At 64.1% G+C, this 113479-nt stretch carries 106 protein-coding genes and 1 pseudogene (2 of these 107 cut by a window edge); 57 read left to right on the forward strand and 50 right to left on the reverse strand.

Annotation, left to right across the window (positions count from 1 at the left end):
* A protein-coding gene (locus AB6804_RS17565; RefSeq protein ID WP_370887517.1) for a HoxN/HupN/NixA family nickel/cobalt transporter crosses the window boundary here: on the forward strand, positions 1–605 show its 3' portion. The gene continues 397 nt to the left of window position 1, outside the view; 605 of the gene's 1002 nt are visible here — the last part of the coding sequence; the start codon falls outside the window, past its left edge; its stop codon occupies positions 603–605.
* A gap of 93 nt (positions 606–698) precedes the next feature.
* Positions 699–1565, forward strand: a complete 867-nt coding sequence (locus AB6804_RS17570) for a formate/nitrite transporter family protein (RefSeq protein WP_370887518.1) — start codon at positions 699–701, stop codon at positions 1563–1565.
* Between the two features lie 37 nt (positions 1566–1602).
* Here AB6804_RS17570 and AB6804_RS17575 read toward each other — a convergent pair whose 3' ends face one another.
* The 6 genes from AB6804_RS17575 to AB6804_RS17600 all read right to left on the reverse strand — a co-directional run bounded on the left by AB6804_RS17575 (position 1603) and on the right by AB6804_RS17600 (position 6060).
* Positions 1603–1905 (reverse strand): hypothetical protein, encoded by a 303-nt coding sequence (locus AB6804_RS17575; RefSeq protein ID WP_035969337.1) that lies wholly within the window; start codon positions 1903–1905, stop codon positions 1603–1605.
* Positions 1906–2056: 151 nt separating this feature from the next.
* The gene (locus tag AB6804_RS17580) at positions 2057–2362 is read right to left on the reverse strand and encodes a hypothetical protein (RefSeq protein WP_370887519.1); all 306 of its coding nucleotides are present in this window, start codon (positions 2360–2362) and stop codon (positions 2057–2059) included.
* Positions 2363–2645: 283 nt separating this feature from the next.
* Positions 2646–2936, reverse strand: coding sequence for a hypothetical protein (locus tag AB6804_RS17585; RefSeq protein WP_370887520.1), 291 nt, complete (start codon positions 2934–2936; stop codon positions 2646–2648).
* A gap of 19 nt (positions 2937–2955) precedes the next feature.
* On the reverse strand, positions 2956–3288 hold the full coding sequence (locus AB6804_RS17590) for a hypothetical protein (protein WP_035969346.1): 333 nt from the start codon (positions 3286–3288) through the stop codon (positions 2956–2958).
* 151 nt (positions 3289–3439) lie between these two features.
* Positions 3440–5143, reverse strand: coding sequence for a peptidoglycan D,D-transpeptidase FtsI family protein (locus AB6804_RS17595; protein ID WP_370887521.1), 1704 nt, complete (start codon positions 5141–5143; stop codon positions 3440–3442).
* Positions 5144–5166: 23 nt separating this feature from the next.
* Positions 5167–6060, reverse strand: coding sequence for an arylamine N-acetyltransferase (locus AB6804_RS17600; protein WP_370887522.1), 894 nt, complete (start codon positions 6058–6060; stop codon positions 5167–5169).
* A gap of 183 nt (positions 6061–6243) precedes the next feature.
* Here AB6804_RS17600 and zwf point away from each other — a divergent pair, with 183 nt between their 5' ends.
* Genes zwf through AB6804_RS17615 form a run of 3 tightly spaced genes read left to right on the forward strand, consistent with a single transcriptional unit; the run spans position 6244 to position 9499 of the window.
* Positions 6244–7773, forward strand: coding sequence for a glucose-6-phosphate dehydrogenase (gene zwf, locus AB6804_RS17605; protein WP_370887523.1), 1530 nt, complete (start codon positions 6244–6246; stop codon positions 7771–7773).
* Between the two features lie 26 nt (positions 7774–7799).
* Positions 7800–8624, forward strand: coding sequence for an ROK family protein (locus AB6804_RS17610; protein WP_370887524.1), 825 nt, complete (start codon positions 7800–7802; stop codon positions 8622–8624).
* Positions 8621–9499 (forward strand): HAD family hydrolase, encoded by an 879-nt coding sequence (locus tag AB6804_RS17615; RefSeq protein ID WP_370887525.1) that lies wholly within the window; start codon positions 8621–8623, stop codon positions 9497–9499. The genes AB6804_RS17610 and AB6804_RS17615 overlap by 4 nt, the downstream gene beginning before the upstream one ends.
* Before the next feature lie 85 nt (positions 9500–9584).
* Here AB6804_RS17615 and infA read toward each other — a convergent pair whose 3' ends face one another.
* From infA to AB6804_RS17640, 5 genes are all read right to left on the reverse strand, one after another.
* Positions 9585–9851 carry a translation initiation factor IF-1 gene (infA, locus tag AB6804_RS17620; RefSeq protein ID WP_049652720.1) on the reverse strand — a complete coding sequence of 89 codons (267 nt, stop codon included), beginning with the start codon at positions 9849–9851 and terminating at the stop codon, positions 9585–9587.
* 554 nt (positions 9852–10405) lie between these two features.
* Positions 10406–11383, reverse strand: coding sequence for a magnesium/cobalt transporter CorA (gene corA / locus AB6804_RS17625; RefSeq protein ID WP_035969366.1), 978 nt, complete (start codon positions 11381–11383; stop codon positions 10406–10408).
* Positions 11384–11534: 151 nt separating this feature from the next.
* The gene (locus AB6804_RS17630) at positions 11535–11972 is read right to left on the reverse strand and encodes a polymer-forming cytoskeletal protein (protein ID WP_370887526.1); all 438 of its coding nucleotides are present in this window, start codon (positions 11970–11972) and stop codon (positions 11535–11537) included.
* Between the two features lie 75 nt (positions 11973–12047).
* The gene (locus AB6804_RS17635) at positions 12048–12404 is read right to left on the reverse strand and encodes a hypothetical protein (RefSeq protein ID WP_370887527.1); all 357 of its coding nucleotides are present in this window, start codon (positions 12402–12404) and stop codon (positions 12048–12050) included.
* The gene (locus AB6804_RS17640; RefSeq protein ID WP_370887528.1) at positions 12391–13341 is read right to left on the reverse strand and encodes a M23 family metallopeptidase; all 951 of its coding nucleotides are present in this window, start codon (positions 13339–13341) and stop codon (positions 12391–12393) included. The genes AB6804_RS17635 and AB6804_RS17640 overlap by 14 nt, the downstream gene beginning before the upstream one ends.
* A gap of 387 nt (positions 13342–13728) precedes the next feature.
* On the opposite strand from AB6804_RS17640, the gene AB6804_RS17645 reads away from it, so the two are divergent.
* The 3 genes from AB6804_RS17645 (at position 13729) to AB6804_RS17655 (ending at position 16775) form a co-directional block, all read left to right on the forward strand.
* On the forward strand, positions 13729–15261 hold the full coding sequence (locus AB6804_RS17645; RefSeq protein ID WP_370887529.1) for a CoA-acylating methylmalonate-semialdehyde dehydrogenase: 1533 nt from the start codon (positions 13729–13731) through the stop codon (positions 15259–15261).
* A 16-nt stretch (positions 15262–15277) separates the two neighbouring features.
* Entirely contained in the window at positions 15278–16162 is an 885-nt protein-coding gene (mmsB, locus tag AB6804_RS17650; RefSeq protein WP_370887530.1) for a 3-hydroxyisobutyrate dehydrogenase, read from the forward strand.
* 256 nt (positions 16163–16418) lie between these two features.
* The gene (locus AB6804_RS17655; protein WP_035969373.1) at positions 16419–16775 is read left to right on the forward strand and encodes a hypothetical protein; all 357 of its coding nucleotides are present in this window, start codon (positions 16419–16421) and stop codon (positions 16773–16775) included.
* A gap of 68 nt (positions 16776–16843) precedes the next feature.
* Here AB6804_RS17655 and AB6804_RS17660 read toward each other — a convergent pair whose 3' ends face one another.
* The 4 genes from AB6804_RS17660 to glgC form a co-directional block, all read right to left on the reverse strand.
* Complete coding sequence (locus AB6804_RS17660) at positions 16844–18280, reverse strand: dihydrolipoyl dehydrogenase (protein WP_370887531.1); 1437 nt, start codon at positions 18278–18280, stop codon at positions 16844–16846.
* A gap of 28 nt (positions 18281–18308) precedes the next feature.
* Positions 18309–19109 (reverse strand): SDR family oxidoreductase, encoded by an 801-nt coding sequence (locus tag AB6804_RS17665; RefSeq protein ID WP_370887532.1) that lies wholly within the window; start codon positions 19107–19109, stop codon positions 18309–18311.
* Positions 19110–19161: 52 nt separating this feature from the next.
* Positions 19162–20625, reverse strand: a complete 1464-nt coding sequence (glgA, locus tag AB6804_RS17670; RefSeq protein ID WP_370887533.1) for a glycogen synthase GlgA — start codon at positions 20623–20625, stop codon at positions 19162–19164.
* A 374-nt stretch (positions 20626–20999) separates the two neighbouring features.
* Entirely contained in the window at positions 21000–22274 is a 1275-nt protein-coding gene (glgC, locus tag AB6804_RS17675) for a glucose-1-phosphate adenylyltransferase (protein WP_035963894.1), read from the reverse strand.
* Positions 22275–22685: 411 nt separating this feature from the next.
* Here glgC and pdxY point away from each other — a divergent pair, with 411 nt between their 5' ends.
* On the forward strand, positions 22686–23567 hold the full coding sequence (pdxY, locus tag AB6804_RS17680) for a pyridoxal kinase PdxY (protein WP_370887534.1): 882 nt from the start codon (positions 22686–22688) through the stop codon (positions 23565–23567).
* Between the two features lie 14 nt (positions 23568–23581).
* On the opposite strand, the gene AB6804_RS17685 is transcribed toward pdxY, so the two are convergent.
* Positions 23582–24061, reverse strand: a complete 480-nt coding sequence (locus AB6804_RS17685; protein WP_370887535.1) for a hypothetical protein — start codon at positions 24059–24061, stop codon at positions 23582–23584.
* A gap of 588 nt (positions 24062–24649) precedes the next feature.
* Between AB6804_RS17685 and AB6804_RS17690 the strand changes: the two genes are divergently transcribed.
* Entirely contained in the window at positions 24650–25822 is a 1173-nt protein-coding gene (locus tag AB6804_RS17690) for a hypothetical protein (protein ID WP_370887536.1), read from the forward strand.
* A gap of 490 nt (positions 25823–26312) precedes the next feature.
* On the opposite strand, the gene AB6804_RS17695 is transcribed toward AB6804_RS17690, so the two are convergent.
* Complete coding sequence (locus AB6804_RS17695; RefSeq protein ID WP_370887537.1) at positions 26313–27140, reverse strand: shikimate dehydrogenase; 828 nt, start codon at positions 27138–27140, stop codon at positions 26313–26315.
* Positions 27141–27329: 189 nt separating this feature from the next.
* On the opposite strand from AB6804_RS17695, the gene AB6804_RS17700 reads away from it, so the two are divergent.
* The 6 genes from AB6804_RS17700 (at position 27330) to AB6804_RS17725 (ending at position 34312) form a co-directional block, all read left to right on the forward strand.
* On the forward strand, positions 27330–28367 hold the full coding sequence (locus AB6804_RS17700; protein ID WP_370887538.1) for a Gfo/Idh/MocA family protein: 1038 nt from the start codon (positions 27330–27332) through the stop codon (positions 28365–28367).
* An 87-nt stretch (positions 28368–28454) separates the two neighbouring features.
* A complete protein-coding gene (locus tag AB6804_RS17705) occupies positions 28455–30224 on the forward strand; it encodes an FAD-dependent oxidoreductase (RefSeq protein ID WP_370887539.1) in 1770 nt (589 codons plus the stop codon).
* A complete protein-coding gene (locus AB6804_RS17710) occupies positions 30221–31963 on the forward strand; it encodes an FAD-dependent oxidoreductase (protein WP_370887540.1) in 1743 nt (580 codons plus the stop codon). The genes AB6804_RS17705 and AB6804_RS17710 overlap by 4 nt, the downstream gene beginning before the upstream one ends.
* Positions 31960–32571: an NIPSNAP family protein gene (locus tag AB6804_RS17715; protein ID WP_370887541.1), complete on the forward strand. Its 612-nt coding sequence runs from the start codon at positions 31960–31962 to the stop codon at positions 32569–32571. The genes AB6804_RS17710 and AB6804_RS17715 overlap by 4 nt, the downstream gene beginning before the upstream one ends.
* 10 nt (positions 32572–32581) lie before the next feature.
* The gene (locus tag AB6804_RS17720) at positions 32582–33406 is read left to right on the forward strand and encodes a sugar phosphate isomerase/epimerase family protein (RefSeq protein WP_370887542.1); all 825 of its coding nucleotides are present in this window, start codon (positions 32582–32584) and stop codon (positions 33404–33406) included.
* Between the two features lie 57 nt (positions 33407–33463).
* A complete protein-coding gene (locus AB6804_RS17725; protein WP_370887543.1) occupies positions 33464–34312 on the forward strand; it encodes an IclR family transcriptional regulator in 849 nt (282 codons plus the stop codon).
* A gap of 110 nt (positions 34313–34422) precedes the next feature.
* Here the strand turns inward: AB6804_RS17725 and AB6804_RS17730 are convergent, their stop codons facing one another.
* Positions 34423–34767, reverse strand: a complete 345-nt coding sequence (locus tag AB6804_RS17730) for a hypothetical protein (RefSeq protein WP_370887544.1) — start codon at positions 34765–34767, stop codon at positions 34423–34425.
* On the opposite strand from AB6804_RS17730, the gene AB6804_RS17735 reads away from it, so the two are divergent.
* Positions 34766–35308, forward strand: a complete 543-nt coding sequence (locus AB6804_RS17735) for a phytanoyl-CoA dioxygenase family protein (RefSeq protein ID WP_370887545.1) — start codon at positions 34766–34768, stop codon at positions 35306–35308. The genes AB6804_RS17730 and AB6804_RS17735 overlap by 2 nt on opposite strands.
* Here the strand turns inward: AB6804_RS17735 and AB6804_RS17740 are convergent.
* Positions 35302–35916, reverse strand: coding sequence for a helix-turn-helix domain-containing protein (locus AB6804_RS17740; RefSeq protein WP_035963869.1), 615 nt, complete (start codon positions 35914–35916; stop codon positions 35302–35304). The genes AB6804_RS17735 and AB6804_RS17740 overlap by 7 nt on opposite strands.
* A 187-nt stretch (positions 35917–36103) precedes the next feature.
* Between AB6804_RS17740 and AB6804_RS17745 the strand changes: the two genes are divergently transcribed.
* The 4 genes from AB6804_RS17745 to AB6804_RS17760 all read left to right on the forward strand — a co-directional run bounded on the left by AB6804_RS17745 (position 36104) and on the right by AB6804_RS17760 (position 39883).
* Positions 36104–37603: an aldehyde dehydrogenase family protein gene (locus AB6804_RS17745; RefSeq protein WP_370887546.1), complete on the forward strand. Its 1500-nt coding sequence runs from the start codon at positions 36104–36106 to the stop codon at positions 37601–37603.
* A 25-nt stretch (positions 37604–37628) separates the two neighbouring features.
* Positions 37629–38801, forward strand: coding sequence for an NAD(P)/FAD-dependent oxidoreductase (locus tag AB6804_RS17750; protein WP_370887547.1), 1173 nt, complete (start codon positions 37629–37631; stop codon positions 38799–38801).
* A 228-nt stretch (positions 38802–39029) separates the two neighbouring features.
* Positions 39030–39236, forward strand: a complete 207-nt coding sequence (locus AB6804_RS17755; RefSeq protein ID WP_075583136.1) for a hypothetical protein — start codon at positions 39030–39032, stop codon at positions 39234–39236.
* 260 nt (positions 39237–39496) lie between these two features.
* Positions 39497–39883, forward strand: a complete 387-nt coding sequence (locus tag AB6804_RS17760) for a PaaI family thioesterase (protein ID WP_370887548.1) — start codon at positions 39497–39499, stop codon at positions 39881–39883.
* Between the two features lie 66 nt (positions 39884–39949).
* Here the strand turns inward: AB6804_RS17760 and AB6804_RS17765 are convergent, their stop codons facing one another.
* From AB6804_RS17765 to AB6804_RS17775, 3 genes are all read right to left on the reverse strand, one after another.
* Positions 39950–41056 carry an acetate/propionate family kinase gene (locus AB6804_RS17765; protein ID WP_370887549.1) on the reverse strand — a complete coding sequence of 369 codons (1107 nt, stop codon included), beginning with the start codon at positions 41054–41056 and terminating at the stop codon, positions 39950–39952.
* Between the two features lie 4 nt (positions 41057–41060).
* Positions 41061–43460 (reverse strand): phosphoketolase, encoded by a 2400-nt coding sequence (locus AB6804_RS17770; RefSeq protein ID WP_370887550.1) that lies wholly within the window; start codon positions 43458–43460, stop codon positions 41061–41063.
* Between the two features lie 132 nt (positions 43461–43592).
* Entirely contained in the window at positions 43593–44930 is a 1338-nt protein-coding gene (locus tag AB6804_RS17775; protein ID WP_370887551.1) for a hypothetical protein, read from the reverse strand.
* A gap of 102 nt (positions 44931–45032) precedes the next feature.
* Here AB6804_RS17775 and AB6804_RS17780 point away from each other — a divergent pair, with 102 nt between their 5' ends.
* On the forward strand, positions 45033–49442 hold the full coding sequence (locus tag AB6804_RS17780) for a DEAD/DEAH box helicase (RefSeq protein WP_370887552.1): 4410 nt from the start codon (positions 45033–45035) through the stop codon (positions 49440–49442).
* A gap of 4 nt (positions 49443–49446) precedes the next feature.
* On the opposite strand, the gene AB6804_RS17785 is transcribed toward AB6804_RS17780, so the two are convergent.
* The 3 genes from AB6804_RS17785 to AB6804_RS17795 all read right to left on the reverse strand — a co-directional run bounded on the left by AB6804_RS17785 (position 49447) and on the right by AB6804_RS17795 (position 50436).
* Complete coding sequence (locus tag AB6804_RS17785; RefSeq protein WP_370887553.1) at positions 49447–49662, reverse strand: hypothetical protein; 216 nt, start codon at positions 49660–49662, stop codon at positions 49447–49449.
* Positions 49663–49854: 192 nt separating this feature from the next.
* Positions 49855–50115 (reverse strand): hypothetical protein, encoded by a 261-nt coding sequence (locus AB6804_RS17790; RefSeq protein ID WP_035963858.1) that lies wholly within the window; start codon positions 50113–50115, stop codon positions 49855–49857.
* 36 nt (positions 50116–50151) lie between these two features.
* Complete coding sequence (locus AB6804_RS17795; RefSeq protein ID WP_370887554.1) at positions 50152–50436, reverse strand: hypothetical protein; 285 nt, start codon at positions 50434–50436, stop codon at positions 50152–50154.
* A 369-nt stretch (positions 50437–50805) separates the two neighbouring features.
* Here AB6804_RS17795 and AB6804_RS17800 point away from each other — a divergent pair, with 369 nt between their 5' ends.
* Entirely contained in the window at positions 50806–52941 is a 2136-nt protein-coding gene (locus AB6804_RS17800) for a protein kinase (RefSeq protein WP_370887555.1), read from the forward strand.
* Position 52942: 1 nt separating this feature from the next.
* Here the strand turns inward: AB6804_RS17800 and AB6804_RS17805 are convergent, their stop codons facing one another.
* The gene (locus tag AB6804_RS17805; RefSeq protein ID WP_035963851.1) at positions 52943–53368 is read right to left on the reverse strand and encodes a phasin family protein; all 426 of its coding nucleotides are present in this window, start codon (positions 53366–53368) and stop codon (positions 52943–52945) included.
* Positions 53369–53618: 250 nt separating this feature from the next.
* Between AB6804_RS17805 and AB6804_RS17810 the strand changes: the two genes are divergently transcribed.
* Complete coding sequence (locus tag AB6804_RS17810; RefSeq protein ID WP_370887556.1) at positions 53619–53810, forward strand: DUF2964 family protein; 192 nt, start codon at positions 53619–53621, stop codon at positions 53808–53810.
* 27 nt (positions 53811–53837) lie between these two features.
* Here AB6804_RS17810 and AB6804_RS17815 read toward each other — a convergent pair whose 3' ends face one another.
* The 5 genes from AB6804_RS17815 to AB6804_RS17835 form a co-directional block, all read right to left on the reverse strand.
* Positions 53838–54221 carry a DUF3564 family protein gene (locus AB6804_RS17815; protein WP_370887557.1) on the reverse strand — a complete coding sequence of 128 codons (384 nt, stop codon included), beginning with the start codon at positions 54219–54221 and terminating at the stop codon, positions 53838–53840.
* Between the two features lie 480 nt (positions 54222–54701).
* Entirely contained in the window at positions 54702–55403 is a 702-nt protein-coding gene (locus AB6804_RS17820; RefSeq protein ID WP_370887558.1) for a helix-turn-helix domain-containing protein, read from the reverse strand.
* 70 nt (positions 55404–55473) lie between these two features.
* Complete coding sequence (locus AB6804_RS17825; protein ID WP_370887559.1) at positions 55474–56829, reverse strand: ATP-binding protein; 1356 nt, start codon at positions 56827–56829, stop codon at positions 55474–55476.
* The gene (locus tag AB6804_RS17830; protein ID WP_370887560.1) at positions 56826–57539 is read right to left on the reverse strand and encodes a response regulator; all 714 of its coding nucleotides are present in this window, start codon (positions 57537–57539) and stop codon (positions 56826–56828) included. The genes AB6804_RS17825 and AB6804_RS17830 overlap by 4 nt, the downstream gene beginning before the upstream one ends.
* A 20-nt stretch (positions 57540–57559) precedes the next feature.
* Positions 57560–57868, reverse strand: coding sequence for an EF-hand domain-containing protein (locus AB6804_RS17835; protein ID WP_035963844.1), 309 nt, complete (start codon positions 57866–57868; stop codon positions 57560–57562).
* A gap of 224 nt (positions 57869–58092) precedes the next feature.
* On the opposite strand from AB6804_RS17835, the gene AB6804_RS17840 reads away from it, so the two are divergent.
* The 10 genes from AB6804_RS17840 to AB6804_RS17885 all read left to right on the forward strand — a co-directional run bounded on the left by AB6804_RS17840 (position 58093) and on the right by AB6804_RS17885 (position 66937).
* Positions 58093–58431 carry a hypothetical protein gene (locus AB6804_RS17840; protein WP_229753869.1) on the forward strand — a complete coding sequence of 113 codons (339 nt, stop codon included), beginning with the start codon at positions 58093–58095 and terminating at the stop codon, positions 58429–58431.
* 147 nt (positions 58432–58578) lie between these two features.
* Positions 58579–58857: a DUF3303 domain-containing protein gene (locus AB6804_RS17845; RefSeq protein ID WP_035963843.1), complete on the forward strand. Its 279-nt coding sequence runs from the start codon at positions 58579–58581 to the stop codon at positions 58855–58857.
* A 42-nt stretch (positions 58858–58899) separates the two neighbouring features.
* On the forward strand, positions 58900–59736 hold the full coding sequence (locus tag AB6804_RS17850; RefSeq protein WP_035963842.1) for a 3-keto-5-aminohexanoate cleavage protein: 837 nt from the start codon (positions 58900–58902) through the stop codon (positions 59734–59736).
* 123 nt (positions 59737–59859) lie between these two features.
* Positions 59860–60552, forward strand: coding sequence for a FadR/GntR family transcriptional regulator (locus AB6804_RS17855; protein WP_370887561.1), 693 nt, complete (start codon positions 59860–59862; stop codon positions 60550–60552).
* 115 nt (positions 60553–60667) lie between these two features.
* Positions 60668–61591: a dihydrodipicolinate synthase family protein gene (locus tag AB6804_RS17860; RefSeq protein ID WP_370887562.1), complete on the forward strand. Its 924-nt coding sequence runs from the start codon at positions 60668–60670 to the stop codon at positions 61589–61591.
* Positions 61592–61896: 305 nt separating this feature from the next.
* On the forward strand, positions 61897–63069 hold the full coding sequence (locus AB6804_RS17865; RefSeq protein ID WP_370887563.1) for an ABC transporter substrate-binding protein: 1173 nt from the start codon (positions 61897–61899) through the stop codon (positions 63067–63069).
* A 91-nt stretch (positions 63070–63160) separates the two neighbouring features.
* Positions 63161–64237, forward strand: a complete 1077-nt coding sequence (locus tag AB6804_RS17870; protein WP_370887564.1) for an ABC transporter ATP-binding protein — start codon at positions 63161–63163, stop codon at positions 64235–64237.
* Positions 64234–65100: an ABC transporter permease gene (locus AB6804_RS17875; RefSeq protein ID WP_370887565.1), complete on the forward strand. Its 867-nt coding sequence runs from the start codon at positions 64234–64236 to the stop codon at positions 65098–65100. The genes AB6804_RS17870 and AB6804_RS17875 overlap by 4 nt, the downstream gene beginning before the upstream one ends.
* Positions 65100–66005, forward strand: a complete 906-nt coding sequence (locus AB6804_RS17880) for an ABC transporter permease (RefSeq protein WP_035963830.1) — start codon at positions 65100–65102, stop codon at positions 66003–66005. The genes AB6804_RS17875 and AB6804_RS17880 overlap by 1 nt, the downstream gene beginning before the upstream one ends.
* A 2-nt stretch (positions 66006–66007) precedes the next feature.
* On the forward strand, positions 66008–66937 hold the full coding sequence (locus AB6804_RS17885; protein WP_370887566.1) for an aldose epimerase: 930 nt from the start codon (positions 66008–66010) through the stop codon (positions 66935–66937).
* A 45-nt stretch (positions 66938–66982) separates the two neighbouring features.
* Here AB6804_RS17885 and AB6804_RS17890 read toward each other — a convergent pair whose 3' ends face one another.
* The gene (locus AB6804_RS17890; RefSeq protein WP_370887567.1) at positions 66983–67435 is read right to left on the reverse strand and encodes a histidine kinase; all 453 of its coding nucleotides are present in this window, start codon (positions 67433–67435) and stop codon (positions 66983–66985) included.
* Positions 67436–67610: 175 nt separating this feature from the next.
* On the opposite strand from AB6804_RS17890, the gene AB6804_RS17895 reads away from it, so the two are divergent.
* Complete coding sequence (locus AB6804_RS17895) at positions 67611–68306, forward strand: response regulator transcription factor (protein ID WP_309775444.1); 696 nt, start codon at positions 67611–67613, stop codon at positions 68304–68306.
* Between the two features lie 125 nt (positions 68307–68431).
* Positions 68432–68977, forward strand: coding sequence for a hypothetical protein (locus tag AB6804_RS17900; protein ID WP_370887568.1), 546 nt, complete (start codon positions 68432–68434; stop codon positions 68975–68977).
* Between the two features lie 10 nt (positions 68978–68987).
* On the opposite strand, the gene AB6804_RS17905 is transcribed toward AB6804_RS17900, so the two are convergent.
* Positions 68988–69335 (reverse strand): hypothetical protein, encoded by a 348-nt coding sequence (locus AB6804_RS17905; protein ID WP_370887569.1) that lies wholly within the window; start codon positions 69333–69335, stop codon positions 68988–68990.
* A 301-nt stretch (positions 69336–69636) separates the two neighbouring features.
* Between AB6804_RS17905 and mprF the strand changes: the two genes are divergently transcribed.
* Both mprF and AB6804_RS17915 read left to right on the forward strand, forming a co-directional pair.
* Positions 69637–72234: a bifunctional lysylphosphatidylglycerol flippase/synthetase MprF gene (mprF, locus tag AB6804_RS17910; protein WP_370887570.1), complete on the forward strand. Its 2598-nt coding sequence runs from the start codon at positions 69637–69639 to the stop codon at positions 72232–72234.
* Complete coding sequence (locus AB6804_RS17915; protein WP_370887571.1) at positions 72231–73511, forward strand: virulence factor family protein; 1281 nt, start codon at positions 72231–72233, stop codon at positions 73509–73511. The genes mprF and AB6804_RS17915 overlap by 4 nt, the downstream gene beginning before the upstream one ends.
* Before the next feature lie 87 nt (positions 73512–73598).
* Here the strand turns inward: AB6804_RS17915 and AB6804_RS17920 are convergent, their stop codons facing one another.
* Both AB6804_RS17920 and AB6804_RS17925 read right to left on the reverse strand, forming a co-directional pair.
* The gene (locus AB6804_RS17920; RefSeq protein WP_370887572.1) at positions 73599–74108 is read right to left on the reverse strand and encodes a DUF1993 family protein; all 510 of its coding nucleotides are present in this window, start codon (positions 74106–74108) and stop codon (positions 73599–73601) included.
* Between the two features lie 99 nt (positions 74109–74207).
* A complete protein-coding gene (locus AB6804_RS17925) occupies positions 74208–74393 on the reverse strand; it encodes an oxidoreductase-like domain-containing protein (protein ID WP_370887573.1) in 186 nt (61 codons plus the stop codon).
* A 201-nt stretch (positions 74394–74594) separates the two neighbouring features.
* On the opposite strand from AB6804_RS17925, the gene AB6804_RS17930 reads away from it, so the two are divergent.
* From AB6804_RS17930 to AB6804_RS17940, 3 genes are all read left to right on the forward strand, one after another.
* Positions 74595–77096, forward strand: a complete 2502-nt coding sequence (locus AB6804_RS17930; protein WP_370887574.1) for a penicillin acylase family protein — start codon at positions 74595–74597, stop codon at positions 77094–77096.
* Positions 77097–77185: 89 nt separating this feature from the next.
* Positions 77186–78655, forward strand: coding sequence for a M20 family metallopeptidase (locus AB6804_RS17935; RefSeq protein ID WP_370887575.1), 1470 nt, complete (start codon positions 77186–77188; stop codon positions 78653–78655).
* Positions 78656–78832: 177 nt separating this feature from the next.
* Entirely contained in the window at positions 78833–79927 is a 1095-nt protein-coding gene (locus tag AB6804_RS17940; protein WP_035963808.1) for a malate/lactate/ureidoglycolate dehydrogenase, read from the forward strand.
* Between the two features lie 67 nt (positions 79928–79994).
* Here the strand turns inward: AB6804_RS17940 and AB6804_RS17945 are convergent.
* Positions 79995–80890, reverse strand: a pseudogene (locus tag AB6804_RS17945) (NAD-dependent epimerase/dehydratase family protein).
* Positions 80891–81007: 117 nt separating this feature from the next.
* Here AB6804_RS17945 and AB6804_RS17950 point away from each other — a divergent pair.
* Positions 81008–81895: a LysR substrate-binding domain-containing protein gene (locus AB6804_RS17950; RefSeq protein ID WP_370887576.1), complete on the forward strand. Its 888-nt coding sequence runs from the start codon at positions 81008–81010 to the stop codon at positions 81893–81895.
* Between the two features lie 28 nt (positions 81896–81923).
* Positions 81924–82316, forward strand: a complete 393-nt coding sequence (locus AB6804_RS17955; protein WP_370887577.1) for a RidA family protein — start codon at positions 81924–81926, stop codon at positions 82314–82316.
* Here AB6804_RS17955 and AB6804_RS17960 read toward each other — a convergent pair.
* The 4 genes from AB6804_RS17960 to AB6804_RS17975 all read right to left on the reverse strand — a co-directional run bounded on the left by AB6804_RS17960 (position 82313) and on the right by AB6804_RS17975 (position 86610).
* The gene (locus AB6804_RS17960; protein ID WP_370887578.1) at positions 82313–83995 is read right to left on the reverse strand and encodes an acid phosphatase; all 1683 of its coding nucleotides are present in this window, start codon (positions 83993–83995) and stop codon (positions 82313–82315) included. The two genes, AB6804_RS17955 and AB6804_RS17960, sit on opposite strands and share 4 nt — an antisense overlap.
* Positions 83996–84272: 277 nt before the next feature.
* Positions 84273–85067, reverse strand: a complete 795-nt coding sequence (locus tag AB6804_RS17965; RefSeq protein WP_370887579.1) for a sulfite exporter TauE/SafE family protein — start codon at positions 85065–85067, stop codon at positions 84273–84275.
* Positions 85068–85244: 177 nt separating this feature from the next.
* Positions 85245–86426 (reverse strand): 4-hydroxybenzoate 3-monooxygenase, encoded by a 1182-nt coding sequence (locus AB6804_RS17970; RefSeq protein ID WP_370887580.1) that lies wholly within the window; start codon positions 86424–86426, stop codon positions 85245–85247.
* A 52-nt stretch (positions 86427–86478) separates the two neighbouring features.
* Positions 86479–86610: a hypothetical protein gene (locus AB6804_RS17975; protein WP_370887581.1), complete on the reverse strand. Its 132-nt coding sequence runs from the start codon at positions 86608–86610 to the stop codon at positions 86479–86481.
* Between AB6804_RS17975 and AB6804_RS17980 the strand changes: the two genes are divergently transcribed.
* On the forward strand, positions 86609–87475 hold the full coding sequence (locus AB6804_RS17980; RefSeq protein ID WP_370887582.1) for an SDR family oxidoreductase: 867 nt from the start codon (positions 86609–86611) through the stop codon (positions 87473–87475). The genes AB6804_RS17975 and AB6804_RS17980 overlap by 2 nt on opposite strands.
* A gap of 24 nt (positions 87476–87499) precedes the next feature.
* Here the strand turns inward: AB6804_RS17980 and AB6804_RS17985 are convergent, their stop codons facing one another.
* On the reverse strand, positions 87500–88552 hold the full coding sequence (locus AB6804_RS17985; RefSeq protein WP_370887583.1) for an aldo/keto reductase: 1053 nt from the start codon (positions 88550–88552) through the stop codon (positions 87500–87502).
* Between the two features lie 221 nt (positions 88553–88773).
* Between AB6804_RS17985 and AB6804_RS17990 the strand changes: the two genes are divergently transcribed.
* From AB6804_RS17990 to AB6804_RS18005, 4 genes are all read left to right on the forward strand, one after another.
* Positions 88774–89763: an AraC family transcriptional regulator N-terminal domain-containing protein gene (locus AB6804_RS17990; protein WP_370887584.1), complete on the forward strand. Its 990-nt coding sequence runs from the start codon at positions 88774–88776 to the stop codon at positions 89761–89763.
* 115 nt (positions 89764–89878) lie between these two features.
* On the forward strand, positions 89879–90250 hold the full coding sequence (locus tag AB6804_RS17995) for a hypothetical protein (RefSeq protein ID WP_244794925.1): 372 nt from the start codon (positions 89879–89881) through the stop codon (positions 90248–90250).
* A 31-nt stretch (positions 90251–90281) separates the two neighbouring features.
* On the forward strand, positions 90282–90809 hold the full coding sequence (locus tag AB6804_RS18000; RefSeq protein ID WP_370887585.1) for a sigma-70 family RNA polymerase sigma factor: 528 nt from the start codon (positions 90282–90284) through the stop codon (positions 90807–90809).
* Positions 90806–91573, forward strand: a complete 768-nt coding sequence (locus AB6804_RS18005) for an anti-sigma factor (protein WP_370887586.1) — start codon at positions 90806–90808, stop codon at positions 91571–91573. Before AB6804_RS18000 ends, AB6804_RS18005 begins: the two co-directional genes overlap by 4 nt.
* Positions 91574–91625: 52 nt before the next feature.
* Here the strand turns inward: AB6804_RS18005 and AB6804_RS18010 are convergent, their stop codons facing one another.
* Entirely contained in the window at positions 91626–91844 is a 219-nt protein-coding gene (locus tag AB6804_RS18010; RefSeq protein ID WP_370887587.1) for a hypothetical protein, read from the reverse strand.
* Positions 91845–92214: 370 nt separating this feature from the next.
* Positions 92215–92637, reverse strand: a complete 423-nt coding sequence (locus AB6804_RS18015) for a BspC domain-containing protein (RefSeq protein WP_370887588.1) — start codon at positions 92635–92637, stop codon at positions 92215–92217.
* Positions 92638–92882: 245 nt separating this feature from the next.
* On the opposite strand from AB6804_RS18015, the gene AB6804_RS18020 reads away from it, so the two are divergent.
* The 9 genes from AB6804_RS18020 (at position 92883) to AB6804_RS18060 (ending at position 106089) form a co-directional block, all read left to right on the forward strand.
* On the forward strand, positions 92883–93443 hold the full coding sequence (locus AB6804_RS18020) for a putative glycolipid-binding domain-containing protein (protein WP_370887589.1): 561 nt from the start codon (positions 92883–92885) through the stop codon (positions 93441–93443).
* 66 nt (positions 93444–93509) lie between these two features.
* Complete coding sequence (gene selD / locus AB6804_RS18025; RefSeq protein WP_370887632.1) at positions 93510–94580, forward strand: selenide, water dikinase SelD; 1071 nt, start codon at positions 93510–93512, stop codon at positions 94578–94580.
* A gap of 28 nt (positions 94581–94608) precedes the next feature.
* Positions 94609–95535: a cation diffusion facilitator family transporter gene (locus tag AB6804_RS18030; protein WP_035963778.1), complete on the forward strand. Its 927-nt coding sequence runs from the start codon at positions 94609–94611 to the stop codon at positions 95533–95535.
* A gap of 286 nt (positions 95536–95821) precedes the next feature.
* On the forward strand, positions 95822–98359 hold the full coding sequence (locus tag AB6804_RS18035; RefSeq protein WP_370887590.1) for a mechanosensitive ion channel family protein: 2538 nt from the start codon (positions 95822–95824) through the stop codon (positions 98357–98359).
* An 804-nt stretch (positions 98360–99163) separates the two neighbouring features.
* Positions 99164–99481 (forward strand): flagellar transcriptional regulator FlhD, encoded by a 318-nt coding sequence (flhD, locus tag AB6804_RS18040; protein ID WP_035963774.1) that lies wholly within the window; start codon positions 99164–99166, stop codon positions 99479–99481.
* An 18-nt stretch (positions 99482–99499) separates the two neighbouring features.
* Positions 99500–100171: a flagellar transcriptional regulator FlhC gene (flhC, locus tag AB6804_RS18045; RefSeq protein WP_035963772.1), complete on the forward strand. Its 672-nt coding sequence runs from the start codon at positions 99500–99502 to the stop codon at positions 100169–100171.
* Positions 100172–100340: 169 nt separating this feature from the next.
* Positions 100341–102716 (forward strand): DNA polymerase II, encoded by a 2376-nt coding sequence (locus AB6804_RS18050; protein WP_370887591.1) that lies wholly within the window; start codon positions 100341–100343, stop codon positions 102714–102716.
* A gap of 97 nt (positions 102717–102813) precedes the next feature.
* Positions 102814–105471, forward strand: coding sequence for an ATP-binding cassette domain-containing protein (locus tag AB6804_RS18055; protein ID WP_370887633.1), 2658 nt, complete (start codon positions 102814–102816; stop codon positions 105469–105471).
* Positions 105472–105492: 21 nt separating this feature from the next.
* The gene (locus tag AB6804_RS18060; RefSeq protein WP_370887592.1) at positions 105493–106089 is read left to right on the forward strand and encodes a ParB-like protein; all 597 of its coding nucleotides are present in this window, start codon (positions 105493–105495) and stop codon (positions 106087–106089) included.
* Here AB6804_RS18060 and AB6804_RS18065 read toward each other — a convergent pair.
* The 7 genes in view from AB6804_RS18065 to AB6804_RS18095 are tightly spaced (at most 35 nt apart) and all read right to left on the reverse strand, a layout consistent with a single transcriptional unit that may run on beyond the window.
* Positions 106079–107062 carry a UDP-glucuronic acid decarboxylase family protein gene (locus AB6804_RS18065; protein WP_370887593.1) on the reverse strand — a complete coding sequence of 328 codons (984 nt, stop codon included), beginning with the start codon at positions 107060–107062 and terminating at the stop codon, positions 106079–106081. The two genes, AB6804_RS18060 and AB6804_RS18065, sit on opposite strands and share 11 nt — an antisense overlap.
* A gap of 35 nt (positions 107063–107097) precedes the next feature.
* Positions 107098–108057 (reverse strand): glycosyltransferase family 4 protein, encoded by a 960-nt coding sequence (locus AB6804_RS18070; RefSeq protein ID WP_370887594.1) that lies wholly within the window; start codon positions 108055–108057, stop codon positions 107098–107100.
* Entirely contained in the window at positions 108044–109108 is a 1065-nt protein-coding gene (locus AB6804_RS18075) for a glycosyltransferase family 9 protein (protein ID WP_370887595.1), read from the reverse strand. The genes AB6804_RS18070 and AB6804_RS18075 overlap by 14 nt, the downstream gene beginning before the upstream one ends.
* Positions 109105–110169: a glycosyltransferase family 2 protein gene (locus AB6804_RS18080; protein ID WP_370887596.1), complete on the reverse strand. Its 1065-nt coding sequence runs from the start codon at positions 110167–110169 to the stop codon at positions 109105–109107. The genes AB6804_RS18075 and AB6804_RS18080 overlap by 4 nt, the downstream gene beginning before the upstream one ends.
* Complete coding sequence (locus AB6804_RS18085) at positions 110166–111911, reverse strand: carbamoyltransferase (protein ID WP_370887597.1); 1746 nt, start codon at positions 111909–111911, stop codon at positions 110166–110168. Before AB6804_RS18085 ends, AB6804_RS18080 begins: the two co-directional genes overlap by 4 nt.
* A 12-nt stretch (positions 111912–111923) precedes the next feature.
* Positions 111924–113090: a lipopolysaccharide heptosyltransferase II gene (gene waaF, locus AB6804_RS18090; RefSeq protein ID WP_370887598.1), complete on the reverse strand. Its 1167-nt coding sequence runs from the start codon at positions 113088–113090 to the stop codon at positions 111924–111926.
* On the reverse strand, positions 113087–113479 hold the 3' portion of the coding sequence (locus AB6804_RS18095; RefSeq protein ID WP_370887599.1) for a D-glycero-alpha-D-manno-heptose-1,7-bisphosphate 7-phosphatase. 186 nt of this gene lie beyond the right edge of the window; 393 of the gene's 579 nt are visible here — the last part of the coding sequence; the start codon falls outside the window, past its right edge; its stop codon occupies positions 113087–113089. Before AB6804_RS18095 ends, waaF begins: the two co-directional genes overlap by 4 nt.

Consider the following 113479-nt stretch of genomic DNA (forward strand, 5'->3'; position numbering starts at 1 on the left):
GGCGCGCGTTCCAGCGCGTGCGCCGCGGCGACGCCATCGCCGAAGCGGACGCCGACATGCTGGTCATCGCCGGCGGTCCGCTCGCGCGCATCGTGCGTCCGCTGTTCGGACTAGTTGGCAAGAGCTGGCACATGTATCCGCTCGGCTTTCTGTTCGGACTCGGGTTCGATACGGCCACGGAGATCGGGCTGATGGGCATCGCCGCAAGCGAGGCGGCACGCGGCATGCCGGTCTGGTCGATCCTCGTGTTTCCGGTGCTCTTCACGGCGGGAATGTCGCTGATCGATACCGCCGACAGCATGCTGATGCTGGGCGCGTACGGCTGGGCCTTCATGAAGCCAGTCCGCAAGCTCTACTACAACCTGACGGTGACGCTCGTGTCGGTGGTGATCGCCGTGTTCGTGGGTGGCGTCGAGGCGCTCGGCCTGATGGCGGACCGGTTGCAACTGAAGGGCGGGCTATGGGACTTCGCCGCGATGCTCTCGGAGCACTTCGGCGCGCTCGGCTATGCGATCGTCGGCCTCTTCGCCGCATGCTGGCTCGTGTCGGCGCTGATCTACAAGTGGCGCGGCTACGATGCGCAGGACGCCGTCAACGCGCGCTGACTGACGTTTTCTTTACACGGGCATCCTTCCTGCTGTCACCGTGCGCCTGCCGCCCATCGATCTCGCATCGGGCGGCCTACACGGAGAACGATCATGGCAAAGCCGGACAAGGACCCGTCCGCGGGACAAGACTCACCTCACCTCGACGACGCCGAACGCGAACAGGCGGCTGAGCACTCGACGCCACACGCGCTCGTGATTCACGAGATCGTGCGCGAAGAGGGCGAGGCCGCGATGGAGCGCACCTTCGCGGCCCTCATGTGGTCCGCGCTCGCCGCCGGCCTCTCGATGGGATTCTCGTTTCTCGTCCAGTCGATCCTCGAAAGCGAACTGCCCGATACGAGCTGGCGCAGCCTGATCGCGAGCTTCGGCTATACGATCGGCTTCGTCTTCGTCATCCTCGGACGCCAGCAGCTATTTACCGAAAGCACGTTGACGGCGGTTCTGCCGGTGCTGACGCGGCGCGACCTGAAGACGCTCGGAAAGACGTTCCGGCTATGGGGCATCGTGCTGTTCTTCAACCTGGTCGGCACGGTGATTTTCGCGGGCCTGCTGCAGATTCCCGGCGTGTTTTCGCCGGACGTGATCGAATCGCTCGCGAAGGTGTCGAGGGCGCCGCTGTCGGGTGAATTCGGCGTGACCGTCGTGCGCGCGATGTTCGCCGGCTGGCTGATCGCGCTGATGGTGTGGCTGCTGCCGAGCGCCCGTTCCGCGCGTCTTCTCACGATCCTGCTCGTGACCTATACGGTCGCAGTGAGCAAGCTGTCGCACGTGATCGCGGGCTCGGTCGAATCGGCGTATGCGGTGATGACCGGCGCGGCCAGCGTATCGGAGTACTTTCTCGTGTTCCTGGTGCCGACGTTCATCGGCAATGTGATCGGCGGGGTGTCACTGGTGGCGATCGTCAATCACGGGGCTATCGCGCCGGAGATCAACGGGACGGCGCGGCACGCGGACTGAATGCAAGGACGGCCCGCGCGCTGCGAAGCGACGCGGGTTACTTGTTGTTGCCCGCGCCCGTGCCGTACAGGCCGTTGTTGAATCCGCCCGCGCCGTCGGTCTTGTGTTCCTTGCCGACGGTCGCGCCGCGCGCCTTGCCGGCGGCATCCTTCGATTGCGGACGCTGCGATTCATGCACCACCGTTCCCGATGGATTAGCCCGGGTGGTCGAATCCGAGGTGCGGTTTTCCTGCTGATCGGAACCGGCAGGCTGCGTGATCTGGGCGTGGCTGGTCGTGCCGAATGCGGCGGCAGCGCACGCGAAAAGAGTGGCGGCGATTCGATGTGACGATACTGACATGGCGCCTCCAGGCGTGGCTCAAAGGAGTTTCATATCGAGCACGAACGATGCCTGAGGCCAATTCGCCTGCCGGGTATTGCAAGCACGCGCGGTATGCCCCGCGCAGGACGACCGGGGATCGCGCCCGCGGCGCGAGTGGCGAAAGCGGTTGTCAGGCCGCTTTCGCCCAAAGCCTGTTGGTCGTCCTTTTGCGGCTTCCGCCGTCGCGTGGTGTGCTTTGCATGGCGTCGAGCGCGATGCGCAACGCCTCGATGCGCTGCGTTTGCGCCGGCACGAGCGCATAGCCGTTGACGACGGCCGTGAGCCGTTCACGCCAGTATTCGACGTTGAGCGTGCCGGGCGACTGATTGTTCATCGTGCGAAGCTGCGCGACCGCGCGTTCGATATGCTTAAGTTCGACATCCGCCAAAGCCGAGGGCAACAGGCTGCCCGTGGCCTGGCTTTTTTTCTTCTTCATCGCTGGTCTTCCTCTCAGCCGCGCGGCGCACGCTCTTCGTCGTTACGCCAGCCGGCACCCCGTTTCGCCCGCGCGATTTCTGCTGAATCGTCGCGAGCGGCCCTTGCTCGTTATCTTCACGATCGTGACCGTTGTGCTTCTTTGAATCTTTGTCGATCAAAGGTACGACCGTTGAACGAAATGTACGCAATGAGCCCCGTATGGCTCCGTCTGTCAACGCACACTCGACGCGGGCGACGCCCGGCTTTCGATGCTGCGACGCGCCACACGCGATGCAAGGGACCTACGCGTCTTCGTCCGATGACGGCCCGCCCGCGCGTTTGCCGCTGCGTCCGATTTGCGCTTCCATCGCCTGGTCGAGCTTGCTGACCTTGCGCGGCCTGGCCGGTTCGCGCGCGTTGACGAATGTGATGAAGTCGTCCATCGGCAGCGGCTCGCAGAGCTTGTTGGAGCCTTCCGCCGAGCGTTCGATGAGATAGAAGTAGCCGCCCGGCATGCTGACGGCCGCGTAGTGCGGATTGCCGCTGCGGGTCTTGAGCCGTTCGACGGCGTTGATGGCTTTGGTCGAGCGCATGAGCTTCAGGCTCCGCGCGTCACGGCGCGCATTTCTTGCCCGCGCCTTCGAGCCACAGGTTCGATGCGTGGCGCTCGCCCGGATAGAAGCGATAGACCGTCTGGCCGTTGTCGTAACGGACCTTGATGACGTTCGAATCGCCGAATTCGAGCATCGCGCCTTGCGGAATCGCGGTCTGCTTGAACGTGGCGTCGTGCTTCTTCGCTTCGCCGGCGATGCATTGAACGATGCTGTTGACCTTGTTTTCCGTCGATGCGGTATCGACTTCCGGCTGGCCTGCATCGGCGTTATAAAAGCGGCCGCAAGCGGCGAGGAGCATGGGCAGCGCGAGGGCCGCGGCGAGTTTTTTCATGGTCTTCCCGTTATCGTGGGTTCAGGCGATCACGTGATTAGAGCACAGCGCCTTTACAGTTCGGACAAGTAGCGCAGCAACCTGCGCGCCCGCGCTTCCTTGGTGCTGCATCGGCGCTCTATCGGCGCTCTATCGGCGCTCTATCGGCGCTTCATGCGTCCGGCGGGATGCCGAGCAGCGGCAGTGTCGCGCCGACGATACCCGAGAAGACCGGCCCCGCGACCGTTCCGCCGTAATAGGTGCCGCCGGACGGCTCGTCGATCATCACCGCGACGATCACGCGCGGATCGCTCATCGGCGCGATGCCGACGAACGACGCGCGGTACTTGTTCGCCGCATACGACCGCCCGACCTGCTTGCGCGCGGTGCCGGTCTTGCCGCCCACGCGATAGCCTTCGACTGCGGCGGCGCGTCCGGTGCCGTTCGGCCCCATCGCCATTTCGAGCATGTTGCGTACGGCGGCCGCGGTCGTCGACTTCATGACCGGCACGCTCTCGCGCCGTTTCTCGCCATGAATGAGCGTGGCCGCGTGGAAGCGCCCGTCGCCGGCGTAGGGCGTGTAGAGCTGCGCGATTTGAAGCAGCGAGAGCGAAAGGCCGTAGCCATACGCCATCGTCGCCTGTTCGATCGGCTTCCATCGCTCGGGCGAGCGCAGCCGCCCCGTCGCCGCGCCGGGAAACGTGAGTTCCGGCGCGCGCCCGATGCCGTATTCGCGATACTTGTCCCAGATGGTCTGGGCGGGCAGTTGCAGCGCGAGCTTCGTCAGCGCGACATTGCTCGACATCTGCACGGCTTCCGACACGGTGATGACGCCGTGATTCGACGTATCGTGAATCACGTTCGGGCCGATCTTCATGGTGCCGGGGCTCGTGTCGATGCGCGTATCCGGCCGCACTTTGCCGAGGTCGATGGACAGCGCCGCGACCAGCGGCTTGATGGTCGAGCCGGGCTCGAACGTGTCCGTCAGCGCGCGATTGCGCAACTGCTCGCCGGTCAAACGGTTGCGGTCGTTCGGATCGAAACTCGGGTAATTGGCGAGCGCGAGCACTTCGCCGTTCTTCGCATCGAGCACGACGACGCTGCCCGCACGCGCCCGATGTTTCGCGATCGCCATCTTCAGTTGCGAATGCGCAAGCTGCTGAATGCGCCGGTCGATGGTCAGTTGAATCGTCTCGCCGTTCTGCGGCAGGTCCGTTTCGCCGATCTGCGACACGACGCGCCCCAGCCGGTCGCGAATGACTTCGCGCTGGCCCGCCTCGCCGGCGAGACGCGCATCGGCGGCCAGTTCGACGCCTTCCTGACCTTTGTCCTCGTTATCCGTGAAGCCGACGACATGCGCCGCCGATTCGCCCTCGGGATAGAAGCGTTTCGTGTCCGGCACGAGCGTGACACCCGCGCGCCCGATCTCCGCGATGTGCTCGGCGGCTTGCGCTTCCACCTGCCGCTTGAGCAGCACGAAGCTGCGATCGGTGCCGAGACGCCGCGCCAGCTCGCGCGGCGGCATGTCGAGGAGGCGGGCGATGTCGTCGTTGCGCGCGCCGTCGAATCGCTTCGGATTCGCCCAGACCTCGTACGTGGACAGGCTCACGGCGAGCATCGCGCCATGCCGGTCGACGATGCGCCCGCGCGTCGCCGCGAGCGCCAGCGTGCGTTGATAGCGCTTCTGTCCTTCGCCGATGTAGAACTCGCGATCGACCACTTGCACCCACATCGCACGTCCGGCGAGCGCGAGAAACGCGGCCGTCACGCCGGCGAAGACGAGCCGCGAGCGCCAGGCGGGCAAGCGGCTTCCGAGCATCGTGCTGCGGTGATGCGTATGAAACTCGCGGCCGCCGGTCGTTTTTTTTCTGAACATCGGGTGTGTGCGGTCTCGTGTGATCAGGCCGGATCGATTGAAGGAGGCGTGAAGAGCCGTGCGAGCGCGGCGTCCAGGTGCGCGGAAGAAACGGGGTTCGCGCAATCGGGCGCATCCGGCAGATGAATGCCGATCTCTTCGCTCAACGTGCGGCGCAGGTCCGCCACGCTGGACGACTCGCGATGCGTGGTGCCTTCGTGATCGTCGTGCGAGGAGAAGCGCTGGTTGAACAGGCCGTAGCGGCGGCCCGGCGCGAGGCGCGCGGCGAGCAGGTTGTGCACGAAGATCGACTGCGGAAAGGTCGAGACGAAGTGATTCGACATCTCGTAGTCGATGTCGTATTGCGGATCGAAGTCGAAGCGATAAACCGGCGTCCACTTGCCTTCGATCAGCGCATCCAGCCGGTAGTGCGGCAGCCGCGCGTCGGGCTCGATGCTCTCCAGGCGAAACGCGCCGTGAGGGGTAATCTGCTCGAGCCCGCTTGCGAGCGCGAGCGGCGCGGACAGCGTCATGCCGCCGAAGCCGACATCGGTGAGGAACGCGCCTTCGTCCAGTTCCACGACCAGCAGCATGTGCGAACGCGGCGGCATCGCGGCATCGGTGCGGCCCCACAGCACGCGCGCCGCGTAGCTTCTGACGCGAAAACCCAGCGCTTCAAGTACGCTGCGGAAAAGCAGATTGTGTTCGTAGCAGTAGCCGCCGCGCCGGTCGGTCACGAGCTTGCGCTGCAACGACGCCAGATTGAGCCGCACCGGACGCCCGAGCAGCACGTCGAGATTCTCGAAAGGGATCGCCTGAGGATGAAGCAGATGCAACGCACGCAGTGTGTCGAGCGTCGGCGCGGGACGTTGTGCGTCGCGATAGCCGATGCGCGCGAAGTAAGCGGACAAATCGATGGATGTGTCGGTTGCATTCATGTGAGTAAGCGGTGAAGGCGCGACGCGTCGTCGTCAGCGCGGACATTTTACGACACGAAAGGCGCGAAATTACAAAGAGCATACAAAGAAGCGCATGCGCCGAAAGACGCAGCGTCGAATTGAACTGTGCCGCATCGGCGAGGGTCTTTCCAGCTTCAGCCCAACGGAAAAGGATCTCAAGTCATGTCAAATGACGCAAAGCAGTCGAGCGATTCCAGCACATTGGCGAAGCGCGCGCCCGCCTGCACGCTGGTCATCTTCGGCGCCGCAGGCGATCTCACGAAGCGGCTGCTGATGCCCGCGCTCTACAACCTGTCCGCCCAGGGCTTGCTCGACGACGACATGCAGATCATCGGCGTCAATCATGGCGAGCGGGAAACCGCGCAATGGCGCGATGAACTGACGCAGGCGCTGCGCAAGTTCGCCGCCGACAAGGCGAGCACCTTTCATACGTCGGAGCTGAACGAAGACGCGTGGAACCGCATCGCGCAAAAGCTCGAATACTTCTCGGGCGAGTTCGCCGAAGACGAAACCTTCACGCGCCTCAAGGAACGGCTCGGGCAGCAAAAGAGCGGCAATGTCGTGTTTTATCTCGCCGTGAGCGCGCGCTTCTTCGCGCCCATTGCCGAGCGGCTCGGGCGCACCGGTCTGCTAGAGCAGAAGGACGGTGCATTCAGGCGGATCGTGATCGAGAAGCCGTTCGGCACGGACCTCGCCTCCGCGAAGGAACTGAACCGCTGCATCCTCGCGCATGCGGACGAATCGCAGGTGTATCGCATCGATCATTTTCTCGGTAAGGACACCGTGCAGAGCATTCTCGCCGTGCGCTTCGCCAATGCGATGTTCGAGCCTGTCTGGCGGCGCGAGTACATCGACCACGTGCAGATCACGGCGGCGGAAACCATCGGCGTGGAAGGGCGCGGCAGCTTCTACGAGCAGACGGGCGCATTTCGCGACATGCTGCCAAATCATCTGTTCCAGTTGCTCGGCATGGTCGCGATGGAGCCGCCGAATTCGTTTGATGCCGAGAGCGTGCGCGACAAGAAAGCCGACGTCTTCGACGCGATCAAGCCACTGACCGCGAACGATGTGGTGCTCGGCCAGTACGAAGCCGGACCCGCCGGCTGCGCGTACCGGGACGAGCCGGGCGTCGCGAAGGACAGCCGCACCGAGACCTACGCGGCGGCGCGCGTTTATGTCGAAAACTGGCGATGGGCGGGCGTGCCGTTCTATCTGCGCACCGGCAAGCGGCTGACGGAGCGGCGCACGGAGATTTCGGTGCAATTGAAAGCTGTGCCGTTCCGTCTTTTCCGCGATACTCCCGTCGATGCGCTGACGCCGAACGTCTACACGCTTCGCATCGATCCGGCGCACGGCACGAGCTTCGATTTCAACGTGAAGATCCCCGGCCCGCTGATGCAGGTCGGCGCGGTGCGATCGGCGTTCGACTACAGCGATTTCTTCGCCGCGAGCGCGAATGTCGGCTACGAGACGCTGCTGTACGACTGCATGCTCGGCGACCCGACGCTGTTTCAGCGCGCCGACAGCATCGAGACGGCGTGGGCGGCGGTGGATCGCGTGCTGCATCCGGATGCCGAATTGCCCGTGCATGGCTATGCGTCGGGCAGCGCCGGCCCGGAAGCAGCGGATCAGCTGCTCGCCGCCGATGGCCGCGCGTGGCGTCCGCTGACCGATGCCATCGACAAGAAGTAATTCTCTTTCGAACGAGGACAAGCAGCGTGAGCACGGAATCCAAAACGAAGCACAGGACGCGCGTTTCCACCGCCAAGGGCGCGCCGAAGGCTGATCGTATCCTCGCCATCGACATCGGCGGCACGGGTTTGAAGGCGGCGGTTCTCGCCGAAGACGGCGAGATGAAAAGCGAGCGCGTGCGGGTGCCGACGCCCAGGCCCGCCACGCCCGATGCCGTCGTCGATACGCTGATGACGCTCATCGAGCCGATCATCGCGGACCCGCCGACGCATCTATCGATCGGCTTTCCCGGCGTCGTGCGCGACAACGTCGTGCTCACCGCGCCGAATCTCGGCAACGAATACTGGTATCGGGTGCCGCTCGCGGACATGATCGCCGCGCGTCTCGGCGGCGTGCCCGCGCGGATGATCAACGATGCGGAGATGCAGGGCCTCGCTGCGATAGAAGGCAGCGGCATCGAAATGGTGCTGACGCTCGGCACGGGCGCGGGAACCGCGCTTTTTCGCGACGGCGAACTGATGCCGCATCTGGAGCTTGCGCATCATCCGGTCTCGAAGGGCCGCACTTACGACGAATATATCGGCAATGCGGCGCGCGAGAAGGCGGGCAACAAGCGCTGGAACCGGCGCGTCGAGAAGATCATCGGCATACTGGCGACGCTCGCGAACTACGACAAGCTGTGGATCGGCGGAGGAAATGCCGCGCATCTGAAGTTCGACTTGCCGCCGAATGTCGCGGTCGTGTCCAACACGGCCGGCATCGAAGGCGGCGCGAAGCTGTGGCATCCGCGTTCGGTTCGCGAGACCCGTCAACTGCCTCACTTCAATCAGCGCGAAGGAGCGCTCTCATGAACGCCAAAGGCCAATACGGTTTGCATAGCGTCGACGGCGACGGCGCGGCCGCCTTAGAGGCGCTCGCGCACGTGGAACTCGTCGTATCGGATTGCGACGGCACGCTGCTTCATACCGACAAGTCGATCAGCGACGCCGCGAAGGACGCCGTGCGCCGCCTGCACGAAGCGGGCGTCGCGTTCACCGTTGCGAGCAGCCGGCCGGGTGCGGGCATGCGGCATATCGTCGAGACGCTTGCCGTCGACATGCCTTACGCGTCGTACAACGGCGGCAATCTCGTCGATCCGCGCACGCGCGAAGTGCTCGCCGCCCACAAGCTGCCGCGAGACGCGGTGCAAACCTCGCTCGAAGCGCTCGCGGCGGCGGGCGTCGATGCGTGGGTGTTCGTCGGCGACGTGTGGTATCTGACGAATGCGGAGGGCGCATACGTGCCGCGCGAGCGTCGCACGGTCGGTTACGACGGCGTGCTCGTGCAGCGTTTCGATGACGTGGATCTGGATGCGGTCGACAAGATCGTCGGCTCGACCGCCGATGCGCCGCTGCTGGAACGCGTCGAGCAGCAATTGCAAACGCGGCTCGAAGGGCGCGCGAACGCGGCGCGCTCGCAGAGCTATTACCTCGACATCACGCACGTGCTCGCCAACAAGGGCGAAGCGGTGCGCGAACTGGCGCGTCGCAAGAACGTGCCGCTCGAACGCGTGGCCGTGCTCGGCGACATGACCAACGACATCGCGATGTTCGAGATTGCGGGAGTATCGATTGCGATGGGACAGGCGTCGGAAGGCGTGCAGCGCCGCGCGAGCCTGGTGTCGGCGACGAATGACGCCGATGGATTTGCGGTGGGAATCAACGCGCTGCTGTCGGCGCGAGGGTAAAACAGAGGCGCCGCCCGCCGCGGATCAAGGGCTTTGACGCAGCCTTCGGATCAGCGGTGGACGCTATTGACACACGCCGGTTGCTTTAACGCCGGCGCATCGGTGCGCGTGCCGCGCCGCCGCCTGCACGTTCGTCTTTGTGACGGAAGTTGATGCGGCCTTTCGTGAGGTCGTACACGGACAATTCCAGCGTGACGCGATCGCCCGCCAGAATACGAATGTGGTTCTTTCGCATGCGGCCCGATGCGTATGCGCCGACGACAACGCCGTTGTCGAGCGTCACGCGATAGCGGCTGTCGGGGAGGACTTCGTCAACGATGCCATCGAGTTCGATGAGTTCTTCTTTCGCCATGTGAGCTCCAGTTATGAGTTTGTAAGGTGATGCGCTTGCCTGATTCACACATCCGTTACCCGCGTCGGCGCAATCGCGCGCTCTTTCTCAGGCACACAACGCCGATTCGCGGATGGAGGCATGAACGGCCGCGCCAGAAGGCATCGTCGCTGCATGCGTCAGAAGCGATGTAAAGCGTAGTCCGGCACGCTCGAACGGCGAGCGCGCCACGTCTCGATTCAGGCTCGTCTTGAGCTTGACGGCATAGGCCGGAACGACTGCGCTCGCCGGAAGACCGGGAACGCTGGCCGGCATGACCGGGACGGCGACATTGGCGCGGGTATCGCTCGACGTGAGGGTCAGGCGACGGCACGGCTGCCAACGTGCGGTGTGATGCATGACTGCAGGAGTGAATGTGTCCGCTGTTGCTACTAGCTGCGGCCTGCGAGCCGAATTGCAAGGCTCCGGGCTTTCAGCAAACATGTCCGATTAGACAGACGACACCGCGCAAAAGTTCCCGCGCGACGCCCTATGAATGATCGTTGTTCGATGCAGACTTCGCATCGCAGGCGCCATTATAACCAACCTGCCCTCTTGAAGCGCAGATAAAGCAGGACATCGACAATCAGCATCACCGCAATGCACGTCGGATAGCCGTACGTCCAGTCCAGTTCCGGTATGCGATGAAAGTTCATGCCGTAGATGCCGGCGATCATCGTCGGGACGGCGAACAGCGCAGCGAACGAGCCGAGGCGCTTGGTCACCTCGCTTTCCGCGAGCGCGATCAGACCGAGATTCACCTGAATTGCCGTGACGATCATTTCCCGGCGGCCTTCGATGGTCTTCACGATGCGCAGCAGGTGGTCGTACACGTCGCGGAAATAGTCCTGCATGCCCGCGCATACGCCGGGCGGCCGGCCGCCGTACAGCTTGCTGACGGCTTCCAGCAAAGGCGCGGTGTGATGCTGCATGAGCGTCATGCGGCGCTTGAGCGAATAAAGATCCTCGATGATCTCCCGCGACGCCGCCGAACCGTTGTGCTCGAAGATGCGCTCTTCCACTTCGTCGAGATCCGCGCCGAGCGTTTCCAGAATCGGGAAATAGCGGTCGACGACGGCATCCAGGAGCGCGTACATCACGAAGGCCGGGCCGTGCTTGAGCAATTGCGGCTCGCGCTCGCAGCGCTTGCGCACTTCCTGGAAGCCTTGCGTCGTGCGATTGCGCACCGAGATCACGTAGTTCCGTCCGACGAACACATTGATTTCGCCGACGAGCAGTTCGCCTTCTTCATCGAATTCGACGGTGTGAAACACGGCAAAGAGCGAATCGCCGTATTCCTCGATCTTCGGCCGTTGATGCCCGTGTTGCGCATCCTCGACCGCCAGTTCATGCAGGCCGAACTGATGCGCCATATGCGCGAGTTCGCCCGGCCCGGGTTCCTTCAATGCGACCCAGATGAAAGAGTCGGGCAGGTCACGATACGCGTTGATGTCGTCGATATCGACGTCTGCCAGTTTTCGGCCGTTCTGATAAGCCGCGCAATTGACCAGCATGGGGCGCCCTTGTTATCTCGATGTAATGAGCCGTGCGCCTCATGCCCGGCGGGCGCAAGCGTGCGGCTTCGTCATCGTTCGAATCTTAGCGGATTGGCTTCTATAACGGGCCTTGGCGTCCCGCGCGGATACCGATTGCGTGGCACGCCGATCAGCTTGGCGAGTAGTCGAGCGCGGGCACGACTTCGGAAGCGGGCAGCGCGGCGGGGCCCGATTGCATCGAGTCGATCTTGGTCAGCTTGCCTTCGACCGTCGCGCCGACATCCATGCGCAGCTTTTGATAGTAGATATTGCCGTGCACGTGCGCGTTCGGTTGCAGCTCGACGAAATGCGCGACCATCACGTCGCCGACGACGCGGCCGTTGATGATGACGTCGTAAGCGCTCACGTTGCCGTGAATCGCGCCCTGATCGCTGATGACGAGAAGCGACTCGTCGCCGGGGCGGCCCGTGACGTTGCCGGTCACCTGACCGTCCATGCGCAGCCCTTCGCTGAATTCGAGGTCGCCCGAGATATGCACGTTATGTGCGATGAGCGTGGAGAGCTTGGCCGGCTTGACGCCGTGGGGGTCTTTCTTGGATGAAAACATGGCGAGTCCTTGCGATGCGATATTGGTTGCTTCAAACAGCCACGCCGCGCGGCGTGGCAGTGTCGTCCGGATGAATCAGCGTTGCTTCCTGAGGAAGGCGAGGTCCGTCTGCAGTCGTTCGATTTGCTCGGTGCCTTGCGCCACCCGCTGCTCGAGCGCGGTGCGGGTGGCGGCTTCCTGTTCGAGCGCGAATTGCGCGTGCGTCAGTTGTTCGCGCAGTTCCCGTTCGGCGACGGGCGGCGCGCACAGCACGTCGAGCTTGCGCGACTGGTCCTGTGAATTCTTGAGCGCAAAGCCCGCCGCCACGAGCGCCCCGGCCGCGCAGATCGCGGCGATGATGCCGGGCACGTAGGCGGCGTTGCGCTTCGGCGTGAGCGAATAGCTATGCTGCGTGAGCTTCAGCGACGCGCGTTTGGAATCAGCTTTGCGCATGGGGCTTGTGCCTGAAGAGCGAGAGATAGGGCTTCGGATCGAGTTGCGCGCCGCCGACGATGACCTCGAAGTGCAGGTGCGGCCCGGTCGAGCGGCCCGTCGATCCGACTTCGGCGATCTCATCGCCGGGCATCACGAACTGGCCTTCCTTCACCAGTAAGCGCGATGCATGGCCGTAGCGTGTGACGACGCCGTTCGCATGACGGATATCGATCGCGTTACCGTAGCCGTTGCGCTCGCCCGCCAGAACCACACGGCCGCCAGCGCTCGCATAGATGGCCGTGCCGGTCGGCGCGACCATGTCGAGACCCGGATGAAAGCTCACGTGGCCCGTGAACGGATCGACGCGGTTGCCATAAGGCGAGCCGTAGCGAGAGCCGGGTGCGGGATCGCGGCCCGGAAACGCCATGTACGCCGTGTAGTGCGCGAGCGTCTGGCTTTGCAGTTGCGACAGGGTGTCGTCGAGACATCCGACCATCTTTTCGGCGCGCTTGAGCCTCTGCGCCGGCGTGCCGACGCTCGCGCGATCCGCATTGCACAGGCGCGGCGGCAGTTCGGGGCCGCCGGAGCCGTCGAGCGCCGTCGCAGATTCCTCGCTGTCGGGCAGCGGCGGAACGTCGTGCACGCCTGATGCCGCGCCGCTGCCGGGGGAGCCTTTCAGCCGGCTGTCGAAGTCGCGCAGTTCGCCCACTTGCGCCGACAGCGCCGCGACGCGTGGAGCAAGCGAGCTGAGATCGGCGTCGATGCGGCCAAGCTGCTCGATCTCGAACGAACGCCGCGCCGCGAGCGCCTGCTTTTCGCCGAGGTGCGTGCGGGCGAACATCGTGCCGATGACGATGCCGAGCGCAAGGGCCGCGACCAGAAGCGCAATCAGCGCGATGACGGCGATGGTGCGCGCGGTGCGCGCTTCGACGAAGCGAACGCGCTGGCTGGACATCGACCGCCTGGACCAGATGACGAACGACATCAGCGGGCGGCAGTCGGTTGACGAGGTTGATCGAAGCAGGATTCGAAACGAATCGCGCGATGCATCGGCGTTTGTTCGGGATAGCGAATTAAAATAATACGGAGCTGGTTGTTGACGTCTTGTGACGATGTGCGATGCATCGTCGGAAAGCGGCATTAAAACACTTGACCGCGATAACAACGTCAAAAAGGGTGAACGGGCGATGGAGCTTGGCCCCGGCGTGCGGCAAGTGGAGCGCAACGGCCGAAAGGCGGGCGTCGCCGCATCGATCGGGTGTTGCTCTAGTGCCGTGAAGGACGGTTGCCTCACTATACTCAGAGGGTCGAGCATTCCGATAATCCGACCAAGGAGACATCCGTGAACATCGTTGCTGAACAACCGGCGCAGCGCGCGTCCGTGCGCACCGCCAAGCTGCTGATCGACGGCGAGTTCGTCGATTCGAAGACGAGCAAGTGGCGCGATATCGTCAATCCGGCGACGCAGGAAGTCGTCGGCCGCGTGCCGTTCGCGACCGCCGACGAAGTGAACGCGGCCGTCGCCGCCGCGCAAAAGGCGTTTCAGACGTGGCGCACGACGCCGCTCGGCACGCGGATGCGGATCATGCTGCGCCTTCAGGACCTGATCCGGCAGAACATGAAGCGGATCGCACAGACGCTGACCGCCGAGCAGGGCAAGACGCTCGCGGACGCCGAGGGCGACATCTTCCGTGGGCTCGAAGTGGTCGAGCACGCATGCTCGATCAGCACGCTGCAACAGGGCGAGTTCGCGGAGAACGTAGCGGGCGGCGTCGATACGTACACGCTGCGTCAGCCGATCGGCGTCTGCGCGGGCATCACGCCGTTCAACTTCCCCGCGATGATCCCGCTCTGGATGTTCCCGATGGCGATCGTGTGCGGCAACACGTTCGTCCTGAAGCCGTCCGAGCAAGACCCGCTTTCGACCATGGAACTCGTGGAACTCGCGATGGAAGCGGGCATTCCGCCGGGCGTGCTCAATGTCGTGCACGGCGGAAAGGATGTCGTCGATGCGCTGTGCACGCATCCCGACATCAAGGCGATATCGTTCGTCGGCTCGACGGCCGTCGGCACGCACGTCTATAACCTCGCCAGCCAGCACGGCAAGCGCGTCCAGTCGATGATGGGCGCGAAGAATCACGCCGTCGTGCTCCCCGACGCCAACAAGGAGCAGACGCTCAACGCACTGGCGGGCGCGGGCTTCGGCGCGGCGGGCCAGCGCTGCATGGCGACGTCGGCTGTCGTGCTGGTGGGCGCGTCGAACCAATGGCTGCCGGAACTCGTCGAGCGGGCGCGCGGCCTCAAGGTGAACGCGGGCGCGGAACCGGGTGCGGACCTGGGACCGGTCGTGTCGCGGGCGGCGCAGGAGCGCATCCTCGGGCTCATCGAGAAGGGCGTGGAAGAGGGCGCCACACTCGCGCTCGACGGACGCGGCATCACGGTGCCGGGCTATGAGAACGGCAACTTCATCGGCCCGACGATCTTTTCCGGGGTCACGACCGAGATGAGCATCTACAAGACGGAGATCTTCGGGCCGGTGCTGTGCGTGCTCGAAGCGGCCACGCTCGACGACGCCATCGCGCTCGTCAATCGCAATCCGATGGGCAACGGCGTCGGCCTCTTCACGCAAAGCGGCGCGGCGGCGCGCAAGTTCCAGAGCGAGATCGACATCGGTCAGGTCGGCATCAATATTCCGATTCCGGTGCCGGTGCCGTCGTTCAGCTTTACCGGCTCACGCGGCTCGAAGCTCGGCGATCTCGGCCCGTACGGCAAGCAGGTCGTGCAGTTCTACACGCAGACCAAGACGGTGACGGCGCGCTGGTTCGACGACGCCACGGTGAACGATGGCGTCAACACGACAATCGCGCTGCGATAAAAACAGGAGGATGGCAATGCAAATCGGTTTTGTTGGCCTCGGTCACATGGGCGGCCCGATGGCTGCGAATCTGCTGAAAGCGGGTCATGCGGTGACCGCCTTCGATCTGTCGGCGCCCGCGCTCGATGCCGCGAAAGCGGCGGGCGCAACGCTCGCCGCGTCGCCGCGTGCGGCGGCGGAAGGCGCCGAAGCCGTCATCACGATGCTGCCCGCCGCGCAGCACGTGAAGGCGGTCTATCTGAACGACGACGGCGTGCTGGCGGGCGTGAGCGCGGGCGTGCCGCTCGTCGACAGCAGCACGATCGATCCCGCGACGGCGAAGCTCATCGGCGAAGCGGCGGCCGCGCACGGCAATCCGTTCGCGGATGCGCCGGTGTCGGGCGGTGTCGTCGGCGCGCAGGCGGGCACGCTGACCTTCATGGTCGGCGCGGACGAGGCGCTGTTCGAAACGCTGCGTCCGGTGCTCTCCGGCATGGGCAAAAACATGGTGCGCTGCGGCGAAATCGGGACCGGGCAGATCGCGAAGATATGCAACAACCTGCTGCTCGCGGTCTCCATGATCGGCGTTGCCGAAGCGATGAAGCTCGGCGAAACGCTCGGCATCGATCCGGCGAAGTTGGCGAACATCATTAACACCTCGACGGGGCGATGCTGGAGCGCCGACACGTGCAATCCGTATCCGGGCATCGTCGAAACCGCGCCGGCATCGCGCGGGTATAGCGGCGGCTTCGGCGCCGACCTGATGCTGAAGGACCTGGGTCTTGCCGTCGATGCGGCACGCGGCGCAAAACAGCCGGTTTTCATGGGGGCGCTGGCGCAGCAGTTATATCAGTCAATGAGCCAGCAAGGACTCGGCGGACTCGATTTTTCAGGCATTATCAAGCTGTACGGGAAGCAATAGTTCGCACGCACGTGCGTGCAGAATAAACCGTTCATAAATAGCTGTTTTATTAAGCTGCACTGCACAATGCATCGCGCTCGGCCTTAGTGGTCGAACTGATCGGGAATACGATGATTCGCTTTCCCAAAAAATGTCCTATTCTGAAAGCACGACGCGCGTGTGCCGTTGAATTAAGCGTCTCGCTAAACGGCTTCACGCGTGTCACCGATGCAGGCGAAAAGCCCGGCCTTTCGGGCGATCAGATGAGGAGTACGCGATGCAAGTCACACGTCACTTGAACATGGAATTGCGGCACGCCACCGTGCCGACTTATGTCGCCAGCTATTTCTTTCCGTTGCTCTTATTGGCATACGAAGCGTGGCGAGTGGGATCGTGGGTCGCGGTGAATGGCTTCAACTTCACCAACTTCAGCGCGATGGGCTATGAGTTCGCGTTGATGATCGCCGTGTTCGCCATGCAGGTGATTGTCGAAATCGCGTTTTTGGCGGGCGCCGTGCTGACGCGGCACAAGGACGTCGGCCACCGGCTGGCGAATCTGTCGCTGGGTCTGTTCTGCTCGCTGGTCGTGCTCGGCTTCGACCTTGCACTGCAATATGGATTGGGCGGAAGCTGATCGACTGCGGTTGCATCGCAAGGACAAAGGCCGGCTTCGCAGCCGGCCTTTTTCTTCGAATGCAGGGTTTAGCAACCCGCCGCGCTCGGCAATCCTGGCGGCGTTTCCGCGCGTTCCTCGTAGCACTTCTTGTCGGCGTCCTTCAGCGCCGTGCGCAAGCCTTCCTCCACCACCGGGTGATAGAACGGCAGCTTCAACGCGTCATCGAGCGTCAGTTCCAGTTGAATCGCCCACGCCAGGAGATGGCCCAGATGCTCCATCGCCGGACCGCAGCCTTGCGCGCCGCGCAGCGTGCCGGTCTTCGCATCCGCATAGACGTGCAGCAGGCCGCGATTCTGCCGCATCACGCGGCTTCGGCCCTGCGTTTCGAACGATGCCGCGCCGGTCACGGTCATCTGCTTGTCGAGACTGTCGTACGATGCGCCGACCATCACCGCCTGCGGCTCGCAAAAGACGATCGAGAACGGCACCTTGCGCTTGACCGCCTGCTCGTCGGGAAAACGCGCGGCGTTGTCACCGGCGAGCTTGCCTTCGTCGGCGGCGTCGTGGAGCCACGGACGCGTGCCGTCGCAATCGCCCGCGATGAAGATGGCGCTCTCGCCGCATTGCATCGTAGATTCGTCGAACAGCGGCACGCCCTTGTCGTTAAGTTCGATGCCCGCTTTGTCCAGCGCGAGCGGCTTCAGATTCGGCGCACGGCCCGTCGCGGCCAGCACGAGGTCGAAGCGTTCGGTGCGCTTCGCGCCATCGGGCGAGGTGAAGCGCAACGTCGGCTGACCGTCTTCGAGCGACATCTCGTCGATTTTCGCGTCGGGGTCGAAGTAGAACTCGCTCTCGAGCGCGGCGGTGAGCGCATCGCGCACCGGCGTGTCCGACAGCGCCGCGACGCTGCCGCCCTTGCCGAACATGAAGACCTCGACCGCCAGCCGCGACAGGGCTTGCCCTAGTTCGAGCGCGAGCGGCCCCGCGCCGAACACCGCGATGCGCTTCGGCAGCGCGCGCAATTCGAAGAGATCGTCACTCGTGATGAGCTTGTCGCCGAACACTTTCAACTCGTCGGGGATGCTGGGCGATGCGCCCGTCGCAATGACGATACGCTTCGCTTCGACGCGCGTGTCCGCGCCGACGATCAGGCATCCCGGCGATTCGAACCGCGCCTGACCGCGCAAAAGCGTTCCTTCCGGAAAGTCCCGCGTTTCCTCGATGACGCCGCTCACGAAGTGATCCCGCTCGCGCCGCACGTAATCCAGCACGCGAGCGGAATCGGCACGAAGCGCGTCGCCGCCGTCGATGCCGCGCGGCTCGAGCGCGCGTGCGTCGTGCAGGCCGTTGGCGGCGGCGAGCAGAAGTTTCGACGGCATGCAGCCCACCCGCGCGCACGTCGTCCCGAGTTCACCGCCTTCGATCAACACGGCTTTCGCGCCCGCATCGCGCGCTGCGCGAAACGCGGCCATGCCGGCCGTGCCCGCGCCGATCACGGCGACATCGACTTCGATTGTTTGCATGAGACCGCCGTTCCCGATCGGCCGCATGTCAGCCGTTGTCCGCAAAGCCGGGATAAAGCGTCATCCCGCCATCGACAAAAAGCGTGGTGCCGACGACGTAATCGCTCTCGTCGGAAGCCAGCCACACCGCCGCGCGCCCGATATCGTCCACTTCGCCGATGCGTCCGTATGGCACGAGCGTCAGCAGCCGGTCCATCGCTTCCTTCGATGCCCACGCGTCCTGGTTGATCGGCGTGCGGATAGCGCCGGGCGCAATCGAGTTCACGCGAATGCGCTGCGGCGCGACTTCCTGCGCGAGCGATTTCATCAGCATCTGAATGCCGCCTTTCGACGCCGCGTAGTTCACATGGCCCGCCCACGGAATCACTTCATGCACGGAACTCATGCAGATGATCTTGCCGAGCGCCTTCGAGACCGGGCGCGGTCCGCGTCGCTGAAACTCGCGCACTGCGCGCTGCGCCGTCAGAAATTGACCGGTGAGATTCGTATCGATGACCTTGCGCCAGTCGGCGAGCGTCATGTCGGCAAAGGCCGCGTCCTGCTGCAAGCCCGAGTTCGCGATCACGATATCGACGGTGCCGAATCGCTCGACGACGGCCTTGAACATCGCGTCGACGTCGTCTTCGTCGGAAACATCGGCGGCGACCGGCAGCGCTTCGCCGCCAAGCGACGCGATCTCATCGGCGAGTTTTTCGGCAGGCTCCGCGTGCGAGTGATAGTTGATGGCGACGTGCGCGCCCGCTTCGGCGAGCGCCTTGGCGACGCCCGCGCCGATACCCGAACTTGCGCCCGTCACGAGCGCGATCTGGCCTGCGAGAGCTTTTTGCATGAATGTCCCTGTCGTGTGAATGTTTCGCTGGCGAGCAAGGGACGCGCCCGCATCACGGCGCGAGCAGTCCCTGATACACCTCGGCGTAGCGCAGCGCTGCCGATTCCCAGCCGAAGTTCTGCATCATCGCGCGCTTGACCACCGCTTTCCACTCGGTGCGGCGTCCCTTGAGCGCGAAAGCCCGGCGGATCGCGGCGACGATGCCCGCACGGTCGAAATGCTCGAATACGAAGCCGGTCGCGAGCCCGTCCGCGAGATTTTCCAGCGAGCAATCCGCGACCGTGTCCGCGAGCCCGCCCACGCGATGCACCAGCGGCAGCGATCCGTAGGCGAGCGCATAGAGCTGCGTGAGTCCGCAAGGCTCGAAGCGCGAGGGCACCATGACGACGTCGCTGGCCGCGATGATCGAATGCGAGAGCGTTTCGTCGAAACCCAGCACGACCGCGACCGCGCCGGGATGCGCCGCCGCTGCGTTCTTCATGCCGGTTTCGAGCGCCGGATCGCCGGTGCCGAGTACGACGAGCTGTCCGCCGCGCTGCACGATGTCCGGCACCGCCGACAGCAGCAGGTCGAGCCCCTTCTGTTCGGTCAGCCGGCTGACGACGCCGAAGAGCAGGGCGTCGTCGTCGCGCGCGAGGCCGACGCGTTCCTGCAGCGCCGTCTTGCACTTGCTTTTGGCAGCGGGCTTAGCGGCGGTATAGCGGGCGGCGATGGCCTCGTCGATCGACGGACTCCAGATCGTATAGTCGACGCCGTTCAGGATGCCGCTGATATCGTGGGTGCGCGTCTGCAGGAGACCGTGCAGTCCCGCGCCGTGCGCCTGTGTCTGGATTTCGCGGGCGTAGGTCGGGCTGACCGTGGTGATGCGGTCAGCGTAGAACAGCCCCGCCTTCAGGAACGAAACGTGGCCGTAGAACTCGAGGCCGTCGACCGCGTAGAAGTCGCCGGGCAACTGGAGCACGCCGAATTCCGACGCGGGGAACACGCCCTGATAGGCGAGGTTATGCACGGTCATCACGCTCGCGACATGCGGTGCGCCGTCGCGCTCGAACGCGCGCAGATAGGCCGGCGCGAGGCCCGCGTGCCAGTCGTGCGCGTGGACGATATGCGGCTTCCATTCGGGATCGGCGCCGGTGGCGATGCGCGCGGCGGTCCATCCGAGCAGCGCGAAGCGGCGATCGTTGTCCGCGTACGGGCGATGCGCGGCATCGAGATAGGGATTGCCGGGGCGGTCATAAAAGGCGTCCGCGCGCACGACGTAGACGACGACCCCATGCGGCTTCAGCACGCCGCGTTCGAGGCGTACGCCGGCTGCGCCGAACGCGCCGCCGAGATCGGCGACGGGCGTGAGATCGGCGAGGCCCGCGAGTACGGCGGGAAAGCCTGGCAGCACGACGCGCACGTCCATGCCTAACTGTGATTGCGCGGGTGGCAGCGCGCCGGCGACATCGGCGAGGCCGCCGGTTTTCAACAGCGGAAACATTTCTGCTGCGACGTGCAGCACGCATACGGTCATTGATCCTCCTGTTGGCTGCGGTTGGCGCTTCACGGCCTTATTGCGGCGCCATGCGAGAAATAGCGGTCGGTCGCGCTTGGGTGTTGTAGCGGCTTATTGTGGCTTCATGCGGTGAAGTAGCGATCGGCGCTTCAGCAGTCTCACTGCGGCTCCGTGCGACGAAGTAGCGGCCTGCCGCAGTTGATACTTGAAGGCGCTACCACAGCCCTCATGCGGCGAACTAGCCGCTTCGTGCCCGAAAGCGGCAATACGACTTCGACTCGCCGAACGCGCCGGAGCGGGCGCTTCAGCGCATACTCCGGCGTCCGGGCAACATGGGTTCTGTCGGTAGTGATCTGGCTTCGCTCCCGAGCGCCGGCGAAGCCCAAGCCCGGCTACCGCTGCGCAAGCCGATCGAGCGCCTCCCGTGTGACGAGCGTGATCCCCGTCTCGGTGCGGAAGAATCGCGCGGCGTCGTCGTCCGGATCCTCGCCAATGACGAGCCCTTCCGGTACCGTGCATCCCCGGTCGACCACCACGCGCTGCAACCGGCAACTCGGCCCCACGGTCACCTGCGGCAACAACACGGCCTCGTTGATGTTGCAGAACGAATGCACGCGCACCGCCGACGAAAACACCGATTTCGACACCTGCGATCCCGATATCACGCAGCCGCCGCACACGAGCAGATTGGTGATCGCGCCTTGCTGGCCGTTGAGATCGCGGACGAACTTGCCCGGCGGCAGTTGTTCCTGATTGGTCCAGATCGGCCAATTGCGGTCGTAGAGATCGAGTTGCGGAATCGTTGAAGCGAGATCGAGATTGGCCGCCCAGTAGGCATCGACGGTGCCGACATCGCGCCAGTACGCCGGCGCGTTCGGATCGGCGTCCGAGGTGACGCAGGACATGCTGAACGGATGCGCGATCGCCCGGCCGCTCGTCACCACGCGCGGCAGGATGTCCTTGCCGAAATCGTGATCCGTGCTCGACGCAGCGATGTTCTCTTCGAGCAGGTGATACAGATACTTCGCGCTAAACACATAGATGCCCATGCTCGCGAGCGCGATATCCGGCTTGCCGGGCATGGCGGGCGGATCGGCGGGCTTCTCGAGGAAGTCGGTGACGCGGCGGTTCTCATCGACATGCATCACGCCGAAAGCGGTCGCCTCCATGCGCGGCACTTCGATGCAGCCGACCGTGCAGTCCGCGCCGCTCTCGACGTGGTCCAGCACCATGCGCGTGTAGTCCATCTTGTAGACGTGATCGCCCGCGAGCACGATGATGAATTGCGGCGCGATCGACCGGATGATGTCGAGATTCTGGAAGACGGCGTCGGCGGTGCCGCGATACCAGCTCGAATCGACGCGCTGCTGCGCCGGCCAGATATCGATGAACTCGTTGAACTCGCCGCGCAGAAAACCCCAGCCGCGCTGCAGATGGCGCAACAGCGAATGCGCCTTGTACTGCGTGACGACCGCGATGCGGCGGATGCCCGAGTTGAGGCAGTTGGAAAGCGCGAAATCGATGATGCGGTATTTGCCGCCAAAGTGGACGGCGGGCTTTACGCGCTTGTCCGTAAGCGGCCCGAGACGCGTGCCGCGCCCGCCGGCGAGGACGATTGCGAGGGTCGACTTTTGCAAATCGGTGCGATTCTTAGACGGCGTCTCCATGTCAGCTCCTGATTTGACTCGGGTTCGTTAATGTCGTGTATGCGGGTGGTGCGGGGGTCCTCGTGTGATGGCCGTGCGTGGGACGCGGGCGGCGCGCCTTTGCAATCGTTGCATTATCCGGCGCGCATTCGAATTCGTGTGCCGAAGTCGTTCGATTTTTTATTGCGGTGCTGATCGAGATATCCGCAGCGGACCAGTGCATGGCATCGGCGACGGTTCGAGCAAGCATCATGCCGTCGCAGTCGTGCATGCTGTTGCAGGCGCGCGACTACCCGGCATGCCTTGCCGCAATTTATAACCGCCACACCATGCCGCGGCGCGTCGAGGCACGGCACAATACGGAGCACGTTCAGGCGTCGCCTGCCTGGACGCCCGCCGATCCTCGCTCATGCCTCGCCCCGGAATCGCAATATGAATAACGTCCTGAGTATCCAGTCGCACGTCGTCTTCGGGCATGCGGGCAACAGCGCGGCGGTGTTTCCCATGCGCAGGCTCGGCGTCAACGTGTGGCCGCTCAACACGGTCCAGTTCTCGAATCACACGCAATATGGCCGCTGGACCGGCGGTGTCGTCGATGCCGATGAACTGCAAAGCGTGATCGAAGGCATCGGCGCGATTGGCGTGCTCGGCCGCTGCAATGCGGTGCTGTCGGGCTATCTCGGGGCGACCGAACAAGGACGCGCGGTCGTCGAGATCGTGAAGATGGTGAAGGCGGTGAATCCGCGCGCACTGTACTTTTGCGATCCGGTGATGGGCACGACGGGCGGCTGCACGGTCGCGCCGGGCATCGAAGATTTCCTCGTCACGACGATGCCCACCGTCGCCGACGCGATGATGCCCAACCACACCGAACTCGAGAAACTCGCCGGGCGGACCATCGAAACGGTCGAAGAGGCGGTCGATGCATGCCGCGACGTGATTGCGCGGGGGCCGCGCATCGTACTGGTCAAGCATCTGCTCGATCGCAACAGCCGCGCCGATACCTTCAACATGCTCGCCGTCACGGCAAGCGAGGCGTGGTTCGCACAGCGCCCGTTGTATCCGTTTGCGCGGCAGCCGGTCGGCGTCGGTGATCTGACGAGCGCGGTGTTCGTCGCGCGCACGCTGCTCGGCGATTCGCTGCGCAATGCGCTCGAACATACGCTGGCGGCAGTGAACGCCGTCGTCAAGACAACCTACGATGCCGGCCGCTACGAACTCGAGATCGTGGCTTCGCAGGATGAAATCGCGAAGCCGACGGACCGCTTCCCGGCCATCCGCGTGACGGGCGGCGACGTCGTGCGACGCGGCTAGGCTCCGCACCGGACTCAGGCAGTCGCCGCGGCTGCCATCGCCCGGAAATTCTCTGGCGTAGCGAACGCCAGGTACTGGGCCTGCATCTCGGGCGTGAGGAATTCGAGCATGGTCGAGTTCTCGATCCAAAGCTCGATCACATCGAAAAAATCGTTGCCGCGCGTGCATTGCACGGCGCGCCATCCTTCGCGCTCGCCAAGCGCCAATACCTGCCCGGCGCTGAGCTTCGTGGCGATTGCCATGTGGAATGCGCTGTATTGAGGGCGGTCTATCGACCCCGCGCCGTAACTCACGCTCGTCTCGTGTCCGCCGCCCGGCGTGATGACGCGATCGCCCGGATAGACCTCGATGATGCTGCCGCGATCGTCGCCGGCCACGGCCATCCAGGCATCGGGAAACGGCGAGAAAGGCGCGGCGAAGCCGTCCCACAGTTCGGCGAGCACATGAGCGACGTGTTTCGGGTCACGGGCAGGAATGGATGCGTGGAAGATCATGGGGAGTGCTCCGGTCGGTATGAGGAGACTGCGCCGGCGATGCTTTCATGCGGCTATCAGCGCTGTCAATTGGCGTTTTCGGACGGGTTGCGGATTAATACTTTATTTTGTCTTCCGCCATCGACCAGTATGAACATATGAACGATTAATCCGCGCTAAAATCCGCCCGCATTGGAATATGGGGACATTTCTACTTGCGACGGCGCAGCTAGAACGTTACGCTTCGTCTCACCGGCGAATTCGCTCGCCGAAATGCGTTTCTATTAATCACCGTATTCGTGATTGATTAACCCGCGCCCGTCAGGGCGTTATTCCGTGGCCTTCGGCACAGGTTCGGCTAAATCGACCGAATGTCCAGGCCTTACACGGCAAAACTTGCGTGCATGAGACCCGCGCCCGGAGCGAAACGAATCGTTTCGTCTGTCTTATGCCGTTTCAATGGTTTTGCGAGTGTGCTCGATTCACGCGGACAAGGCATGCATGCGCATGCCGTCGAATGCGTTGTGCGTTTAAAGCGTACCTCGCCACAAGAGTTTGATTAACGAAAAGCGGAGTTGAGACATGAAAGAAGGAAAGCATGCTTATTGGATGAGCGCAATTGCTTCGGCGGCAGCGCTCGTCGTACTGGCCGGTTGCGGCGGCGGAGGTGATTCGTCGAGCGCGTCTTCGCCCTCCGGCGCGAGTGCGCCCTCCGGCGCCAGCACGCCGACGACGACCACGCCGACGCTCGCCGCAGCGACAGCCGTGGTCGACGGCAGCACGATCGGCGCCGCGCAATGGCCCGATGGCTCGACGGCGACCGGCGGCGCGGGCCAGGCTGTCGGCGGGCTGAGCTGCGCACCGGCAGGCGCGTCGTACACCTATTCGCATCTTTCCATCTATCAGAACGGCAAGCAGCTCGCGCTGCCCGCGAACATCGGCACGTTGGGCTCGAGCCTCACTCTGCAGCGCGGCTGCGTCTATCCGGTCCACACCGACGACGCCAGCGGCAAGATCCGCATCGATGCGACGACCAACACGCAATACACGCTCGGCCAGTTCTTCGCGGTCTGGGGTGAGACGCTGTCGGCGACCAACGTCGCAGGCGTGACCGGACCGGTCACCGCATGGGTGAACACGGGCGGCGCGCTCACGAAGTACACGGGCGATCTTGCGAGCCTCGTGCTGCCGCGCAACGGCGAAGTGACGCTGGAAGTCGGCACGCCGCTCACGCAGATTCCGACCTATACGTGGACCGATCCGCCGCCGCTCGCCACGACGCCGATCACGCTGACCTACGGCGGCACGGTGGGCACCCTGTACTGGCCGAACGGCGCGACGTCGACCGGCGGAACGGGCTCGCCGGTGGATGGCGTGGTCTGCGCATCGGGGATGGCCGAAACGTACCACGTGCATTCGCATCTCTCGATCGTCTATAACGGGCAAACGCGTGCGCTGCCGGCGAACATCGGGCTTCCCGGCTCGTGCAACTACGAGTTGCACACGCACGACAACACCGGCATCATTCACGTCGAGACGCCCAACAACAAGCGCTTCACGCTGGGTCAGTTCTTCGACATCTGGGGTGAGCCGCTCACGACGACGAACGTCGCGGGCCTGACCGGAGACGTGGTCGTCTACATCCGCGACAACGGCGATATCCGGCGCTACATGGGCGATCCGCGCAACATCCAGCTCGGTTCGCTGCGTGAGATCACGCTGCAGGTCGGCACGCCGCCCATCGGTTCCATCGCTCAGTACAACTGGTACGAAGCGCAATAAGCGCGTGATGTGACCTTGCAGGACGAAGCCGCCGTTTCATACGGCGGCTTTTTCTTTGCGCCAAAAAAAAGCCGCCTGAGGTGGTAGGCGGCGAGAGCGCGTCCGTTGCGAGACTGTCCCTGTCGGGGAACGGACGCGTGAGGAGACAACTGGACCTCGGTCAGTATGGCAAACGCTGATGACCCGCTCAATCGTCTGTTTGAAGCAGTGCGTTTCGGTTCGGCCCGATTATGCCGATGCCCCGATACGCCGCCGCGCCATCGCGATGAAGCAAGCGATCCGTACTGAAACGGCGGCATGGCCGTTGCCGTTCAGCGGTTCAAAATCAGCATTCGTGCGACGGCGCCAGTCGCGGATAACCCGGCTGCGCGGAACCGATCGTCGTCACGCATGCGCCGTCGGGAAGGACGATGGCGCGACGCTATGGTGCAGGAACGCGCCGGCCGTTTAAACCAGACTGGGTCCTATTCCCAACGCGCGTTGCGAGGGATCACACCTTTATCAGATAGTCGACGATCGCATCGCAGACGCGGCCGAACATCTGCGTGCCGGTGACGGTCGGACAGCCGCGCGCGCGGGCCGCTTCGATGAACGGCGTGAGCGGCGGCTTGGTCACGACATCGCCGACGAAGGTCGTCGGCGCAAGGCGGGAGACGTCGATCGGGAGCGGATCGCCGGGCCGCATCCCCGCCGGCGACGCATTCACGACGATGTCGTAGGTCTCCGCGCCCGCGTCATCGGCGATGCCGACCGCACCGCGCCCGAGCGATGCGAGCCGCGAGGCGAGGGCGTCGGTGCGCGCGGCATCGAAATCGCGGATGGCGAGCGACGCCACGCCCGCCTCGACGAGCGCATGACCGATCGCCGAGCCCGCTCCGCCCGCGCCGATCAGCAGCGCGCGCTTGCCCTGCGGCTCGCAGCCCGCATCCCCGAGCGCCGCGACCATCGCGACGCCGTCCGACATGCCGCCGTGCCAATTGCCGTCGGCGTTGCGCCGGAGCATGTTCGTCGCGCCGAGAAAGGCGGATTCGCTCGCGAGGGTGCCGCAATACTTCGTCGCGTTGAACTTGTGCGGCACCGTGATGATGACGCCATCCACGTTTTGCATCCGCGTGACGCCCGCGAAGAACGCGTCGAGGTCGGCGGGCGCGACGTGCGCCGGAATCACGATGGCGTCGCGTCCGGCGGCGCGCAACGCCGCTGTCACGCCGGAAGGCGAGCGCACCTGCGCGATCGGATCGCCGACGATGAAGTAGACGCGCGTTGCGCCGCTCAAGCCCGCATCGCGCGATGCGGAGAAGGTTGTGTCCTGCGCCATGCTTGCGATGTCTCCTGTGAAGCGCCCGTCGTCGAGCGTGCGAGCGCGTGATGTCTCGATGAAAAAATTCGTCAACGCGTGGTCGAAACTGTAGTTGAAAATGGAATAGGATTCAACAAAAGCGTTTCTCCTTGTGAGGCAACTAACTGTCGATTTTTTATAACCACAGCGGATCGGAGGAGCACACGCATGATCAAGAAACGGCTGGCAATTGCAGGCGCGCGTGCCATCGGACGGATGCATATGGAGCGCGCGCGGCTGCATCCTGATTGCGAAGTGATCGCGGTGGCGGACCCATCGGCGGGCGCGAAGGTGTTTGCGCAGGAACAAGGCGCGAGCTGCTTTTCCACCGTCGACGCAATGCTCGACGCCGCATCGCCCGACGGCGTGATCGTCGCGACGCCGAACGCCACGCACGTCGAAGCGGGCCTCGCGTGCATCGCGCGCGGCATCCCGGTGCTGATCGAAAAGCCAATTGCCGATACGGTCGAACAGGCGCGCGTGCTCGTCGATGCCGCCAGTCGCGCGGGCGTGCCGCTTCTCGTCGGTCATCATCGCCGGCATAGCCCGATTCTGCGGCGCGCACGCGAAATCGTGGCGAGCGGGCGGATCGGCAAGCCGGTGTCCGCTCATGCGCTCGCGACGTTCTACAAGCCCGATCCCTACTTCGATATCGACTGGCGCAGGCAGGCCGGCGGCGGACCGGTGCTGATCAACCTGATCCACGACATCGACATGATGCGGTTTCTGCTCGGCGAAATCGTCGAAGTGCAGGCGCTGACGTCGAGCGCGGTGCGCGGCTTCGAGGTCGAAGACACGGCCGCGGTGCTGCTGCGCTTCGAGAATGGCGCGCTCGGCACGCTGACGGTGTCGGACTGCGCGGTGTCGCCGTGGAACTGGGATCTGGCGGCCGGCGAGGCGGCGCACTATCCGCGGCAGAGCGTGAATACGCACTTCGTCTCCGGCACCGATGCGTCGCTCGCCTTGCCGCAGCTCGATGTCTGGGAGTATCGCGGCGCGAAGGGTTGGCACGATCCGCTGACCGTCGAGCGCACCGCGCCGCATGCCGGCGATCCCTATCACGAGCAATTGCGCCATTTCGCGAAGGTTATCGACGGCAAGGAAAGGCCGCTGTGTTCCGGCGATGACGGCGCGCGCACGCTCGCCGCGACGCTGGCGGTGCATCGGTCGGCGAGAGCGCGCGCGCCGGTTGCACCGGCGTACTGACTCGGTTTCGCAAAAAACCGCTTGGCACGAGCCGTGATTGTGGAATAGCATTCCACAATCAAATTAAGTTCCGGGAAGGGGCGAAAAATGGTGGAGACGGTAGCGAGCCTGAGCGGAAATGAATCATTCGATGTGGTCGTCATCGGCGCGGGCGGCGCGGGCATGTCGGCGGCGCTGTTCGCAGCGATCGACGGTGCGCGCGTGCTGCTCGTCGAAAGCACGGAGTACGTCGGCGGAACGACTGCCTATTCGGCGGGCACGACATGGATTCCCGCGTCGATGCACATGGCGAGCGTCAATCGCGACGATTCGCAGGCGACGGCGGAAGCCTTTCTGAACCGCGCCGTCGGGGCACGCAGCAGCGCCGCGATGCGCCGCGCGTTTCTCGACGCCGGGCCGAAGGCGGTCGCGCATATCGAAGCCAACTCCGATGTGAAATACCGGGCGCGGCCGTTCCATCCCGACTATCTCTCGGAACTCGAAGGCTCGACGCTCTGCGGCCGTGCGCTGGAGCCGCTGCCTTTCGACGGCCGCAAGTTGGGCCGCGCATTTGCGCTGATTCGTCCGCCGATTCCCGAGTTCACCGTGCTGGGCGGGATGATGATCGACCGCGACGACATCGGGCATCTGCTCAACATGACGAAATCGCTAGCGTCGTTTAAGCATGCGGCGAAGCTGCTGGCGCGACACGCACGCGACCGGATCGGATCGCCACGCGGCACGCGGCTCGTGATGGGCAACGCGTTGATCGGCCGTCTGCTTTATTCGCTGATGCAGCGCGGCGTCACGGTGCTGACGCGCACGACGGTCGAAGCGCTGCATACGGGCAAGCGGGGCGTCGAAGGCCTAACGCTCGCTCAGGGCGCGCAGCGGCGGCGCGTTTCGGTGACGGGCGGCGTGATTCTCGCGAGCGGCGGCTTCAATCGTCATGCCGCGCGACGCGCCGACATGCTGCCCGGCGCCGATGCCGCATGGTGCCCGGGCGCGCCGGGGCATACCGGCAACGCGCAGGATCTCGCGCTTGCCGCAGGCGCGCGTTTTGGCGAGGGCGCGTTGTCGCACGCGTTCTGGGCGCCGGTTTCCGTGCGCAAGCGAGCCGACGACACAACCGCCGTGTTCCCGCACTTTCTGATGGATCGCGGCAAGCCGGGCATGATCGTCGTCGATGCCAGCGGCAGGCGCTTCCTGAACGAGAACACGTCTTATCACCTGTTCGGCATCGCGATGCAGGAAGCGCATCGCGCGAGGGCGTCGGTGCCGGCGTATCTCGTTACGGATTCCGAAGGAATTCGCAAGTATGGGCTTGGCATGGTGCGTCCCGGCGGCAAAGGACTTCAACCCTTCATCGACGATGGCTATCTCACGCAGGCCCGCACGCTCGACGAACTCGCGGCGAAGCTCGGCATCGACAAGACCGGGCTTGCGGATAGCGTCGCGCGCATGAATCGTTATGCGGAAACAGGCGTCGATCCGGACTTTCAACGCGGCACGACCGATTATCAGCGCGCGAACGGCGACGCCAACTGGACAGGCCCGAATCCATGTCTCGGCCCGCTTGCGCAGGCGCCGTTCTACGCGGTGCGGCTTTATCCCGGCGATATCGGCGCGGCGACGGGGCTCGTCACTGACACGAACGCCCGCGTGCTCGATCGCGACGATCAGCCGATCGGCGGCCTGTACGCGTGCGGCAACGACATGCAGTCGGTGATGGGCGGCGTCTATCCGGGGCCGGGCATCACGCTCGGGCCGGGGCTTGCTTTTGCGTATCTGGCTGGCCGGCATGCGGCGGCGCGGGCGGCATCGCCGGAAGCCGGTCATGCGGATGCGCGCGAAGAAACGCGAGCGCAGACATCATGAGTGCGCTGCAATGCGATGTCCTCGTGCTCGGATCGGGCGCAGGCGGCCTCTCCGCGGCGGTCACTTCAGCTACGCTGGGTTTATCAGTCATCCTATGCGAGAAGGAAGACGTGTTCGGCGGCACGACCGCGTGGTCGGGCGGCTGGATGTGGCTTCCATGTAATCCGCTCGCGAGGCGCGCGGGCATCGTCGAAAATGCCGATGCGCCGCGCACGTATCTGCGCAACGAACTCGGCAAGCACTACGACGCCGGGAAAGCCGATGCGCTGATCGAGCACGGCCCGCGCATGATCGACTTCTTTGAGCGGAACACGTCGATGCGTTTCATCGACGGCAACCGCATTCCCGACTTTCACACGACGCAAGGCGCGGGCAGCGGAGGCCGCTCCGTGTGCGCGATGCCGTTCGATGGCCGCGCGCTCGGCCCGCTCATCGACAAGCTTCGTCCGCCGCTTACGGACATGACGATCAGCGGCATGGCGATCGCATCGGGGCAAGATCTCGCGCACTTCTTCAACGCGACGCGCTCGGCGCGCTCCGCGTGGCACGTGACGAAGCGCTTCGCCGCCTTCGCGATGCACAAGCTGCGATATGGCCGCTCGATGCATCTCGTGAACGGCAACGCGTTGGTCGCGCGTCTGTTGAAGTCTGCCGCCGATCGAGGCGTGCGGCTCGAAACGCGTGCGAAGGCTGTCGATTTGATACGCGATGGCGCGCGCGTAACCGGAGCGCGCGTCGAGATGAATGGCGTGCTGCACGATGTGATCGCGCGACGAGGCGTCGTGCTGGCGTGCGGCGGCTATCCGCACGACCGCGCCCGCCGCGCGCGCACCTTCGCGTACACGCCATCGGGCGATGAACACTGGTCCGCTGCGCCGCGCAGCAATACGGGCGACGGCGTGCGCATCGGCGAAGCGGCCGGCGCCCATTTCGACGCATCGCTGAAGGCGCCGGCGGCGTGGGCGCCCGTGTCGCTCGTGCCGAAGCGCGAAGGCGATGCGGTCGCGTTCGCGCATCTCATCGAGCGGGCAAAGCCGGGCGTGATCGCGGTGACGCGGGCCGGGCGGCGCTTCGTGAACGAGGCGTCGTCGTATTACGACTTCGTCTCGGCGATGATCGACGCCACGCGGCCTGGCGAGGAAGTATGCGCGTGGCTCGTCTGCGATCACCGGTTTCAACGGCGCTACGGGCTGGGCGCGGCGAAGCCGTTCCCGTTCCCGCTGCATCGCCATGAGCGCACGGGCTATCTGAAAACTGCGCCGACGATCGAAGCGCTCGCCCGTCAATGCGGCATCGACGCCCACGCATTGCGCGAAACCATCGCGGCCTACAACACGCATGCGAAAGACGGCGCCGATCCGCACTTCCACAAAGGATCGACGCCCTACAACCGCATACAGGGCGATGCCTCGCACGAGCCGAATCCGTGCGTCGCGCCGATCGTCGATGGTCCGTTTCACGCGGTCAAAGTGCTGCCCGGCAGTCTGGGGACCTTCGCGGGCCTCGCCACCGATGCGCGCGCCCGCGTTCTGGATGCGACCCGCACGCCGATTCCCGGCCTCTACGCCGTGGGCAACGACGCGGCCAGCATGATGGGCGGCCACTATCCGGCGGGCGGCATCACGCTGGGGCCGGCGATGACGTTCGGCTATCTGGCGGGCCACGACCTCGCTCGTCCCGCCGATACCGACGCCGATACCGCACTCTCTCTATCCAGTCACGCAAGGACGATCCCATGAATCTGTACGACACAGTCACGCTCACCGTGAAGATCGGCGCCAACGCGCAGGTGTTCGAGCACATTCAGGCCAGCGCCGCGCAGCCCGGTTCGACGCTGCTCGGCTGCTGGTATTCCGATATCGGCGCGCTCGGCAAGGTGATGGTGCTGCGCGGCTTCGAATCGGAAGCGGCGCTGATCGGCGAACGCAGACGGCTTCTTCTCGAAGGCAATCCGTTCGGCTGCGGCGAGTTCGTCACCGATGTCGAAGTGAACAGCTACGCGATGTTCCCGTTTCTCCCGCCGATCCAGCCGGCCGTGCACGGCGGCATCTACGAGATGCGCGTCTATGGCACGAAGCTGGCGAGCCTGCAGCATACCATCGACGCATGGGAGAAGGCCGTCCCCGAGCGCACGAAGCGCTCGCCGCTGATCGGCGCGATGTTCACACTCGACGGCGCGGTGCCGCGCTTCCTCAACATCTGGCCGTACAAGTCGGTGGACGAACGCTCGCGCATTCGCGCGGAAGCGGTGAAAGACGGCATCTGGCCGCCGAAGGGCGGGCCGGCGCATCTCACGACGATGGAATCGACCATCTACGTGCCCGCGCCGTTTTCGCCGCTGCGCTGAGGATCGCGACATGACGACGCCAACACGCAAGCTGTCGCTTTCCGCACTCACGGTGCTCGAACTGACGCCGCCGCAGATGGTCGAGTGTGCGGCGCGGGCGGGTTACGATTTCGTCGGCCTGCGGCTCTTGCCCGCGACGGACACGGAGGTTCGGCACGAGATCATCGGCGCGACGCGGCTCAAGCGCGAAACGCTCGCGGCGCTGCGCGACACCGGCATCCGCGTGCTCGATGCCGAAATTCTGCGGCTCCAGCCCGATACCGATGTGACCGCGTACGAGCCGATGCTCGAAACCGCCGCCGAGATGGGCGCGCGCTTTGTGCTCGTCGCGGGCAACGATCGCGATGAGGCGCGCACCGTCGACCGGCTTGCGCAACTGTGCGACATCGCCAGGCCCTACGGTCTCGCGCCTAGCCTGGAGCCGATGCCCTGGACCGACGTGAAGGACATCGAGGAAGGCGCGCGCATCGTGAAAGCGACGGGGCGCGCAAACACCGGGCTGATCGTCGATCCGATTCACTTCGATCGCGCGGATTCGTCCGTCGATGCGTTGCGCGCGCTGCCGCGTGAGTATTTCGGTTATCTCCAGTTCTGCGACGCGCCCGCCGAGCGCCCGGCCGATCTCGCGACGCTGCTGCATCAGGCTCGCTGCGCGCGGATGATTCCGGGCGAAGGCGCCATCGATCTTGCTGGCATTCTTCGCGCGCTGCCGGACGATTTGCCGATTTCCATCGAAGCGCCGATGGACGAATGGGCCAAGACCGCGACGGCGCTCGAACGCGCAAAGCGTCTGCGGGAAGCGACGATAACGGTGCTCTTCGCGACATACGGTTGAATTCCGCGGTGGAATCGTGTTCTCATTCCGAACAGGACATTTCTAACGAGAAACTAAATGGCAGGGAACCTCGAGCGCGCGTTGTCGATCATCGAATTGCTCGCGAAGAACGGCGGGCGCATGCCGCTCGCGACCATCGCGGATACGCTCAACATTCCGCGCAGCGGCACGCATCGGCTGCTCGCGATGCTGATCGACGAAGGCTACGTGCGTCAGGACAAGGATCACGGCGAGTACATGCTCGCGCTGAAGCTCGTGTCGCTGGCGCTCATTTACCTCTCGACGGGCGGCGTGCTCGATGTCTCGCAGCCGGTGCTGGACCGTCTCGCGGCGGCATCGGGGGAACTGGCGCGGCTCGGCGTCGTCGAGGACGATCACATTACGTTCGTCGGCAAGGCGCAGGGCGCGAAGTCCGGCCTGCGCTACGACCCCGACATGGGCAGCCAGCCGCCGCTGCATTGCACGGCGAGCGGGCAGGCGTGGCTCTCGTGGTTGTCGGACGAAGAGGCGCTCGCGCTCGTATCGAAGCAAGGCGGGCTAGGCAAGCCGGGACAAGGCGGCCCGAAGGCGCCAAAGACCATTCAGCAATTTCTCGCGGATCTGCAGGCGGCGCGAAAGCGCGGCTATGGTATCGCGAGCGAGACGTACGAGGCCGGCATGACGTCGATGGCCGCGCCGATTCATCATCCGGTGACGGGCGCGGTCGTCGGCGTCGTGAGTCTCGCGGGACCGACGAGCCGCCTGCCCGACGCACGTCTGAAGGAACTTGCGCCTGCGTTGCTGGAGGCGGCGTCGGATATGGGGGCCGCGACGTTGAGCTCGCCGTACTTCAAGCGTTCCGCGACGAAGGCCGATGCTCCCGAACCGCCGCGCGCGGAAGGAAAGAAGCGCAAGACGGCGGTTTGACGGCGTTCGATTGGCCGAACGGTCGCCGACCGTGCAGTATCATGGTTTGCGTGACTCGAAGTCATCACGTCGCGCACGCGCGCCAGCGTTACATGTTCGACTGAAGCGCTTCACAGAAACGCATCCAGGAGACCTCCGTGCAACGAGTCGATCCCGCAGCCTTCACTCCCGAACTCGCCGTCGATGCCCTTTTGAACGGTCCCGGCGCCATCTGCGTGCGAGGTTTGTTCAGCGCGGCGCAGATCGACGAAGCGCGGCGGATCGTCATGGCGCAGTCCGACGATCGCGCGCAGACGGTCACGCATTTTCAGGGGCAGGCCGCGCAGGACGACACGCTGCATTTGCAGCGCCGCGTATGGAACCTGCTCGCGAAAGGCGACGTGTTCTCGCAGATGGCCGAGCAGGAAAGCATCGTCGCGGCGATGCGGGCGCTTTCTCGGCGACGACTTCATCATGGGCTCCATCGCGGCGAATCGCATTCTGCCGGGCGGGCCGGGACAGGAGCCGCACATCGACTATCCGTACTGGGACTATCACATGCCCGCTACGTTTCCAGTCGGCATCAACACGAGCTTTCCGCTCAACGCACAAGTGACCATTCCGCTCGATCCGTTCACCGCCGAAACCGGCGCAACGGCGTTCGTGCCGCATACGCAGCATGCGCTTCGGTATCCAAACGAAAATGATCGCTTCTACGAGCGGGCGGCACGCATGGAGGCGGAACCGGGCGACGCCATCGTGTTCTTCGGCGCAACGTGGCATTGCGCGATGCCCAATCGCAGCACGCGCGACCGCAGCGCCGTCCTGATCCAATACCTGCCGAAGTTCGTGAAGCCGATGGAAGACCTGCGCGCGATGGTCGGCGAAGCGTTCGTCAAGCGCGCAAGCAAGACGATGCGCCAGTTGCTTGGACTGAACTACCCTTATCCGCAAAACCTCGAAGCGATCGAACGGGCCACGAACGCCGAAGGCCGAACGAACGCGAAACGCTACTGAGCTGCGGGCGGCACGCCGCCGCCGGTCGCCATCCAGAGCACTTCCGCGTCTTCCTCGCTGGTTGAAATCGCGGCGTGACCCGTCCGGCTGTCGAAGTAGAGACTGTCGCCGGCGTTCAGATGCGTCGGCGCGTACAGTTCCGAATAAAGACACACGCTGCCGCTGATCACATAGAGAAATTCCTCGCCTTCGTGGCGGCCCCAGTCGTCGAACGCGTCGAGCGTGTGCGCCGAGATGCGGATGCGAAACGGCAGCATCGCCTTGTGCGCGAGATCGGTGGCGAGCAACTCCATCTGATAGCCGCGATACGCATGGCGCTGGCCTTCGTTGCGGCGTGTGAGCGCGCGGCGGCCGCTCGCGGTGGGCGCGCTCGCGCTGCCGAACAGTTCGCCTAGGTCGATCCGCAAGCCGCGCACGATCTTCTGCAATACGTCGAAAGTCGGCGACATCAACCCGTTTTCGATCTTGGACAAGGCCGAGCGCGACACGCCGCATAGCCGGCTCGCGGTTTCGAGCGTCATGTTTTGAGCGACGCGCGCCTGTCTCACTCTGCGCCCGAGATCGGCGAGAGACGGTTCGGGCGAGTGGTTCATGGGAACGGTGTTCATGGAAGCAAGGCGCGTTTTGTTTCCGATAATACATCAGCGTACGGCCAGCCGTCGGGACTGGAGAAAACCCGAATATTGGCTGCATTGTGAGCACGGACAACGGCGAGTATAGTCTCCGGACAGCGAAAAGTTTCTGATCAGAAACACGCGGCGCCTCTCAACGCATCGGCTTCAAAAGGACTTCATCGTGGACGCTCAATCGATTCTTTCCGACCTCGGCATCAGCGGCCTCGTCGCTGACGGCGACATCGCCGTGACTTCACCGATCACGGGCGAAGTCATCGGACGCGTGAAGCGTCACACGTCTTCGCAGGTCGACACCACGCTCGCGAACGCGCGCACCGCCTTCGCCGCGTGGCGCAATGTGCCCGCGCCGCGCCGTGGAGAACTCGTGCGATTGCTCGGCAATCGCCTGCGCGAGAAGAAGGCGGCGCTCGGGCGGCTGGTGTCGCTCGAAGCGGGCAAGATTCTTCAGGAAGGTCTCGGCGAAGTGCAGGAGATGATCGATATCTGCGACTTCGCCGTCGGCTTGTCGCGGCAGTTATACGGGCTCACGATCGCGTCCGAGCGCCCGGGGCATCGGATGGCCGAGACGTGGCATCCGCTGGGCGTCTGCACCATCATTTCGGCGTTCAATTTTCCGGTCGCGGTGTGGTCGTGGAACGCGGCGCTCGCGCTCGTCTGCGGCAACGCGGTCGTGTGGAAGCCGTCCGAGAAGACGCCGCTTACCGCGCTGGCCGTCGATCGCATCCTGCGCGACGCCATCGAGGAATTCGGCAGCGCGCCGGAGGGGCTGGCGTCGGTCGTGATCGGCGATCGCGACATCGGCGCGCAACTGGTCGCGGACAAGCGTTCGGACATCGTCAGCGCGACGGGCAGCACGGAGATGGGCCGCGCGGTGGGTGTCGAAGTGGCGCGGCGCTTCGGACGCCCGATTCTCGAACTCGGCGGCAACAACGCGGGCATCGTCTCGCAGACGGCGAATCGCGATCTCGCGCTGCGCGGCATTCTCTTTTCGGCGGTCGGCACGGCGGGGCAGCGCTGCACATCGCTGCGGCGTCTGTTCGTGCATGACAGCATTTACGATGAAACCGTCGCGCGCCTCAAGGACCTCTACGCGAAAGTCCCGGTCGGCAATCCGCTCGAAGCGGGTGTGCTGATGGGGCCGCTCATCGACGTGCAGGCGTTCGCTCGCATGCAAGATGCAATCGAGCAGGCCAAGGGCGAGGGCGGCAAGGTCTCCGGCGGCGAGCGCGTGGCGGTGGACGGTTGCGAAGGCGGCTATTACGTGCGTCCGGCGCTCGTCGAAATGCCGGCGCAAAGCGAGATCGTGTTGAAGGAAACGTTCGCGCCGATTCTCTACGTGATGCGCTACACCGATTTCGACGAAGCCATCGCCGCGAATAATGCCGCCGTGCATGGTTTGTCGTCGTGCGTCTTCACCACCGATTTGCGCGAGGCCGAACGCTTCCTGGCGGCGTCCGGCAGCGATTGCGGCATCGCGAACGTGAACATCGGGCCGAGCGGCGCGGAAATCGGCGGCGCATTCGGCGGCGAAAAGGAAACCGGCGGCGGACGCGAATCCGGCTCCGACGCATGGAAGGCGTACATGCGGCGCGCGACGAACACCATCAATTACTCGTCGGAATTGCCGCTTGCGCAGGGCATCGACTTCAATCTCGGCTGAAGCATTCACTCGCGACGGGGGCGGCGTGGCATCTCATGTGGTGATCGTCGGTGGCGGGGTGATCGGCAGTTCAGCGGCGTATTTCCTGCGCGCATCGGACCCGAGCGTGCAAGTGACGGTGATCGAGCGCGATCCGACTTATGCGCGCTCGTCGTCGGCGTTGTCGGCGGCGTCGATCCGGCAGCAGTTTTCCACGCCGCTTTCGGTGCGGATGTCGCTCTACGGTATCGAGTTTCTGCGTGCGGTCGGCGAGCGGCTCGAAGTGAATGGCGAGCGTCCTTGCATCGATCTGCACGAGGGCGGCTATCTCTTTCTCGCGACGCCTCCCGGCGAAGCGACGCTGCGCGAGAACCATGCGATGCAGCGCGAACTCGGCGCGGATATCACGTTGCTCGATCCCGCCGGCCTGCGCGCGCGCTTTCCGTGGCTGAACACCGACGATCTCGCAGCGGGCGCGTTCGGTGAAAGCGGCGAGGGCTGGTTCGACGGCTACGGGCTCGTGCAGGCGCTGCGGCGCAAGGCGCTCTCGCTCGGCGCGCGCTACGTCGCGGCGGAAGTGACTGGCATCGAACGCGAAGGCCGGCGCGCCACGCGCGTGCGTGCATCCAACGGCGAGGCGTATGCCTGCGATGTCGTCGTCAATGCGGCGGGCGCATGGTCGCGTTCGCTCGCGGCGATGCTCGACATCGACATTCCCGTGCATGCGCGGCGGCGCAGCATCTTCAATGTATCGTCGCCCGCGAAGCTCAAGGGCAGTCCGCTGCTGATCGATCCGACCGGCGTGTATTTTCGGCCCGAAGGACGCACCTACATTTGCGGCGCTTCGCCCGCCGCCGATAACGACCCCGATGACCTTCCGCTCGACGAAGTGGATCACGCGCTTTTCGATGACGTCATCTGGCCCGCGCTCGCGCATCGCGTGCCGCAATTCGAGGCCTTGCGCGTCGAGCATTGCTGGTCCGGCTATTACGAATACAACGTGCTCGATCAGAATGCGATTATCGGCGCGCATCCGGGCATCGATAATTGCATCTTTGCAAGCGGATTTAGCGGACACGGTCTTCAGCACGGTCCGGCGACAGGGCGCGGCATTAGCGAACTGATTTTGCACGGCCGCTATACGACGCTCGATTTGTCGCCGCTTGGCTGGGCGCGCATTATCGAAGGCAGGCCGATCGTCGAGAAAAACGTGGTGTAAAAGCGATCGCTTAAGTTGCCGTCGCCGCGAACGGGCAGGCATCATTCTGGCTGGCTTGAAGACAGGCGGAATCGTTATCGAGGTCAGGCAATTGAGAAGCGTCCGCCAGACGCGCATTCTTTAAATCATCCGCACAGTTTCGGACTGCGTCCATCAATGAAATCCACTAGGGCCACTTGGCCCTTAGAAGCGCATTCTGGAACTGTTAAGGAAAAAAGGAGGCGAAAGATGGATGTTCGATCAAATATGTCCAACACGCGTTTTGCAGAATGGATGGAAGACTCCGAAGCACCGGGCGATACGACGGCTCATGCGTCGCATCGTTCCAGCCAGGTCAGTGGCGAGCCGGAATATGTTGCCGAAATTTGCGGCCGTTTCGCCGGCGAGAAAGCAGACGAGGAACAAAAGTCTTGCGTGGTTCGGGGATATAACTAATCGTTTTACGACATAATGACTTGCGCGCGCTATCGCTATTTAGCGGGGCGCGCAAGGGCGGTTGCCCCTAGTACAGATCATTGCGCTTTGACGCGAAGTTTTTCTCATTCCCCCGGCCCCGAGTCTCGTAAAACTGCCGTCGAACATAACGCAGCGTACGACCGGCACGGCGACACGATGGCACAATCCCTTGCATCGGATCATTGAGACGACCACGCATGTCGTCGTCCATGACACTTTCGACGCAGGGAGACTGTAGCTTGGCGAATCTGGATCTCGACAATCCTTTCCTCGAAGCGCTCGGCGCGACGCTAACCGAATGGCGCGCCGGCTACTCCGAGTTCACGATGCCCATTCACGCGGGCCATCTGAACCGTCAGCGCATCCTTCAGGGTGGCGCAATCGCAACGCTGCTGGATGTCGCCTGTGGTTACACCGGCCTCTTCACGACGGGCTCGACACCCATACACGGCTTCACGTTGTCGCTGACGGTGAACTATCTCGATCGCGGCATCGGCGACAAGGTCGTGGCGAAGGGCTTTCTCGAACGGCAGGGCAGGTCGGTGTACTTCGCGCGTGGCGAAGCGTGGGTCGATGGCCGGCTCATGATCGCGAGCGCGCAGGGCACCTTCAAGTACGCGCGGTGAACAAACAGGATGCGGCGAATGGCATGCGGCATGCAATGCGCTGCATGCCGCATGCAAAATGCCAACTCAGTGAGCCAGCATCCGCCGGCAATGCCGCGCAATTTGCCGCTCTTCGTCCGTTGCTACGACACGATGTTCGGCATGCAAAAAACCAAGACCATCGAGTATTTGCGTGCGGACTGCCTCGGCATGTTCGCCGATTCCGCCGCTGAACACGATCAGATCGACGCCGCCCAGCAGCGCCGCATATGCGCCGATGTGTTTGCGGACCGCCGTGCAGAACACGTCGATGGCGAGCGCGGCGTCCGCGTCGCCACTGTCGCGACGCGCGAGCAGCCCTTCCATGTCGTCGTCGGAACCGGATAGCCCCTTCATGCCGCTTGCGTGGTTGACGAGCGTTTCCAGCGCGTCCGCATCGCGCGCTTCGTGGCGCAGAAGGTGGATGAGCACGCCCGGATCGAGGTCGCCGCTGCGCGTGGCCATCGGGATGCCGCCGGTCGGCGTCATGCCCATCGACGTATCCACCGAGCGGCCATCTTTCACGGCGCACAGGCTCGCGCCGGAGCCCAGATGCGCGATCACCACCCGCGAAGGCAAGTGCGCGCCGAGCGTGTTCACGATCGACTCGTACGACAGCCCGTGAAAGCCGTATCGCACGACGCCGCGCTCCGCGTACTCGCGCGGTAGAGCAAAACGCTGCGCACGCTCGGGCATCGTGCGATGAAACGCGGTGTCGAAGCACGCAAAATGCGGCACGTTCGGGAAGATGCGCTGCGCCTCGTCGACGAGCGCGAGCGATTGCGGCAGATGCAGCGGCGCAAATGGAATCGCCTCACGCAACGCGTCCTTCACGCTCGCTGTGATTTCGCCGTGCATCCGCACATGCCGGCCGCCGTGCACGATGCGATGCCCGACGCCTGCCAGCGGCTCGCGCAAATGGCTCGCAAGCGCATCGGCGACGCGCTGCAACGCATCGTGCTGCGATTCCATCAAGTGATCGCGCGCGATATCGATCTTGCCATCGGACGAGCGCATCGACAGCGAACCGCTCGCGCGTCCGATGCCTTTTGCGCTGCCCGAAAGCCACGCCGCTTCGTCGCCATCGCGCGCGATGAATACGCCGAACTTGAGGGACGACGAGCCGCTATTGAGCACCAGGATGCCTTGTGTCATGGCGTCAGCCCTTCCGGGTCCAGGCGCGGATTTCCTCGCGATCGATGCCTTCGTCGTGCGCGTAACGCACGCTTTCGATGATGCGGTTCTTGAGCAGCTCCTTCGTATGCGCGGCGGTGCTCGAAAGACCCGGCACGCGATCGATCACGTCGATTGCAAGCGTATAGCGGTCGACGCCGTTGATGATCGCAAGCTCGAAGGGCGTGTTGATATTGCCGCGCTCCCGATAGCCATGCACGTGCATGTTTGCGTGATTGGTGCGGTTATACGTGAGCTTATGCACGAGCGACGCATACGAGTGAAAGTTGAAAATCACCGGCTTGTCGCGCGTGAAGATGGAATCGAAGTCGCGATGCGACAGGCCATGCGGATGGTCCGTTTCAGGCATCAGCCTGAACAGATCGACGACATTGACGAAGCGAATCTTGAGATCCGGGCATTCCGCCTTGAGTATTTCGACGGCGGCGAGCGCTTCCATCGTGGCGATATCGCCGGCGCATGCGATCACCACATCCGGCTCATGCCCCTGATCCGTCGATGCCCAGTCCCAGATGCCGATGCCCTTCGCGCAATGGACGATCGCCTCCTGCATGTTCAGATACTGCAAATGCGGCTGCTTGTCCGCGACGATCACGTTCACGTAGTCATGCGAGCGCAGGCAATGATCCGCGACGCTCAGCAGGCAGTTCGCATCCGGCGGCAGATAAATACGCACGACGCCCGGGCTCTTGTTCGTGACGACATCGAGAAAGCCGGGGTCCTGATGCGTGAAGCCGTTGTGATCCTGCCGCCAGACGAGCGACGTGATCAGCAGGTTGATCGATGGCACCGGCGCACGCCACGCCAGTTCGTTCTTCGCCTTTTCGAGCCACTTGGCGTGCTGGTTGAACATCGAATCGATCACGTGCACGAACGCTTCGTAAGTCGCAAAGAGGCCGTGGCGGCCGGTCAGCACGTAGCCTTCGAACCAGCCTTCGAGCGTGTGCTCCGAGAGCATCTCCATCACGCGGCCATCGGGCGAGAGCGCGCCGCCGTCGGCGTCTTCGGGCTTCGTTTCCGCAAGCCACCGCTTGCCGGATGCTTCATAGACGCCATCGAGCTTGTTGCTCGCGGTTTCATCGGGACCGAAGAGGCGGAACGTCTTCATGTTGCGGCGGATCACGTCGCGCAGGAACGTGGCGAGCACGGCGGTCGGCGATTGATAGACCGCGCCCGGCTTCTCCACATCGAACGCATAGGCGCGAATGTCGGGCATATCGAGCGATTCGCGCAACACGCCGCCATTCGCATGCGGATTCGCGCTGATGCGCCGCGTCCCCTCCGGCGCGAGTTCGCGCAGGCCTTCGATGAGCCGGCCGTCGTCATCGAAGAGTTCTTCGGGCTTGTAGCTTCGCATCCATTCTTCGAGCACCGCGAGGCTCTTCGGATTCGTGGCCGGATCGGGCACCGGCACCTGATGCGAGCGCCAGAAGTTTTCGATCTTGTGACCCGCGAATTCCTTCGGGCCGGTCCATCCTTTCGGTGTACGAAGCACGATCATCGGCCACCGCGGGCGCGTAAGCTCGCCCGGCTTCCCGCGCGCGCGTTGCTGGATGGCCTTGATATCGCCGATACAGCGTTCGAGCGTCGCGGCCATCGACTGATGCATGAGCTCGGGCTCGTCGCCTTCGACGAAATGCGGCTCGTAGCCGTAGCCTTTGAACAGCGCTTCGAGCTCGTCGTGCGGAATGCGCGCGAGGATCGTCGGATTCGCGATCTTGTAGCCGTTGAGATGCAGGATCGGCAGCACGGCGCCATCGGTCGCAGGATTAAGGAACTTGTTCGAATGCCACGATGTGGCGAGCGGTCCCGTTTCCGCTTCGCCATCACCGACTACGGTTGCGACGATCAACTGCGGATTGTCGAAGGCCGCACCGAAAGCATGCGACAGGCTATAGCCCAATTCCCCGCCTTCGTGGATGGAACCCGGCGTTTCCGGCGTGCAATGCGAACCGATGCCGCCCGGCGATGAAAACGCGCGAAAGAGCCTGAGCATGCCGCGTTCATCGTAACTGCGGTCGGGATATATCTCGGAGTAGTGGCCTTCGAGGTACGAATTGGCGAGCGTCGCGGGAGCGCCGTGACCGGGGCCCGACACGAACAGCACATCGAGGTCGTCGCGCTTGATGAGCCGGTTCAGATGGACCCAGACGAACGATTGACCGGGGTCCGAGCCCCAGTGCCCGAGCAGGCGGCGTTTGATGTGTTCCGGCTCGAGCGGCTCGCGCAGCAACGGATTGGCGCGCAGATAGATCATGCCGACGGAGAGGTAATTGCACGCGCGCCAGTAGGCGTCGATGTTGCGCAATAGGTCGGCGGAAAGCGGTGCGGGGGTTGCGGTTTTGCCCTGGACGTCGTCGTTCACTTGCTTCTCCTTGCGGTCAGCGTTGCGTGGAGCGTCGGTCTTGCGGCTTCGTACCCGGGAAGGATGCGGAAGCGTCGCGCAGATCATACTTTGGATCGCGCGACGGGTTGTTGACAGAAACGGAGGGCGCGCTCACTCCATGGCGGATTGCGTGACGTCGTAATCCATCAGCAAGGCTTTGTTGTCTTCCCACGCACCGATGTAGTGAACCATGAAGCTGTCCGGGAGGCGGTAAGACCACGGCGTATTCCATTCGACGAACGAAGCGATGTGCGTCGCATCGAAGCCCGCATGTTCCTTGAACTCGCGGTTGAAGAAATGCTGATCGTCATGATTCACATAGACGCTCGACTTGTCCGGAAGTTGCCCGCATACATCGAGAATGCGCTGAAACGCATCGTAGTTCTGCTGCGTGCGCTTGAATCCCATGATGCCGGAATTGAAGATCCAGGTACCGACATCGCGGGCGAAAAGGGCATCGTGCCCGTGCATGATGGATTCGAGCTTGCGGTTCATGTCGTTGAAAAGCACATCGGCATCGACCCAGAAGACCCATTTGCGACGCGGCAGATACTCACGCAAGAGCGCCGGCTTGAGCCAGTCGCCGGCGGTCTTGCCGTCGTTCAGATGCGACGGAATTTCGCGATGCAGATAGAGCGTATAGCCGTGCCGCTCGCAATAGCGTCTGAAGTTCGCCTCGGCGATGCGTCCGTAACGCGCGACGTTCGGCGTGTAAAGCGTGACGACAGCGATGGCCTGTTCCGGCTGATAGACGCTATGCGGCTCCGTGTCGCAAGCCTCGGTGCCGGGAAACGAGAGCAGCGGCAGGCTGCGCGTCAGGCGTTCGTTGACATGCGCGAAGAGCGCCGCGCGAAACCGCCGATGATGCTTGTCGTCGGCGATGCAGACGGAAAACGTGCTCCACGTGGCCCAGACGCTCTCCAGATTGGCCGCAGCAGGGACGACCACATGGGCATCGGCGATCTTGTGGCGCGAGGGCAGCGCTTCGAAGTCGCATAGCAACTGGCCTTCGTCGGGGGGAAGTTCCACGCCGAACCGGCAATGCGTGACGACTTGGAGCAGCTTGCGACGAACCCGCTCGGTGTTGCGCCAAAGCTGGATATCCGTCTGAGGAAGCGGTGATTCGGCGCAAGTGAGAAGCCAGTCGCGGCCGTCGAGCAGCGTGGGAAGCGGCGTCGAGCCAATAATCACGGCGTTCTCGCTGAGCAGCAACACGATCTCGCCCGGCTCGATCCGTTTCAGTTCGTGCAGCAGCACCTCGTATTTGTACGTCCACAGCTTCTCCGGCGCGCTGCCGGATTGCTGCGACATGTCAATCTGCACGTGCCGGTAGTTATGCATGCGTGCGTAGCGGCGATGATTGGCGAGCGCGCCCGGCGCGTGGTCGAAGAAAAGGCTGACGACCAGCATGAAGACCTTGGAGGCGAGCGATTGAAAACCGCCTAGCATCGCCTCAAATAAGAACAGTTCGGATGGGACGTGTCCTAACAGCGCCAGATCGCTTGAATGCACCGTTGCGCGTCCTGTCGCGAGCGACTCTAGAATGTTCCGATGACCGCCGATTCCGAATCCTTTTCACCTGATGCCGCGCTCGACGGCTTTCATCCCGCCGTCGCCAACTGGTTTCGCGCGCATTTCGCCGCGCCGACGTCGGCGCAGGCGCGCGCCTGGCCGCTCATTCATGCACGCCGCTCGACGCTCGTCGCCGCGCCGACGGGCTCGGGAAAGACGCTCACCGCGTTCCTCGCCGCGCTGGATGAACTGGTGCGCGACGGCGTCGCGGGCGGCGGCGTTCTGCCGGACGAAACGCGCGTCGTGTATGTGTCGCCGCTGAAGGCGCTGTCGAACGATATCCGCGTCAATCTGCAGGAGCCGCTTGCCGGGATCGCGCAGCAATTGCGGGAGATGGGCGCGGCCGCGCCGGAAATCCGCGCGGCGGTGCGTACCGGCGACACCACTCAGCAGGAGCGCAACGCGGTGCGCAAGCGTCCGCCGCATATCCTCGTGACGACGCCCGAATCGCTTTACGTGCTGCTGTCGTCGGATTCCGGCCGCGCGATGCTGTCGACCACGCGCACGGTGATCGTCGACGAAATCCACGCCGTCGCGGGAAGCAAGCGCGGCTCGCACCTGAGCCTCAGCCTCGAACGGCTCGATGCGCTCTGCGAGGCGCGCGGCGCGGCGCGTCCGGTGCGCGTCGGTTTGTCGGCGACGCAAAAGCCGATCGAACTCGTCGCGCAGTTTCTGGCGGGCGAGGGCCGGCCGTGCGAGATCGTCGATGTCGGGCACGTGCGCGCCCGCGATCTCGCGCTCGAACTTCCGCCGATGCCGCTCGAAGCGATCATGTCGAACGACATGTGGGAGCGCGTCTACGACAGGCTCGCGGAACTGTCGGCGCAGCATCGGACGACGCTCGTGTTCGTCAACACGCGCCGCATGGCCGAGCGCGCGGCGCGGCATCTGACGGACCGGCTCGGCAAGGAGGCCGTCGCGGCGCACCACGGCAGCCTGGCGCGCGAGCATCGGCTGGACGCGGAGCAGCGGCTCAAGCGCGGAGACTTGCGCGTGCTGATCGCGACGGCGTCGCTGGAACTGGGTATCGATATCGGCGATGTCGATCTCGTCTGCCAGATCGGCTCGCCGGGATCGATCGGCGCGTTCCTGCAGCGCGTGGGGCGCTCGGGGCATCACGTCGGCGGACTGCCGAAAGGACGGCTTTTTCCGACTTCGCGCGACGATTTGATCGAATGCGCGGCGCTGCTCGATTGCGTCCGCCGTGGCGAACTCGACGCGCTGACGGTTTCCCGCGCGCCGCTCGACGTGCTCGCGCAGCAGATCACCGCCGAGGTGGCGTGCCGCGAGTGGGGCGAGGACGAACTGTTCGGGCGCATCCGGCGCGCGCATCCCTATGCGACGCTCGACCGCGCGCACTACGATGCGGTGCTCAGGACGCTGGCTGAAGGTTACACGGGGCGGCAGGGCGTGCGCGGCGCTTACGTGCATCGCGATGCGGTGAGCGGCACGCTGCGGGGCCGGCGCGGCGGCAAGCTGACGGCGGTGACATCGGGCGGCGCCATTCCCGACAACGCGGATTTCGCGGTCCTGCTCGAGCCGCAGGGCATGCAGATCGGCACGGTGAACGAAGACTTCGCCGTCGAAAGTCTCGCCGGAGATATCTTTCAGCTCGGAAATACGTCGTACCGGATCGTGCGGGTGGAAGGCGGGCGCGTGCGCGTCGAGAATGCGAACGGACAGCCGCCGAATATTCCGTTCTGGCTCGGGGAAGCGCCGGGGCGCAGCGATGAGCTGTCGTTCGCGATTGCGCGGCTGCGGGCGGAAGTCGACGCCCGGCTTAGCGAGGGCGATAGCGCACAGGCCGCAGGAAGCAGTAACGTCGACGCCGCCACCGCCTGGCTCGCCGAGGAGACCGGCATCGGCATGGAAGCCGCGCGTCAGATCGTCGACTATCTGGCCCGCTCACGCGCCGCGCTTTCCGTGCTGCCGACGCAGGATACGCTCGTCATGGAGCGCTTCTTCGACGAATCCGGCGGCACGCAGCTCGTCATTCACGCGCCGTTCGGCAGCCGCGTGAACCGGGCATGGGGCCTCGCGCTGCGCAAGCGCTTTTGCCGCACCTTCAACTTCGAACTGCAGGCGGCGGCGACCGAGGACGCCATCGTGCTCTCGCTGACGGGCGGCCACAGTTTCGCGCTCGATGAAGTCTGGCGTTATCTGAAACCGGCGACGGCCGAGCACGTGCTGATTCAGGCGCTGCTCGACGCGCCGCTCTTCGGCGTGCGCTGGCGCTGGAACGCGACGAACGCGCTCGCGCTGCCGCGGTATGCGGGCGGACGCAAGGTTGCGCCGCAATTGCAGCGGATGAAAAGCGAAGACCTGCTCGCCGCCGTGTTTCCGGATCAGGTCGCGTGCGCGGAGAACATCGCCGGGGAGCGTGAGGTGCCGGCGCATCCGCTCGTCGAACAGACGATCGACGATTGCCTGCACGACGCGATGGACAGCGACGCGTGGCTCGCGCTGCTTCGGCGCATCGACGCGGGCGCGGTGCGGCTGGTGGCGCGCGACTTGCCCGCGCCTTCGCCGCTGGCCGCCGAAATCCTGTCGGCGCGGCCTTACGCGTTTCTGGACGACGCCCCGCTCGAAGAGCGCCGCACGCAGGCCGTGCTCGCGCGCCGCTGGACCGATCCGCAATCGACCGACGACCTCGGCGCGCTCGACGCCGAAGCCATCGCGAGCGTGCGTGCCGAAGCGTGGCCGTCGGTGACGAGCGCCGACGAAATGCACGAGGCGCTGACGACGCTCTCCTGCATCACCGATGCCGAAGCCGCCGCCAGCGATGGCTGGTCCGCCTGGCTCGATGGCCTGGCCCGCGCCGGCCGCGCGACGCGCCTCAGGATCTCCGATGACGACGCGCTGTGGACGCCGGTCGAGCGCCTCGCGTGCGTGCGCGCCGTCTACCCGCATGCGCCGATGCATCCGCGTCTCACGCCGCCGCCCGGTTTCGACGATGCCTGGAGCGAAGACGATGCGCTCGTCGAAATCGTGCGGGCGCGGATGTCGGGCTTCGAGCCGCTGACCGTGGCGGAGATCGCGCGGCCGCTGGCGCTGCCGGCATCGGCCGTCGCGGTTGCGTTGACGCGGCTCGAAAGCGAAGGCTCCGTGATGCGCGGGCACTTCACGCCGCACGCGCCAGGCGCGCCGGGCATGGACGAACAATGGTGCGAGCGGCATTTGCTTGCGCGGATTCATCGATACACCGTGCGCCGGCTGCGTCGCGAAATCGAGCCGGTCGAGCGGCAGGACTTCATGCGCTTCCTGTTCGAATGGCAGCGCGTGGCCCCCGATGCCCGCGGCGAGGGCCGCGACGCGCTGCTCGCCGTGCTCGAACAGCTCGAAGGTTTCGAAGCGCCCGCCGTCGCGTGGGAGGACGAGATTCTGCCGGCGCGCATCGCCGATTATTCAGGCATCTGGCTCGACGAAATCTGCCGCGCGGGAAAGATCGTCTGGTCGCGGCCGGCGGGGCGCACTCGTGCGACGGGCGGCCCGGTGCGCGGCACGCCGATCGTCCTGTTGCCGCGTCGTCAGCTTGCGGCGTGGAACGCGCTGATGGCCGCGGATGAGTCGCCGCAACAGTCGTCGCGGGCGCAACGGGTCTTCGACGCGCTGAGCGCGCACGGCGCGATGTTCTTTGACGAACTGCTCGCGGACACGCGGCTCCTGCGCACCGAACTCGAAGACGCGCTCGGCGAGCTTGTCGCGCTCGGACTCGTCAACGCCGACAGTTTTGCGGGTCTGCGCGCGCTGCTCGCACCCGCCGCGAAGCGCAATGCGTTGTCGCGCCGATCGCGCGGGCGAACGGGCGGCCTGTTCATCGGCGGAATGGACGATGCTGGGCGCTGGGCGTTATTGCGAAAAGCAAGCGCGGGCGAAGAGCATGGTCGAGGCGGCGACATCGAGCACGTCGCGCGGACGCTGTTGCGGCGTTACGGCGTCGTGTTCTGGCGGCTGCTGGAGCGCGAGGCGCAATGGCTGCCGCCGTGGCGCGATCTGCTGCGCGTCTATCACCGGCTGGAAGCGCGCGGCGAGATTCGCGGCGGGCGCTTCGTCGCGGGGCTGGCGGGCGAACAGTTCGCGCTGCCCGAAGCGGTGCCGGTGCTGCGCGAGATGCGCAGGCGGCCGAAGGAAGGCGTGTTCATCGCACTGAGCGCGGTGGACCCGCTCAATCTCGTCGGCACGCTGCTGCCCGGCGAGAAGGTGCCGGCGCTGGCCGGCAATCGCGTGCTGTATCTGGATGGCGTGCCGGCCGGCGCGGTGATCGCGGGCAAGACGCGCTATTTCGGCGGCTCCGGCGACGCGGACGGCGAGACGCGCGAACGCATGCGTCTCGCGCTCGTCAGGCGCACGGCGCGCTCGTTGAACTCGGGCGCCGTCGTGCAAGGTTGATGCATCACTTCGAAACGATCTTGTTGCGGAACGGCCCCGGCTGCTGCACCGGCACGTCCTTCACCGGCACGCCCGGATAATCGACGACCCGCCCGGGATTCGAAGCGCGTACGCGAAACAGCGGACGCGCCGCATCGCGTGCGCCGCCGGCGATCGTCGTCATTGCCTGCCGGTCTAGCTCGACGCTGTCCGCGAGATCCCTGATTTTGATGACAGCCATGACTGCTTCCTCCTTCGTGATGGAGCCGTGCTGCGGGGCATCGTTTCGAGTATAGGCAATCCGGCCGGCTCCTTGCCGCGATCGCATCGGGGCGACGCCATCCACGTGAAAGCGACGAAGGCGGCGAAAAGCCGAAGCTTTTCGCCGCAGACGCCGCGTTCGATGTTCGATGCTTCTACTGCGGCGCGCGCGTCAGAACGACGCCGATGCGTTCAGCTTGCCGATTTGCATCGGGTTGATGTCGAAGTGCGGCGAGACGCCCGCGCCGACATAGCCGATGTTGCTCAGCGCCGTGACATCGACCTTCTGAATCTGCGTGAGGTTCTGAAGGATGCCGACGTTCACTTCGACGTTGGCATACGGCCCGTAGCCTTGCCCGCCGGATACGGCGGACATCGCGCGGCAGTCGAGTTCCTTGCTGTGGGACAGGTCCCTGACGATGATGGACGACATGGTGGTGCTCCTCGCGAAGGGTGTCGTTGTTCCGGCTCAGGCCCAGGCGAGCCCGCCGCCGATGTTGATGTTGCTCGTGTTGTGCGCCTTCTGATCGGGCTGGACCTTCGAGTGGATGTCGTCGGCGAACGCGACGTTGACGCCGTTCTCGTTGAACGTCTTCTGGTCCTGTTGCACCATTTGCTGCGTGTTGAACGACAGCGAAACCTTCGAGATGTCGAAGACCGGCACGAAATAGCTCGAGCCGCCTCGCACGGCCGACATCGCGCGGCGATCGAGTTGTTCGGTGACGGGCAGGTCCTTGATGGTCAGCGTCTTCATTGCGGTTCTCCTGATTGCGCATGGCGCGTTCGGTGGTGGATTGAGCAACATGTCTGCTCGGGCCACTGCAATGCATCAGCCATGCCATGCGTGATGCTGCGAAGCGCCACACGCCGCGATGCCTTGCAGGACGGGCGTGTGCGGTGGATGAAGCCGCGCGCCGCGAAAACGTCGATCGCATTGAATGCCTCCACGCGACCGACAGCCGTCGCGTTGTGTCGGTATCCGAACGACATGTGCGCGATGCCGCTCTTCGCTGAAAACGCCATTTGCCTAAGCCGCATGCGAGGGCTAGTATCGAACGAGCATGGGTTGTTTGGTACGACAAGTGAGTTTGTCGGTCCATTGGCGCCGCAACGAGTCGCACAGATGACTAGCTTCCGAGAAGCGCTTCGCACATATCGGGGCGATGGCGGTTCGCGCGACGCGTTTTTTGCAGGGGTCGATGGCGCATTGGCCGCCGATCGCACGCCGGGCGCGCGGCTCATCGAGATCCTCGACGAGGAGAACGCGGCGAATCCCTTGCCGCGCGATATCTATTCGGCCATACGCCGCCGCATCGAACATACGGCGCGCATGCGCGCGACGCCGAACCCCGGCACGACCTATCAGCCAGGTCGCGACGAAACACGCCTGCACGTCACGCCCAATGCGCCGCCGCCGCTGCCGCCGCGCGCATCCGACGGCGCAGGCGCCAGCGCAGGCGCCGACACGACCGGCGGGACCGGCGCGACATCGGGACAGGCGACGCAGGTGCTTCCCGAAGTCGATCAGGTCAAGGGCGTGGGCGATACCCTGAATAATCGCTTCGTGCTCGAAGAATGTCTCGGCATCGGCGGGATGGGCACCGTTTATAAGGCGCTCGATCTGCGCAAGCTTGAGGCGTCGGACCGTCGGCCTTATGTGGCGATCAAGGTGCTGAATTTGCAGTTTCGCGGCAATCCCAATTCGCTGATCGCGCTGCAACGCGAGGCCCGCAAGGCGCAGCAGCTTGCGCATCGCAACATCGTCACCGTGTACGACTTCGACCGTGACGGCGCCATCGTTTATCTCACGATGGAATATCTGTCCGGCCAGCCGCTATCGAAAATACTTCGGATGCCGAATTTCAGGGGCATGCCGTTTCACGAGATGTTCCGCATCTTCAAGGGCATGGCGACGGCGCTCGCCTATGCGCATGAACGAGGCTTCGTGCATTGCGATTTCAAGCCGGCCAATGTGTTCGTCACCGATGCGTCGGAAGTAAAGGTCATCGACTTCGGTATCGCGCGGGTGATTCAGCGGCCCGAAGAAGACACCGAAGCGACCGTCTTCGATCCCGGCAGCCTCGGCGCGCTGACGCCCGCGTATGCGAGCCCGGAGATGCTCGCGCATCGCGAGCCCGATCCACGCGACGATATCTATGCGCTCGGCTGCATCGCGTACGAGCTGTTGACCGGAAAACATCCGTTCGACCGCGTGCCCGCGTTGCAGGCGAAGAGTGCGGGCATGAAGCCGCAACGTCCCGAGAATCTCGGCAACAAGCAATGGAAGGCGCTGAAAGCCGCGCTCGCTTTCGAGCGGGAAGAGCGGACCCCGACCGTTGCACAGTTTCTCGATGAGTTCAGCGAGGAACAGCCGGTTGCATCGGCGCAAGCGAAGACGAAGCGCGTTGCTGCGCCGAAGCTCGCTATCGGAGCGATGGCGCTGGTGTTGATCGCCGGCGCGGGGTACGTGTTCTTTGCGCATCAGAAGGGCCGCAATTCGACTGCGACGACGGCCGCGCCAGTGACCATGCCCACGCCCGAACGACCCGCGATCACGCCAGCGTTGCCCGCCGCGCCCGCGCCGACGCTCACGATTGCCGCGGTCACGCCGGTGCTCGCGAGCGCGCCGTGCTCGGCGCTCGTGGCGTCGGTGCACGATCAGACGGTCGACGTGCAAGGCTTCGTGTCGGAGAAATACGGGCTCGCGCGGCTGAAGGAATCGCTCGGCCGCGTGCCGGGCGTTCGTGCGACGAACTTCGGCGTGCAGCAGGTCAGCGACGACAAGTGCGACATGCTGACGACGTTCGCGCCGTACTGGACGGCCAATCGACAGGCGGGGCGTCCCGCGTCGGTGCATACGCGATCGAGCCAGACGCGCCTTACGGAAGGCGATCCGCTGATCGTCGAGCTAATGACGCCCGCGTTCGATTCCTACGTGAACGTCGACTACTTCATGCTGGACGGCAGCGTCGTACATCTTCTGCCGAACGGGCGTTCGCGCGACAACCAGGCGCCGCCGAGCTATAGCGCGACCATCGGCGCGATGGGCGACTGGGTGGTCGGCAAGCCTTTCGGCGCGGAGATGATCGTGTTGACGGTGGCGCCCGCGCCGCTCTTCGACGCTCCACGTCCCGACAATGAAGCGAAGCTGGAATATCTGCGTGCAGTGGACAAACGCCTGAAGGCGCTCGCGGCCCGTTACGGACGCGAGCGCGTGCTGGTCGATATTTTTCAGATCACGACGCAGCCAAAGAAATAACCTAGCTTTGCGGCTTCTCGATGGCCGCCTTCAGTTCGTGCAGCGCCTCTTCGACGCGTTGGGTCACGAGCGCATAGGCCTCGGCCTGCGTTTGCTGCGTGGTGCGCGCGATGTCCTGCATGTCGGCGAGCGCATTGTGCAGTGTGCGCTGCACGACTTCGTTCGCATTGAACGGCGGTTTTGCCGACGACGAAGCGAACTGCTTCGCAATGTCTTCGAGTTCGCCGAGCGTGCGGCGCAGGATTTCGACTTGCTTGTCGCGCAACGCTTCCATGCCGCCGAACGCCACACGATTGGTCGCGGCGAGCGCTTCGACGTCCTTGCGCCGCGATTCCATGATCGCGGTGACATCGAAACCCGGCAATTGATACTGCTGGAACATGGCGGCAAACTGGCTGAACGGATCGCTGAATTTTGATTGATTCATCTTGCCTCCCAGGTTCTTCCGTATGACCGCGAGCGAGCCCGAAGAGACCAGCGTCGTCGCGCGGCAATGTGCGGTCGCGGCAAGTGCAAAGAAGCCGCATCCCGACCCCGATACTACCAACATAAGCACCCGAAATGGGGCAAGGGAAAACACCAGAACGGCGGGCCGCCTTGACTCAGGTCAATACGGATACCGCAGCAGCGCCGACGATAAAAAATGAAGGCGCCGTGCGGTGCAAAAGGGGAAAGAGATGATAAGCAGCGAAGCGCGGATCGTCGCGGCGGCGATCGCGGTCTTCACGGCGCTGGCAGGAATTGTCGTCGCGCTGCACGGCCTTGTCTTCGACAAGATGAGCGTGCTCAACTATGGCGTGCTGACCATCCTCGTCGGGGTCGCGTCATTCGCCGTCATGCTGATGCCGATGCCGGAAGACCAACCCTGACTGGCCATCGTGCCCCGGGTTGGCGGGCTAGACCCGCCAGGCGTCCTCCTCGCCGGCGAATACGCTGTGCTCCGCCTTGATTTGCGCCCGGTCGATGCACTGCACGTGCCACCGGCCCGCGCACTCCTGGCGCGCTGCATCCACATACCAGACGACGCGCCCGGCGAGACCTTCGCTCGGTCCGTCGGGCGCGTCGACGTCGAGTTGCTCCAGCACGCAAATGGGCTGCTGCGTGTGCTGATCGCAGATCATTGTTCCGTTCGAACCCGAGCGCAGTCCGCCCCAGTCCGGCACGTCGATCGCCTGATGGCCCTCACGAGACCAGCGGCGGGATTCCTTGTCGAGCCACAGGATGGCGTAGGCGGCGTCCTGAGCGCCTTCGAACCCATCCAGCTTGACGGTGATACGCATGACATCCTCCATGAACATCGAGTTCAGCGAATGCGACGCTCCGGCGCGATCGCGCTGGCCCTGAGCGTTCGTTTTGTATGCGGCATCTCACCCGGACTTCGAAGTGTCTCGCGCCGCTCGTCGTGCGTCGATTGAATCGCGTGCACGCCCTGGATTTGACACGTCGACATGATTGCACGCGCACCCGGTTCGATTGATGGAACGGCTTTCGGTTCGCTCTTCGTGATGCGAAAGATTTTGTGCGGCGCATCAGCGCGCCACGGTCTGTCAAAGCAAGTCCGGTGCCGGGCGCTTGGTCCCAGCTTTTTCTTCTAGCTTAGCTGCGTATTTTGACGGTGACGCGACAAGCGTCATGAGCGCGACGAATTGTCCGCGTGGCTCGCGCGCTCTGTTCGTGCATGCGTGCACGGATCGCAAGCGCGACGCCCAAGGATGCTGCGCGGATCGTTAAGGCATGCGTTGCATTGCAACATGAAGCGGTCAGCAGATGCGTTCAAGCCGCATTCGATCCACGATACGCAATTGCCGTCCGTGAAGCGAAATGGCGCCCTCGCGCTGCAGCTTCGAAAGCATGCGGCTCACGGTTTCGAGTTCGAGGCCGAGATAGCTGCCGATATCGGCGCGCGTCATCGGCAGGATCACATCGGTGGAGGCATCGGGCCGCGCGCCGCTCGCATCGAATCGCATGGACAAGTCCAGCAAGAAGGCTGCGACGCGTACGAGCGCGGGCATCGTGCCGAGCATCAACGCGAGCCGCGCCGCGCGCACGATCTCCGCACTCATGATCGCGAGCAACGCGTGCTGCATCGGCGCATATTCGCGGCAAAGCGGTTCGAGAATGCCGACCGGCATGATGCGGACCACGCTGTCTTCGAGCGCGATCGCGTCGCTTTCGTAATGACCCGTGCAGATGCCATCGAGCCCGAGCGTTTCATCGATCAGATGGAACGCGGTGACTTGCGCATGCGGGACGGCGTCGTCGTTGGCGCTCGGGTACGCGGCCACGCTCTTGAAGCAGCCGGACTGCACTGTATATAGGCTTCGCAACGGCTCGCCTGCGCAATACAGCGCATCGCCGCGAACGATGGGGCGCGTGGGGAACGGAAGCGCATCCGTGTCCGTGAAGTGAACGTGCAGGGCAGGGACGTGATGCCGCGCACCGGGACCCGCTGGTGTGGCCATGCTCGTCTCTCCTGCCGGTTCCACCGCTTTTAGTATGGGCGATGGCGGCGGGATTGGTACTCCGTTCGATTCACGGCTGCGTTTCGTTTGGCGATGTGGGCATCGGCAAGACGATGACCGCTTCGACTCCGCCGCCTTCCCGCGCGCGCAAGTCGAACCGGCCGCCATGCAACCGCGCGATGCGTTCGACGATCGCAAGCCCGAGGCCCGTGCCTTTTGGCTGACCTTCGCCGCCGCCGCGCTTGAACGGCTGCTTGAGCGATTCCGGGTCCTGCGTGCCGAGGCCCTTGCCGCGATCCGCCACGACGATGCACGCCGCGTTCGCCTGCTCGTCGGTCCATGTACGCACTTCTAGTCCGCTGACGCCATAGAGCACTGCGTTCTGCATCACGTTCATCAGCATGCGCATCATGCTGATCGGACGAAACGCGAACGTTCGGATGCTGCCGAGCGACAGCGAAAACTCATGCCCGAGCCCCGCAAAATCCGCCGCGAGACTGGCGACGAGCGCATTGAGATCGCCGGCGACCGGCGTTTCCTTCGCGCCGCTGCCCGCGTAATCCATGAACTGCTGAAGAATGCTGTCGATCTGCTCGAGATAACCTTCCGCCGATGCCGCGAACACCGCATCCGTCGATGGCACAGCGGACATCGCCATGGCGAGGCGCAGCTTCGTCATCGGCGTGCGAATGTCGTGCGAGATGCCTGCGAGCATCAGCGCGCGGGTGGCTTCGGCTTCGGCGAGCGCCGCCGTCATGCGGTTGAACGCGTCGCTGACCTGGGCGATTTCGGTCGGGCCGTCGGTCGGCAGCACGCCCGGGTCATCGCCGCTGGACACGCGGCGCGCGGCATCGGCGAGATGTTCGAGCGGGCGATTCAGATGCCGCTGGATCGCATACGCCGTCGCGACGGCGAGCGCGCCCAATCCGAGCGAGAGCAGCAGCGCCGTCGCGAGGCCATCGTCGTGCGCCGCTTCGGGAACGGCCAACGCCATCCAGCGCGGCTCGCCCGACAGATGCACGCGAATCCATAGCCGCTGCTGTCCATCGTCGGACGTATCGGCGCTTTGCCAGCGCACGGGCATATCGGCGGGTAGATGACGGCGCAGGCTTTCGACGAACGTCTCGCGCTGATACGTCCGATAGAACCGCAAACGCGATTCGTCGACACTCGCGCTGGCGGCGGCAGGAAGATCGCGGCGCACGTCGAGATGCGCGGTGACGTCGCGCGCCGTGCCGGGTGCGGTCGAGCGCAGCACCGTATCGAGCGTCTGGATGTAGCTTGCGAACGTGGCCGCGGCGCGTTCGATGCGCGGCGTCTGGATGAAATGCAGCAGCACCGCGAGCGCGCATACCTGACTCACGGCGACCAGCGCGACGAGCAGCAGCACATTGCGCGCGAACAGCGAGCGCGGCGCCACCCTCACGATTCGACATCCGCGAGCAGCATGTAGCCGACACCCCACACGGTCTTGATGAAGCGCGGCTTGCCGGGATCGTCCTCGATCAACTGACGCAGCCGCAACACCTGCACGTCGATGCTGCGATCCAGCGCATCGTGATCGCGGCCACGCGATCGCGCGATGAGGTTGTCGCGGCTGACCGCGCGATTCGGTGACGACCCGAGCGCGTGCAGCAACTGCATCTGCGCGGAATGCATCTCGAACGGTTCGCCGCCGCGTGAAAGCCGTTGCTTGGCGAGATCGAGCCGGAAATCGCCGAAGCGGATGACTTGCGAAGTCAGCGTCGGATCGCCCGCGGCGATCTTCTGGCGGCGCAGCAACGCGCGCACGCGAGCGACGAGTTCTTGCGGAAGGAAGGGCTTGGCGAGGTAATCGTCGGCGCCGGTTTCGAGGCCCACGACCTTGTCGACGGGATCACCCTTCGCCGTGAGCATCAGGATCGGCAGCGTGTGGCCCTCGGTGCGCAACCGGCGGCAGACGGAGAGGCCGTCTTCCGGCTCCATCATCCAGTCGAGCACGAGAAGGTCGTACGGTTCGCGCTGGAGATAGCGGTCGAGCCGCTTGCCGTTCTCGACGACGCGCACGTCGAAACCGTGCGATGTCAGGAAACGCTGAAGCATGTTGCGCAACTCGGCTTCGTCGTCGAGCACGATGATCTTCGGCAGGGCTTCCATGCAGCGGCCTCCGTGGGCTTTCAGCGTTGCGTCGCGTGTTCGCGCAGGAAGGCTTCGATCTGCGGCAGTGTGACGTAGCCGTTCTTTTGCGCGTCGATTTCGTCGAAGTGTTTCGCGACCATCGGCATGCCGGTGGAGGCCTGATCGCGGGTGAGCTTGCCGTCGTGCGTGGTATTGGCCTGCGCGAAGCGCGTCTGCAGCTTCGGCATGGCTTGCGCAGCCTGTCCGATGTGCGGGCTCGCGCCCATCGGCTGCGTCGCGGTTTGCGCGTATGCCCCGCCCGACGCGAGCGCGGCGCAGCAGGCGAGCACGGCGGCGATCTTGTGCATCTCTTTCTCCTCGATTGGAATGCAACGTCGATGTGATTCTATTGAGCCGCACGCCGATGGCAATGTCAGGGATGCTACCGGTCATGTCGCCATATTTCACGGCATCGCGGCGTGTGATCGCCGACATTCGGCGACACATCTTTGCGCTCACCCTTTGCGCAGTCCTTCGCTATCGTTCTGCTGGCCGGCTAAGCCGCCACTTCTTTCGATGATCGAGGACATCCATGATGAACATCCGTCTCTTCAGTGCTACTGCCGTCGCCGCAATCGGTCTGACGTGTGCGCAAGGCGCATCCGCGGGGACAACCGTCAGCGTCGCGTACGTTGCGCCGGCCGTCGTTTATGCGCCGCCGCGCCCGGTGTACTACTACGCGCCGCGTTACTACGTGCCGGCGCGCACTGTCGTCGTCGCGCCTGCCGTCGCGCCGGTGGCCGTGCTTCCGCCGCCGCCGCCGATGCCCGCGCCCGTCCCCGTGTATGCGCCCGTTCCCGTCTATGCGCCCGCCGTGCGCGTCACCTACGCGCAGCCGGTGCTCGTCGCGCCTGTCGTCGTGATGCATTGAGGATAGTGCATCGCATGCTTCGCGATGTCCATGCGGGTCCGCTCCTTGCGCATCGCTTGCGATGGCGCCGTCGCCGGCTCCTATACTGGATGAGACCGCCTCGGGCAGACGCGTCCGATGCGGGATCGCCGGAAGGAGGGCCGAGCCATGTTATTCATCGTGAACTGGACCGCGCTGCCCGAAGTGCAGAAAACGGCAGCCGAACGCTTCTTGCAAAGCGGCGGTGCGCCGCCCGATGGCGTGCGCTTGCTGGGGCGCTGGCACGGGATCGGATCGATACGCGGCTTCGCCGTGTGCGAATGCAGCGAGGTGGAACCGATCGCGCGATGGGCGCTTGGCTGGGCCGACCTGTTCTCGCTCGACATCGTGCCCGCGATGACCGACGAACAAGTCGGCAAGCTGCTCACGGAAGCGGCCGCGCAGTAGCTTTCCCGAAGACGGGCATCGGTCATTCAAAAGGAGACAAGCGTGACGCAAGCCACCACCACCGAACCGTGCATCATATCCGTCGCCATTACCGGGTCCGTGCCGCGCAAGAAGGACAATCCGGCGGTGCCGATCACGATCCCCGAGCAGATCGAAAGCACTCACGAGGCTTACGAAGCGGGCGCGACGCTCGTTCATCTCCACGTGCGCGACGAGGACGAGAAGTCGAGTTCGGACCGGCATCGCTTCGCGGAGCTGCAAGAGGGCATCCGCAAGCATTGCCCCGATATCATCATCCAGTTCTCGACGGGCGGACGTGGACGATCGTTCGAACAACGCGGCGCGATGCTCGACCTGAAGCCCGACATGGCGTCGCTGGCGACGGGATCGGTCAATTTCCCGACCATCGTTTATGAGAACCCGCCCGACTTCGTGCGTTCGCTCGCGCAGCTCATGCTCGACCACAACGTGAAGCCCGAAATCGAAATCTTCGATCTGGCGATGCTCTACAGCACGGTCGATCTCGTCAATCAGGGCTTGTTGAAGCCGCCCGTCCACGTGCAGTTCGTGCTGGGCGTGAAGAACGCACTGCCGGCGCGCCGGGAGATTCTCGAATTCGAAGTGGCGCAACTCAAGAACCTGCTGCCCGATGCGACATGGACGGCTGCAGGCATCGGACGTCATCAGCTGGAAGTGAATCACTGGACGCTGCAAATGGGCGGCCACTGCCGAACGGGCCTCGAAGACAACGTGCGCTGGGACAAGGACACGCTCGCGAAGAGCAATGCGCAACTCGTGGAACGGGTGGCGTCGTTGTGCGCGGAGTATGGACGGCCGGTGGCGACTGCGAAGGAGGCGCGGCAGTTGTTGGCGCTTTGAGCCGGATGGCGAGGTGAGTGGCGAAGCAGGATGTCGCGATCGGGGCGATTGTTTGCAGGGCGACAAGTCCGAAATCTGTCTTACAATCGACTCCCATCCTGACAAGCACGCCACGGCGCGAACATGAACGAGCGTAAGTCGCACGGCCTCGCCGACCGCATCTACAGCGATATCCTCAGCAGCATCATCGAAGGCGAGTTCAAGGAGGGCGACCGGCTCATGACCGAACACGCGCTCGCTGAACGCTTCGCCACGTCGCGGCCGACTGTCCGCGAGGCGCTGGCGCGTTTGCGCGCGGACGGGATCATCGTGACGCGACGGGGTTCGGGAACCACGGTCGGTCGCCGGCCCGACCCCGATGTGCGCCGTTTTGCACCGCTCGAAACGCTGTCCGACATCCGGCGCTGCTACGAATTCCGCATTGTCATGGAAGCGGGCGCCGCGGAACTGGCGGCGTCGAAGGCGGACGACGACGACATTTCTGCCATCCAGGACGCGTGGGATCGGCTGGAGCGCGTGGTGGAAGCACAGCAGGGCATCGGCGCGAAAGATGATTTCGCGTTCCACCTCGCGGTGGCGCGGGCATCCAAGAATCAGTTCTTTATCACGGCGTTGTCGTTCATCGAAGAGCAGGTTGTGTTCAGCATGAACCTGTCGCGCAATCTGTCGCTCGTGAAGACGCTGGAACGGCAGCGGCTGGTTCAGCGCGAGCATCTCGACGTGCTCGATGCCATCCGCGCCAGGGATTCCGCACGCGCCGCCGATGCGATGAAAACGCACCTTCAAAACGCGCTCGACCGCATGTTCGGCGACTAGTTGTCATACGACTGTCTTGCGATTCTCACGGCTTTCCGATCTGGCTTCAAGTTGTTTGACAACTTTAACCGGACTTGTTACTTTCTGCGCACATCCAGTCACCACGCGAGGCGCAATGAAAGTCGATCCGATAGCAATCAGCGAACTCTCCGAGAGTGTGATGGCCGTGCCGCCATTGGCACGGCGCGCAGACTCTACGCTCGAACCCGCGCAGAACCGCGCGCCGATTCGCCACATTGAAGCAGGCGGCGTTCGCACGCTCCTCTATGGCGGCAATGCGAATCTCTACCACGTCGCCGTGAGCGAGTATCGCGAGTTGCTTGACATGTTGGCCGAAAGCGCGGATTCGCAGACGCGGGTGATCCCCGCCATCGGTCCCGATTACGGGAAGATGCTCGACCAGGCGGCCATCCTCGCGCAGACGCAATACCGCACCGCGATGGTCCTTCCGCTCGCGGGCTTCACCACGCCGCAGGGCGTGGCGACAGGCCTGAGACGCCTCACCGACAGAGCCGGGATGCCGTTCACGCTCTATATCAAGAGCGAGGACTATATCGACGTCGACACGCTCGCGGCGCTCGTCGCGGACGGCACGCTGCTCGCGGTGAAATACGCGATCGTCCGCGCCGATCCGTCCAGCGATCCTTACCTGCGCCGCCTGCTGCAGAGCGTGCCCGCATCGCAAGTCGTATCGGGGATGGGCGAGCGTCCGGCGCTGATCCACACGCGCGACTTCGGGCTCGCCGCGTGGACCACCGGCTCCGGCTGCATCGCGCCGCACGCGGTGATGGCGCTGCTGCGCGCCGCGAAGTCCGGCGATACCGCCGCGGCCCAGCCGCTCTACGATCGCTTCCTCCCGCTCGAAACCCTGCGCGACGGTATCTCGCTAATCCGCGTGCTCCACGATGCCGTGACGCTGTCGGGCATCGCCGACATGGGCCCGATCCTGCCGCTCCTCAGCAACACGCCCGATCACGCGCTGCCCGCCGTCGAAAAAGAAGCCCGGGCGCTGCTCGCGTTCGACCGCTCGCTATCGTGATAACAAAGGAAAACGGCGGTTAAAAGCGGTTAAACAAGTCGGGTAACAAGCGGTTCGGGTATATCCCGACCGTCTCACGGAGCGTCAATCCGCGCGGGGATCGGGCACCTTTCAGCGGGCTTGGGAAACGCACGAAGCCCGCTGCAATTTGCTTGACATACGATGATTGGGTTGGCTATTTTTCAGCTTCGTGAGCTAATGACGGATCGCAAGGACGCAAACCGACACAAAAAAGTCCGCGCGGCCCGGGGCAAACAACCAGAACGAAGTTCCAACAGCGGTTGCGAGAGAAGTGAGGAGACAACATGGCTTTCAAGGCAGGACTGTCAGTGAAACTGGCGGCGTTGTGCGTCGCTGCGAGCGCGGCGTTCGCGACTAGCGCGGCCCATGCGGCCGATCCCGTGGCGATCAATATCGTCGACGTCGCGGGCAATCTTCAACTGACGCAGAAGGGTTTCGAGGCGTTCAAGGCCAAGTACCCGAACCTGGTTTCCAGCATCACGTTCACGAACGCGCCCGCGCCGCAATTGCCGGGCAAGATCAAGGCGATGCAGGGCGCTGGCCGCTCCGACATCGACCTCGTCGTGACCGGCACCGATGCGCTCGCCGCCGGCATTCAGCAAGGCCTGTGGGAAAAGCTGCTGCCCGAGCAATCGGCCGTATTCCCTGGCGTGCTCGATAAGTACGCGCCGGGTCCGCGCAAGATGCAGGACATCGCGCAGGGTTACGGGCTCGAAGTGACCTACATGCCCGCCGGTCCGCTGCTCGAATACAACCCGGCGAAGGTCAGCGATCCGCCGAAGACGCCTGAACAACTGCTCGCATGGTGCAAGGCGCATCCGAACAAGCTGATCTACGCGCGCCCGGCCAACTCCGGTCCCGGCCGCACCTTCCTGATGGGCCTGCCCTACGTGCTTGGCGACAAGAACCCGACCGATCCGATCAACGGCTGGGACAAGACGTGGGCGTTCCTCAAGGAGCTGAACGAATGCATTCCTTACTATCCGGGCGGCACGTCGGCGGTGATGAAGGAACTCGGCGAAGGCACGCGCGACATGACCGTGACCGTCACCGGATGGGACATCAACCCGCGTGCACTCGGCATCGTGCCGGCGGAATTCAAGGTGCAGGCGTTCGACAACATGACGTGGGTGAACGACGCCCACTACATGGTGATCCCGAAGGGCGTGCCGAAGGAAAAGCTCGACGTGCTCTACAAGCTGATGAACTTCATGCTCGAGCCGGCGCAGCAGGCGCTGACCTATGACGACGGCTATTTCTATCCCGGTCCCGCCGTGAAGGACGTGCCGCTGTCCGCCGCGCCCGCCAAGAGCCAGGAAGTGATCCAGAAGTTCGGCCGCCCCGAGTACGCGAAACTGCTGGCTGACCGTCCGCATGTGGTGCCGCTGAACGCGCAGGCCATGGTCGCCGCGTTCCAGAAATGGGACCGCGAAATCGGCGCGCAGAAGACCAAGTAATCGGCTGTTCATTGCCATGAGACGGCGGCGCTCCTCGCGAGGGGCGTCGCCGCTTGCACAAAGAGCGCGGGAAAGAGCGCGGGAAATCGTCATGAAGCACACTTTTGAGCAGTTGCGCCTGGACTCGGTCTCGCGCAGCTTCACCAACGCGGAAGGGCATCAGCTCGCCGCGCTGAAGGGCCTCGATCTCAACATCCAGCGGGGCGAATTCATCGCGCTGCTGGGACCATCGGGTTGCGGCAAGTCCACCGCGCTGAACTGCATCGCGGGGCTGCAGCCGTTGACGGGCGGGGGCATCTGGCTGGACGACACGCGCATCGACATTTTGCCGCCCGAGAAGCGCGGATTCGGCATGGTGTTTCAGAACTACGCGCTGTTTCCGCATATGTCGGTGCTGGACAACGTCGGCTTCGGACTGAAGATGCGCGGCGTGCCGAAGGCCGAGGCGGTCAAGCGCGCGAAGGCCGCGCTGCAACTCGTGCAACTGATCGGCCACGACGCCAAGCTGCCCGGTCAGCTGTCGGGCGGCCAGCAGCAGCGCGTGGCGATCGCCCGCGCGATCGTCATCGAACCGCCGCTGGTGTTGATGGACGAGCCGCTGTCCAACCTCGATACCAAGCTGCGCATCGAAATGCGGGCCGAGATCCGGCGCATCCACGGCAAGTTGGAACGCGCGACCATCTACGTGACGCACGATCAGGACGAGGCGCTGTCGATGGCCGACCGCATCGTCGTGATGAGAGAGGGCGTCGTGCAGCAAGTGGCGTCGCCGAAGGAAGTCTATTCGCGGCCGAAGAACCTGCACGTCGCGCGCTTCATGGGCTTTCGCAATGTCGTGCCGTTCACGCTCGAAGGCTCGCAAGGCGAGTCCGTCGCGGTGAGTGCGAACGGTGTGCACCTGCTCGGCACGCCGATGGAAGGCTTCGACAGCAAGCAGGTCAGCGTCGCGCTGCGTCCGGAAGACATGGAACGCGCGTCGCCCGGCGATCAGAACGCATTCGACGCACACGTCGAAACGGTCGAATACGGCGGGCGCGATTCGCTCATCATCGTGAACACGGCGTTCGGCAAGCTGTGGGCGCGCATCGCGGGCGAATGCAGCGAAGGCGAGCGCATCGCGTTGCACGTCGCGCCGTCGAAGGCGCTCGTGTATGGAGAAGAGAAATGATCGCGCTTCCCGCGCAGCCGCGCGATCCGAAGGGCTGGCTGGTGACGCCTGCGCTCGTCTTCATCGTCGCGCTGTTCAACTATCCGTTCGCGTATGGACTCATGCTGTCGTTCAATCCGATGAACGGCGGCGGCGTCCTGGCCAACTACGTCACGTTCTTCACCGATACGTCGATGTGGCCGACCATCATCGTCACGCTGAAGCTCGCCGTGCCCGCGACGATCATCAACGTGGGCGTCTCGGTGCCGGTGGCCTTCGCGCTCAGGCGCTCGTCGCCGTATCAGAAGTTCGCGACGACCCTGCTCGTGATTCCGGTCACGCTCGGCACCGTGCTGATCGCCGACGGCATGCTCACGTACTTCAGCCCGAACGGCTGGTTTCCGCAGGCGGTTCAGGCGCTGCATCTCTACGGCGACGAAGTGCGGCTCACGCATAACTACTGGGGCGTGCTGATCTCGCTGATCGTGTCGGGCTTTCCGTTCGCGTTTCTGCTGACGCTGTCGTACGTGACGGGCATCGACCCGACGCTCGCGCGCGCAGCGGCCACGCTCGGGGCAAGCCCCTGGCAACAGTTTCGCCAGATCTATCTGCCGCTCCTGCTGCCGGGCCTCACGATGACCGCCTGCCTTTCGTTCGTGCAGGCGTTCTCGGTGTTCCCGTCGGCGGTGCTGCTCGGCGCGCCGGCTGGCCCGACGCGCGTCATTTCGATCGCCGCATCGGAAGCCGCGTTCGAGAGTTACGACTACTCGCTGGCATCGACGATTGCGATCGTCATGGGCTTCGTGCAACTGCTCGTCGTGGCGGGCATGCTCGGCGCACGGCGCTTCTTCTACACGGGTCCGGTGACGGGAGGCAAGGGATAATGGCTACCGACAATCGCGCGGCTTCCGCCTGGCAAGCCCCGGCTCCGACTCAACGATCCGGCAAGAACATGAAACAGCATGCGAGCCTGCGTGACAGGCTGTGGAAGTTCTTCGTCTGGACGACGATGGGCTTCTTTCTCGTCAACGTCCTGCTGCTGATCGCGACTGTCGCGGTCAACTCGGTCGCGACACGGTGGTTCGGCACGCTCTTGCCGCAAGGCTTCACGCTGCACTGGTATGCGCAGGCGTGGAGCGACTTCCAGTTGTCGAGCGTGCTGCTCGTGACGCTGGAAGTGGTGGGCGCCGTGGTGCTGCTGTCCATCGTGCTCGGCGTGCCGGCCGCATATGCGCTCGCGCGGGTGCAGTTTCCCGGCAAACGCCTCGCCATGCTGATCTTTCTGCTGCCGCTGATGGTGCCGCCCGTGACGTACGGCATCCCGATGGCGACGGTCATGTACAAGTTCCATCTGGCCGGCACGCTGACTGGCGTGATCCTCGCGAATCTCGTGCCGGCGCTGCCGTTCGTGATTCTCGTGATGACGCCGTTCATCGAGCAGATCGATCCGAATCTCGAATCCGCTGCGCGCATTTTCGGCGCGAACACGGCCCGTTATTTCCGCTATGTGCTGTTGCCGCTGCTCGTCCCCGGCATGCTCGCGGCGGGATTGCTGGTGCTGGTGCGGACCATAGGCATGTTCGAGCTGACGTTCTTCACCGCCGGGCCGACGACCCAGACGCTCGTCGTCGCGCTGTACTACGCGGTCTTTTCGACGGGCGTGCGCGCGCCGCAATCCATCGACGCCATGGCGATGATCTATATGGCCATTACGCTGATCTGGGTGCTGATCGCGCTGCAGTTCGTGAGCCCGACGCAACTCGTCTCGCGCGTGAAGGAGCAGCGATAGTGATGCGCGCGGTCATCGACCTGAAGGCCGAGCCGCTTCTGCGGATCGCCAATGGCGCGCATAGCGTGTATGTCGCGCCAGCGGCGGGCGGGCGCATCACGCGTTTCACGACCGATGACGCGCACGGCACGCACGACTGGCTGGTGCCGATCACCGCGTCGGCATGGCCGTGCGATGCGTGGCCGAAAGGCGGCAGCTATCCGCTGGTGCCGTTTTCGAATCGCGTGCGCGACGCGCAGTTTCCCGCGCCCGATGGCGCGCGTATCGAACTGGCCACGTTTCCCGGCATGGCGCACGCGCTGCACGGCTTCGGCCAATACGCCGCGTGGAGCGTCGAGCGTCATGATGCGGATTGCATCGCGATGCGCTATGTGCATCGCGAGGGCGAGCATGGCTGGCCCTGGGCCTTCGAAGCGATGCAGACAATCGAAGCCGCCGCCGATGGCGCGCGCCTGTCGATGCGCGTCATCAATCGCTCCTCGCAGCCGATGCCCGCGGGCTTCGGTTTTCATCCGTATTTCGCGGCGCAGGAAGCCGAACTCGACGCCACGACGCTCTGGCGTCACGAAGCGGAAATCGCGGTCGGTGTGTCGGACGAAGCGCCGACGCATCGTCACGCGAGAGAGGACGACGGTTACACGCGTTATCTCAGCGGCTGGAACGGCCGCGCGACGCTGCGTTACGCCGATGGCCGCACGCTCGCGCTCGTCGCCGATGGCCCGTTCGAGCACGTCGTCGTGCATTGTCCGGCGGGCGCGGGGTATCTGTGCATCGAGCCGGTCTCGCACGTGAGCGACGGTTTCAACCTCCATGCGCAGGGCATGGCGGGGACGGGTGTCGTCGCGGTGCCGCCAGGTAGTGAAGTATCGGCGTCGCTCGTGATGGCAACTGGCGCAGGCCCGCACGCGAACCGCGCCGCCGACGCCGCCTGACGCGGGCTTCGACGCAGCGCCTTGTGTTGGTCGAGTGCATCGCGTTCACCGGGAAGCGGGGGTGGAAAAGAACGCATCGACCATATCGACGATGCGCCATGTCGAACACGGCCGGCGGCAATGCGCGTCGAAGCCGGCGTCTTTCAGCGATTCGACGGAATCGGCGGGCCATACGTTGCTCATCGCGACGAGCAGACGCCCGGTGACATCGGCGTCCATGCGCAGCGTGCGGATGAAGACATAGCCCGATTCGCTGTCGAGGCTCGTATCGAGCGCGAGCGCCTGCGGGCGCCAGCCGTGCACGAGCGAGCGGACCGAGCCGAGGTCCTGCGAATGAATGACCTGCAGGCCTTTTTCGCGCAGCTGCAGCGCGAGCGAATCGCAAATCGACTTGTCCCTGTGCGCGATCAGCACGCGGCGCGCCGAAGCGCCGGCGGGTGCGCGCTTAATGCGCCACAACGCGAATTCGCTTTCGTCATCGGCTGATCGGGGCGACATGGCATCCTCCTCTTCGTCATGCACCCAGTGTCGGCGTTGCGCGCCGCGCGCCCAACCCGGCACGGGCGGGGAGTCGCAAAGATTTTAGGAGACCCGCGGATGTATCCCTGCGAAAGGAGGGATGGGAAGCCGTTCGAGCCGCGCGTAACATCGGAAGCGTTCTCGGGGACTCGCAATGGAAAACGGTTATTTCAAAACAGTATTGCTGGTAGAGGACGAAGGGCTCACCAGGAGCGCGATGAAAAGCCTGATCCTGGCGAACGAGCCTCTACTCGATATCGACGAGGCGGACGGCTTCGAGCAGGCGAAAGCCAAGCTCGCGACGAACTCGTACGACCTGATGTTCCTCGACTACAACCTGCGGGGCGAGGCCACCGGCATCGATCTGCTCAACTGGATACGCGAGGAAGAGCGCGAGGTTCAGACCATCATGCTGTCCGCGCAGGACGACCGCGATACCGTGCTCGAATGCATCCGCCAGGGCGCGTGCGGCTTCATCTCGAAGGGCAGCGAGCAGGGCGCAAGCGTATTCCGCGAGGCGCTCAAGACCATTCTGAACGGACGCGTCTACTTGCCCAACACCGTGCTCGGCAAGGGCGGTCATAGTCCAAAACCCGTTTCCACCCATTCCGGCGTGACGGTCGAATCGCTCGACCTGCCGCCGCGTCTCACCGAAACGTTGCGTTATCTGCTGCAAGGGCTGTCGAACAAGGCCATCGCACGCAAGATGAACATCAGCGAAAACACGGCCAAAGAGTATTCAAGCGACCTGCTCGCGCGGTTTCACGTGACGCGGCGAACGTTTCTGATCGTCGAAATGGCGCGGCGCGGAATTGAAATGCCAATGGGCAACACGTCGTCGGCTTCGTAGTTTTCAGACGGCGTCTCCCCGATTCTCAAAAATCCGAGCATTACACGCCGGGATGGTAAGGTAACGCTAGGAATATTTCTAAGACGGGATGAGTGCAGGTGAATAGCAGGTCGATGGTCAACAGAATGAAAGGCGCCGGCAAAGCCTTCGCGTGTGTAGCGGCAATTTTAACGGCGTTCGCACTCGGCGCGTGTGCGCCGCTCCCCGAGCAGCAAGCCAGCGCCGACGCGGCCGCCGCCGCTTCCGCCGCATCGGCGGCACGCGCGGCGAGCGCCGCCGCAGCGGCATCGAAAGCCGCCGCGCCCGCGCCGGGGCCGGCGGAACAGCGCATCGTCGTCGGCGGGGCGAGCGGGTATCGCATGACGGTCAAGGTGACGCCGCCCGCTCAGGTCTGCGACAACGCGGCTTTCGCCGATGGCGTCCGCTACGGCTACGCGCTGACCTGGAACCGGCTCGTCGGCGAAGAAATGCGCAACAGCGGCGGCAAGCCGCCCAGGCACAAGCTCGTCAAGTTCGACGCCTCCGCCGTCCACTCCCTCGACGACGACTACAAAATCCAGTGGAACGGCAAGGAGCGCACGAACGCGTGTGCTTCCGACGGCTATCTGATCGGGCGCATCGTCGGCACGCATCTGGCGGGCGAGGACCTGCGCAACGGCAAGTCCTTGTAAGCGCGACGCTTCAGTCGCACGCGTGCGCGGCCGTCACGTAGCGGCTCGCCGCGATTTCCCCGTAAATCGTATAGCCGGTTCCTCTCGCGGCGGGTTGCGCGACGACGAGCACCATCGACGCGCCGCCCGCGCCTTTCACCGACACGGCCTGGCTATCCGTGCCGAGCGCGTATTCACGCACCGGGCCGCCGAGCGGCGTCCATCTGTCCTTCACGCAGCGCACGAAATCGAAGGTCGCCAGGGTCGACGTGCCCGAGCCGATCGGCACAGTCTTGAGCAGGGCGTCGTCCGTGGTCGCGCATCCGGCGAGACCAAGCGTGAAACAAGCCATCAACGCATTTGCGACAGTTTTTCTCATTTATCCGATCCCTCAGTGAGCGGTATCCGCTTAGTCTTTGCGCCGATGGTTCGCGACGCGGTTCTTTGATGAGCAGCCATCGCTCCCGGCAGCGACGGTTTCGTCGATAGCAGTCAAGTCGGGTCAACCGTAGCCGTTATACAGACGTTTCTCAGTTCACAACGTTTCGCATGGCGCGAGCGCAACGGTCGACAGCCGAAGCCTCGCCCACTGTGCATCACACGCGGCCCCACTACAACGATTCGCGCGGCAGCCGGCGGTTTCATCGTCAGGCTGCGGCGCCAGCAAGTTCAGATAACGCATGTCTCGCAGAAAGTTGTTCGCCCGGCTTCGCGCCCACTCCACGCCCGGAGATTCCCAAGGCGCCTTTCCTGATTTGCAGCGCTTCGCGGCGCCCGCGCTGACGGTCGTCGTGTGCGCGCTGCTGCTCGTCGTGTTCCAGCATCTGTCGCATTCGGTCGATTACAAGTCCGTCGTCCGCTCCCTGCGTCTGCTCACGCCGCAAGCGTGGGGCGGGGCGCTGTTCGCGACGGCGCTCAGTTTCGCCGCGCTCGTCGGGCGCGACGCCATTGGCTTGCGTCACATCGGCGTGACCGTGCCGCGCTCGCTGCTGTGGGTCGGCGCGACGGTCGGTTCCGCGCTCGGCAACGTCACCGGCTTCGGCGCGCTGACGGGCGGTGCGGTGCGCTGCCGCGTGTACGGCGCGGCGGACGTCACTGCGGCGCAAGTCGGCCGCCTGTCGGTTTTCACCGGCGTGACGCTCGCCCTGTCGCTGGCGTTCATGACGGCGGTCGGCATGGTCGCTTCGGCGGGCACGCTCGCCGGCATGATGCATCTTTCCCCGGCAATACTGCGCGCGATCGGCGCGGCGCTTCTCGCCGTATTCGTCGCGATGCTCGTCTTCTGCGGACGCGAGCAGCGCACGTTGCGTTCGCGCTGGAAGTGGCTCGCGTTCAACGTGCCGACGCGCCGCGATTTCATCGCACAGACGGCGCTCGCCATCGTCGATGTGTTCGGCGCGGGCCTCGCGCTCTGGGCGATGCTGCCCGGCGCGCACGTCGGTCTCGCCGAGTTCATGACGGTGTTCTCGGCGGCGATGCTGCTCGGCATGATCGGCCACACGCCGGGCGGCGTCGGCGTATTCGAGGCGGCGATGGTTTTCACGCTGGGCCGCGAGGTCGCAACGCCCGACGTGCTCGCCGCGCTGCTCGCGTATCGCGCGATCTACTTCGGCCTGCCGCTGATTCTGTCCGCCGGCGTGATGGCCGCGTTCGAGGGCCGCGCGCTCAAGGGCCGCTTCGCGTTTCTGCGCCCGGATCGCGTGTCGCAGCTTGCGCCGCTGTTTCTGGCGATCGTCACGTTCGCGGCCGGCTCGATGCTCGTCATCTCCGGCGCGACGCCCGCCTTCAAGATGCGCATCGCGTTGCTCCAGACCGTGGTGCCGCTGTGGGTGCTGGAAAGCTCGCAATTGCTCGGCAGCGTGCTCGGCGTGCTGCTGTTGTTCGTCGCGCGCGGCCTGATGCGCCGGCTGGACGCCGCGTGGTGGCTCGCGTTGATTCTCGCGGTGGCGAACTTCGCGCTGTCGCTCGCGAAAGGCTTGGCATTCATCGAAGCGGGCGTGCTCGCGTTCCTGATCGTGCTGCTCGTCGCGACGCGCGAGCGGTTCAATCGACGGGCCTCGCTTTTTGCCGAGCGCTTCACGCTGACGTGGCTGTTCTCGGTCGGCATGGTGATGGCGGTGGCCGTGTGGATCATGTTCTTCGCGTTCCGCGACGTGCCCTACGACACCGACCTCTGGTGGCAATTCGCCTTCGACGAGCGCGCCCCGCGTGCGTTGCGCGCGACGCTGGCCGCCGGCGTGTTCGCCTCGGCGTTCGCGGTGTGGCAACTGCTGCGTCCGGCGGCGGGCCGCTTCGTGAAGCCCGCGCCGCAGGATCTCGCCAACGCCGCGCGCATTTTCCGCGCGCAGGAGCGCAGCGACGCCGGCCTCGCGATGATGGGCGACAAGAGTTTCCTCTTCTCGGAATCGCGCGAAGCCTTCCTGATGTACGCGAAACATGGCCGCACGTGGGCCGCGCTGCACGATCCGGTCGGCCCGCGCAGCGAGTGGGCGGGGCTGATCCGCGAATTCGTCGCGCTGGCGCACAAGCACAACGGCCGCGCCGCGTTCTATCAGGTGCGCGCCGATGCCCTGCCGCTCTATCTGGACGCCGGTCTCACGCTGATGAAACTCGGCGAGGAAGCGCACGTCGCGCTGGCGGATTTCGACCTGAAGGGCTCGCACCGCGCCCATCTGCGCTACGCGCTCAAGCGCGGCGAACGCGATGGTTTCGACACCGAACTGATCGGCCCGGACCGTATCGCCGAATGCATGCCGATGCTGCGCGAGATTTCCGACGACTGGCTCGACAGCCGCTCCGCGCGTGAGAAGAGCTTCTCGGTCGCCGCGTTCAATGAAGACTATCTGGCGGCGCAATCGGTGCTGCTCGTGCGTCAGGCGGGCGCGCCGGTCGCGTTCGTCACCTTCATGACGACGGACCTCAACACCGAAGCGACCGTCGGCGTGATGCGCCATGTCGCGAATGCGTCGTCGTATGCGATGGAGTATCTCTTCACGAAGCTCGCGCTGCATCTGAAGGAAGCGGGATTCCGCTCGCTGTCGCTCGGCATCGCGCCGCTTTCGGGGATGGAGCCGACGCCGCTTGCCTCGCACTGGCACCGGCTCGCCGGACTGGTGTGGCGCTTCGGCGGGCGTTTCTACAACTTCCGCGGTTTGCGCGGCTTCAAGAGCAAGTTCCAGCCGCACTGGGAGCCGCGCTATCTGGCGGCGTCCGGTTCGGTCGGCGTATTTTTCACTTTGGCGGACCTTTCGCTGCTGGCGGGAGGCTGGCGTTCATGATTCACTTTGGCAAGAAACTGGCGGCGCTCGCCGTCTTGGGCGCATCGATCCTCGGCGCGGCCCACGCCTCCACCATTTCCGGCGGCCGCTACGGGCAGGTGACGCTGACCAGGCCCGCGGGCGAAATGACGGGCTTCGTTGTCCTGTTCTCCGATAAGTCCGGCTGGAGCCCCGCCGATGCTCAGGCCGCCGATGCGCTCGCGGCTAAAGGCGCGATGGTCGTCGGCGTCGATACGCCGCGTTATGCCGCACGCCTTGCGACGGAAAAGAAGGAGACATGCCACAACCTCGTCGGCGATGCGGAAGACATGAGCCATCAGCTCGAACGCACCGTGCAGACGAGCCGCTATTTCTCGCCGATTTTCGCGGGCGCCGGGCAAGGCGCGATGGTGAGCGAGCAGGCTTTGACGCAGGCTCCTGACAACACGGTGGCGGGCGCGGTGTCGCTGGCGGCGGATGCGGAACTGGATGCGCGCTTCAAGCCGTGTCCGCCCGACCCGACGATCATCCACATGAAGGGCTTGCCCGGTTTCCTGGAGCGCGCCGCGTTGCAGCCGGGCCGCTCCCGGGCCGATGCGATCGTCGCGATGACGGCGCCGCATCTGAAAAAGGCGGAAGCGCCCGTCGATAACGATGTCTCGGATCTGCCGCTCATCGAACTTCGCGCCGCCAAGCCGACCGATCTGCTCGCCATCGTCATTTCCGGCGACGGCGGCTGGCGCGATCTCGACAAGACGATGGCGCTCGCGTTGCAACGCGATGGCGTATCGGTGATCGGCATCGATTCGCTGCGCTATTTCTGGAGCGAGAAGTCGCCGGAGCGCACGGCAACGGACATCGCACGAGTGATTCGCACCTACAACGCGCGCTGGCATACGAACCACGTTGCGCTCGTCGGCTACTCGTTCGGCGCGGACGTGATGCCGTTCGCGTACAACCGCCTGCCGGATGCGGTACGCGCGCAAGTGTCCTATGTCTCGCTGATGGGCTTCGCGCCCGAGGCGGATTTTCAGATTCGCGTGACGGGCTGGCTCGGCATGAAGGCGAGCGAGAAGGCGCTGAAGGTCAAGCCGGAACTGACGAAGCTGCCGCCCGCGATGGTTCAGTGCATCTACGGCGAGAAGGAAGACGACACGCTGTGCCCGACGCTCACCAAGACGGGCATCGAAGTCGTGAAGCTGCCGGGCGATCACCACTTCGGCGGCGATTACGACGCGCTCGCTCGGCGCATTCTGACCGGCTGGCGCAAGCAGATCGCGGCGCGGGCGGGAGCCTGAGTCCGCCCGACGTCAATAGAAGCTCTGCTTCGTGCCGACAGCGCCGCTCGATGGCCTTATCGAGCGGCTTGCACTCCGTTCAAACGCTCACTTGAGCGCGCCGAGATAGTCGCGCTTGCCGATCGGCGCGCCGAGATGGCGCAGGATGTCGTGCGTCGTGACGACGTGAAAATAGAAATTCGGCAGCCCGAAGCCGAGCAAATAATCGACGCCTGAAAACGACGGCGAAAAGTCCGGAAACTTGAGCGTCACCGTGCGCGATTCGCTATCGGCGAGCGCGGCCTGGTCGATGCTCTTCAGATACGCAATCGTCTTCGCGATGCGCTCCTGCAGCTTCGCAAAGCTGTCCTCGTCGTCCTCGAAGCGCGGCGCTTCGACGCCCGACAGGCGTTGCGCGGAGAGCTTCGCCGTGTCGCTGGCGCGCTGGATTTGCGCGGCGAGCGGCAACATGTCGGGCGCGAGGCGTGCGCCGATCACATCGGCGTGGGCGAGGCCTTTTTCATCGGCGAAGGCAGCGCCTTTTTCGAGCAGGGACGAGCACACTTCCAGCCCGCGAATAAAAACCGGAATCGACGCGCGATACATCGAGAGGGACATGGTCTTGCGCTCCTTGATTGTGCGGACCTTCGCGGTCCTCTTGTCGAAAGGACGACAAGCATAGCGCCGTGCGCTATCGGGCGCTCGAATGACCGCCCGCTATTCCTGCAAGCCCGGCGCATGCCGCGCTTCCCACGCACGCAATTGCTGCTCGTAGCGGTCGAGCGCGTCCTGATAGAGATCGAAGACGCACGGATGGCAGCCGCTGTGGCAGCACTCGTCCGGCGATGGGCGTTCGGGCGGCGTCGGGCGCGGGTCGCCGGGTGTTTGCTCGGATGAGGTCATCGAAACTCTTTATTCTCGTGCGCTGACTCAGTCTCCCATTGTGCAACCCGCCGATGCTTTGCCGCTGATGCTGCAAGCGACGCCGCGACGCGCCATGAGCCGGAGCTAACTTTTGGCGGTGCCCGCGCGCCGCACGGTGCGATACTGGCCGACATTCCGCCCGGGCTTCCGCCCAATCGAGTGATCGGAGGACCGTGACCGATGAATCAGACCGTCAGTCGTGCGATGCTCGGCGCACTCGCCATCGCGATGCTCGCCGGCTGCGCCGCGTCGCAACAGGCGTCGGAGCGTGCCGACACGGCGCCGTATCGCGCGGAGATTCGCCGCACGCAGTCGGGCATCCCGCATATCCGCGCCGCCGACTGGGGCAGCCTCGGCTACGGTTACGGCTATGCGCAGGCGCAGGACAATCTGTGTTCGCTCGCCGATGGTTTCGTGACCTGGCGCGGCGAGCGATCCGAGCATTTCGGTGCGGACGCGCGTCCGCCGAATCCGTCGATCTTCGGCCAGCCGCGCAATCTGGACTCTGACTTCTTCTTCCGCCTCGTCGACGACCAGGCCGCCGTCGACCGCTATCGCGCCGCGCAATCGCCGGATTTACGCAGTCTTATCGACGGCTTCGCTGCTGGTTACAACCGTTATCTCGCCGATCTGGACGCCGGCAACTTTCCCGGCGCTCATGCGGCCTGCCGTGGCGAGCCGTGGGTCGACCAGATCGGGCCGGACGATATCTACCGGCGGCTGATCGCGGCGAATCTGGCGGGCGGATCGGCAAGATTCGTTGAGGCGATCGCGGCGGCGCATCCACCGACGGCGGGAGCCGTGTCGGGCGATCCGGATGCCGTGCGTGGCGCACCGGGCGTCGGCAGCGCGCTTGACGCGAATGTCGATCAGCCGCCCGAGCCAGCTCCGTCTGCGCTTCGCGTCGCAGGCAACGCGCTCGCGTCGAACGTCCCCGCAAGCGATCTCCGCTATCCCGTAGGCGAACTGCCCGGCATCGGCAGCAATGCGCTCGCCTTCGGCGCGCCGATCACGCGCGACAAGCGCAGCATCCTGTTCGGCAACCCGCACTGGTTCTGGCGCGGCCCGGACCGCTTTTATCAGGCGCAACTGACGATTCCCGGCCGGCTCGACGCAGCGGGCGTGTCGTTTCTCGGCGTGCCGCTGATCGTGCTTGGCTTCAACGAAAACATCGCGTGGACGCATACGGTGTCGACTGCGCGCCGCTTCGGCCTCTTCGAACTGACGCTCGATCCCGCCGATCCCACGCGCTACCGCTTCGATGGCGCGACCGAACCGATGACGCCCGTCCCGCTCTCCGTGCGCGTACGCCGCGCCGACGGCTCGGTCGAACCGGTGGCGCGCACGCTGTATCGGACGCGCTTCGGTCCGGTCGTCGATCTGTCCACGCTCAATGCCGCGCTCGGCTGGAACGCGCAGCGCGCCTACGCACTCGCCGACGCCAACGCGAACAACGTCCGCAGCTTCGAGAATTTTTTCGCGTGGAATCAGGCGCGCTCGCTCGACGATTTCATCGGCATTCAGAAGCGCTATGCGGCGATTCCGTGGGCGAACACCTTCGCGATCGGCCGTGGCGATCCGCGTGCCTGGTTCGCGGACATCGGCGTGATGCCCGGCGTATCCGACGCGCTCGCCGATGCCTGCACGCCGCCCGCCGGCCGTGCGCTCGCGAGCCGCATGCCCGGCGTGCCGTTCCTCGACGGCTCGAAAAGCGCGTGCGCGTGGACGCAACGGAGAACGCTGCCCGTCGATCAGATGCCGAGCGCGGCGCGCGGCGATTACGTCGGCAACTTCAACGACAGTTACTGGCTCACCAACGCGAACGCGCCGCTGTCGGGCTATCCGCGCATTGCGGGGGCGACCCGCTACGAGCAGTCGCTGCGCACGCGCTACGGGCATCTGCTTGCCGCGCGGCTGCAGCGGGAAAGCGGCGGGGTCACGCGCGAGGCGGTGGAATCGGCGGTGCTGGAGGCGAAATCGATGTCGGAGGCGCTTTATCGGCAGCCGCTGCTCGACGCCGTCTGCACGCCCGGCGACGCGGCGAGCGCGCTCAACGACGCCTGCGACGTGCTGCGTAACTGGAACGGCACAGCGGATATCGACGCGCGCGGCGCGAATCTCTGGGACGAGCTTTGGCAGCGTCTGATGCGCATCCCGCCCGAGCGTCTTTTCGCGACGCGCTTCGATCCATCGCGTCCGCTGACGACGCCGAGCGGCCTGAACACCAGCAATCCCGCCGTCGTGCAGGAGATCCGGCAGGCGCTGGGCGGAGCCGCGCTGTCGCTGCGGTTGAACGGCTTCGCGCTCGATTCGCGTCGCGGCGATCTGCTCTACACGACGCGCGACGGCGCACGCGTCCCGCTGTTCGGCGGCTGCGACGAAGCGGGCTATTTCACGGTCGTGTGTGCGGGGCGTCCGCTGGACGCGAAGGGGTATCCGATGGACGCGAACGGCGAGGGCGACAGTTATCTGCAAGTCGTGACCTTCACCGGAAACGGGCGGCAAGGCGTGGAAGCGGACACGCTGCTCGCGCCCGCCGAATCGGACGATCCTGCCTCGCCGCATTTCGGCGACGCCACGCGCCTTTTTTCGGCGAAACAGTGGCGGCGGTTTCCGTTCACGGATGAGGCGATCGACGCGGAGCCGTCCGCCGCGCCGTTCGTCGTCACGGGTCCGCGCTAGAAACGGCCCATTGTTCATACGACAGGACCTCACGCGGATCGTAAAGATTCCCGTCTATCATGGTGGTTTGTCCGCATGGAACCACCGTCATGAACTCTGGCGACAGCACACAACACGAAGAAGCGGTACGGCTCGATCCGTCCGCATTGCAGGAATTCGTCAATCGGAAGTGGGACGACGAGATCGTTCCCGCGCTGACCGACTACATCGCGGTGCCCGCGAAAAGCCCGATGTTCGACGCCGACTGGGCGCGCCACGGTTTCATCGAACGCGTGGTGACGGACGCCGCCGACTGGGCCAAGAAGCAGCCGGTGAAGGGCCTGAAGGTCGAAATCGTGCGGCTCACCGGCCGCACGCCGGTCATCTTCTTTGAAGCACCGGCGACGCGCTCGGGCAGCACCGAGACTGTCGTCCTCTATGGACACCTCGACAAGCAGCCCGAATTCGAAGGCTGGCGCAGTGATCTCGGCCCGTGGACGCCCAAGCTCGAAGACGGCAAGCTCTACGGCCGTGGCGGCGCCGACGACGGCTACGCGACCTACGCGAGCATCACCGCACTCGCCGCGCTGGATGCGCAAGGCGTGGAGCGGCCGCGTTGCGTCGGCATCATCGAGACGTGTGAGGAATCGGGCAGTTACGACTTGCTGCCGTACATCGACGCGTTGCGCGACAGGCTCGGCGACGTCGGCCTCGTCATCTGTCTCGATTCCGGCGCGGGCAATTACGATCAACTATGGCTCACCACGTCGCTGCGCGGCCTCGTCGCCGGCGACCTCGAAGTGCAGGTGCTCGAAGAAGGGCTGCATTCGGGTGGCTACGGCGGCATCGCGCCGTCGACATTCCGCATCATGCGGCAACTGTTCGAGCGGCTCGAGGATGCCGCGACCGGCAATCTGCTGCCGAAGAATTTCCATTGCGCGATTCCCGGCCAACGCATGAAAGAGGCCGAAGCAACCGCGCACATCCTCGGCGACGATGTCTGGAAGAAGTTGCCCTGGAGTTGCGGTCAGGACGGTGGCAGCGTGCTGCCGACCACGACCGATCCCAAAGAAGCGCTGCTCAACTCGACGTGGCGTCCGTCGCTGACGGTGACGGGCGCGGCCGGCCTGCCGCCGCTCGCGGACGCCGGCAACGTGCTCGCGCCGCGCACGGCGTTCAAGCTGTCGCTGCGCCTGCCGCCGCTCGTCGAAGCGACCGAAGCCGTCGCGCAACTGAAGTCGCTGCTCGAACTCGATCCGCCGTACAACGCGAAGGTCACGTTCAAGCCCGAAGCCGGCGCGGCGACCGGCTGGAGCGCGCCGGAGCTTGCGCCGTGGCTGGCGTCGTCGCTGAACGATGCGTCGCGTCGTCATTTCGGCGCCGATGTCGCGTATATGGGGCAGGGCGGCACCATTCCACTGATGAACACGCTCAAAGAGGGTTTCCCGCGCTCGCAGTTCATGGTGTGCGGCGTGCTCGGGCCGAAATCCAACGCGCACGGGCCGAACGAATTCCTGCACGTGCCCTACGCCAGGAAGCTGACGGCGGCCGTGGCCGAAGTGATCGCCGAAGCGCCCTGAGCAGTTCCCCCATTTCGGACGACCGACGCCCGCCACGAGCGGGCGTTTTTTCGCCGTTTTCAGTGCTTTCTGAAAAACAAACTGGTCAGGCCAGTTGAACGTCTGTAAAGTAACAGGCACGCGCGCTTCTCCAGAAAGCGCCGCACCAGTAATCGATCAAAGGAGATGAGAGTCGCAATGAACGAAACCAGCAAACCCGAACAACGCATTGCCGCCGATACGCTTCACGCCTACGTCCGCGCCATTTGGGAACGCGCCGGCAGCGCGCCGCGCGAAGCGGAACTGGTCGCCGATCACCTCGTGATGTCGAACCTGTCGGGCCACGATTCGCACGGCGTCGGGATGATTCCGCGCTATGTGTCGTCGCTCGGAGACGGCCAGTTGCAACTGAACACGCACGCGGAAATCGTCCGCGACGCCGGCGCGGTGCTGACCGTCGACGGCCGCAAGGGCTTCGGGCAAGTCGTCGCCTACGAGGCGATGGAGCACGGCATCGAGCGCGCGAAGAAGTTCGGCGTGTGCGCGGTCGGCCTGCGCAACGCGCATCACATCGGGCGCATCGGACACTGGGCCGAGCAGTGCGCGAATGCAGGGCTCGTGTCGTTCCACTTCGTGAACGTGGCGGGCGATCCGCTCGTCGCGCCGTTCGGCGGCATCGATCGGCGCTTCGGCACGAACCCGTTCTGCGCGGCGTATCCGCGCGACGGCAAGAGCCCGCTCGTGCTCGATTTCGCGACAGCGGGCATCGCCTACGGCAAGACGCGCGTGGCGTACAACAAGGGCGTCCAGGTCGCGCCGGGCATGCTGCTCGACCACGAAGGCCGGCCGACGGTCGAACCGAAGGTCATGCACGAGCAGCCGTTCGGTTCGCTGACGGCGTTCGGTCTGCACAAGGGTTCCGGCCTGGCCGCGCTGTGCGAGATCTTCGGCGGGGCGCTCTCGGGCGGTTACACGACGCACGAAAGCACGCTCGAAAAGACCAGCGCGATCATGAACTGCATGACGTCGGTGATTCTCGATCCGAACGCCTTCGACGCTCCCGCCGCTCAGGCCGAAGCCGAAGCGTTCCTCGAATGGATGAAGGCGTCGCCGCGCGCCGAGGGCATCGACGCGATCTACGCGCCCGGCGAGCCGGAAGAAGCGCGCCGCGCGGAACGCCGTGCGAATGGCGTGCCGATCGATCCGACTACGTGGAAGCAGATTCGTGAATCGGCGCAGAAGTCGGGCATGGCCGAAGCGGACATCGAAAAGTTCGCGAGCGCGCTGAAGTAAGCGGCGCAGTTGTGAAACGCGGCTAAATTGGTCAAGCCAATTTAGCCGCTTTTTCGTTGGTCGCCGATCAGCGAACCATCTCCTTCTCGATCCACTCGACCACCGACTTACGCTTCGGCGCCCAGCCCAGCAGCGTCCGCGCGCGCTCGCCGCGCACCCGGCTATTCGACCCGAGTCCATAGGAAGCCATCTCGTAGCCCCATTCCTCGATCGCCTGTTCCAGCGGCCAGTCTTCCGGCCCGCGCAGGCCGAGCGTCTTCGCCATGGCGACGGTCATGTCGCGGAACTGCGCTTCCGCGCTTTCGATGAAATAGAACGTGCCCGCCGGCGTCTTGTCGAGCGCGCGGCAATAGGCGTCGACCACATCGTCGATGTGCACGTTCGACCAGATGTTCAGTCCGCGTCCCACATGCCGCACCACGCCGCTCTTTTTCGCCTGCCGCTCCAGACGCGGCAACTGCACGCTGGCGGTATCGGGAATCGCGCCGTGGCCGTAAATCAGCGTGTTGCAGAGCACTGCCGAGCGCACGCCGCGCTTCGCGGCATCCAGCACCAGATTGTCGATGGCGACGCCGGCGCCTTGTCGGCGGTCGGCTCCGGCAGCGTGGTTTCGGTGTAGACGGAATCCGATGCCTCGCCGCCCGACGCATCACCGACGATGCTCGATCCGCTCGTATGCAGCAACGGCTTGTTCGAGCCTTCGAGCGCGCCGATCAGTGCTTCGACCGCGCCGCGATGATCGCTGCTCGCCGCGTTGATGACGGCATCGGCCGCGCGGGCTTCGGTGGCGAGCAGAGCGGCGTCGTCGAGGCTGCCGACGACCGGCTCGATGCCCGCTTGCTTCAGCGCCGCGCCTTGCTCCGCGCGGCGGATGAGACCCCGCACCTGATGGCCGTCGCGCACCAGCCCCGCCGCAATCGAACCGCCGATGAAACCGCCCGCGCCCGTAACGAAGATCTTCATGTGCTTGCTCCTGAGAATTGAATCGGTAGGCACAGTATCGGTGGCTTCGACTTTCGCAAAAAGAGTGGTAGTCTCAAATCAGCCTTGACTGCAAATCAATAATCCACGCGCATCACCATGAAGACGAATACCGACGAACTGCTCGTTTTCGTCACCGTGATCGACAGCGGTTCGATGACGGCCGCCGCCGAAACCCTGCAGCAGACGGTCTCCGGAGTCAGCCGCACGCTCACGCGGCTCGAGAAGAAGCTCGATGCGACGCTAGTTCGCCGCACCACGCGTCGCCTTCAGCTGACGGAGGAGGGCGAACTGTTTCTCGCCCGCGCTCGCGCCATTCTCGCCGCGATGAACGACGCGGAAGAGGCCATCTCGCGACGGTGCGAGCGTCCAGCCGGGCGGCTGCGCGTGGACGCGGCGTCGCCGTTCATGCTTCATTGCGTGGTGCCGCACGTGAAGGCGTTCGCAGCGCTTTATCCGGAGATATCGCTGGAACTGACGAGCAACGAACGTATCGTGGATTTGCTGGAGCAGCGCGTGGATATCGCGATAAGAATCGGCGCGCTGCAGGATTCCACGCTGCACGCGCGCACGCTCGGCAGCAGCCGGCTGCGCGTGCTTGCCAGCCCGGCTTATCTCGCGGAGCACGGCGAGCCGCGCGATGTCGAAGAGTTGATGCGCGCCCGGCTCATCGGTTTTACCGCGCCCGAGAGCCTCAATGACTGGCCGCTGCGTGATGGCCGCGCCGCGTTCGTGACGATTAAGCCGGCAGTGTCCGCGTCGAGCGGCGAAACCATCCGGCAACTCGCGATCGACGGCGGCGGCATCGCGTGTCTCGCCGATTTCATGACCGCCGCCGATGTCGAAGCCGGCCGCCTTCGCACGATTCTCGACGACGCACTCGAAGACGTTCGGCAGCCGATCAGCGCGGTGTACTACCAAAGCGAATCGCTGGCGGCCCGCGCCCGCGCGTTCCTCGATTTCCTTGCAAGCAGACTGATGCTGTGACCCATCGACTCTCAACTCATCAACGACGATGCCACCGATAGGAACCATCAACGCTTCCGGCCTGCCGATTCCCGCAGGCCACTACAGCCACGCGACGCGCGCCGGCAATCTGGTCTGCGTCTCCGGCCAGTTGCCGATGCGCCCCGACGGCACGCATACCGGCGACCGCCCATTCGAAGAGCAGGCCGAGCAGACCTTGCTCAATCTCCGAACCGTGCTCGAAGCGGCGGGCGGCGGCCTGACGGACTGCATCGAAGTGACGGTTTATCTCGTCGGCGTCGAGCACTGGAAGGCGTTCAACGAAATTTACGCGCGACACTTCGGCGCGTGGAAGCCGGCGCGCGCCGTCGTGCCCGTGGGCGCGCTGCACTACGGCTATCTGCTGGAGATATCGGCGCGTGCGTGGATCGAGCGCGTCTAGGCGAGATCGAGCGAAGCGGTGAGGTCGCCGAGCGGCGCTTCGCCGTTCGCCGCGAACGCCCGGTCCCGCGCGACGACGCCATCGAGCGGCGCAAGATCGTGCACGCGCGAGATGAAGCGGAGGATCGAATTCGTGTCGTAGACCGTGTGATCGACGTAACCCTTCCTGGCGAGCGGCGACACGACGATCGCCGGAATGCGCGAACCCGGTCCCCAGCGATCGCCCTTTGGCGGCGCGACGTGATCCCACCAGCCGCCGTTTTCGTCGACGGTCACGATCACGACCGTGTTCTCCCACTGCGGCCCGCGCCGGATGTGCTCGATCACGTTCGAGATATGCCGGTCGCCGGATGCGACGTCCGCATAACCCGCGTGCATGTTCAGATTGCCTTGCGGCTTGTAGAACGTGACGGACGGCAGGCGGCCCGCGTCGATGTCCGCGAGCAGCTTGTTCGTGGAAGGATCGTCGCCGAGACCCGCGTCACGCAGATACCGCTCGCGCGCTGACGTGCCCGGTGCGAAGTTGCGGAAGTAATTGAACGGCTGATGGTGATACTGGAAGTCGGGCACCGCGCCGGTGTCGCGATGCTCGAGCGCGTATTGCCACGCGCCGCTATACCACGCCCAGTCGACGCCCTTCTCCGACAGGCGGTCGCCAATGGTCGCGTACGTCTGCGGCGGCAGCACGAATGCGTTCGCGGTATCCGCGAAACGCGGATCGCTGTCGGGCGCGGGCTTGACGTTGCTCGGCTGATACGGCGGCGCCATCGTGTTGACCGCGTAGCCGTCGGCGGTGAGCGAACTGTCGCGGACGAACTTAGGCGGACCCTCGAGCGCGGACTTCGGCGAATCGGGCGCGAGCTTCAGGCGCGAGCCGGTCGGATCGTCGCCCTCGACCGCCGAGATCAGCTTCGCCGCCGGGCTGCTGTGCGCGTCGGGATAGTACGGCGCCTGCGCCGAAATCAGGAAGATGTGATTCAGCCAGGAACCGCCGAACGCCGACATGAAGAAGTTGTCGCAGAGCGTGTATTGCTGCGCGAGGCCCCAGAGCTTGAAAGTGTCCGGCGAGTTCCGGTAATGGCCCATTACGAGGCCGCCCGAGTCGCCCCACGCCGCGAACTGGTTGTTGCGCCCGGCGTTGATCTGCATCTGGTTCTGATAGAAGCGATGCACGAGATCGCGTGTGATGACGCCGGTCGGCAACGGATCGCCTTGTGCATCGGCGAGGCGGAAGGGGCCGTTGCGCAAACCGGCGATCTGCTTCTCCGCGATGGCGTAACGCTTGCCGTCGAATTCCTGGGCTTGCGGCACGAGTCCGCCCCAGATTGCGGGCAGCGTGGGCAACGGCGTGACGCCATCGCGGTCGAACTGCGTGTATTGCGAGGCCGGCACCGCCGACAGCGGATGCTGCACGCCCGGGAAGTCGCCGTACAGATTCGTGAAGCTGCGGTTCTCCGCGTAGATCACGACAATCTGCCGCACCTTGGCGGCAAGCGTGCGGTCGAGTGAAAGATCGGCTGCGGTCTTGGGCGTCGACGGCTTGTGCTCGAAGAGATTGCATCCGCCGAGCGACAGGCCGGCAAGCCCGACGCCTGCCGCGATCAGCCGCCGCCGCGCCGGATCGGCGGGCGCGTCGTGGTCAGCCGGAAGGTCCTGATGCGGATGCTCGTTCTCTTTCATTGCCTGACTCCTCGTGAACGTTCAGGCTGCCGCCGGTTTGCCTCGCAACGTCGACGGCAGAAGACGGCGCACGCATCGCGATGACCTCGACATCGCGCCACGCCGCCGGACTGGCCGCGCGCTTCGCAATAAGGGGCGCGTCAGCCGATTGACTGCGCATGATGCCGCATCGGCCGCTCGTGTGAAACCCGGTCAAACGGCTAGGCCGAACAACCGGCCATGCGATTTGGCCTATGCCATCCGGCCGGCTGTGCATCGGCGGGCGGGGCGACTAACATCAGCTCAACACGAGTTTTACGCCAACGAGGACGAGCGTTGCAGCGAGGACGTGGCGCAGCAGGGCTTCGGGCGCTTTGGACGACAGCGCACTGCCGGCGGCGATGCCCGGAATGGAACCGACGAGCAGCGAAATGAGCAGCGACCAGTCGACGGAGCCGACCATCCAGTGTCCCGCGCCGGCAATCAGCGTGAGCGGCACCGCATGGGCCACGTCGGAACCGACGATGCGCGCCGTCGCGAGACGCGGGTAGAGCAAGAGCAGCACGGTGACGCCGATCGCGCCCGCGCCGACCGAAGTGATCGACACGAGCACGCCTAGGATCGCGCCCGTGAGTATCGTCCAGGCGGCGGTGCGCGTGGGGTTTTCAGGGCGGCTGCGACCCTTTTCATAGGCGAGGCGTGCGAGCTGCGTGCGGAAGACGAGCGACACGGCGGTGATGAGCAGCGCAGTGCCGAGAATCAACTGGATGAGGCGCGCCGTGTCGGGCGAGGCCATGCCATGCCGATGAAGAAAATAGAGCGTCACGGCGGCGGCGGGCACGCTGCCCGCCGCAAGCCGCCCGGTGATGCGCCAGTCGACCGAGCCTTTCAGGCCATGCACGAGCGTTCCGGCGGTTTTGGTCGCGGCGGCGTAGAGAAGGTCGGTGCCGACCGCCGTCGCCGGATGGATGCCGAACAGCAGGACGAGCAGCGGCGTCATCAGCGAACCGCCGCCCACGCCCGTCAGGCCGACGAGAAAACCGACCGCGAGCCCGGAGGCGGAATAGAGAAGATCGATATGCGGAAAGGACATCGCGCGGAAGAGGACCCGTCAGGCAAGGTGGAGTCGAAAAACCGTCGATGATAGCCGGTAAGACGTTCCGTTGCTGCGCGTTGGCCACGGGCGGAAGCTGCGGGCGTGCCGGAGCGGTCGGAAGACAGGCGCAGTCCCCGCGCAACCGGGCGTTCCCGCCCGGCGCGCGGAAGCACGTTAAACCGCCACGCTTCCGACGTAATTTTCCGCCAGCGCCGTAGCCGCCGCCCGCGAAGTCGTCACGTGCTCCAGTTCCGCCACCTGCAACCGTTGCTCGAACGGCGAGGTGTCTTCGAGCTTGTGCAGCATGCGCGTCATCCACCACGAGAAATGCTCGGCGCGCCAGATGCGCTTGAGCGCCGTCTCGGTGTAACGCGCGAGCTTGTCGGCGCTGCCGTCTTGATAGAAGCCGACGAGCCCGGCGGTCAGCACGCGCACGTCCGACACCGCCAGATTCAGCCCCTTTGCTCCCGTCGGCGGCACGATATGCGCGGCGTCGCCCGCGAGGAAGAGCTTGCCCGACTGCATCGGCGTGGAAACGAAGCTGCGCATGCCGACAATGTTCTTTTGGAAAATCTTCCCTTCCGTGATCTGCCAGCCGTCAGCCGTATCGACGCGTGCGTGCAATTCGGCCCAGATGCGGTCGTCGGACCAGGCATCGACGGAATCTTTCGGGTCGCACTGAAAGTACATGCGCTGTACGCCCGGCGAACGCGTGCTGATCAGCGCGAAACCACGGTCGTGCCGCGCGTAGATCAGTTCGTCCGATGAAGGCGGCGCTTCGACCAGAATGCCGAACCAGCCGAACGGATACACACGCTGATAATCCTGCCGCACCGCTTCCGGGATCGACTGCCGCGACACGCCCTGCGAGCCGTCGCAACCGACGATGAAATCACACTCCAGTTCCTCGTCGCGTCCTTCGTGGCGATACTTGATGCGCGGCTTGCGGTCGCTGTTGTCCGCGAAGTCGTGCAGCGAGACATCCGACACGCCGAACTTCAACGCGCCGTTCGCCGCCACGCGCGCCGCGACCAGATCCTTGATGACTTCGTGCTGTGCATAAACGGTGATCGAATGGCCGGTCAGTTCCGTCAGCGCGATGCGCCGGCGCTGTCCTTCGAACGCCAGCTCGAAGCCGTGATGCAACGCGCCTTCGGCCTGCATGCGCGCGCCGAGGCCCGCTTCGTTCAGCAGGTCCATCGTGCCCTGTTCGAGCACGCCCGCGCGAATGGTGGACTCGATATCCAGCCGGCTGCGCGTTTCGAGCACGACCGATTCGATACCGCGCTGATGAAGCAGATGAGAGAGCAGAAGCCCGGCCGGGCCCGCGCCGACGATGCCGACTTGAGTACGCATGTGTGTCTCCGTTGCGTCGTGATGTTGTGCATACAGTGTCGGCAACGCGGCCTTATGTCGCAACGCGATACGGCGGATAGCGCGTATCGGCAATCCCGATAAAGGCCCGAAAAGCGGCTAAAAGCGGGTCCGGTGCTTGCTGAATGAGGGTAAATCCCGACTCTTCATCAATGAGGACACTCATGAACACAAACGCCTATCCCACTCCGCCTTTCCCCGATCAGCAGCAGGACCGCACGCCGGGCCTCACCGCACCGATGGACCCGAAGCCCGATCACGGCGAGCAGAGCTATAAGGGCAGCGGCAGGCTGGCAGGGAAGACGGCGCTCATCACGGGCGCGGACAGCGGCATCGGGCGCGCGGTGGCGATCGCCTATGCGCGGGAAGGCGCGGATGTCGCGATCGCCTATCTGGACGAACACGACGACGCGAAGGAAACCGCACGCTGGGTCGAGGAAGCCGGGCGCAAGGCCTTGCTGCTGCCGGGCGATATCACCGATCGCGCGTTCTGCAAGGAACTGGTCGCGAAGACGGTCGAGGCGTTCGGACGCGTCGACGTGCTCGTGAATAACGCGGCGTATCAGATGACGTACGACAGCCTGGAGGAAATCAGCGACGACGAGTGGGACAAGACCTATTCGACGAATATCGGCGCGATGTTCCGCATCACGAAGGCGGCGCTCCCGCACATGAAGGAGGGCGGGGCGATCATCAACACGACGTCCATCAACGCGGACAGTCCGAACCCCGGTCTGATTGCTTATGCCAGCACGAAGGGCGCGATTCAGAACTTCACCGGCGGCCTCGCGCAGTTGCTGGCCGAGCGCGGCATCCGCGCGAATTGCGTCGCGCCGGGGCCGATCTGGACGCCGCTGATTCCATCGACGATGCCGCCTGAAAAGGTCAAGAACTTCGGCTCGCAGGTGCCGATGAAGCGCGCCGGCCAGCCCGCCGAACTCGCCGCCGCCTACGTGATGCTGGCATCCGACGAGGCGAGCTACATCTCCGGCGCGACAATCGCGGTAACGGGCGGCAAGCCGATCATCTGAGCGGCCTGCCGCATCGCGAGAACGTTACTCGGCCGCCGCTTCCTTCAACTGGTTGCGGCGGTACTCGCCTTGCCGCGTGAACATCCAGCCGGGGTATTCAGACGGCAACTGGCTGACTTCATCGAGCGCGGCGAGTTCGTCGCTGTTGAGCTTCACGCGCGTCGCCGCGATGTTGTCATCCAGCTGCTCGACCCGCTTAGCGCCGACGATCACGCTCGTGACCACCTTCTGATGCAGCAGCCACGCAAGCGCGATCTGCGCGACGGACACGCCCTTGCTTTCCGCCATGCGGCGCATCACGTCGATGCAGTCGTACGCACGTTCGACGTTCACCGGCGGGAAATCGAACTTCGTGCGGCGGCTGCCTTCTTCCTTGCCGCCTTCGCGCGTGTATTTACCCGACAGAAAGCCGCCCGCGAGCGGACTCCACACCATCAGGCCGACGCTTTCGCTTTGCAGCAGCGGCACGATTTCCCGTTCGAGGTCGCGGCCGGCGACGGTGTAATACGCCTGCAATGATTCGAAGCGCGCAAGGCCGAGCCGCTCGGAAATCCCGAGGGCCTTCATGATCTGCCACGCCGCCCAGTTGGACACGCCGATGTAACGCACGTGGCCATGCTGCACGAGCGTATCGAGCGCGCGCAGTGTTTCTTCGATCGGCGTCGCGGGATCGAATCCGTGAATCTGGTACAGGTCGACGTGATCGAGTTGCAGACGCTTCAGGCTTTCCTTCACGCCATCGATGATATGAAACCGCGACGCGCCGCGCGAGTTCACGCCCTTGGTGCCCGCTTCGCCGAAAATCTTCGTCGCCACGACGACGTTCTCGCGCGGCACCTTCAGGTTCTTCAACGCCTGACCGGTGATGATTTCGGAGCGGCCGTCGGCGTAGACATCGGCGGTATCGATGAAATTGATGCCCGCGTCCAGCGAGCGGCCGACGAGTGTGTCGGCATCCGCTTGCTGAAGCTGACCGATGTTGTCCCAGATGCCGCCTGTACCGCCGCCGAACGTCATCGTGCCGAGGCACAGCTCCGAGACGAACAGACCGGTATTGCCAAATTTCTTGTAGCGCATGCTTGCTCCTGTGTCCGCGTTAAAGGTCGGCGTAATTGCCCGCGAAAATTGACGAGCGTTCGCCAGCCCGTGCAGTATCGTCCGGCAACGCGGACCGTTCATAGCCTGATCCTGTCGGATCATTGCCTTTTCCTGCAAACGGTGGCCCCTCGTGCGCGCACGATCGCGCTTGCGCGAGTAAGCTATCGACACTCTTCCACGCTTACATTTCCGCGGACATCATGGCGCTGAACGACACGCCCGGCCTCGCCGGCAGAGATGCTCACGATCCACCTTGCGACACCCGCCACGGCGGTTCCCTCGACGCTGCGCTCGACCATGCGCGCGTCGACCTCGTCTCGCTGCTCGACCGTTTCACGGCCGGATGCGAAGGCTCGCTCGAAACGCCGGTGCCGGGCGTCTACCTGCATCGCATCACGAATCCGGGCGGGCCGAAGCCCGGCATGCAGACGCCCGCGCTCGCGCTGATCGCGCAAGGCAGCAAGCGCGTGATGGTCGGCGACGATGTCTACGTCTACGACCCGATGCACTATCTCGTTTCGTCCGTCGATCTGCCGGTGATCGGGCAGGTCACGGCCGCGAGCGAAACCGAGCCGTATCTCGGCATGCGGCTCGATCTGGATGTCGACGAAATCACCTCGCTGATTCAGGACCAGAACCTCCCGCCTGCAACGCAGACGGAAGCCTCGCGCGGCCTCTATGTGAACCGTCTCGGCAGTTCGATGCTCGACGCCGTGTTGCGTCTGTTGCGTCTCATCGATACCCCTGAAGACGTGCCGATCGTCGCGCCGCTCGTGAAGCGCGAAATCCTGTATCGCTTGCTGATGAACGGCTCCGGCGCACGCCTGCGGCAGATTGCGCTGCAGGACAGTCAGACGCAGCGCATCGCCAAGGCGATCTCGCTGCTGCGCCGGAACTTCGATCAGCCGCTGCGCGTCGAGGACATCGCGAAGGACGTGCATATGAGCGTGTCGTCGCTGCATCATCACTTCAAGGCGGTGACCGCGATGAGCCCGCTTCAGTATCAGAAGCAGTTGCGCCTGCAGGAAGCGCGCCGGCTGATGCTGCTCGATATCGCCGATGCCGCGACCGCGGCGCATCGCGTCGGGTATGAAAGCGCCTCGCAATTCAGCCGTGAATACAGCCGCCTTTTCGGCGCGCCGCCGCTGCGCGACACGCGGCGCTGGCGCGATGCCGCAGCCGGCGCATAGCGGCATCTGAAGGCACGCAGGACGCCGCAAATTTATTTCATCGCTCGTGGAATAGAACGGCAACGCCGATCGTTCCACGAACACTCCACCGTAGCGCCACGAAAAGGAAGATGAGATGAACAGGCAAATCGTGTTGGCCCTGACCGCGGTCGCGGCCGTCGGTTGCTTCGCGTCGCAAGCGTTCGCGGCGGCGCCGAAGGAATCGAACGGCGTCTTCGTCGACGAAAACGGCATGACGCTCTATACCTTCGACAAGGACACCAAGGGCAGCCCGAGCGCATGCACCGGCGGCTGCGCCCAGGCGTGGCCTGCCGCGATGGCGGCCGGCTCCGATCAGCCAAGCGGCAAGTGGACGCTCGAATCCGCCGACGGCGGCAAGCAGTGGGCGTACGACGGCAAGCGCGTGTACCGCTTCGCCAAGGACACCAAGCCCGGCGACAAGAACGGCGACAACTTCCGCGACGTGTGGCACGCGGTCAAGCCCTGAACGTCGTGAAGCCCGCGCGAGACGGTTCGGCATGACCGCAAAGAGCTTCGAAAGCGATCTTCTCGCGCATCTTCCACAGTTGCGCCGCTATGCTCGCGCGCTGGCCGGCGATCGCGCCTGGGCCGACGATCTCGTTCAGGACGCGACCGAACGCGCACTGAATCGCGCGAGCGCCTTTCGTCCGGGCACGAACCTGCGCGCGTGGCTGTTCACGATCATGCGCAATATCTATATCGATCAGTTGCGCGGACGTCGCGACATCGCCGTCGACGATGAAACCGCGCCGTGGCGGCAGATGGCCGCGCCACGCGGCGAAGTCGACGGCCTCGTGCTGCGCGACGTGCAGCGCGCGCTCTATTGCCTGCCGGTCGAGCAGCGCGAAGTCATGTTGCTCGTTTGTGTCGAGGAAATGAGTTATCAGGAGGCGTCGCAGGTGTTGAACGTGCCAGCGGGCACGGTAATGTCGCGTCTTTCGCGAGCACGCGAGCACATGCGCGTGATGCTCGGTGAAGAAGCGGGACGCAAGGCGTCGTCGCTCAAGGTAGTGAGCCGGTCATGACGAATCACGAGCACGCATTTCACGGCAACGAGCGCGATCTTCAGGCGCTGTCCGCTTATATCGACGATGAACTCGGCGACGCCGAACGCGCCGCCGTCACCGATCGCATCGCGAGCGATCCCGCCAGCCAAGCGGCGGTCGCCGCCTATCGCGCGCAGGAGGGCGCGCTGCGTGCGCTGTTCGCAGCCGATGAACCGGAGCCGCAAGTCATCGTGATGCGGCCGCGTGCGCGCGGGCGCTATCTGCTTGCGGCATGTTTCCTCGTCGTGGGCATTGCGTGCGGGTATCTCACGCATCTGCTGTTGCCGAATCTCGACGATACGCGCCCGCGTTTCGCCGAACGCGCGGATATCGCGTATGCGGTGTATGCACCCGAGCAGCGTCATGCCGTGGAAGTGGCGGCTTCGCAGCGCGATCATCTCGTCACCTGGTTATCGAAGCGCCTTAACCGCTCGCTCACGATACCGTCGCTCGCGGAATACGGTTTTCAGCTCGTCGGCGGACGCCTGTTGCCGGGCGAGAAAGGACCGGCCGCGCAGATCATGTATCAGAACGCGGCGGGTGAACGCCTCACGCTGTACATGACCACGGTCGCGCGCAACGACGCGAGAATCCGCTCGTTGCGCGACGGTCCGCGCACTACTTACTACTGGACCTACGACAGCGTGGGCTATGCGATATCCGGGCAGATCGGTGAAACGAAGCTGCAGGCGATCGCCTATGACACATGCAAGGAACTCGGCGGCGATCCCGCGAAGTGGTAGGGCAGGGTTCTAAAAAAAGCCGCAGCGGACCCGACACGCTGCGGCTCATGCATCAACGATGCGCCGGTTCCATGTGATGCGGATGATGGCGCTCCCACTCCGTCCGCTCCCAGTAGCGATGCCCGTCCCAGTAACGCTCGCCGTGCCAGCCTAGCTTGACCGCATGATGCGGTTCGTGATGCACCTCCGCCGATGCGACGTTCACGAGGCCAAGCCCCAGCGATGCGGCAACCGATGCGATCAGCAGACTCTTCTTTGTCTTGTTGAACATGATTTTTCTCCTTCGATGGTCATGCTTTTTCGTGCGTGAGCGTATTGCCCGTATTGCCCGTTTTAGCGGTAGTAGTCACGGTGATGGTGATAACCGCCGCCATCCCCCGGCAGAATGATGCAGCCCGACAACGTGCTTCCCAGCAAAACGCTCAGTACTGCAAGAATCGCTACCTTCTTCATGGGTTTCTCCCTGTGAATCCATGAAGCGAAATTTAGCCGCTCGCCAAATGACAAGCCGTGTTCCTTTGTAAGCAAACGTGTAGCGTGAAATATTTACGAAGGGAGACTGTGAGCGACAAAGGCGCACATGTGGACAGCGCCCACATCAGAGCGGGCGCAGAGAGAAGCGCGATACGGCGATCGGCTCGCTAGCGAACGATCTTCGGCTTGAGATTGGGCGTGAGCGCCACGCCGACGACATGACCATCCCGCACGCCGCATCGGCTATCGACGCGCGTCCATTGCGCCTTGCCGCGCGCTTTTGCGAACGCGCGCATCACGATGACCTGATCGACGGGAATCGGATTGCCTGCATCGAAGATGGGCGTTTGACTATCGATCTTCGCGGACAGCACGCGCCGGTCGGGAACGATCAACGTGTCGTACTTGGGCGCGTCTTCGACCCAGCGGTCGAATGCCGCGACGCATTGCACGACGGTGTCGGGAACATGGAGACGGGCGAGGTACGAATAGTCTTCGGATGCGTCAGGCGTTTCTTGCGCCTGAACGAGCTGAAACGCAGAAGCCGAAAGCAGGAGCGCGGCGAGCGCCGTAGCAAAAGAGATTTTCATGCGATGACGATGAGGATGGCGGCAGACCGCGCGGCGGAACGAGCCGCGCATCGCGGCAGCACAGCGATGACGACGACTGGCTCACGAAGCCACGCGCCTTTTCGAGATGGCGCGAAGTATACCGCGCGACGTTTTTATGCGTCGAGTGAATCATGCATTCTGAATGCAAAACGAAAGCCCGCGCGGCGCGTTCTCGAAGTGCGCGTTGTATCCTTTCCGGCTGATGACGCAAGCCGGACTCTTCCATGAAAACAGTTCGATGGTCGCAGCAGGACGGGGCAGGCCTGGAGCATTTGCTATTCGACGCGCGGCCCGACGGCGTACTCGTCGAAAGCGCGGTCGTGGGCGAGGACGATGGACATTCCTTCGGGCTCATGTATCGCATTGAATGCAATATGCAATGGCAAGTGACGCGGCTCGCGATTCGTCTCGCGGGCACCACCGCACTCGATCTGCGCCGCGAGGCGGACGATCACGGCGTCCTGCACGCATGGACCGACGCGGACGGCGCGCCACAACCGATGCTCGACGGTTGCATCGACGTGGACATCACGGCAACGCCTTTCACCAACACGCTGCCGATACGCCGCCTGCGCTTGCAACCCGGCGAGCGGCGCGTGATTCGCGTCGTGTATGTGAGCGTGCCGTCGATGACCGTTCGCGCTGTCGAGCAGGCCTATACCTGTCTCGAAGCGGGGCGGCGGTATCGCTTCGAAGGACTCGATTCGGGCTTCGAAGCGGAGATCACGACCGACGGCGATGGTCTTGTCATCGACTATCCCGGCCTTTTCAGGCGCATCCGGTAAAGGCGCCCGAAGCCGAGAGCGGCGATAATGCAATACACCGACCGAACTTCTCGCATGACACACACGATGAACACCACGCACGACACCACGAACGCCCCACGCCTCACGAGCCTTTCGCATGGCGGCGGCTGCGGCTGCAAGATCGCGCCCGGCGTGCTCGCCGAACTGCTGAAGCGCACGACGCCGATGGCCGCGTTCCCCGATCTCCTCGTCGGCAACGACACGGCCGACGACGCCGCCGTCTACAGGCTCAACGACGAGCAGGCTATCGTCGCGACGACGGACTTCTTCATGCCGATCGTCGACGATCCGTTCGACTTCGGCCGCATCGCGGCGACGAACGCGCTCTCCGATGTCTATGCGATGGGCGGCAAGCCCATCCTCGCGCTTGCGCTCGTCGGCATGCCGATCAACGTGCTGCCGCATGAGGTGATCGCGCAAGTGCTGAAGGGTGGCGAAGCCGTTTGCGCGGAGGCGGGAATCCCGGTCGCGGGCGGTCATTCGATCGATTCCGTCGAGCCGATCTACGGACTCGCCGCGCTTGGCATCGTGCATCCGTCGCGGGTGAAGCGAAACGCAGCGGCGCGCCCCGGCGATGTGCTCGTGCTCGGCAAGCCGCTCGGCGTCGGCGTGCTGTCGGCGGCGCTCAAAAAGGACAAGCTCGATGCGGCCGGCTATGCCGCGATGATCGCCGCGACGACGAAGCTCAATCGCCCGGGCGCGGACCTCGCACAACTCGACGGTGTTCATGCGTTGACCGACGTAACCGGCTTCGGCCTGCTCGGCCACACGCTGGAACTTGCGCGCGGTGCGGGTTTGACGGCGCGCATTCGTTATGCGGATCTGCCGTGGCTGCCGCAGGTGCGTGACTTCGTGAGCGAAGGCATCTTCACGGGTGCATCGGGGCGCAACTGGACGGCGTATGGCGCGGATGTCTCGCTCGCCGAGTCGATCGGCGGTTCGCTCGAAGCGGCCCGCGCATTGCTTACAGATCCGCAAACATCCGGCGGGCTGCTCGTCTCGTGCGCGCCCGAATCCGTCGACGAAGTGCTCGCGATCTTTCATGCCGATGGCTTCGACCATGCGGCGGTGATCGGCGAAATGACTGACGGAGCGGGCCGCGTCGAGGTGCGATGAGCCGTCAACATCGACGACCAAGGTGGACATGAAGGAAGAATCGCCGAAAGCCATTTTTTACGCGCTGGCCGCGAACCTGGGCATTGCCGTGTGCAAGTACGGCGCGGCTGCCTACACCGGTTCGGGGTCGATGTTTGCCGAAGCCATCCATTCCACCGCCGACTGCTGCAATCAGTTGCTGCTGCTTCTGGGCCTGAAGCGGTCGCAGGCGCCGGCCAGTGCGCTCCATCCGCTCGGTTCGGGGCGTGAGGTCTATTTCTACTCGCTGATCGTTGCGCTGCTGCTGTTCTTCGTCGGCGGGGCGTTTTCGGTGTACGAGGGCGCGCATCGCCTGATGCATCATGAGCCGTTGTCCAATCCGATCGTCGCGCTGGTGATATTGGGCGTGTCGGTCGTGCTGGAGGCGCTTTCGCTGGCGGGCGCGTTGCGGGAGATTCGCAAGGGCGCGCCGAACAAGACGCTATGGCGATGGTTCCGCGAGACGCGCGAGTCAGAGTTGCTGGTTGTCGCGGGCGAGGACGTGGCGGCGCTGGCTGGACTGGCGATCGCGTTCGCGGCGGTCCTCATGACGATGCTCACCGGCAACGCGGCCTACGATGCGGCGGGTTCCATCGGCGTGGGCGTGTTGTTGATGGTGATTGCGTTCCTGGTGGCGCGTGAAGTGAAGTCGATGATCGTCGGCGAATCGGCGAGTCCGGAAGTGCGCAAGGCGATCGACGCGCACTTGAGAGGACGGCCGGAGGTGACGCGCATCATCAGCCTGATCACGTTGCAGTGGGGCAAGCATATCGTGGTGGCGGTGCAGGCCGAGATGATCGACTATCCGAGCGGCCGCGCGATGATCGATGCGATCAACGTCATCGAGGAAGATTTGCAGAATGCGTTTCCGCAAGTGCGATGGGTATTTTTCGAGCCGGACGTGGCGAATGAAGCGAGTAAGCGCGCGGCGGCGTGAATGTTCCGCAACGTCGTCTCAGAGTTTCGTGCTTCGGCCCCGATAGGGGCTTTCCAATGAACCGCCGCGATCCAGCGCCCAGGTGCGGTTAGTGCTATACCGACACGAGCGGTCACTGGCCGCCTCGTACACCGCACGATGAACCTTCAATCAAGCTGACCCTTACAGAAGCGCACCCGGAGTTCGCGCGAAAGCGCCTCCGTGCATGGCGACACCCATCGCGTTAGCCTGCAGCATGCACACCCTCGCATCGAGTCCCCGAAATTTCGAGATCTTCATCCGACCCATGCGCAAACTATTTCTTGCTTTCTATCTGATCGTCGTCGCGATCAACTTCCAACAAGCCAACGCCGCCACATCGCAACCGGCCTCGCAGCCCGCTGTCGCGCTGACGCCGCAGCAAGCCCGCGATGCGCTCTCGGTGCTCAACGATCCGCAACGCCGCGCGCAAGTGGCCGACACGCTGCGTGCCGTCGCCGCAGCCGGCGCGCTGGCCGCACCCGCGAGCGCAGCGCAGCCGGCATCGGCGGCAGCGCCGGCATCCGGTGCATCGGGCGTGCTCGCCAATTCATTGACCGCGAACGGGCTCGCGTCGCAATTATCGCGTCAGGCGGGCAACTGGCTGGTGCATTTCGGCGCCGGTCTGCGGCACTCGGCGAGCGCGTTGCTCAACATACGCTCGGTCGTGTACTGGTGGCGTGACCGCATCAATACGGAGCAGGAACGCGCGCTATTGGTCCACGTCGTATGGACCGTCCTGTTGTCGCTCGTGCCTGCGCTGCTGATCGAATTTTTCGCGTCGAGGCTCCTGCGCAAGCCGCGTGAGAAAGTCGCGGCACGCGGCATCGCGGATACCGAAGCAAACGAGCCGCAACTCGTGCACGAACAACGCGCGGCCGAGCGCGCCGAAGACACGGCGCAGCGCACCGGCGATGAAGTTGCGATGCACGTCGCCGAGCGCAAGGTCGACGCGGCGCGCGGAAAGCGTCACGCCGCGCATCACTGGACCTTGCTGCAACGACTGCCGAACGCGCTCTTGTATCTGCTCTACAACGTGATTCCGCTCGGCGCGTTCATGGGCGCGGTGGCGATCCTGATGTCCATCTTCATCGACGACAACACGACCGAAGCGCACGTCGCAGGCGCCCTCATCGACGTCTATCTGGTTTGCCGCGCCGTGATGATCGTCTGCGCGTTCCTCGTCGCACCGCGTGCGCGCGGACTGCGCCTGATTCAGATGCGCGACCAGTACGCGATCTATACGACGCGCTGGCTGCGGCGCATCGTGATCGTCGGCGGGGCGGGCATTGCGCTCGCGAACGGCTGCGAGCCGCTCGGGCTGTCCGATGCGGCGCATATCGCGATCCTCAAGATCGTTACGCTCGTCGTGCATGTGATGATCGCGTGGGTCATCTTCGAATCGCGCAATGTCGTGGGCGAGAGCATTCGCCAGCGCATGTCTGCGCATCGCTCGGTGGCGCTCGTCGGCAGTTGGGTCGCGGATGTATGGGCCGGTGTCGCGATCTTCTTCGTGATGGCGATGTGGTTCGTATGGGCGCTCGGCGTGGAAAACGGCTACGCGACGCTGTTTCATCTGGGCGGCGTGTCGCTGCTGGTGCTCGTCGTGTCGCGCGTCGCGGCCATCGTCGCATTCGGTGCGCTCGGACGCCTCTTCCGCGATAACGACGAAGAGGACTTCGCCAGCAAGTCCATTGCGCATCGGCACGCGTACCGCTACTACCCGGCGCTGCGCCGCATCGTGCAGACGGTGATCGGCGTGGCGACCGTGATTGCCCTGCTCGAAGTGTGGGGCGTGCACATCTTGCGCTTCTTCACCTCGGGCGGGGTCGGCAACCGGCTCGCGTCTGCACTGCTGACGATCGCGGTCGCCGCCGTGTTCGCGGTGCTCGTGTGGGAATCGGCCAACGTGTTCGTCGAACGGCGTCTGGAGCAATGGAACACGACCGGCGATCGCGTGCGCGCGGCCCGCCTGCGCACGCTCCTGCCGATGATGCGTACAGGTCTGTTCATCATCATCGCGATGGTGGTCGTGCTGACTGGTCTCTCGGAGATCGGCGTGAACACGGCGCCGCTGCTCGCGAGCGCCAGCATCTTCGGCGTGGCGCTTGGCTTCGGCTCGCAAAAGCTCGTGCAGGATTTCATCACCGGCATTTTCCTGTTGATGGAAAACGCGATGCAGGTCGGCGACTGGGTGACGGTTTCGGGCGTTTCCGGAACGGTCGAGTATCTGTCGATTCGCACCGTACGCCTGCGTGGCGGTGACGGCTCGCTCTACACGGTGCCGTTCAGCTCGGTGACGACGGTGAACAACACCAATCGCGGCATCGGCAATGCGGCGGTGCGTGTGTCGATCGCGCTTGGCCAGGACGTCGATCTCGCCATTTCGACGCTCAAGGAAATCGGCGCGGCGCTACGCGAGGACGAAGCGTTCCGCGACGGCATCCTGTCCGACTTCAGCTTCTGGGGCGTCGACGCCGTCGACGGTTCGACCGTCACGCTCGCTGGTCAGATCCAATGCCGGGATAGCTCGCGCTGGCCGGTGCAGCGTGAGTTCAATCGCCGCATCCTGAACGAGTTCACGGCGCGCGGCATCGAGATCGCGAATCCACAGCGCAATTTCGTGATCGTCAACGGCAGCGGACAGGATTCGACACTGGACATCCAGGACGACAGCGACAAGGCGGGCGCGGATCAGCGCGCGGAGCCGTCCAAGGCGGCGCAGCATCCGACGAACGAAGCGGCCGCCGGCAACGATGCCGCGTCGAGCGCGCCGCCGCCACGCGGCGCGCAGAGCGGGACGTGAGTCGATGGACCGCGCCGTTCGATAGAACGGCGCGGTTCGTACGGGCCGTAAAAGTCCCGTACACACGGTTCGATCGCCGCCGGTATCGGCGCGTTGGCGGCGCTCAACGAATCAGCGTCAGGTTCCGTTAATCGCAATTTCTCGCTTCCAGCTCGTCTAGCTGAACAAGAAGCGCACTACGCACATTTTTCGGTACTCCTGCCGCGCAACGCGGCTCCACGCCCGCCATTCGGAATTTGTAACTGGCGAGCAGTCGTCTCGCACATGAAGTCGTCGTGCATGGCGAAGTGGCATTCCAATGCAGGGAGTTTGGCGAAGCGCTCGGCATGCGACACATGTAACGCACATCGCGCAAAAATTACACCATCGCGCATCAGTCGGTAAAACGGGTTTTCACGGCGTTTTTACCTGTTTTTTACCGTCGATATGCCTCCCGAAAATACCCGCGAAACCTGTCAACCGAACCCCGCAATCCCCCGTTGATGCGGGCGTCAGGCAATTACTCCCATCAAAAACCAACCTGCATCGAGCCGTCCTAAAAGTCTCTTCGTCCGACAAAACGACGCGGTCAATTTTGCAGGTCCAAAACTTACCGAGTCGAAGTGTTGTTTGCAACAAAATATTATTGAGATGGCCTTGCGTTCGTTTAGGGCCGTACTTAGAATCCGTTTCACAGAGTTTGTTACGAGTTGTAACGGGCTGTATCAAAGTACGTAGCCGGTCCAAACCGGCACGGCGAGGGAATAAAAAAGATAGCGGCAACAAGCCGGCGGGATATTCGGGGATTTACTGGAAGCAGCAACCATGAACGGTCGCGAAACGCTGGAATCAATCCGGGAAATCAACTTGTCTTACATCATGCTCGCTCAGCGTCTGCTGCGCGAGGACCGGGCCATCGGCATGTTCCGGCTCGGGCTGTCGAAGGAACTGGCTGACTTGCTGTCCGGGCTCACGCTCGCACAGGTCGTCAAGCTCGCGCAATCCGACAACCTGCTGTGCGCTTTCCGCTTCAACGATCACACGATGCTGTCGGCACTGACGCAGCCGGCGAAAAACGCCGACATCGCGCCGACGCATGCAGCAATCCTGCTGGCTGGCCAGCCGGCTGAACAGTTCGCTTAAGTGACGACGGAGCGAGCCATGCTTAAGAAGAGCCTCACCGAAGACGCCCAGGAAGTATTCCGCGCCATCGCGCTGATCGAGCTTGGCGCGCGCATGCAAGTGCTGGAGAGTGAACTGACGCTCTCGCGCGATCGCATGATCCGTCTGTATCGCGAAGTGAAGGGTGTATCGCCGCCCAAGGGCATGCTGCCGTTTTCGGCGGACTGGTACATGACGTGGCTGGCCAACATCCACGCATCGCTTTTCTACAACACCTATACGTTCCTCAAGAACGAAGCCGGTTGTTCGCATCTCGATGCGTTGACCAAGGGGTATCGGCTGTATCTCGAGCACTGCAAGCATAGCGGCGCCGAGGCGGTACTCGATCTTACGCGGGCCTGGACTCTTGTGCGCTTCTTCGACGCGGGCATGCTGCAGATGACGCCCTGCTGCCGCTGTACCGGGAAGTTTGTCGCACACAAGCATGATTTGCAGAACAACGTGGTGTGCGGGGCCTGCCAGCCGCCGTCACGCGCGGGGAAGACCAAGAAAGCGGCGGCCGCGAAACAGGCCGTTCAAGAAGCCGCTCTGGAGGGTGTGTCCATCAAGAACGAAGTGCCGCAAGCGCCGGATCATCTGGAGCAGATCGCACTCGAGAACGTTGCGGCTATGCAGTCGCAGCGCGCGAGCCTGGTCGCACAGGCTGCTTAGGCGGTAGCGGCGCCGGTCGCCCAGCGAGGGCCATCCGCTGGATGGTGGACGACCGGCATGCCGCTACCGTTTTTTAATTCTCTTTGCAACGCGCCATTCGTGCGCGGCGCAGACATCTTCCGGCCCCAAGTAAAATGCTTCGACAGCACGCGCTATCGAAGGAAACGCCTTGGCTCAGGCCGCACAGACATCAAAGCAAGGCTTCTTGCTGACGCGTCATTGGCGCGATACGGCAACCGGCACGGAGGTCGAGTTCTGGCTCGCCACCGATGACGGCCCGCGCAAGATCCGCATTGCCCCACAAACGCCAGTCGCATTCATTCGCGCGGAAGATCGCGATCGAGCCGAGCCGCTCGTTCGCACTGTGCGCGATGCGCAACTGCGTGAATTGCCGCTCAAGGACTTTCGTCAGAAGCCGGTGCTTGGGCTGTATTGCCCTCAGTATCGCCAGTTGCTCGGGCTCGAAAAGACGCTGAAGAATGCGGGCGTCAATGTCTTCGAAGCCGATATTCGCCCGACCGAACGCTATCTGATGGAGCGCTTCATCACCGCGCCCGTTTCATTCGAAGGGGAAGCGAGCGGCGGTGTCGTTCATAGCGAACTGAAGCCTGCTGCCGCTTATCGTCCGTCGCTGAAACTCGTCTCGCTCGATATCGAAACCAGTGCGAAGGGCGCGCTCTACTCGATTGCGCTCGAAGGCTGCGGCGCGCGTCAGGTTTTCATGCTCGGACCGCCGAATGGCGATACCGAAGCCGCACGCGATTTCGCTCTCGACTATTGCGCGACCCGCGCCGAGATGTTGCAGCGTTTCAACGCATGGATAGCGCAACATGATCCGGATGCGATCATCGGCTGGAACGTCGTGCAGTTCGATTTGCGCGTGCTGCAGAAACATGCCGACGATTACGGCGTGCCGCTTGCAATAGGCCGGGACGGCAGCGTCGTCGAATGGCGCGAGCACGGCATGAAGCGCAATCATTTCTTCGTGTCGATTGCAGGACGGCTCGTGATCGACGGCATCGAGGCGTTGCGTTCGGCGACGTGGAATTTCCCGTCGTTCAGCCTCGAATACGTGTCGCAGTCCGTGCTCGGCGAAGGCAAGGCGATCGACAGTCCCTATGCCCGCATGGACGAGATCGAGCGGCGCTTTCAGGAGGACAAGCCCGCGCTTGCGCATTACAACCTGACCGATTGCGAACTCGTCACGAAGGTCTTCGAGAAGACGGAACTGTTGCCGTTCCTGCTCGAACGCGCGACCGTCACGGGACTGGCGGCCGATCGCAGCGGCGGATCGGTGGCCGCGTTCACGCATCTGTATATGCCGCGCATGCATCGGCTTGGGTACGTCGCGCCGAATCTCGGCGACGTGCCTGAAGAAGCGAGCCCCGGCGGCTTCGTTATGGACTCGCGGCCCGGTCTCTATGACTCGGTGCTCGTGCTCGACTACAAGAGCCTGTATCCGTCCATCATCCGCACGTTTCTGATCGATCCGGTTGGTCTCGCGCAAGGCATGAGCGAAACGGATGCGACGCGCACCGTACCCGGCTTTCGCGGCGCGCTGTTTTCGCGCGACAAGCATTGCCTGCCCGCGATCGTCGAGCAGGTATGGCAGGGACGCGAGGCCGCGAAGCGTCAGCGCAACAAGCCGCTTTCGCAGGCGCTCAAAATCATCATGAATTCGTTCTATGGCGTGCTGGGATCGAGCGGATGCCGCTTCTTCGATCCGCGCCTCGCGTCGTCGATCACCATGCGCGGCCATGAAATCATGCATCGCACCCGCGAACTGATCGAAGCGCGAGGTTATGGCGTGATTTACGGCGACACGGATTCGACCTTCGTCTGGCTGCGCCGCGCACGCGATGAAGACGACGCCGCGCGCATCGGCCGCGCGCTCGTCGATTACGTGAACGACTATTGGCGCAAGCATCTGCATGAAACATTCGGACTCGAAAGCGCGCTCGAACTGCAATTCGAAACGCACTTCACGCGCTTTCTGATGCCGACGATCCGCGGCACGGAAGAGGGCAGCAAGAAGCGTTACGCCGGTCTCACGCAACGTGCGGACGGCAGCGAAGAAATCATCTATAAAGGGCTTGAGACGGTACGCACGGACTGGACCCCGCTCGCGCAGCGTTTTCAGCAAGAGCTTTATATGCGCATCTTCAAGGGCGAGCCGTATGCGGACTACGTGCGCGATTACGTCGACCGCACGCGGCGCGGCGAACTGGATGCGCTGCTGATCTATCGCAAGCGCCTGCGCCGCAGCCTCGCCGAATATCAGCGCAACGTGCCGCCGCATGTGCGCGCAGCGCGCAGCGCCGACGAGTTCAACGCACGGCAGGGCCGGCCGTTGCAATATCAGAACGGCGGATGGATTAGCTATGTGATGACGCTCGGCGGTCCCGAGCCGGTCGAAGCGCGTTCCGCACCGATCGACTACGAACATTACGTGAGCAAGCAGCTTCAGCCGGTGGCGGATGGCATCCTGCCTTTCATGCGCGACGATTTCGCCGCGTTGATGTCGGGACAGCAAGAGCTGTTCTGAGCGTAACCGTGGCTCGCCCGAAAACGCGGGCGCGGCATTTGCTGCCGCATCTCACGTTGCCTGCATCGGAAAAATCGACAATGGAAGCACGCACATGATGATGGCGTCCACGGAAATCAGCCGCTCGCAACTGCGCAACCGCATCGTGAGCGATCTTGCGCAGGCGATCTGGAAGTATCGCTTGCAAACGCTTGCCGCTGTCACGCTGATGATCGCGTCGCGGCTCGCCGTTGTGTCGGTCCCGCTGATGCTGAAGCAAGTGATCGACGAATTCAGCCGGCCGACGGCCAACGCTGTGTTTCCGGTGTTCGTGATCCTGACGTACGTGCTGATGCGCTATCTCGGCGACGTGCTCAACGAAGCACGCGACATCATATTCAGCATCGTCACGCAGCGCACCGTTGCATCGTTCACCGAACGTACGTTCTCACATTTGCACGGCATGGGTGCGCGTTTTCATGCGCAGCGCGAAACGGGCGGCGTCGTGCGCGACGTGCAGAAGGGCGCGGATGGCATCGGCTTTCTGCTGGGCGTCGCAATCTTCACCATCGTGCCGACGTTGATCGAGATCGCCACGGTCGTCGCGATCATGATGAGCCAGTATGCGCGCACCTTCACCATCGCCATCGGCATCACCTTCGTGTGCTACGCGGGCTATACCCTGATTTTCACGCGCTATCGCATGCGCTTTCAGCGCGCGGTGAACCGGCTCGAAGCGCAATCGGACAGCCGTCTCGTCGATAGTCTGCTGAACTATGAAACGGTGAAGCTTTTCGCGAGCGAAGACGTCGAGCGCATGCGCCTTTCGACGGTGCTCGACAAATGGGTCACGGCGCGCACCGCGAACCAGCGCGCGTTGACCATTCTGCATGTGGGGCAGAGCACGGTAATTGCGATCGGCATTGCCGCCGTCATGCTGCTGGCTGCGCAAAACGTCGTCGCGGGCACGATGAGTGTCGGCGATCTCGTGCTGGTCAACGCTTATATCGTTCAGGTCTGCGCGCCGCTCAATACGCTGGGCTTCGTGTTTCGCGAGACCAACGATGCGATCGTGAACGTCGAACGCATGTTCGAAATATTGCTTGCGCGCGGGCGTCGCGGCGAGGATGTCGATGAAGTCGATGCGAAGCCGCTCGAAGTTACAGCGGGCGAGATTGAATTTCAGCACGTCGATTTCGGCTACGATCCGGCGCGTCAGATTCTGCGCGATATCGATTTTCGCGCGCATCCGGGCAAAAAGCTCGCAGTCGTGGGCGGTAGCGGCTCGGGTAAATCCACGCTGATGAAGCTGCTTTTCAGGCTCTATCAGCCGACGTCCGGCGTCATCACCATCGACGGTCAGGACATCCGGCACGTCACGCAAAAGAGCCTGCGCGAAGCCATCGGCATCGTGCCGCAGGACACCGTGCTCTTCAACGATACGATCGCGTACAACATCGCGTATGGGCGTCCGTCGGCCACGCGCGCGGACGTGGTGCGCGCGGCGCGTGCGGCACAGCTCGATAGCTTCATCGAACGCCTGCCGGATCACTACGAGACGCGCGTCGGCGAGCGTGGCGTGCGGCTATCGGGCGGCGAACGGCAACGCATCGCCATTGCGCGCGCCATCCTGAAGGACCCGCGCATCATCGTGTTCGATGAAGCGACTTCCGCGCTCGATACACGCTCCGAACGCGCGATTCAAAGCGAACTCGACAGGCTCGCGCAAGGGCGCACGTCGATCGTGATTGCGCATCGGTTATCGACCGTGGTCAATGCGGACTGGATCCTCGTGATGGAACACGGGCGTATCGTCGAGCAGGGGCAGCATTCGGAACTGATCGAACGCGGCGGCGTTTATGCGCGCATGTGGTCGCTGCAATCGCAACAGGGCGAACTCGCGCAAGTGCAGCGCAAGGTGTCGGCGCAACCGGTCCATCTCGGCGCGCTGATCGCGGGCGTCGTCGATGGCTTGCATGAAGAAATCGTCGAACATGGCGTGCATCTCTACACGATGCTGCCCGAAGACGATCTGCGCGTGACCGGTGATCCGGGCGTGCTTCAACTCGTGATCGCGGACCTGTGCCGCACGGAGATACATGCGGCGGATCGTGGCGAACGCGTGGAATTGCGCGTGGAGCGTGAAGCGAATCAGGTGCGCGTTTGCGTGCTCGGGCGTCGCGCGCAGCCAGCGCCGCTATCCCAAGAGCAGGCGCGCAGGCTCGAAGAAGCGTTGAGCGAAATGGGCGGCACGTTCACCGTCGGCTATGTGGATGGCCACCTCGCATATGTCGCGATGATGCCTCTGCGCCCTGTCGTCGACGCCGATGGGCAGGCAAGCCCGCAAGCCGATGTCACCGGCAATCTCGACGGCCTCTGCGTGATGGTCCTCGACGATCAGGAAGCCGCGCGGGAAGCACTCGGCGCGGTGCTCGAAACGACGGGAGCAGGCGTGCGCCTGGTGGCATCGGGCAAGGACGCACTCGAATGGCTCGCAGCTACGCCGACCGAACAGTGGCCCGATGCGTTTCTATGCGACATCGTGCTTGGCGAGGAAGACGGTTATCAGGTATTGCGTCGCGTGCGGGAACTGGAGGCGAGCCGGCGCGTATCGCTCGATCAACGCATGCCTGCGATAGCGTTGACGGGTCACACGCAGACCGAAGACCGCTTGCGTGCGCAGATGGCGGGCTTCCAGATGCATATGACGAAGCCAGTGCCTGCGGAACGGCTGATCGCCGCGATCAGGCAGGTGGCCGTTCGTACTGAAGCGTGAAAGATGACGAGGACGCATCACATGGACGAGAAGACATCCGCACGCATCGATGAACTCAAGCCGACGCAAGGCGCATTAGGGATGGAGCATGTGCGCGAGAAGATGCGTTTGACGAGCGAGCAGCCCGATGACAGGCGTGCGGCTTTCATGGACGAACATGCGCTGCGCCTCGTGCGCGGGCCGGGCGGGACGCTGCATGTGATCGACCATCATCACTGGGCGCGCGCGTGGCATGAGCTTGGCATCGCAGTCGTGCCGGTATCCATCGCATGCGATTTCAGCGATCGGGACCACGACGCCTTCCTTGCGGCCATGCGTGAGCACGGCTGGATTCATCCGTTCGATGATCAGGGTAACGAAATATCGGTCGAAGCGTTGCCGCCTTCCATCGCCGCGATGCCCGATGATCCTTATCTGAGCCTTGCCGCGTTCGTGCGCATGGCGGGCATGTTCGAAGATTCGCCGGAGTTCAACGCGAAGTTCGCATGGGCCGATTACTTCCGCGAGCGCATACAGGGCGACTTCGCATCGACTGCGGGCTTCGCCAAGGCGCTCGCTCAGGCAGTCGCCGCTTCGCGTGAGGACGAAGCGCGCGAACTGCCGGGCTTCAAAGCGTAGCCATCGCGGAGCGCGTTTGCTGCGCCTCGATGATCTGCCGAAAGTACGCGGCGGTGCGCCGCAAGCCTTCATCGAGCACGGTCACGGGCTGCCAGTCCAGCAGCGTTCGCGCCTGCGTGATGTCAGGCTGACGATGCCACGGATCATCCATCGGCAGCGGACGGAACACGATCTCCGACTTCGAGCCCGTCAGCGCCACGATGCGCTGAGCGATTTCCAGCATCGACAGCTCATGCGGATTGCCGAGATTCACCGGGCCGGTAATTTCATCGGGCGTGTTCATCAGGCGAATGAACGCATCGACCATGTCGTCCACATAGCAGAATGAACGCGTTTGCGAGCCTTCGCCATAGACGGTGATCGGCTCGCCGGCGAGCGCCTGCATCATGAAGTTGGACACCACGCGGCCATCGCTCGGATGCATGCGCGGACCATACGTATTGAAGATGCGCGCGATCTTGATGTTGAGCCCATGCTGCCGGCGATAGTCCATGAAAAGCGTCTCCGCGCAGCGCTTGCCTTCGTCGTAACAAGAACGCGGACCGATCGGGTTCACGTTGCCCCAGTACGCTTCCTGCTGTGGATGCACGCGGGCATCGCCATAGACTTCGCTCGTCGATGCCTGGAAGATCTTCGCCTTCACGCGCTTGGCAAGCCCCAGCATGTTGATCGCGCCGTGCACGCTCGTCTTCGTCGTCTGCACCGGATCATGCTGATAATGAACCGGCGATGCGGGGCACGCGAGGTTATAGATTTCGTCGACTTCCACATACAGCGGGAACGTCACGTCGTGGCGCATCAACTCGAAGTTGGCGCTGTCGAGCAGATGCGCGATGTTGTCCTTGGTGCCGGTATAGAAGTTGTCGACGCACAGCACGTCGTGCCCTTGCGCGAGCAGCCGCTCGCACAGATGCGAGCCGAGAAAGCCCGCCCCGCCAGTCACCAGAATGCGCTTGCGAAATGCTTCTTTCATGACGATTCCCTTTGATGTGATTGCATCCTGATGCCCTAGTTGCAGACGTGCCGCAACGTTGCTTCCCATTCGGTGGCGAAGCGGTCGATATGAAAACGCTCGAGCGCGAGTCTTCGCGCGCCTTCACCCATGCGTCGTGCTTCGGCGGGATCGCGCAGCAGGCGCTGCATCGCATCGACGAGCGCGTTCGTATCGGTATGGATGAAGCCGCTGTCGCCATTGCGAATGACGGTGGCAAGCTCCGTCGTCGCCAGGCCGATGATCGGCATGCCGATGGTCATGGCTTCGACGATGGCCAGGCCGAGACTCGTCCAGCGAATCGGATTGAAGAAGAAGCGATATTGCGCGGTGAATGCGGCCAGTTCCAGATTGCCGACTTCGCCGAGACCGCCCGCCGATTCGGCGTCCATGCCAACGAGATCGAGCGGAACGCGTTGGGCCGCATCCGCGAACACGTCGTTGCCGAGCCTGCGCCCGCGTTGCCGCAAATGATTGATGACGACGATGCCGCGTTCCTTCTCGCCGCTATAGCGCACGCCTTCGGGCACGACCACGCCATGCTCGATCACGCGCGTGGGCGTCTCGCCGCTGTCCCACATCAGGCGGTTGAAGTGCGTCACGTGCACGAGCAGGGTATTCGGATCGTTGACCCAATGGCGCTGCTCGAACGGATTTTCTTGCGGCGGATCATGTTCGATATAGACGCGCGGCAAGCGTCGTTGCGCATCGGAAAGAAGATTGATGCGATCGTCGTCCCAGTGTGTGCGATGCTGAAACAGCACGACATCGAACTCCTGTGAAGCCACTTGATCGGCGGGTACCTCATGCACGTTGTCGCCCCACGGCAGCACGCCGACCTTGCCCGCATAGCCCGGCGGATGACCGGGCTTCGTCACGAGATAGAAGTCGTGCTTCGCCTGGCTCAGGTAATACATGTAATTGCCGTGGACATGCCACGTAAGCACGCGCAGGCGTTTTTGATTAACAGTGGGCATCGGTTTCCAGTTTTTCTGCGGGCAATTGGATTCGAGCAGCATCGAGCACTTGCCCGACGCTGATGTTCAGTGCGCACGGATGCCCATACGGGCAATCGCGAAACGCACAGGGGCGGCACGGCGGATAGTCCGCGAGCACGCGATGACGTTCATGATCGAGCGGCGCCCAGCGTCGCGTGTCGCTGCCCGATGCAATGACGACGCTCTTCGTGCGCATCGCCGCCGCGACGTGGGAAAGCCCCGTGTCGTTGCATACGATGAGCCGCGCACGCGCAACGAGCGCGGCGAGTCCGCCGAGCGATGTCTTGCCGGTCAGATCGACGGCGTGAACGCCAGGGGTGTTGGCGATGCTCGCCGTGATGTCCGCCTCACCCGCGCTGCCGGTAAGCGCAACCTGCCATCCATCGTTCGCCAGCGCGGCTGCAACCTGCGCGAATCGTTCGGCGGGCCAGCGGCGCGACGGCAATTGCGAACCTGCATGAACGAGCACGAGGCGGGATGGTTCGAGTGCGTATCGGTCGATCAGGGCGTCGCACTCGCGCGTGTCGTCTCGCGTCAGCGGAATTTCAAGCTGCGTATCGCTCGCATCGATGCCGAGCGCATCCATCAGCGCGTTATAGCGTGCGACCTCCTGCAATGCATCGGGCCACGCAATGAACACCCCTTCGCGCGATGCTTCATCCGGTTTCAGAAAGCCAGCGTTGATGCGCGCGTGCATCTGCTCGACGATGTCGTTGGCGACGCCGCCGCTGCCGTGCAACTGGATCGCCAGATCGAAGCGGCGCGCACGCATCGCATCGTAAAAAGCGGGCAGGTGCGCGTCCGTTTCCTCTTGCTCGGGAAAACCGATCGCGCCGGGAAACACGATCAGTTCATCGAGCAGATGCGCATATCGTTCGACGAAGCTGCGCGCCCAGGGCAGGCCGATCAACGCAATATGCGCTTGCGGATACACACGACGCAACGCGCGCAACGCAGGCACGGCGCACAGCATGTCGCCGAGCTGAAGCGCTCTGAAGATCGCGATGCGTTCGACGTTCGCGGGTCTCATACGAACAGCACGCGGAATTTCACCGCGCCATAGAGCCGCCAATAGATCGAGAGGAATGGAATCCATAGGGACGTCCACGCCATTTCGAGTATGTGCGTGCGGGTCAGCGCCGTTGTTTTGAGGCGTTTCAGGCAGAACCACGCGCTCAACGCTAACCACACTTCCAGACCCAGCAGCCCCAGTGTGGCGTTGCCGTTCACGAATGCGAGCAAGGCGATCACGACCACCGCGAGTATCGCGTAGTAGAGCAAAGGCGGCGTGCTTCTGATGCGTTCCTTGAAGAGCGTGCGATGTTTCTTGTAAAGCAGCGCGTCGAACTGGCTCTTTTTCTGCTGCGAAAGACTTACGCCCCAGCGCGCGGGACGCACGGGATGCAGCACTATCGCGTGTTCGGAACGGACGATGTCCGCGCCGGTGCGCATCAGCTTGAACTGAAGATCGGAGTCTTCACGCCACGCCGAGGTGAAGCGCGCGTCGAAGCCGCCGACGCGCTTCAACGCCGATCGCGTCACGAAAGTATTGGCCGTCGCGAACTCCGTATGCGCAAGTCCCGCGGCGTCCTGTTCGTAATCGGTCGGTCGCGGGCCGAGCGGCACCACGATCCGCCCGGACACCGCATCCGCGCCCGCGCGCAATTCTGCGACGCCACTGGCGAGCCACTGCGGATCGGGGATCGTGTCATCATCGGTGAATGCAATCCATGCGGCGCCCGATGCGCGCCATCCCGCGTTGCGTGCGCCGGCCGGTCCCTGCGTCGCCGTCACCGGCACATAGCGGATGCGCGGACCCTGCTCGCATTCGCGTGCAAGCGATGCGACGCGTGAGCGCGTTGCATCGTCGGGGCCGTCGTCGCACACGATGATCTCGTAGCGCGTCTTGTCATAGTCCTGCGCGATGATCGCGCGCAAACAACGCTCGAGCATGTCGGGGCGCTGATACGTCGGCACGACGACGGACACGTCGAACGCAGCACCCGTCCCAGTGCTCGCATCTTGCGCTGCGGCGTCGCGTGCAGCATCGCCTGCGCCGTCGTAGGAGAACGAGCCTGCGATGGTGCTCATGCAGGCACCCCCGGCTTCTCGATGAGGAACGGGCCGATCACGAGCGCATCGAGCGGGGACGTCCAGAACGATTCGACCGCATCACGCGGCGAGTTGACCATCGGCTCGCCACGCGTGTTGAACGACGTATTCACGAGCACCGGCACGCCGGTGCGCGCCTTGAACGCGGCGAGCAGGTCATAGTAAAGCGGATGCTGCGAGCGATTGACGGTCTGCACGCGAGCTGTGCCGTCGATATGAGTGACCGCCGGAATGCGCGCTTTCATGTCTTCGCGCACATCGAAGACGAAGAGCATGAACGGCGCGACGCGTGCGTCCACGAACCAGTCGGCTGCGTGCTCTTCCATCACGACGGGCGCGACCGGGCGGAAATCCTCGCGATCCTTGATTTCGTTGAGACGCGCCTGCATCGACGGATCGATTGGCGAAGCGAGAATCGAGCGCGCGCCCAATGCTCGCGGACCGAATTCCGTGCGGCCCTGGTACCAGCCGATCACGCGGTTCGACGCGAGAATATCGGCTGTTTCAGCGGCGATATCGTTGAGCCTGCGATACGGCGTCTTGGACCACTTGAGGAATGATTCAATGTCCTCTTCGCTATAGCACGGTCCAAGATACGCATGATTCATACTCCAGCGGCGGCTGCGATCGCCTTGCTTCACGCGTTGCTGATAGTCCGTCCAGAGCGCGGCGCCGAGCGCGGTGCCTGCATCGCCCGCAGCTGGCTGGACCCAAATGTCCTCGAACGGGCCGCGATCGCGCAAGCGTGCGTTCATCACGCAGTTGAGGGCGACGCCGCCCGCCATCGCAAGATGCTTGAGACCGGTGCGCTCGTGCAGCCAGCGCGCCAGTTCCAGCGCGGTCTCTTCGAGCACCACCTGCAGCGAATGCGCGATATCGTAGTGATGCTGCGTCAGCGGTCCGCCGCGCTCGCGTCGCGGGCCGAAGCGTTCGACGAGACGCGGTGCATCGACGGTATAACTGCCATCATTGCGATACTTCACGATTTCGCGGAACTGATCCACGTATGCGGGCTTGCCGAAGGAAGCCAGCGCCATCACCTTGTACTCGTCGGACGAGTGCAGAAATCCGAGATAGTCCGTCACGGCTTCATAAAGCAGCCCGAGCGAATGCGGCAATTCCACTTGCTTCACGCGCTGATATTCGCCATCGACGAACTGGCCAAGGCTCGTCGTCACGCCTTCGCCGCGTCCGTCCATCGTCAATACAGCGGCGTTTTCATAGGGGGCGGCGAGAAACGCGCTGGCTTCATGCGAAAGATGATGATCGACATGATGCCATTCGAAGCGCGGCGCACGGCCGCCGCTGACGAAGCGCTTCTTCAAATGATGCGGCGCGCCGTCGATCAACTGGCCGCGCGCATTGGCGATATAGCTTAGAAACAGCGGGTCCCACGGCGACTCGGAAGGATTGGTGCTGACATGCTCGGACGGCATGAAGGGCAGCGTGATGGTCGCCTTCGCCTGCTTCGGCATGCCCGAGAACAGGTGCGGATCGTACGAGTAGGCAATGTGATCGACATCCGCCAGTTCGATGCCCGCTTCCTTGAGGCAGTAGTCGATGGCGTCGAACGGAAGCTGCCACGTCGAGAAAGGCACGGGACGCTTTGCGTGCTTCACGTGCGTGAAGCGCTCGTCTTCCGCTGCCGCGATCACGACGCCGTCGTGAACCAGCGCCGCTGCGCTGTCGTGATAGACCGCATTGATTCCGAGTGTGTACATAAGGCGCTTCTCTCAGGGTAATGTCAGATGAGCAGGATGGTGTTCGGTGCGGGCATCGAGGAGCGAGAGGGCGGCATCGACGACTTCATCGACACTCACGCCAAGCAGGCAAAGATGATGCCCTTCGGGACATACGCTGCGATAGCACCAGCGGCAAGGCACATCGTGATAGAGCACACGATGCGTCGTCTGCCACGGCATGTGCTGCGGATTCGTCAGCGCGTAGAGATCGACGACGGGCGCGCCGAGCGCCGACGCGATATGCACCGGACCACTGTTGTTCGAAATCAGCACGCGGGCCTGCTTGATGAGCGCCGCGAGTTCGCCGAGTTGCAATGCGCCCGCGAGACCGACGATGCGCGCATCGCCCGCACTCACTGATTCGCACAGCGCCGCTTCGCTAGACGAGCCGCTGACGAGCACGGGCCAGCCGGTCCGCGTTGCAAGCTCGCGTGCGGCTTGCGCGAAACGCTCCGGCGGATAGCGGCGCGATGCGGCGGTCGCACCGGGATGCATGACGAAATAGGGCGCGTCGATATCGATGCCGCGCTCGGCCAGCTTGCGTTGGAGCGAGGCTTCATCGGCTGCGCGCAAGTCGAATCGCATGCGCGTATCGCTCGCATGTGCGCCGACGCTTGCAACGAGCGCAAGCTGTCGCTCCACTTCATGCCGCGTGCCTTGTTGAGGCTCGCATTCCGCAACCCAATCCGTCAGTAGCCCGTATGGATTCTCGCGGCAATGCGCCAGCCTTCGCGGTATGTTCGATAGATGGCACAGCATCGCTGCGGGCAGCGGATTCTGGCTATACACGCTGAAGATCACCGCGGCATCGAAGCCAAGCGATTCAAGACGCTCGCGCATCGCGAGATCGGCGGCTGCGTCGATCGGCTTGTCGTGCTTGACCCACGGCGCGTGATATTCGATCACGTCATCGATATCGTCGATGAAACGCGCCGCCTGCGCGCCGGAACCCGACGCAAGCAGCGTGAGATGGCGTCCCGGATACGCATGCTTTAACGCATGAATCGCGGGCGTGGTCATCAAGACATCGCCGAGGTTGTCGGGACGGATGCAGAGAATGCGACGTACATCCTCGCCCCACACGCGCTGCACGGACGTGGCCGGCGCGCGTGCATGTGCGATGGCGGGCTGGATCGTGACCGGAACCTCGCGCTTCATGTCGAAAGCTCCGTCTCGTGCCACGCCCGCTCGATGATGCGCGCGGCTTCATGCATGTCGCTCGCGATCGCATCCGGCTCGCGCAGCGGGCCGCGCTGCCACACCGTCTCGTTGCCGTTATCGATGAGCACCGCGCGGCAGCCCGCGCGATGTCCAGCCTCGATATCGTCGAGGATATCGCCGACGAACCAGCTTCGCTCGAGATGGAGCCCAAGCTCAAGCGCGGCGCGTTGGATCATGCCGGGCGCAGGCTTGCGGCAATCGCACGCGAGCGCATAACGCGCCACCGTCCCTTGCGGATGATGCGGACACCAGTAGACGCCCGCGAGCGTCGCGCCCGCATCGGCGGCAAGCGCATGCAGTTTGTGCTCGACATCGATGAGCGCGGA

The organism is Caballeronia sp. RCC_10, assembly GCF_041360715.1.
In the GTDB taxonomy this organism is placed as follows: Bacteria; Pseudomonadota; Gammaproteobacteria; order Burkholderiales; family Burkholderiaceae; genus Caballeronia; species Caballeronia grimmiae.

Bases quoted from the DNA above. Each gene is read 5' to 3' on its own strand.
- AB6804_RS17570 (WP_370887518.1), top strand. From the start codon at position 699: ATGGCAAAGCCGGACAAGGACCCGTCCGCGGGACAAGACTCACCTCAC.
- AB6804_RS17575 (WP_035969337.1), bottom strand. From the start codon at position 1,905: ATGTCAGTATCGTCACATCGAATCGCCGCCACTCTTTTCGCGTGCGCT.
- AB6804_RS17580 (WP_370887519.1), bottom strand. From the start codon at position 2,362: ATGAAGAAGAAAAAAAGCCAGGCCACGGGCAGCCTGTTGCCCTCGGCT.
- AB6804_RS17585 (WP_370887520.1), bottom strand. From the start codon at position 2,936: ATGCGCTCGACCAAAGCCATCAACGCCGTCGAACGGCTCAAGACCCGC.
- AB6804_RS17590 (WP_035969346.1), bottom strand. From the start codon at position 3,288: ATGAAAAAACTCGCCGCGGCCCTCGCGCTGCCCATGCTCCTCGCCGCT.
- AB6804_RS17595 (WP_370887521.1), bottom strand. From the start codon at position 5,143: ATGTTCAGAAAAAAAACGACCGGCGGCCGCGAGTTTCATACGCATCAC.
- AB6804_RS17600 (WP_370887522.1), bottom strand. From the start codon at position 6,060: ATGAATGCAACCGACACATCCATCGATTTGTCCGCTTACTTCGCGCGC.
- zwf (WP_370887523.1), top strand. From the start codon at position 6,244: ATGTCAAATGACGCAAAGCAGTCGAGCGATTCCAGCACATTGGCGAAG.
- AB6804_RS17615 (WP_370887525.1), top strand. From the start codon at position 8,621: ATGAACGCCAAAGGCCAATACGGTTTGCATAGCGTCGACGGCGACGGC.
- infA (WP_049652720.1), bottom strand. From the start codon at position 9,851: ATGGCGAAAGAAGAACTCATCGAACTCGATGGCATCGTTGACGAAGTC.
- corA (WP_035969366.1), bottom strand. From the start codon at position 11,383: ATGCTGGTCAATTGCGCGGCTTATCAGAACGGCCGAAAACTGGCAGAC.
- AB6804_RS17630 (WP_370887526.1), bottom strand. From the start codon at position 11,972: ATGTTTTCATCCAAGAAAGACCCCCACGGCGTCAAGCCGGCCAAGCTC.
- AB6804_RS17635 (WP_370887527.1), bottom strand. From the start codon at position 12,404: ATGCGCAAAGCTGATTCCAAACGCGCGTCGCTGAAGCTCACGCAGCAT.
- AB6804_RS17640 (WP_370887528.1), bottom strand. From the start codon at position 13,341: ATGTCCAGCCAGCGCGTTCGCTTCGTCGAAGCGCGCACCGCGCGCACC.
- mmsB (WP_370887530.1), top strand. From the start codon at position 15,278: ATGCAAATCGGTTTTGTTGGCCTCGGTCACATGGGCGGCCCGATGGCT.
- AB6804_RS17655 (WP_035969373.1), top strand. From the start codon at position 16,419: ATGCAAGTCACACGTCACTTGAACATGGAATTGCGGCACGCCACCGTG.
- AB6804_RS17660 (WP_370887531.1), bottom strand. From the start codon at position 18,280: ATGCAAACAATCGAAGTCGATGTCGCCGTGATCGGCGCGGGCACGGCC.
- AB6804_RS17665 (WP_370887532.1), bottom strand. From the start codon at position 19,109: ATGCAAAAAGCTCTCGCAGGCCAGATCGCGCTCGTGACGGGCGCAAGT.
- glgA (WP_370887533.1), bottom strand. From the start codon at position 20,625: ATGACCGTATGCGTGCTGCACGTCGCAGCAGAAATGTTTCCGCTGTTG.
- glgC (WP_035963894.1), bottom strand. From the start codon at position 22,274: ATGGAGACGCCGTCTAAGAATCGCACCGATTTGCAAAAGTCGACCCTC.
- pdxY (WP_370887534.1), top strand. From the start codon at position 22,686: ATGAATAACGTCCTGAGTATCCAGTCGCACGTCGTCTTCGGGCATGCG.
- AB6804_RS17685 (WP_370887535.1), bottom strand. From the start codon at position 24,061: ATGATCTTCCACGCATCCATTCCTGCCCGTGACCCGAAACACGTCGCT.
- AB6804_RS17690 (WP_370887536.1), top strand. From the start codon at position 24,650: ATGAGCGCAATTGCTTCGGCGGCAGCGCTCGTCGTACTGGCCGGTTGC.
- AB6804_RS17695 (WP_370887537.1), bottom strand. From the start codon at position 27,140: ATGGCGCAGGACACAACCTTCTCCGCATCGCGCGATGCGGGCTTGAGC.
- AB6804_RS17700 (WP_370887538.1), top strand. From the start codon at position 27,330: ATGATCAAGAAACGGCTGGCAATTGCAGGCGCGCGTGCCATCGGACGG.
- AB6804_RS17705 (WP_370887539.1), top strand. From the start codon at position 28,455: ATGGTGGAGACGGTAGCGAGCCTGAGCGGAAATGAATCATTCGATGTG.
- AB6804_RS17710 (WP_370887540.1), top strand. From the start codon at position 30,221: ATGAGTGCGCTGCAATGCGATGTCCTCGTGCTCGGATCGGGCGCAGGC.
- AB6804_RS17715 (WP_370887541.1), top strand. From the start codon at position 31,960: ATGAATCTGTACGACACAGTCACGCTCACCGTGAAGATCGGCGCCAAC.
- AB6804_RS17720 (WP_370887542.1), top strand. From the start codon at position 32,582: ATGACGACGCCAACACGCAAGCTGTCGCTTTCCGCACTCACGGTGCTC.
- AB6804_RS17725 (WP_370887543.1), top strand. From the start codon at position 33,464: ATGGCAGGGAACCTCGAGCGCGCGTTGTCGATCATCGAATTGCTCGCG.
- AB6804_RS17735 (WP_370887545.1), top strand. From the start codon at position 34,766: ATGGGCTCCATCGCGGCGAATCGCATTCTGCCGGGCGGGCCGGGACAG.
- AB6804_RS17730 (WP_370887544.1), bottom strand. From the start codon at position 34,767: ATGATGAAGTCGTCGCCGAGAAAGCGCCCGCATCGCCGCGACGATGCT.
- AB6804_RS17740 (WP_035963869.1), bottom strand. From the start codon at position 35,916: ATGAACACCGTTCCCATGAACCACTCGCCCGAACCGTCTCTCGCCGAT.
- AB6804_RS17755 (WP_075583136.1), top strand. From the start codon at position 39,030: ATGGATGTTCGATCAAATATGTCCAACACGCGTTTTGCAGAATGGATG.
- AB6804_RS17765 (WP_370887549.1), bottom strand. From the start codon at position 41,056: ATGACACAAGGCATCCTGGTGCTCAATAGCGGCTCGTCGTCCCTCAAG.
- AB6804_RS17775 (WP_370887551.1), bottom strand. From the start codon at position 44,930: ATGCTAGGCGGTTTTCAATCGCTCGCCTCCAAGGTCTTCATGCTGGTC.
- AB6804_RS17780 (WP_370887552.1), top strand. From the start codon at position 45,033: ATGACCGCCGATTCCGAATCCTTTTCACCTGATGCCGCGCTCGACGGC.
- AB6804_RS17785 (WP_370887553.1), bottom strand. From the start codon at position 49,662: ATGGCTGTCATCAAAATCAGGGATCTCGCGGACAGCGTCGAGCTAGAC.
- AB6804_RS17790 (WP_035963858.1), bottom strand. From the start codon at position 50,115: ATGTCGTCCATCATCGTCAGGGACCTGTCCCACAGCAAGGAACTCGAC.
- AB6804_RS17795 (WP_370887554.1), bottom strand. From the start codon at position 50,436: ATGAAGACGCTGACCATCAAGGACCTGCCCGTCACCGAACAACTCGAT.
- AB6804_RS17800 (WP_370887555.1), top strand. From the start codon at position 50,806: ATGACTAGCTTCCGAGAAGCGCTTCGCACATATCGGGGCGATGGCGGT.
- AB6804_RS17805 (WP_035963851.1), bottom strand. From the start codon at position 53,368: ATGAATCAATCAAAATTCAGCGATCCGTTCAGCCAGTTTGCCGCCATG.
- AB6804_RS17810 (WP_370887556.1), top strand. From the start codon at position 53,619: ATGATAAGCAGCGAAGCGCGGATCGTCGCGGCGGCGATCGCGGTCTTC.
- AB6804_RS17815 (WP_370887557.1), bottom strand. From the start codon at position 54,221: ATGCGTATCACCGTCAAGCTGGATGGGTTCGAAGGCGCTCAGGACGCC.
- AB6804_RS17820 (WP_370887558.1), bottom strand. From the start codon at position 55,403: ATGGCCACACCAGCGGGTCCCGGTGCGCGGCATCACGTCCCTGCCCTG.
- AB6804_RS17830 (WP_370887560.1), bottom strand. From the start codon at position 57,539: ATGGAAGCCCTGCCGAAGATCATCGTGCTCGACGACGAAGCCGAGTTG.
- AB6804_RS17835 (WP_035963844.1), bottom strand. From the start codon at position 57,868: ATGCACAAGATCGCCGCCGTGCTCGCCTGCTGCGCCGCGCTCGCGTCG.
- AB6804_RS17840 (WP_229753869.1), top strand. From the start codon at position 58,093: ATGATGAACATCCGTCTCTTCAGTGCTACTGCCGTCGCCGCAATCGGT.
- AB6804_RS17845 (WP_035963843.1), top strand. From the start codon at position 58,579: ATGTTATTCATCGTGAACTGGACCGCGCTGCCCGAAGTGCAGAAAACG.
- AB6804_RS17855 (WP_370887561.1), top strand. From the start codon at position 59,860: ATGAACGAGCGTAAGTCGCACGGCCTCGCCGACCGCATCTACAGCGAT.
- AB6804_RS17860 (WP_370887562.1), top strand. From the start codon at position 60,668: ATGAAAGTCGATCCGATAGCAATCAGCGAACTCTCCGAGAGTGTGATG.
- AB6804_RS17865 (WP_370887563.1), top strand. From the start codon at position 61,897: ATGGCTTTCAAGGCAGGACTGTCAGTGAAACTGGCGGCGTTGTGCGTC.
- AB6804_RS17870 (WP_370887564.1), top strand. From the start codon at position 63,161: ATGAAGCACACTTTTGAGCAGTTGCGCCTGGACTCGGTCTCGCGCAGC.
- AB6804_RS17875 (WP_370887565.1), top strand. From the start codon at position 64,234: ATGATCGCGCTTCCCGCGCAGCCGCGCGATCCGAAGGGCTGGCTGGTG.
- AB6804_RS17880 (WP_035963830.1), top strand. From the start codon at position 65,100: ATGGCTACCGACAATCGCGCGGCTTCCGCCTGGCAAGCCCCGGCTCCG.
- AB6804_RS17885 (WP_370887566.1), top strand. From the start codon at position 66,008: ATGCGCGCGGTCATCGACCTGAAGGCCGAGCCGCTTCTGCGGATCGCC.
- AB6804_RS17890 (WP_370887567.1), bottom strand. From the start codon at position 67,435: ATGTCGCCCCGATCAGCCGATGACGAAAGCGAATTCGCGTTGTGGCGC.
- AB6804_RS17895 (WP_309775444.1), top strand. From the start codon at position 67,611: ATGGAAAACGGTTATTTCAAAACAGTATTGCTGGTAGAGGACGAAGGG.
- AB6804_RS17900 (WP_370887568.1), top strand. From the start codon at position 68,432: ATGAAAGGCGCCGGCAAAGCCTTCGCGTGTGTAGCGGCAATTTTAACG.
- AB6804_RS17905 (WP_370887569.1), bottom strand. From the start codon at position 69,335: ATGAGAAAAACTGTCGCAAATGCGTTGATGGCTTGTTTCACGCTTGGT.
- mprF (WP_370887570.1), top strand. From the start codon at position 69,637: ATGTCTCGCAGAAAGTTGTTCGCCCGGCTTCGCGCCCACTCCACGCCC.
- AB6804_RS17915 (WP_370887571.1), top strand. From the start codon at position 72,231: ATGATTCACTTTGGCAAGAAACTGGCGGCGCTCGCCGTCTTGGGCGCA.
- AB6804_RS17920 (WP_370887572.1), bottom strand. From the start codon at position 74,108: ATGTCCCTCTCGATGTATCGCGCGTCGATTCCGGTTTTTATTCGCGGG.
- AB6804_RS17925 (WP_370887573.1), bottom strand. From the start codon at position 74,393: ATGACCTCATCCGAGCAAACACCCGGCGACCCGCGCCCGACGCCGCCC.
- AB6804_RS17930 (WP_370887574.1), top strand. From the start codon at position 74,595: ATGAATCAGACCGTCAGTCGTGCGATGCTCGGCGCACTCGCCATCGCG.
- AB6804_RS17935 (WP_370887575.1), top strand. From the start codon at position 77,186: ATGAACTCTGGCGACAGCACACAACACGAAGAAGCGGTACGGCTCGAT.
- AB6804_RS17940 (WP_035963808.1), top strand. From the start codon at position 78,833: ATGAACGAAACCAGCAAACCCGAACAACGCATTGCCGCCGATACGCTT.
- AB6804_RS17950 (WP_370887576.1), top strand. From the start codon at position 81,008: ATGAAGACGAATACCGACGAACTGCTCGTTTTCGTCACCGTGATCGAC.
- AB6804_RS17955 (WP_370887577.1), top strand. From the start codon at position 81,924: ATGCCACCGATAGGAACCATCAACGCTTCCGGCCTGCCGATTCCCGCA.
- AB6804_RS17960 (WP_370887578.1), bottom strand. From the start codon at position 83,995: ATGAAAGAGAACGAGCATCCGCATCAGGACCTTCCGGCTGACCACGAC.
- AB6804_RS17965 (WP_370887579.1), bottom strand. From the start codon at position 85,067: ATGTCCTTTCCGCATATCGATCTTCTCTATTCCGCCTCCGGGCTCGCG.
- AB6804_RS17970 (WP_370887580.1), bottom strand. From the start codon at position 86,426: ATGCGTACTCAAGTCGGCATCGTCGGCGCGGGCCCGGCCGGGCTTCTG.
- AB6804_RS17980 (WP_370887582.1), top strand. From the start codon at position 86,609: ATGAACACAAACGCCTATCCCACTCCGCCTTTCCCCGATCAGCAGCAG.
- AB6804_RS17975 (WP_370887581.1), bottom strand. From the start codon at position 86,610: ATGAGTGTCCTCATTGATGAAGAGTCGGGATTTACCCTCATTCAGCAA.
- AB6804_RS17985 (WP_370887583.1), bottom strand. From the start codon at position 88,552: ATGCGCTACAAGAAATTTGGCAATACCGGTCTGTTCGTCTCGGAGCTG.
- AB6804_RS17990 (WP_370887584.1), top strand. From the start codon at position 88,774: ATGGCGCTGAACGACACGCCCGGCCTCGCCGGCAGAGATGCTCACGAT.
- AB6804_RS17995 (WP_244794925.1), top strand. From the start codon at position 89,879: ATGAACAGGCAAATCGTGTTGGCCCTGACCGCGGTCGCGGCCGTCGGT.
- AB6804_RS18000 (WP_370887585.1), top strand. From the start codon at position 90,282: ATGACCGCAAAGAGCTTCGAAAGCGATCTTCTCGCGCATCTTCCACAG.
- AB6804_RS18005 (WP_370887586.1), top strand. From the start codon at position 90,806: ATGACGAATCACGAGCACGCATTTCACGGCAACGAGCGCGATCTTCAG.
- AB6804_RS18010 (WP_370887587.1), bottom strand. From the start codon at position 91,844: ATGTTCAACAAGACAAAGAAGAGTCTGCTGATCGCATCGGTTGCCGCA.
- AB6804_RS18015 (WP_370887588.1), bottom strand. From the start codon at position 92,637: ATGAAAATCTCTTTTGCTACGGCGCTCGCCGCGCTCCTGCTTTCGGCT.
- AB6804_RS18020 (WP_370887589.1), top strand. From the start codon at position 92,883: ATGAAAACAGTTCGATGGTCGCAGCAGGACGGGGCAGGCCTGGAGCAT.
- selD (WP_370887632.1), top strand. From the start codon at position 93,510: ATGAACACCACGCACGACACCACGAACGCCCCACGCCTCACGAGCCTT.
- AB6804_RS18030 (WP_035963778.1), top strand. From the start codon at position 94,609: ATGAAGGAAGAATCGCCGAAAGCCATTTTTTACGCGCTGGCCGCGAAC.
- AB6804_RS18035 (WP_370887590.1), top strand. From the start codon at position 95,822: ATGCGCAAACTATTTCTTGCTTTCTATCTGATCGTCGTCGCGATCAAC.
- flhD (WP_035963774.1), top strand. From the start codon at position 99,164: ATGAACGGTCGCGAAACGCTGGAATCAATCCGGGAAATCAACTTGTCT.
- flhC (WP_035963772.1), top strand. From the start codon at position 99,500: ATGCTTAAGAAGAGCCTCACCGAAGACGCCCAGGAAGTATTCCGCGCC.
- AB6804_RS18055 (WP_370887633.1), top strand. From the start codon at position 102,814: ATGATGGCGTCCACGGAAATCAGCCGCTCGCAACTGCGCAACCGCATC.
- AB6804_RS18060 (WP_370887592.1), top strand. From the start codon at position 105,493: ATGGACGAGAAGACATCCGCACGCATCGATGAACTCAAGCCGACGCAA.
- AB6804_RS18065 (WP_370887593.1), bottom strand. From the start codon at position 107,062: ATGAAAGAAGCATTTCGCAAGCGCATTCTGGTGACTGGCGGGGCGGGC.
- AB6804_RS18070 (WP_370887594.1), bottom strand. From the start codon at position 108,057: ATGCCCACTGTTAATCAAAAACGCCTGCGCGTGCTTACGTGGCATGTC.
- AB6804_RS18075 (WP_370887595.1), bottom strand. From the start codon at position 109,108: ATGAGACCCGCGAACGTCGAACGCATCGCGATCTTCAGAGCGCTTCAG.
- AB6804_RS18080 (WP_370887596.1), bottom strand. From the start codon at position 110,169: ATGAGCACCATCGCAGGCTCGTTCTCCTACGACGGCGCAGGCGATGCT.
- AB6804_RS18085 (WP_370887597.1), bottom strand. From the start codon at position 111,911: ATGTACACACTCGGAATCAATGCGGTCTATCACGACAGCGCAGCGGCG.
- waaF (WP_370887598.1), bottom strand. From the start codon at position 113,090: ATGAAGCGCGAGGTTCCGGTCACGATCCAGCCCGCCATCGCACATGCA.